This is a genomic window from Paraburkholderia sp. BR14312 (genome assembly GCF_040948675.1).
Classification (GTDB): Bacteria; Pseudomonadota; Gammaproteobacteria; order Burkholderiales; family Burkholderiaceae; genus Paraburkholderia; species Paraburkholderia nodosa_A.
The window spans coordinates 1-114,363 of sequence record NZ_JBFPKI010000011.1; the positions used below are offsets into that span (position 1 = coordinate 1).

The window sequence follows — 114,363 nt, forward strand, 5'->3', positions numbered from 1 at the left end:
TCGTTTGGGCGTGCGTTGCGCGCGGAGACATGAAGCTTGTTGAGCGGGATCGCGATGATGCGGCCCGCGGCAGAAGATTTAGCCATATTGGATCCGGATAGGTGAGGGGATTCGGGAGCGGTCGGCGCGTGCAAGCGCGTTCAATGCACGGTGCAGGGTGCGTCGGCTCGCCCTCGACTGAGCACCGCGTCGAGGATGCGAGCGAACGCGACATTGCTGAACGACGGCACGGTGGGCTCGATGGCGGCGGCTCGTGTGCGGAACAGATCGATCGCGCGGCGCCACGCCTCGTTTTGCGAGGGCGATTCGATCCAGACAGGCACCCAGTTACCGTTGCCGTAGATGCGGTCGTATGCGGCGAGCAGACGTGCGCGCGCGGTGTTGAGCGGCTTGGTGATGCCTTCTGCGAGATCGGCCGACAGCTCGTGCGTGCAACCGAACGCGTAATGGGAAAAGTGACGCGTGCGCTCGTCGAATTCGACCTGCGCGAACAGGCGCGCATCTTCGCCCAGCGCGGTGAAGCGCGGTTCGAGATCGGTAGGGCGTGAATCGTTGAAGATGAAGATCGTTTTCATGGCCTTGGCCTCTTCGTGTGATGCGTCATGCGCTGGCGCTTGGCGGCGCGCAACTGCGCGCGTGCAATTCGGTATGCGTCCCGGAAATCCAGGCTCCCGTCGTCGACGGCAGCAAAGAGCTGGAAGAGAGTCGGTGCGGGCGCGCGGCGTCTACCGCGGACTATGTTCATCGATCACTTCCCAAGCCGTTGCAACGCGGCGTCGCGCTCTTCCTGCGTGAGCACCTGCACGACACGAACGATGCGAGCACGGCCGGATGCGGGAATGACCTCGTACACGGCAACTGTTGGCGCGCGCACCGTCGCGGCATCGTCGAATGCGGCATGAGCGTCCGTCGTGACAACCTTGGGCTGGAGAAGGTACTGGCCTCGTTGAAGGTGGCCAGCTCCACCGTGGTAGTAGCGCATGCATCACTCCTCGTCGAAGTCGTTGGCGGCACGACGCTTCATGTCCTTGAAGCGATCGCCGAAAGCGAAGGACGTCGGTGCACACGGCTGGCGGCGCGGCGCTTTGCGGTTCGGCTGCATTTCGGCGCGAGTCGCTGCCTGTACGGCGGCACGAGTGGCCTCGTTTAGACGCTCGGGCTCTTCGAGCCCCATCGCGCGGCACACCGGCGCGAGTTGCTCATCCGGAAGTCGTTCAGGAGTCGGGCGCATGGCAGTCTCAAGTGCAACGCGTGAGGGTGCAGGACACGTCACCAGCTTTGATGCGGTCTTCGTACTGCACGAAACCCGTATAGAGCAGGTACACGAAGAGCACCCCGAGAATCGCGAAAACATTGCGTGCGACACGTATAACTGCCTTCGTAGTCCTAATTACATGTTGCTTGCGTTGGGATTGCTGAAGTTCCATGTGCGTACCCTTTACGACGACTGGAAAACTGATTTTCGCGAATTGTTAAGACGCGCCTGACAGGCTGGTTTGGCGGGCGACTCCCGATGGCACAATGAAACGGCCGAACTGGAAAACGGCATTTCATTAACCCTTATGCAGTAGGAATCGCCCATGACTGAGACTAATGTCCGTATCGCTGTACTGGAAACCCTCGTGTTTCATCTGCTAAAGAAGATGGATTGGGAGGATCGACACAAAGTACTCCTCTCCATTCAGAGGGAGGCCGACCAACTTGTGAGTGAACCGCGTCCGAAAGCGGTGGTTCAACTCCGACCGGGCGCGGTGGAGTCGAACCCGAACTATCACATCGAGGTTGAGGCGCGCCGACTGAAAGAGCAAGCGCTAGAGCGCGCGCTGCAGCTTCTCGACCCTTTATTTCGCGATGATCCGAATGCACCGCTAGCGTAGCGACGGCAGACCCCTCGTGATCCCGGACGAATTCGGGGTCATCGAGGGCGGCTTCGAGATGTTGCAACTTCATATCCGTGATGTTCGGCTCCAGCACGAAATCACGCGCGCCTGTAACCCAAGCAATCACCGCCTTGAGGATGAATGGCAAGCTGTTGGGAGCGCCGCGTTCCGTCTGAACGCAGACGCCATCAAGGCAGCGCCGATCGCCGTCGAGCACCGTGACATAGGGGCCGATGTCTTCGCAGTCGTAGCGCCACACGAGAACGATCGTCTTGCGGGCCAGCGCTGCGCAAACTTCCGGCGTGTAGTCCTCTGCCTCGGCCATGTGCCCCGGCGCGATCCACCTCGCGCGCGCTTTGGCTTGCCTGTCGTTCATTACCTTTCCTCCCTATGATTGCGTATGCGATTACAGTGCGACGCCGCGCACTCCAGCCAGCTTCGCGTTCGCGAAGCGCGTTGCCTCCTTGAGATCGATCTCCCCGAAGTCCTTGCGCTTCGCCGCGCCATCAAGGTAGCCACGGAGCTTCGCGATCGGATCGTCACTGCGAGCGAGGCGCTCGATGAACTCGATTTCGTTTGCCGTGCTCCAGCTGTGGCGGTCAGGCTGTGGGTTGTTGAACTGTGCAATGCGCTGCGTCTCGATCGAATTCATTCCCGCCTCTCGAATTTCCCGTTCTAGTTCGCGGCCGGGATATTGTTCGGGCGCGATTCTGAACTGCAGCGTCGACGCTGCATGGCGGGACTATATAACTGCAGTTGTTCTTATGTCAATAACTATGGTCGTTATGTTCGTGCTCAGGATGAAGACCACACAAGTGGCGTGCGAAGTCGACAAGGTGAATTGCCGCTGCTGCCGCCTTGGTTGGGGCGTCACGGTAGACGCCCTCGATCGAAATGTGAATGGACCCGTCCGGGAAGTGCCGCAGTCTAAGCTCGCCGTCGGGTAGCGCAAGGTCTGGAAGGGAAGGTGCGCCCTGCACGCATTCGTCCGCAACAACATGAATCGATCGTTTCTTGATTCGCCGAGCGTGCGCAGAGGGTCCGGGCTTCGACGTAGGGGGATTCGTCGAGGGTTTGCGGGCTAGATTTAAGATGCGCTTTGCATAATTCGACATAAACTTTTGGTAAGGAATTGGCCCGCCGCTACAGTAAGACTGTTTCTTTTGTATGAAAAGATCGGCAAAACCGAACGCCTACACAAATCGCCGAGCACCATAAGGATTTTCTTACGTATTAGGAATATTCCTATAGCAATGTCCAGCCCCGCGGGCGGGGAGGTTTCACAATGACATTTGACGAATTGGGCGTCTTTGTCGCCGTCGCAGATACTGGAAGTTTCCGGGGTGCCGCTCGAACTCTCGGGATGGCCGCGTCATCGATCAGCGACAGCGTGCGCAATCTGGAGGAGCATTTCAAAGAACAACTGGTGACTTCGAACACCAAGGGAATCGCCTTGACTGAGTGCGGAGCGAGCCTGCTTGTCCATGCGCGGTTGATCCTCACTGAGGTTGACCGGGCACATCATGCAGTTTACGCAGTACGTGGGGAGCACCCTGGAAGACTGTCAGTCGCGGTTGCGCCGTGGATCACTATGACCTTCCTGCCAGCGGCGTGTACACGATTTCTTGCCGAATTGCCCGACGTCACACTGGACTTGCACGAAGGCTTCCTATCTATAGCCAATCCGCTGATTCGGAGCGGCGCCATTGAGCTTTTAATTGGCAGAGGAGAGCGACCGGGGGCGAGTTCGGACTTGGATTTTCGCCCCCTTCTGTCGACGAGCTTTGCGATTGTTGTGCGGGAGGGGCATCCGCGTGCTGAGAGTCACTCGCTTGCGGAATTGTTGGACTGCGAATGGCTTATGCCCCGGCATCCACACTCAGAGCAAAAGTTGAAGTACGGGATGTTCGAAGAGAACAATTTCCCGATTCCCGCGCGCATTCATTTCATGCACTCGCTCACCTTTGCTCTCGCCCTGTTGCCACAGGGCGATATGGTGGGGCTAATGCCGTGGCCGCTGGTTGAATTGTGCGCGAAGCAGTACGGTCTGCGTGCCGTTCCGATTCGCGAAAAGTTGGATGAAGTGGTAGTCGGCGTCGTTTCTCGGGCTGGACGCCCTATAAGCGCCCTGGCCGAGTGCTTCCTCGAGTTTTTGATGGAGGCAATTCGAGGGCAGATGTCAGTAGGAAACGGAGGCACGGGCCACGGATTGCAATCCGTCGAAATTCTCTTTTAGCTCGAGCCAGTTTGGCGACGGCCTCGAGACGGTATAGAGTCCCGGATCTCGCCGCTTGGCGAAATGATACGCGTGGCGGCCCTTTCGCCAAGCGGGCTTGTGCGCAGCGCCTCGATAGTCGCTGCGATCTGTTTGATTTGCTCTACCGTCAATCCTCTTGCAGCAAAACGTAGCTGATCGAGCGCTGCGTCAAGTTCTGTCGGGCCGTTCGAAGGAAGTCCATTTTCCACCATCGATCCTTCCCCGGTCGCGAGCCACTGAGGTCGAATGCCGAGGGCTGCCGCGATCTCAACGATTTTCGATGTCTCTGAGCCGTTCTCAATTTTCCCGATCATTGGCTGAGAAACCTGCACCCGCTCTGCAAGTTGTGCCTGTGTGAGGTGGGCTCGTTTTCGAGCAAAGCGGACGCGATCCGCAAGGGTTTCCAGGTCATCTTTCGCCATGGTGCGAACACTACAACCAAGGTTGTTGTTCGTCAAAGACCTATGGTTATTGACATTCATATAACTGGGGTTGTAAAGTTGCGAAATGATCAAGAACCAATCTCACGAGGCCTTGATGGAGGCCGCGCGCATTGCAGGGTCTCAGGCCAAGCTTGCTGCAATGTGTGGCAAGAAACAGGGGCACTTTTCGAAGTGGATCAGAAGTCCCTTGGGCGTGCCGGCCGAGTATTGCCCGGACATTGAGCGCGGCACTGGCGTGTCGTGCGAACGGCTTCGCCCAGATCTTGCTGACAAGTGGCTCTATCTCCGTGAGAGGGGGCAACAGGTTTCTGCGTTGGGGGGCGTCACTCGTGCAGCCCAACCGACAAAGGAGGGCATCTGATCATGAGCGTTCCTTGTCATTTGCCATCTGATGGAGCGCAGGTGATACCTGTGATCGCGTTGTCAGCCGGGAGGCGTCGGCCGCATGCTTGCCTGCTACGACCCGCTGAATGGGCCGCCGGATGGCTACTTTGCGAACGGCCGGGCACCTCAACCCAGAAGGGAGGTGGCGTGAACACCTTGCTGCGCCGTCGACCTCCGGGTGGTTGGATTGTCTGTTACGGCAGTAGCGCACCGAATGGCTTAGCGACGCGCTCTGTTCGCCTTGTTGAGTTCCCGAAAGGCAGAGTGGCCGATGACTGAACACATTCCGGTTTTCGATCTCGACTACGACCCCCGGGAATGCGCCATCGCGATCGACTCGCGGGCTAGCGGCTTCGACGTCTGCGTGTTTGAAAACCGGAAAAGCGTGAGCGCCCCGGTTGATCGATACATGTGCCGAAGCCAAGCGGCTGCGGTCTTCGTTATCGACTGCCTCATGAAGGGATTGCCAGTCCCACGAGGTGTCGAAAGCGCCGCGGTTCGTGAGCGCTACGTGCGTCAGTTGTCCTGCTCCGGGTCGATGTCGACCTCGTAGATCTGGTTGAACTCGATTTGCACCAGGCGCGGGTAGGGCTCGCCATCGACCCAGTGCCGAGGTTTCAGGCGATAGAGCGAAAGGTCTCCAGCTCCGAAGTAGATCTCGGTGTCGTCTGGGTAAGCATTCAGGTAGTCGGCGATTCGCTCCTTGAATTCGCGAACAGTCATTGTGTAGGGTTTTTTGGTCATGAGCGCCTCGATTGTTGAGGGGTTGAACGTGTGGAAGCGCAATTCTGACACGGTCGCAGGTGCTCACCAGTTTCACGATGGTTACCAAGGATGGGAGTGAAAGAGGTTTGTGTGAAAGCTGCTGATTTTGCTGGCGAGAGCCGGAACCCTCCCCGATGAAATGGAGGGCGCCTGAGATGCGCACGAACCAGTTTGAGGTAAGCGGGCCGCGAATGACCGCAGGCGTGCGTCTCCCGCTACTTAAGCCAGACGAGGTAGTGAGGTTGGTGTCGAGCGATGTGACTGAGTCGTGCCCGTTGTCTCGATTTCGAGCCAGTCGTCGAGCGTTGCTGGATGGACGACAAACGGCAGTGAGTCCCAAAGACGCCAGCCGGTTTGCCGCGTTCGCACTGCTTCGGCGGCTTTTTCGGGCGAATCCCAGCCGAGGTCCAAGAGGACAGAATTGACGACGATTTCGCCCTTGCTTGAGCGCGAGAACGTTTCGTGCATGAGGCCCCAAACATTCGGGTGCTTCACGTCCGGTCGAATGGTCATTGCGCCAAATGGCGACTTGTATAGGTATAGCCGATACGTTGGTTTGTCCATGGGGATTCGCCTTCGTGAAGAAACGGTTGGTGTGGGAACCGCCGATCCTGGACGGGGTGCGGATCCCCAGCACAATTGTTTGCGGAGAGGCGCCTGTATGGCGCTGCTCAACGGATGTGGCTAATTTCTCTTCAACGGAAGGATGCAACTGGTCGCCCAACCAATGCCGCGAAGGAATTCGTCGGAACTCAGGCTGTGCAGCCCGATTGCTGAAAGCTTTTCGATATCTCGGGAGACACATGCAGCAGCGCCGGCCGGATCGGGCGACGCGATGATGAACGCACGCAACGCAGCTTGCGTCCCGATGAGCTGTCCTTCGAGGAAGTCGATTTTTGTGAGGTAAGCCGTCCTGTCCTCGTTGGCCTGTCTCGACAGTTGAGCAAGCTTTGCTTCGAGAGTTGCGACGCGCTCTTCCGTGTTGCTCATGAGGGTCCGTCTTGTAGGAATGGTTTGTGTAGGAGCCACCAATTCTACGGGCGAGAGCGGACGCACCCACCCTAATTGTTAAATATTTGTCAAGACTCACGCTGCTTATTCCATGTGGACTACTAATCACGCAGGGCCAGTCGGAAATTTAAGGGCAGGGATCCTGCCAAACAACATTCGTTTGGAGCAGCGGTGAACACAACAGATGCGGCATACGCAGTCGCGCACGATTACCCGGGTGGTACTGAGGCCCTCGGCCCGCGGATGGGGATCTCGCCGGCGGTACTGCGAAACAAGGTGAACCGCAACCGCGGCCCTGAGAATCGGAATGTGCTTTCGCTTGCCGAGGCCGTCGCGATGACGGACCTATCGAACGACGAGCGGATTCTTGAAGCCTGGGCCGCGCAGCGCAACGCCGTGCTCGTGAAGTTGCCGGACGCGCAGCTCGGTGATCACGACGCACTGACGGCGAAGTTCAACGAGCTTTACGCAGAGCTCGGGGACCTATCGCGCGACTTTATGCGCTTCTCGGCGCACAACGAAATCGAGTCGCACGAGATGAAGGTGATCGAGGCCGATGGCGTGCGAGCAATCCGCACGGTGGAGGAGCTGCTGTTACTGATCAGAAGGCTGTATGCGCGTGATGGACAGATCGCGGGGCGAGGTGGCGATGGGCACTGACGTCGTTTGCAACGAGGTTCTGCGCAGCTTCGTTGTCGCGTTGCTGGTCGGTGCATTCTCTCCCTGCCTCGGCCGCACGTGGGTGCGCTTCATGTGTGCGTTTGGCGGCGCGCTGGCCGTCAGTTTTGCGCCGACGCTGTGGAGCCACCTATGAGCGTCACGCGAATTTACGGCGTGCTTGCTGATCGCGTGCGAAAGGCGTCGTCATGAAGCCATGGACATGGCGCCACGCCATCATCAACTCGACATTGCCGTCAACGACCCGCCACGTCCTGCTTACGCTCGCGTGCCACGTTAATGACGCTGGAGAGGATGCGTACCCATCCACAAGGACGCTCGCGCGCGAGACGGGGTTGTCTGAGCGCTCTGTGTGCACGCACCTCGATCTGGCGGAGGAGGAGGGGTGGTTCGTCAAGCGTAAGCACGGATACGGCGGCCAGAAGTGGGCGCGGAATCAGTATTACCCGAGCATTCCGGAAGGTTTCGAGATTGTCGAGGCCGATGAAAAAGGCGCTGAAGGAGGTTCAGTGCGTTCAAAAAGGGGGGGCGGGAAGAAGGCACTGAATGACGTTCAGCAGCTTGTGGATAACTCTGGCACAAAAGGCACTGAAGGAGATTCAGTGCCTTCGCAAAAGGCACTGAACGTCGTTCCAGAAGGCACTGAACCTAACGACATAAAGGCACTGAACGACGTTCAGTCTAATACTGCAGTTAACCCTGCATATAACCCTGCAGCAGCAGCAACGCGAGAAGACGACGAAAACCGCGCTGCCGCTGCTGCTCAAAAAATAGGCGACGAGGAAAAGGCGGACGCAACCGCATCGCCGAACGCCGAGGCGGAATTGCTGGCGGCAATCGCGCAGCTACCGAACATCGCAATCGATCCGCAGGCCGACCGCGTGAGCGTGCTGACGTGGGCTGGCAAGGGAGTCACACCGGCGCAACTGGCGGAAGCGCACAAGCGGGCAATCGCGCGGCGCCAGGCCGGTAGCGACAGCCGTCCGATCTACGCGAAATTTCTTGACCGTTTTGTCGACGAGGTGCTGGCGGGAGTAGTCGACGCTGGCGAGTCGCAGAGCGACATGTCCGCCGCGCAGTGGCATCTGAGCGACTCTGGCATCGGCACGCAGGGCAAGCGCGTGCGCGTGGAGCGGCGACCGAACGAGTCGACGCCGGACTACCTGATCCGCGTGGCGAAGGCATCCGGCCGCGGCCCGTGGATCGACTACGTGCTCAAGCGTGAGCAAGGCGGCGGCCGATACCAGCAGGTCGTCGAATTTTTCGGTGACGAACTCTTACCCGTCGACTACTACCCATCGTGAGGGACTTCATGAACTGCAAACCCGGCGACATGGCTCGCATCGTGAGCAACGGCAAGCGTGGAATGACGCCAGGCATTGTCGATCGCATTGTCCAGGTCATTCGCCCGGCGGTTGCCGGCGAGAAGTTCGTGGCGACGACCGGCCAAGCGACCATCGCTGGCGATTCCGGCAACAGCGTTACGTGGGTCGTGCGCAGCAAAACGCCATTGCCGGGTAAGGCGTGGCTATTCGGGGAGTGCTCGATTCTTCTTTTCGACGAGCGGCCGATCAGCGACGAGCAACTGCGGCGGCTCGGTGGTGTGCCGGTTGACGACGAAATTCATGACGAGGTGCCGGTGTGAAAGCGACGATCAGCGCTCGCGGAACGCTCGTAGTGGAACCGGATAACGAGCTGGAGGCCTATGTGCTTGGCAGATGGGCTGCGGCGAATCTGACCGACTGGTTCACTGGGCGCCCGACTGCTTCCGCGAACATGAGGGTGAATTGTGAGCGTTGGCCGCAAGCGATCGACCCCGTTCATCTGCTCGGAGCCGTGAGTTCATGAGCAAGGGAACCATTCGTCTTGCCGCCAGTGCGATCACGGGCGGCCGCGTGGGCACTGCGCGGATCCGCGAGCAGATCGCTAGCTCGGCGCGCGAGCTGGCGGACACGACGCCAACGCCGCTCGACGTGACCATCCGCCGCTTCGCGGCAGGCCTCAAGAGCCTCGAGGAGGCATTCGAGGCGCCAGCGGGCACAACTGCGCGGATCGACGCCATTCGAGCGAAAGATCTGGCGCCCTTTGCATCCGCTGTCGCGTTGTCGCCGATCGAGCGCATGCAGCAGCTCGGCCGCGAATTGCGCGGCAGGCAAAACAAGCTCGAGACCGCATACGAGGACGAAGTACTCAAGCCGCAGCTGCACGCCGGCGAGATTCTCTGGTACCGCTTCGAGGCGATCAAGTTGAGGCTGGCGGACCGCACGTTCATCACCATCGATTTCCCGGTCATCACGGCAGCTGGCCAGCTCGAATTCCGTGAGGTGAAGGGCCGATGGACGGACGATGCTCGCGCCAAAACGAAAGCGGCCGCCAGCCAGTTTCCGTTCCGTTTCATCGCTATTCAGCGCGACGGCCGTCACGGCTGGCGCACCGAAGATCTCACCAGCCGCAGCTGGTGACCCTCAAACCACCACGAACAATCAGACCTATGAAGAAAATGAACATCATTGACGCGTGCCTGTGGTTGGGCGGCATCCTGACCATCGTGCTGCTGATCGGCGTGCTCGTATCCTGTGACAACCGACCGTCGGTCTATGCGCCCGCCGCGCAGCTCGCGCCGCAGGTTGCTCAGCCGGCTCCCCTCATCGTCCAGCAGAGCAACGACGGGTTCTGGAAGGGCTGGATGTTCGGCCATGTGTTCGGCAGCGGGTCGACGGTGGTGCACCACTACGACAGCCGTCCAGCGTATGTCGCGCCGCGCACTACGACTGTGATCAGCAACACGACGGTTGTGAACAAAACAGTTGTGCGGCCCGCGGCGCCAGTCCCCGCGCCAGCACCTCGCACCACCTACAGCGTTCCTTCGTACGGTGCGCCACGCGCTTCGTCGTACAGCGGCAGCTATTCGTCGCGCTCATCGTATTCGAGCTATTCATCCCGCAGCAGTTACAGCGGGTTCAGCAGCGGTCGTCGATAAGGTCGATATCGTGATGGCACTCAGAACAGAAGCTGCAGGCGGCGTGCAGCACGATGCCGAGCGCGGTGGTGGCGCGAAACCCGAAGACAGGTGTGAATCGGTCGCGGCGCGGCTGGCGGACCTCATGGAGGACGGTGTTGAGCGCACGGCCAAAGAAATTGGCGAAGCGCTGAACCGTTCTCGTAAGACGGTGCAAACCGCCTTGCATGAGCTATCTCGGGAAGGCGGGATGCAGCAGATTCATATCTGCCGCCGCGACGGCAACACGCTCGTGTACGTCAACGGCCCTGGGAAGAACGTGGCAGTGAAGACTTGGCGCGATCCCGCTCGAGCTGCGCGTCGCGTGCGTAACGCGGAGTCCCACGCGCAAACCGAGGAGTCGGCGGAGCTGGCGGACGTGGTACTCGTCGAATGCATGCGGCGCATGGTGAGTTTCGGGAGAGTTCCAGCTTTCGACCAGCAGGCGGCCGCATGAGCGATCGTCAACTGCTCTATCTCATTGCGTCCATATATTTGTCGCGCGCGCTTCCGTCGCGCGGCGCACTGCTGATCGGGGTTCTCGCGGGAATTTCGGCGTTTGGGATTCACGCCGGATGGTGGCATTGATGCTGTCCCGAAAAACGCCGCTGCGCCGTACCGGGTTCAAGCGCAAGCCGGATTCGCCGTTCAGCAGCTTTGCGGATCGCGCTACGGCACAGCGCCGCTCATCGCTCAAGAGCCGCGTGAAGAAGCCGACGGTGGCAGAAGGCTCGAAGTATCTCTCGGCGTGCCGCGGCGAGCCGTGCTACCTGCGCGTGCCGGGCGTGTGCCGCCGGAATCCGCTCGACGATACGGTGGTGCCATGCCACTCGAATCAGGGCCGCGACGGCAAGGCCGGGAATCTTAAGGCCGACAACCGCGCGACTGTTCCGGGCTGCTTTTATTGCCATCGGTGGATCGACCAGAACCGGGTCGGGACGCCGCGTCAGGTTAAGTTCGATGTGTGGGACCGCGCTTACGACGAATGGGAGCCAGTTCGCGCGCGAAAGATGGGACTGCAGGAGGTGCTCACTTGAGGCTGCTCGTAGACGTCGACGTTGGTACGAAGGGCGGCATCGGAAAGGACACGTTTGAAACGATGGTGCATATGGTGCAGCGCGCGGTGTCTGGTGGTGTTGTGAGCGAAGAAGTCGTGCTGGTCGACGCCTATATCCCGCCGCAGCACCGCCGTTCGATTTTCGCGCCGGCGAACTCGTGGAAATCGTCAGCGGTGCTGCGCTGCTCGGCGCGCGTTGCTCTCAACAGGAAATCGCTGGCCGCTTTTATCGAGAGCGGCGAGCGCAAATGGTTGTTTCAGGAGGCCGCCAGGTGAATCTCGAAATGAAACTGACTTTACCCGGCGATCATTCTCGCCACGCCGGGCGGATGTGCGGCCGCCCGCCGCCAGTTTATGAGTTTGAAGCGCAAGTGCTGGTGCTGCGACGAATCAAGTGGGGACCAAATCAGTTCTATGGCGGTGCGATTCATGTACTGGCCATCGTTCCCGAGAAGCACCGGATACATCTTCCGTCGCTGAACTCGAAACGTGTCACGAGCCTCAAGCGCGTGTCCGAAGACCAGTGCTGGCTGACGGCCGACATTGACGGGCGAAACGAGAGCAACGCTGCGAAGGTCCGCCCGTTCATCGCAAGTGGCGAGACGGAATGGGTTCTGACGGATAGGCCGGTGGGATGGCACTGAGATCAAGGGACTATCGTGATCCGCTCCTCGTGCTTATCGGTCGTGAAGAGAGGACATGCGCCGGGTGCGCGTCGCTCGAGCAGACGACGTGGCTTGGCGTAAGCAAGTACGTGTGCAAGCTTGGTAAGCAGAAGGCGTCGATCGCCCTGTTTGAGATGGAGCGATGCAGGAAATACAAGGAAACGATCAAAAATGACTGAAACCGTCGAGACGCTATTCCGCACTCCGCAGGACGCGCTGATATTCGCATTCAACTATTCGATGCAGCGTGCAGATCGTTCGCTCGTCGACCGGCTGGCGGCTCCGAGTCCGCGTACGGGAAAGGGGCTCAGCGGCAACGACGGCGCCGGCCAGGCAGGCATGATCCGGCGCGAGCTCGAGCAGCTTTCGGATATCGAGCGTGCCGTACTGGTGGCGCGGTTCGCACCGCGTGCCTGGCCATGCGCGTGTGGTCGTGCGTGCTGCTCCGGATACACGCCAAACCCGGAATACCTCGAAGCTGTTAGCTTGCTCACGCAGGCCGCCATGAGCGTCCTCGCCGGCCGCATCGTGCATTACCAGCTGCGCCGTGCGCTCGTTGAGAAAGCCGTCGGCGCGAAAGTCGAGATCAAGACGTTGGCGCTCAAATGTGATGTGTCGGAGAAAACCGCCGAAGCACACTGGCAGATCATCAAACGGTGGCTTCAGGGGCGCGCTAAGCCGAAAAAGGTCAAGCCGTCGAAGCGTACGCGCACGGCTGTCGGCGTCGGCGCGGCCGATGTGACCGACGAAGCGCACCTGCACGACGAAACAGTTGAGCAGCCAGAAGTGGCTACCGCTTTCGACGGCCTTGAGTCCAACGCGCGCAAACGAGCTGACGAAATTCTTTCAATGTTGCCGTTCATCGGCACGGAACAGATCTAGGCAGCATAGTGACGAGGCGAATCAACAATGTTCAGATCGAACCGGAACGATAAAATGGGCGAAGACCAACATACGGGACGAAATGCATGGATACCTATGACAACCTTCAAAAGAGAATTACTGCGGCAGCCGAGGAGAGAGATCGGACCCAGACGCGATTTAAAATGGCCGTCGGTGTCACGCGTGATCGACTTATTTCCTCTTTGCGAACCGAGTCGGATCGTGTTCGCCTTGGCTACCTCGATGGTGACAAATTCATCTACCAGATTCCGGCCGTCGGTAACACGCATGCCGGACTCGTCGAGTTCGAAGTAACTTTTGCGAGCAAGCAAGATAGCGACGACACGCTAACGTTTAGAGTTCCGGTGCAGTACGGAATGCAGAAGGACGCGATCTTCGCGACGGTCGGGGGCGCCGCGCCGTTTCAGGTGACGGGCGGAGGGATTGATTCCTACGATCAACTGATCCGAAAGATTGTGTTCGAGTTGCAAGTGGCAATCGTTCAGTTTGAGAAAGAGAGCCACGTTCCGGACCTGCCTGCTTGACATTCCCGTTTTCGACCGTAAAATAGCGGTCAATCTGACACTGTGAATAAGTGTATCCAAAGCCCCGAGTCGTCGCCGATCGGGGCTTTTTGCGTTTACGCGTCGTAATGTGCCTTGACCACCAGACGCCACAGGATCGGCTTATTGTCATAGGCGCGATGCTCATGATGATCTTGAGGCGGCAGGCGATTGCCCTTCGTAGAGACGGCGCTCCCGGAGCAGATCTCGCACCGGTAAACGCCGGAATGAGGCGCAACTTGTCCAGGCTTGTGCAGGACATCGAACTCAGCGCCGTTTTGCTGTTTCAGATATTTTCCATCGCTGTAATACGCCATCTTCCTTCTCCTTTTTGCGTGTGGCGTTGGTTTGCCTTGTCGGCATGGCGTTGCTGACAGGGCTTTTTCCTGCGCGCGCGAACGAGCAGTTTTAGGGAGCTTGGGGCAGTTCCAGCCGTCTGCAATGACGGGTTTACCCGCCAGCAAACACTTTATGCGTAATGCATTGATACGCGGCTTCCACGGGTGACATGATGAACAGATCGAAGTCCAAGGGCGCACTGCGAACGTTCGCAGGCCCGCGCCTCGGCGCGAGCGTTGTCGTGCGATCGCCGTATTTCGCGAAGGCGACAGTACCGATCTTCTACGGCGAGCACGAGGTTGGAGTGAGATCCGCAGCATGGCCGGCTTGATGACGATCCGGGTCACGTCCAACGCACGTGACCTCGCGCGAGGCCTCAACGACTTCATCCAGCGGCAGATGCCATTCGCGATCGCGCAGGGAATCAACCGCACTGCGGCGCGCGTAGCCGAGGCAGAAACCGCCAATCTGGACAAGACCTTCGAGAACCCGACGCCGTTCACGCGGAAGTCCGTGGGAGTGCGCCGCGCGCGCAAGAGCGCGCCGACGGCCGTTGTCTTCATGAAGGACATCGCAGCCAGCTACCTGCAACCGTATGAAACGGGAGGCGTGCATAAGCTGAACAGCCGCGCATTGCTCAACCCGAAAGACATCAAGCTGAACCAGTACGGACAGCTCTCGCGCGGAACGATGGCTGCATTGAAAGGGCGGCCGGACATCTTCATCGGTCCGGTGAAGACTGCAAACGGGTCGATCATCAACGGAGTTTGGCAGCGGCCAACGGACACGAAGCGCGTAACCTTGCTCAACGGAAAAGGCAAACGGTTGACGAAACTGAACAGGCTCGATGTAACGCGCAACAACGGGCGCGGACATTTAAAGCTGTTGCTGCGGTTCGGCGATGCGTTGCCCGTAAGGAAGCAGTTGAATTGGGGCAAGCGCGCGAACCAGATCGTGACCCGATGGATCGATCGTGACCTTTCCGACGCGCTAGCGGCAGCGCGCGCGAGCGCCCGGTGAGCGGCGCACCTTTCGTCCGGGGCACGGGTCCTTCCCAGGGCTCTTTGCAACGCGGGCATTGCGCGCCGCGATCTGCGGCCAGCCGCAGGAGTTAAAAAGTGTCCGCACCCAGTGTTTCGTTACGCGAATTCGCGAAGCTTGCAGAGTGCGATGAGAAGCAGGTTCGGCGAGCAGTGGCGGCCGGCAAGCTCACGCCTGACGCGGATGGCAGGCTCGACCCCGCTCTCGTTTCGTCTGGCTGGCGCCGTCCGATCAGATCGAGCAAGGCAGTTGCGGACACTGCGGACACTGCGAAAGTGTCCGCAAAAAATGTCCGCAGTGTCCGCACAGAGCAGGTCGTCGATGAAGACGACACTCCGAGCGAAGCCGCTGCGAAGCTCGTCATCGCCATGGGCGCCGAGCACAATCTCGCCGAAGCCATCCGCATCAAGGAGAACTTCAACGCGCTCCTGAAGCAGCTCGAATATGAGCAAAAGGCTGGCTCGTTGGTCGAGTTGGCTATCGCGCGCACGGTGCTCTTCGACGCCGCGCGTGCGGCACGCGATTCGTGGATGAACTGGCCGATGCGAGTCGGTGCCAAAATTGCCGCCGATCTTGGGTTGGAGGGCGACCGGGTGACGCAGGTCCTGACTGAGCATGTCCATACCCAGATCGCAAGCCTGGGCGAGCCGGATGCTCATTTCGAAAACAGACAAGGGTGAAGATCTCGCCAGAGACTATCGCCGCGGGTGGACGCCACCTCCGCGTATCAGCATCCCGCAATGGGCTGACGCGTACCGGAAACTGGCGAAGGAAGCGGGCAGCACTTCCGGCAACTGGAGCACGGATACTGTTGAGGTAGCGCGTGGCCCAATGCTGGCCGTTACCGAGCCGGGTATTCACATCATCACGGTGATGGTGAGTACCCAGATGCTGAAGACCGCTCTGCTCGAGAACATTTTCGGGTACTTCGCCCATCTCGACGCGTGCCCGATCCTGCTGATCCAGCCAAAGGATGATGCGGCGGAGCAGTTCAGCAAGGAACGTATTGCTCCGCTGATCCGATGCACTCCCGTCCTTCGAAAGATCATGGGTGCGAGCAAGTCACGCAGCAGCGACGACACGCTCGGTTACAAGGCTTTTCCGGGCGGCTTCCTGGCGCTGGTTAGCGCGGGCAGTCCGGACAACCTTGCGCGGCGCCCGATTCGCGTCATCCTTGCGGACGAAATCGACAAATACCCGCCGTTGAAGGAGGGGGATTCGATCTTCATCGCGGAGGAGCGCACGGCGTCCTTCGGTGTTAACTGGCTGTCGGTTCGGGCGTGCTCGCCGACATATTCGGGCGAGAGTCGGATCGAGAAGAGTTATAACGATTCGGACCAACGGCGCGCGTCGGTCGCCTGTCCGCATTGCAGTCACCGGCAATTTCTCGACTTCTTCAAGCATGTTCACTGGGAGAAGGCAAAGGACGCACTGGGCAATACGCTTGCTCACCACACCAAGACCGCACGCATTGTTTGCGAATGCTGCGGCGTGGCGTGGTCGGAAGGAGAACGCCTTCGCGCGTTGGCGACGGTACGGTGGCATCAGACCCGGCCGTTCGAGTGCTGCGGGCATCGTCACGTGCCGCTGGCGGCCTATGACGTCGCGTGGCAGGAAGCCGACGAAGGCTCTCTCGACAAGGTCTGGACGTGGTCAGAGAGCGAACGGCACGCGGTGTATTACGCGCATTGCCCGTCGTGTGGAAAGCAGGGCTTCTCCAGCGAACATGCCGGGTTTCAGGCATCGAAACTCTATAGCCCATGGAGCAAGGACAAGCCATCCGATATTGCGAAGAAATGGATCGACGCGCAGGGCGATGAAGAGCAGCTGCAGGCGTGGTGGAACACCCAGATGGGGCTGCCATATCGTCGCCATGTCGGCAAAGGCCTCAGCCCCGACGCGCTGCTCGCACGTTGCGAGAAGTGGCCTGCGGAGGTCCCTAATGGCGTCGGCGTCGTTACTGTCGGCGTCGACATCCAGCCTGACCGCGGCGAGCTTGAAACGGTCGGTTGGGGGCGCAACGAAGAATCGTGGTCGATCGACCATCATGTGATCGAAGGCGACCCGGAGACACCAGCGTTCTGGGAAAGGATCGACACCCATCTCAAACGGATCTGGCATCGATACGACGGCATGCCGTTCGAGGTGATGGCAGTCTGTATCGACTCGGGTGGCCATAACACGCAGAAGGTCTACGAATTCGCCAAGGCGCGCCTGGGCCGCCGGGTCTGGGCCATCAAGGGCGCGTCAGAACGCGCGGGCGCCCGATCGCCGGTCTGGCCGACGAAGCGGCCAAGCAATCGAAACAAGGCCAGTTTCAAGCCCGTGGTCATCGGCACGAACGCGGCGAAAGACGTCATTTACGCGCGGTTGCGATACGACGAGCCGGGGCCCGGCTACATGCATTTCCCGGCCGATCGGGACATCGGCTATTTCACGCAGCTCACGTCCGAAGTCTCGGTACTAAAGGCGTCTGGGGGGCACCGATATCGCGTGTGGGAGTTGCCAGCCGGCAAGGCGAATGAGGCGCTGGACTGCCGCGTATATGCCTATGCAGCACTGTGCGGCCTGATGCATTTCGGCCTCAAGCTCAACAGGCGGGTCGATGAACTGGCGACACCCCTCAAATACGATGGCGAGGCATGGACGCCAGCGCGTGTTGAAGCCGACCGTGTGGAACCTGTCGAAGTCGCAGCGCCGGAGAACAGCGTTGTGATCATCAAGTCGCAGCCGAAGAAGCGCTCAGTTGCGAGCCGTCTCCCGTAGGAGTTACCGTGTCCCGTTTTGATGTCAACCGCAGCGTCTTTGCCGGCATGTCCAGGCAAGCGCTGCAGACTGCGCTCGCGCAGGCACAACAGGCGTACATCGACCTGTCGACGGGTGCCAAGGGAGAGTCGTATTCCTATTCCCAGGGTGAAGGCGCGCGCGCCGTTACCTATACGCGCGCCAATCTGCCCCAGCTCACCGCGTTGATTGCAGAGCTTCAGGCCGCACTGGGCATGCGCTCGCGAGCGCGTCGCCCGATCCGGTTCATCTATCGCTGATGGCGCGCTCCGCTCAGATTCTCGACGCGACGGGCAAGCCGTTCGAGCGCAGACGTTCGCGTGCGCAGATGCTCGTCGGCGGCGGCCGTACGCCGTACGACGCCGCCGACGTCCGCAGCGACCACATGGCCGCCTGGCAGCCTGCGTTGTCGTCGCCGGATGGCGAGCTCAACATGTACCGCGACCGGATCGTCGCGCGCATTCGCGACGTGGTCCGCAACGATGGGTGGGCGTCCGCTGCCGTCACGCGCACGCTCGACAACGTAATCGGAGCGGATTTCCGGCCAATCTCGAAACCTGACTGGATGGCGCTTCGCGCGATGACCGGCATGAAGGCTTTCGATCACGTGTGGGCGGACGAATTCGGACAGGCGGTCGAGGCGCATTACCGCGTGTGGGCCTATGACCCGGGCCGGTATTGCGACACCCAGCGCTGTCTCATGATCCCGCAGGCGATGGCTCTGGCGTTTCGCCACAAGTGCGTCGACGGCGATGCGTTAGGGATGCTGCACTGGAGACCGCAGAGAATGGGGCCCGGTCGCGCGTCGTACGCAACGGCCCTGCAGCTGATCGACCCGGACCGGCTGTCCAATCCGCAGCAAAAATTCGACCAGGACACGATGCGAGGCGGCGTGGAGGTCGACGAAGACGGCGCAGCTGTTGGGTACTGGATCCGGCGTGCACATCAGGGAGACTGGTTTAGCGCCAGCAAGAGCCTTCACTGGGATCGCATCGAGCGCGAGACGACGTGGGGGCGGCCGATCATCGTTCACGATTTTGATCACGACAGAGCCGCCCAGCATCGCGGCGGCGCGGGCATTCTCACGCCCGTGCTGCACCGCCTGAAGATGCTCGTCAAGTACGACAGCGCGGAGCTGGACGCGGCGATTATCAATGCGATCTTTGCCGCCTACATCGAAAGTCCGTTCGATGATGAGTTCACGCAGGAAGCGTTCGACGACGGCGAAAAGCTGAGGACCTACAACGACTACCGTCGCGAGTACCACGACGACCGGAACATTGTTGTCGGCAATGCCAGGGTTTCACACCTGTTCCCCGGCGAGAAGATGGGCTTTGCCAATGCTGCCCGTCCCACGAGCAACTTCGCGGATTTCGAAAACGCCGTGCTGCGCAACGTCGCGGCCGGCACCGGCACGTCGGCGCAGATGATCAGCCAGAACTGGGCTGACGTGAACTACAGCTCGTATCGCGCTGCGATGCTCGAGGTGTGGAAGACGTTCTATCGGCGCCGCTTCAATTTTGCACACGGCTTTGGACAGCCAGTTTTCTGTGCATGGCTTGAGGAGTCGATGGAGATCGACGATCTCCCGTTGCCGGCGGGTGCTCCGCCATTCATCGAGTACCGCGCGGCGTACGGACGTGCCCGCTGGATGGGACCCGGGCGTGGCTATGTCGATCCAGAGAAGGAACGCAAGGGCGCGATCCTTGGCATGGACGCGGGTCTCTCCACGCTCGAGGACGAATGTGCAGACCTCGCGGGTGCCGACTGGCGCGAAAAGGTGGGGCAGCGCGCGGTGGAGCGCGCCTACTTCAAGGAATTGAACATGCCAGTGCCTGAGGCGCTTCAGGGTGGCAACGCCCAGCAGGCTGAAAAATCTCCGGAGGCCGAATGAATCAGGTACTTCCGCGCCTTGCGCAGAAGATCTTCAATACGCCGCTTGCCATCCATCCCCGCAAGGCGGAAATCGTTCTCGCAGCGCTCTCCGACCGGCTGGGTATTACGCAGCTGGTGCGCGCGAACGGGTCCGTCGTCACGCCGGAGATGATGGAAGACGACGAATACGGTTTTGCTGAGCCAGGGGGCAACCCGCGTACAGGGTACGACATGGTCGGGCCCGTTGCCGTGATCCATGTTCACGGAACGCTTGTGCAGAAGCTTGGGACGCTCAGACCGTGGTCGGGCATGACAGGGTATGACGGAATCCGCCAGAACCTGTGCACCGCGCTCAGCGACCCCAAGGTCGAAGCTGTCATCCTTGACATCGATTCGCCTGGTGGTGAGGTCGCCGGCTGTTTCGATCTTGTCGATTCGATCTATGCAGCCCGCGGGCAGAAGCCCATCTGGGCGGTCCTGGATGAGTCCGCCTACTCAGCAGCGTATGCGATCGCGAGTGCAGCGGACAGGATTTACGTGCCCCGCACGGGCGGCGTGGGCAGCATTGGCGTGATTGCTGCCCACGTCGACTTTTCGCAGGCGCTGACCGCGGCCGGCATCAAGGTGACGTTCATCCAGTACGGCGACTACAAGGCCGACGGTCACGCGGAGATTCCGCTGTCTGATGAGGCCCACGAACGTTTCAAGGCGGACATCACGACGATGGGCGAGCTGTTCGTCGATACGGTCGCCCGCAACCGGAAGATCTCGGCCGCCACGGTTCGGGATACGCAAGCCGCGACGTTCATGGGCGCGAAGGGCGCCGCTTTGGGCCTCGCGGATGAAGTGGCGGCTCCTGACGCCGCGTTTCGGGCACTGATCAGGCAGATCGGCGCTTAAACAACCCCCTGGAAGGAATTTGATATGAAGCTCTCGAAAATCGCGAGTGCAATGCCGTTCGCCAGTTATCTCGGCCTTGGTGCTGCGAGTGCCACTCATGCTGAAGAACAGAATGATGAGCGCAAACAACGCGATGGCGAATCCGATGATGACTACGCCAAACGCATGGAAAAGCTCGACGAGGAAGAGGAGGCGGCGCGCAAGGCTGAAGAGGAAGAGCGCGAGCGGTCGCGCCGTGCCGAGGAAGAGGAGCGCGAACGTGCTCGTCGCGCCGAAGAAGAGGATGACGACGAGCAAGCGGAAGAGGAAGACCGCAAGGATGACAGTGAGCAGGGCAAGCGTTCAGGGCGCGCAAAAGGGGCCCGGCAGCGTGAGCGAATTCGTTGTGCGCGCATCGTTGCTGAAGGGATCCGGCTCGGCTGTGTGAAACAGGCAGGCGTGTTTGCCTTTGACACGAACCTGAGCGCGGGTGCCGCGGTAGCCGCGCTGAATGCCGCAAGCGACGATGCGCGCAGCAGTGCGCCTGCTCCGACTCCCACTCCGCGCTCCAACCGTGCGGACCTGTACGACCGGATGGCAAGGCAGTCCCAGCCGAATCCCGGCGCGAGCGGCGGCGAGTCGGCAGCGGCCAGTCCTGCGAAGAGCCTGGCTGACAGGATCGTTGCCGCTGGCCAGCGTGTCGCCCGATAACGCTGCGCTTCCTGTTTCGTCAATAGTGGAGATCTGACATGTCCCTGATCGTCAATGCGATCGGCGAGAACCCGCAGCAGCCGGGTGTCATCGCCGAAACTTTCATCCCCGACCAGCTCATCGCCGGCAATCTGCAACTCGTTACCGAGCAGATCCAGTTGATGTCGGGCAGCCTCGCGCGGGGTGCCGTGCTCGGGCAGCAGACCGATGACAGTATCGACGTCACCGCTGGCAGCGCGAACGTCGGCAACGGTGCCGTCGGTTCGGTCGTCGTTGGTGTGCCCGCGGTGTACGGCGCGTTTTTGCTGACGGCGAAAACGGCGGCCGATTTCAGCGTAGTCGATCCGGAGGGTAATGCGCTGCCCGATGCAACCGTCGGCACCGCATACGCGCAGGCCGAGATCGGATTCGAAATCAATGCGGGCGCTACGCCGTTCCAGGCGGGGGACACGTTCACGCTGAACGTGATCGAAGCGACGGGCAACTACGTCCTGTCGGTGAAAACCGCAACGGACGGCAGCCAGACGCCGAAGGCCATTCTGGTCACGGGCACGGACGCAACGTCCGGACCGAAGACTGCTGGCGCATATGTGCTCGGCGAATTCAACGAGAACGCGATCACGTTCGATCCGTCCTGGAAGGTGTCGGCGCTCCGGTCTGCGTTGCGTCAGTTCGGCATCTTTCTCAAGTCCTCGGTCTCCGCTGCGGATCCGAGCTAACCCGTCCAGCCCCGTTACAGGAGACCCCGCTTCGGCGGGGTTTTTGTTTTCCGGGCTCCGGATCTAACCATCGGAGATTGAAACCGTGCTCATCTATGACACGAATGTACTGGTTCAGGTTGTTCCGAACCTGAAGGTGGCTCAGCAATTCCTGATCGACCGCTTCTTTCCCAACCTCATCACGTCGGATACCGAGAAGGTCTCCATCGATATCGACATCGGCAAGCGCCGGAAAGCGCCATTCGTCTCGCCACTGGTCCAGGGCAGGCTCGTCGAGCAACGTCGTTACCAGACGAATGAATTCACGCCAGCGTACATCAAGGACAAGCGCGCGCCGGACCTGCTGAAACCTGTTCGCCGGATGATCGGCGAACAGATCGGCGGCGAGTTGACCGGCGAGGAACGCGAAATGGCGAACCTGTACGCTGAAATGGCTGATCAGGTGGATGTGCTCAATCGTACGCTCGAGTGGATGGCCGCACAGGTGCTCCAGACAGCTACGCTCACCGTTGAAGGCGACGGCTACGAAAGAGTGGTGATTGACTTCGGCCGCGATCCGAATCTCACGATTGCGCTTGCCGGTAACAGGAAGTGGACGAAGGCAAACATTGATGCCGGGACGGCATCGCCGACATCCGACGTCGAGGCATGGCAGCGCGCGGTGCTCAAATCGTCGGGTGCGAAGTGTTCGGACATCGTCTTCACGACCAGTTCGTGGGAGGGCTTTAAGCTCGACCCGAAACTCGAAGGTGCAATCATCTATCCCGTCTGGAACCCGAACGGCAACGTCGTGAACCCGGGCGCGAAGATCGAGCAGGGCGCCGTCTGGATGGGCAAGTGGGGGCAGTATGACCTCTGGGTCTACAACGACTGGTACGTCGACGATAACAACAAGGAACTGCCGATGCTCACGGACGGCATGGTTATCATGTCGGGCCCGAACCTGATGGGCACGCGCGCGTTCGGCATGATCAAGGATCCGGCGTTCAACTACAAGGCGATGCCCTATGCGCCGAAGACCTGGCTTAACGAGGACCCGGCACAGCGCTACATCATGATGCAGTCGGCACCCGTCGTTATTCCGAGTCGCGTGAACGCGTCGCTGTCGGCGTCCGTCTGCGATCCGGTGTACGACTGATGGCTGCCAATGAGCCGACGGGCACCCGCACGCCAGCGCCCGTTGAAGTGAAATACGTCGTTGCGCCGGGTCGCAGCGTGCGCGTGGACGGGAAATCCTGCGGACCGGGTACGCCCGTTAATCTTGACCGTGCCGAGGGCGAGAGGCTGCGCGCCGGCGGGTTTGTCGTGCGGGCAGGGACCGAATCGAAGGGCGGCGCAGGCGTCAGCGTAGGTGGTCTGCGCATTCAGGGCGGTCGCAAGCCCGGCACGAAACTCGCGTAATGGCGATCGACTGGGATGCGGTGGTGCTCTCGCCCTGTCACGACAACGCGTTCGGCGAACCCGCCACGTTTCGACCCGTCGGGGCGTCGCCGATCGGGATCACGGGCATTTTCTTCGATGGCTACAACCGCAACGTCGATCTGGGCGACGGAACTGGCCTCACAACAGTCAAGCCTGTCTTCGTCGTCCGGTCGGCACAGTTCGGTAAGCGTTTGCCGAAGCAAAACGATGGACTCTCGGTTGCAAGCGTGAACGTGTCATACGTGATTCGGGACGTCCAGCCCGACGGACTCGGCGAATTGCGCCTCGAACTTCATAAGGTTAGCTCACCATGAGCACCACATCCATTATCCGTCAGGCCGTGGTTGCGGCACTCACCGGCACGACTGACGCTGGCAATAACGTATTTTTCGCGCGCACGTGGCCGACGCAGCCCGGTTCGTATCCCGTGCTGCTCGTGCCGCCGCTCGATGAAACGGGTCAGTCGTGGGGCAACAGTGGTGCACCCGCGTTTAACGTGACGGTCACGCTTCGCGTGTTTGCCCGGTTCCAGGAGAACGGAAGCGAACCTGGTTCGACGCCCGACGCTGGATCCGCGGCCGCTGCGATTGCGCTCGAGCGGCTTCGCGATCAGGTCAAGGCGGCGATCATCAACAACCCGGCACTGATGGGGTTCGCGGGGCCGATCCAGCAGTTCAGCGCGTTTCGTTGCCACACCACGCAGATTGCTGAGGGCGAGGAGCCGCTCGCACAGATGGCGATCGAAATCGACATGGAGACGGTGCAGGGGCCCGACGACTTCTATCAACCGGTCACTGTGCCGCTCGAGGGCATTGACGTCACCGTGCGGCAACCCGACGGCACCACGCAACCGGGTCTCACCATTAATTTGCCCCAATAGGAGTGGCATATGTATGTCAACGTCAAGCCGGCACCGGGAAAGCTGCTGCGCGACCCGGTGACCAAACAGCTCTTGTCGGCGGCGCCAGTCGATGGCGTCAAAACGACGGTCGTACCGGACGAGGGTATGCAGGTTCACGTGCATGACCTCTACTGGGTCCGACGTCTGCGCGATGGCGATGCGGTTCGTGCAGATGCGAAATCTGTCTCCACGACGGCCGTAGTCAAACAGGATTCCTCCACCGACCAGAGCTGAACCCGACAGCGTTTCCAGCGGAGCCCCGCGGAAGCGGGGCTTTTCTTTGGGGACGACGGATTCACACCGGAGCACAGTAAATGGGTGATATCTCCTTTCCAAACATTCCGCAGAACCTGCGCGTGCCGTTGTTCTACGCGGATATTGACCCGAGCAACGCGAATATCGGGCAGCAGACGCAGCGTGCGCTGATCATCGGCCAGATGCTTGCGACGGGCACCGGGACCGCCAATGTTCCGCAGATCAGCCAGGGCGTTGCCGACGCGAAGAAGGTCGGTGGTCAGGGCTCGATGCTCGCGCTCATGACGGCGACCTATCGCACGCGTGACCCGTACGGCGAGGTCTGGTATCTGCCTCTGTCGGATGATGCACAGGCGGTCGCGGCATCCGGCTCGATCGCGTTCGCGGATCAGGCGACAGCGACGGGGGTGCTTTCACTGTACATCGCGCAGCAGCTCGTTTCACTTGTCGTTACCTCGACCATGACGCCCAGCCAGATCGCAACCGCGCTCTGCGCGCAGATCGGTGCGTTGGCCGATCTTCCTGTGACGGCGTCTGTTGACGCAGCGACTGTCGGCAAGGTCGACCTGACCGCGAAAAACAAGGGCCTTGCCGGCAACGAAATCGACCTGCGTCTGAATTATCGCGGCACTGCGAACGGCGAGGAAACACCGGCTGGCCTGAGTGTCACGATCACGGCGATGAGCGGGGGCCTCGTGAATCCCTCCTTGCCGGAGGCGCTGGCAAACCTGGGCGACCAGGAGTTCGACTTCGTTGCCATGCCGTACACCGATGCGACGTCGCTCGATGCGATGAAGTCGTTCCTCAGCACTCAGACGGGGCGCTGGAGCTGGCTTGAGCAGTTGTATGGCGGTGCGTATGCAGCCTACCGCGGAACGCTCGGCACGCTGACCACGTTTGGCGTCACACGAAACGACGAGCACATGTCGATCATGGGCTTCAACGATTCGCCGTCTCCTGCATGGATATGGGCGGCAGATCTGACCGCTGCCGTCGCCGTTTCGGCTCGGGCCGATCCGGCGCAACCGCTGCAGACGGTGACGCTGGGCACCGTGGCTCCGCCGCCGCGCACGTCGCGCTTTCCGCTGACCGATCGCAATACGCTGCTCTACGACGGTATCTCGACATTCGCGGTGGCCGACGACGGCACGGTTTCGATCGAGAACCTGATCACGACCTACCAGAAGAACAGTTTCGGCGCGGCCGATGACAGTTATCTGGAAGTTGAGACGCTGAATACGCTGACGTACGTGCTGCGCCGGCTCAAGTCGGTGGTGACGACGAAGTACGCACGCAAGAAGCTCGCGGCCGACGGGACGCGTGTGGTGCCAGGTACGAACGTCGTCACGCCCAGCATGATCCGGGCGGAGCTCGTGGCCGAGTACCAGAAGATGGAAGAGGACGGCTACGTGCAGGGCAGTGCAGTGTTCGCGAAGGGGCTCGTCGTTCAGCAGAACTCGCAGAACCCGAACCGCGTCGACGTGCTGTACCCGGCGATCCTGATCGACCAGCTGCGTGTTCTCGCGCTGCTGATGCAGTTCTCCAACATCGTGCCGGCAAACGCCAGCTAACCCTCGTCATTCCCAATCCAGGCCGCTGAGAAGCGGCTTTCTCTTTATCTGGAGGGCCTGCAATGGCTGCCCCAACTGGTCTTCTCGCCGGCACCGCGGACGTGTCGGTGGATGGCACGACATACATGGTGACCGGCGACTTCAAGTACAAGTCCGCGAGCAGAAAGCGCGAAACGCTCACTGGCGCGGACAGGGTGCACGGCTACAAGGAAAAGCCGTCGGCGCCGTTCATTGCGATGAATCTTCGCGACTGGGGCGGTATGACGGTGAAGGACATCAACGGCATGACAGACGTGACGGTCGTGGGCAGGCTTGCCAATGGCAAGACGATCATCGGCCGTGGAATGTGGACCGTCGAAGAGCAGGAGGTCGACACGGAGGATGCGAAGTTCGACGTGCGCTTTGAAGGTCCGGACGATTGTGTAACTGAAACCCTGGCGAGCTGACCATGCCCCAACCTGACGAAAAAATTCTCCGCCTGCGCAAGCCGATCACGCTCAAGGGCGACTCGGTGACCTACGACACGATCACCCTGCGCGAACCCACTGTCGACGAACTCGACCGCAGCGCGCAAGTGGAGGGATCGTCCTACGCCAGCAATGCAGCGCTGATTGCCTTTGTGGCCTCCATCCCGACGGCAGTAGCACGCAAGATGACAAAGACCGATTACGAGGAGGCGACGTCATACCTGTCGGGTTTTACGTGGACGCCCCCGCAGTCCAGCGAGACCTCGGGGAGCGAATCGCCGACCTCACCTTCTTCTACCACTGGGGACCCGACGACGCCAGCCGCCTGAAGCTGGGCCGATTCCAGTACTGGTTCGATAACGCGATCCGACTCAAGGGATCAACCTGATGGCAAACGTATTTCAGATCACGATCAGCGCGGTCGACCGCGCGACCGCGGTCGCCCAGAAGGTTAATACCTCGATCGCGAAGATCACGAGGCCGATCGCCGACGTCAGGTCGTCGGTCGCCGCGTTTTCGAAGGAGACAGGCCTCGACCAAATCGGCCGCCGGATCGAGAAGGTTGGTGGTATTGCCACCGAAACGGCGCGCCGTGTTGGCTCGATTGCCCCACCGCTCGCGGCGATTGCCGGGCTCGGCACGGTTGCCGGCATTGTCGAAATGGCGCACGGATGGGGCAAGGCCGCCACGGAGATCTCGAATACGGCATATGTGATCGGTATGTCGACCGAGCAGCTTCAGAAGTATCGCGGGGCGGCGCGGCTCGCGGGGCTGGGCGACGCCGACATGACGAATGGCCTCAAGGCGGTGGGTTCAGCTTTCGAGGACGCGTCCGCGGGCCGCGATACGTTCCTGGCTGGCGTGCTGAAACAGAAGGACATCGGCATTCACCGCCTTAAGGACGGATCGATCGACGTCGTGCGGGCGATGCGCGACATCTCGAATGCAGCGTCGAAGTATGGGAATGCGCAGGCGCGTGAGAAGTTCCTGTCGCTGTTCGGCATGGGCAATCTCACCCCTTTGCTGGGTAAGGGTACTGCGGCGCTTGACGCACGCGTCGCGCAGTACGACAAGCTCAACGCGACCATGTCACCAGCGCAGATTGCGCAGGGTGAGCGCTACAACGAAGCGATGGTCGCGCTCGATGCGACATTCGACAAGCTGACGAATTCTGTCGGCGCATCGCTCGCTCCGGCGCTCACGCGCGTCGCCGATGCGCTCATCCCGATCGCCAACGAGTACGGCCCGAAGATCGCGCACTGGATCGATTCGATCGACTGGAACAAGACGGCGAAGTCGATCGCAGATGTGACGGGCAGTCTCGGTGGACTGACCGCGATCGCGGCTGGCCTTGCCGCAGTCACGTTTGCTGGTCCCATTTCAGGTATCGCCCGGTTATCGGCGCTGCTGCTGCCGCTGGTGCCCGCATTGGCCCCGCTGGCGGCACTCGCTGCAGGTGGCGCCTACGCGATCGGCAAGATCAAGGATTCGACGGAGGGTGGACATTTCGTCGGTCGCAACGCCGCTGCGCCGATCGCCAATCCGTTGTCGGCGAGCGATTCGAATGGTCTGTTGTGGGATCGCTTTAAAAGTGGTGCCGCGAGCTTCTTCTCGACCGGGCAGGGCCACTTCGTGCCGCGCTTTTCCACGAGGGCGGGAAATGCGTCGACTGCCGCGTCCAAAGCCCTTTTCGCACAGCTTGAACAGCAGTACCGGCTGCCTGCTGGTCTGCTCGACAGCGTGTGGGCCACCGAGTCGGGGCGCGGTGCCAACATGCGATCGCCGAAGGGGGCGCTTGGACACTTTCAGTTCATGCCCGATACCGCGAGGCAGTATGGCGTGGCAGATCCGATGGATCTGCAGCAGTCCGCGCGCGGTGCTGCGCGCATGTATGCGGACCTGCTGAAGGCGAATGGCGGTGACGTTTCCCGTGCGGTCGCGGCGTACAACTGGGGGCAGGGCAACCTGAACCGCAAGGGTGTCGCTAACGCACCCGCCGAGACCCGGGACTACGTGGCGAAGGTGCTAGGGGGTATGGGCGCCTCTGCATTCGCACCCGCTGCACCGGCAGCCACACCGCCTGCAGTCGCAACCGGACAGTCGGTCCAGGCCGTTGCCAACGCGCAGCAACCGTCCGCGAAGGACGCCCGGGCACTCAGGCCAACGGACTCACCTGAGCCGGTGCAGGCACCGCTCTTTGCAGCAACGCCGGCCGCAGCCGCTCCAGATGCAGGCGTCGAAGGACAAATGGGCACCGTTCACGTACAGATCGATATGCAGAACGCGCCGAGAGGCTCGAAGGCCTCGGTCAGGACCTCGGGCAATGTCACGGCATCTGCTCGTATTGGACATTCCGCATTGATGGAAGCCGCTGTATGAGCGTTTCTTCGTTGCTTTCTTTTGCCGGCAGCATCGGGCAGGTGACGTCGGCAGCACGCGAGCTCGACTCGATTCTCAACGGTAGCGCTGCAGCCTCATGGTGGAGTTCGCTGCGGCAGGCCTCGTATGGCGGCGTGCCGTTTGCGTGGCTCGATAACCGGCTGGTGTTTGGTCAGAACAACGTCGTTCACCGCTACCCGTTTCGCGACGATGTCTGGGTCGAGCCGCTTGGCAAACTGCCGCGTCAATTCGAGATCCAGGGGTTCCTGATCGAGAGGAGCGTAGTCTACGGCGGCGGCTCCGTCATCGCGCAGCGCGATCGCATGGTCGCGGTATGCGAAGACGGGAAACCGAAGACGCTCGTACACCCGACGCTTGGCACGATTGCGAATGTCAGTTGCCTGAGTGCTGAAGCCACAGAGAGCATCGATCATGGCCGGGTGATCATGATCCGCTTCCAGTTCATTCAGGGCGGTGCGCGGATCTATCCCAGTGCTTCCGTCTCGTTCGCTTCGCTGGCATTGACGCTCGGTGACGCGCTGAACACGGGCGCGCTGGCGGATTTTGTGAACACCGTGACTTCGGCACTGGATGAAGGTGCGACGGTGGTCCAGACTGTGGTGAATACGGCGACATCGTGGTACGACGTCGCGCTCGGTGACGTGCAGGACGTGGGGCGTTTTTTCAACGCGGTGTCTTCGCTCGCCGGTGACTTCGGACGCTTCTTTGGGGGCGGCAATTCGGGTTACACAGCCACGAACCAGACGGCCGCCATCGGGACGACTGCGCAGCAGCTGCTCGAGGCCGATACCGTGAACGTGCAGACGGTGGAAACCGCAGGCGCGGCCCTGATTGATGCCGCGGCAACACCTTCCGAATCGTCTGCTCTCGCGACGGCCGCGCAAAGCCTGGTAGCGGCATTTTCCGCATGCGCGACCGATCCCGCGGACAGGGTGCGTCTGCTCTCCGACATCGCGACGTACTCACCGGATGGCGTCTTTACGACATCCGCGATTGGCAGTGCCATGTCGACGGCGCAGGAAGCGACGGGCGCGCTTGTGCGGCGCACTGCGTTTGCGGCATTGGGAAGTGCCGTCGCGGTGTGGCAACCGTCATCGTTCGACGAGGCGCAGTCGATGATGACGACAGTCGCAGACCTGCTGGATGCAGAAAGTGTTACGGCGGCGGACAACGGCGACGATGCCAGCTACGCCGCCCTGCGGGCACTGCGCAAGGCTGTTGTGCAGGATCTGCAGTCTCGTGGCGGTGGCTTGCCTGCGCTCGTAACGCGTACGTTCGGCGACACGCTTCCCGCTGTCGTGCTCGCGCACCGGATCTATGACGACGCGAGCCGTGCCGATCAGCTCGTGAAGCAGGTGCAGCCTGTGCATCCGCTCTTTATGCCTACCACCTTCCAGTCGCTGGCGAAGTGAGGGCGGGCATGAATGATGATCTTTACCTGACCCTGAACGGTCAGATCGCATCGGGATGGACCGATATCCGGGTGACGCGCGGTGTCGAGCGTTGCCCGTCCGATTTCGAGATCGGTCTGACAGAAACGTATCCGGGCGAAGTTGACGAGGTAGTCGTGCAGCCCGGCGATGCATGTCAGGTTCAGCTCGGCGACGATCTGGTCATTACCGGGTATGTTGACCGGTACGTTCCGTCGTTCGATTCGCAGCAACATCAGATAAAGGTTACCGGGCGCGGCAAATGCCAGGACCTCGTCGACTGTTCAGCCGTATGGCCAAACGGACAGATCAGCGGGACCTCGGCCCTCGACGTCGCCAGCAAGCTGGCCGCCTACTACGGAATCGACGTCAGTTGCGACGTGAGTGGACTCGTCGCGATTCCGCAATTCAACATCTTCATTGGCGAGACGCCGTTCGAGATCATCGAACGTATCAGCCGTTACAGCTCGCTGCTGGTCTACGACCAGCCGGACGGTAACCTGAGGCTTTCGCAGTCGGGTACGGTGAGGGCTGCCGGCGGCCTGGCGCAGGGCGTCAATGTTCAGTCGGCATCCATTGTGTACTCCGCCGAGGAGCGGTTCTCGAAATACACGGCGTATGCACAGTCGGTTGCGACGTTTGGCGATCTCGGGGTGGGCCCGGGAGTGCTCGCGACGGCAATCGACGAGGGCGTGAAGCGGCCGCGCGAGCGCTACATCGTCGCGGAGGCGGTCCAGGGGTTCCAGGATCTGGCAAGGCGGCGGGCCATCTGGGAGATGAATCGTCGCATAGGGCGCGCCGCTGCTGTGACGGTGGTGACAGACAGCTGGCGCGATGCAGATGGTGTGCTGTGGACGCCGAACACACTGGTGCCTATCGATCTGCCGCGCCTGAAGCTGCAGGACGAGGTCTGGCTGATCGGTGACGTGACGTACATGCGGGACGGCGATGGGACGAGGGCGGCGCTCACGATCATGCGGCCCGACGCGTACCGGCCAGAGCCCCTCGCATTGCAGCCGATGTTTGTGGACGGCAGCGTGCTTCAGGGGCAGTGATGGAACAGGTACGTGCAGCGTTCACCCATTTATCCGGCGCGCTCGAGAGGGCGTCGGCGATATCAAACAGGATCGCGCGGCGGCTCATGCTCGTTATCGGGCGCGGGCGCGTGTCGACAGCCAGCGACAGCGGACCTGTCCAGCTCGTTCAGGTTCAGGTCAACGACCTGGAAACGATCGACAACGTCCGACGGCTTGCCGAGTTCGGCTTCACTTCCATGCTGCCCGATGGTACCGACGTCGTGATGGCGTTCATCGGTGGAGACCGCAGCAATGGCGTGATCGTTGGTTCCAACCACCAGCAGTCGCGTCCGACGGGACTCAAAGCCGGTGAGTCGATGCTCTTCAGTCTCGATGGCAAACGGGTCTACATGACCGCTTCGGGGGGAATCGAGATCGACGCGAAGGGGCAACCCGTCGTCATCAACAACGCGTCCGACGTGACGTGGACGTGCACGGGCAAGTTCAAGGTCATCGCGCCGGGCGGCGTGGAATTCGACACGCCCAATCTCTCGTCGACGGGCGACATCACAGACAACACGGGCAGTGGCAACGAAGAGTCCATGAAGAGCATGCGCACTACTTTCGATGGTCACGACCATGACATCAATGATGTCCAGAGCGGCGGCTCGACACTCACCACGCAAACGCCGAATCAGCAGGAATGAGCGACTTCAAGATTGTCTGGGATGCACAGAACGCGTGCGGCGACTGGGCGCTGATCGCGGGTGACATTGCGACGGGTGACGACCTCGAGACGGCGCTGCTGTTCAGCATTTTTACTGACCGCGAGGCGGCCGACGACGACATCATCCCCGACGGCTCCGACGACCGGCGCGGATGGTGGGGGGACGACGGAAACGACGACGGCACCGGGCCAACCGGGTCGCGTCTCTGGTTGCTCTCGCGTAGAACCTCACCGACCGATGAAACCCTGCGCGACGCGTACGACTACGTGACCGAAGCCATCCAGTGGCTCGTCGACACGGGAGCCGTGGCCGGGTTTTCTGTAGCGGTCCAGTGGGTCAGATCCGACATGCTGGGCATTTCCATTACCGCCTACCCGCCGGGTGGCGGCGCGCCGCAAACCTATAACTGGGCGTGGAGCCGGGGTAGCTGATGCCATATTCACGACCAACTCTCACTCAACTGCGCAACCAGATCTGGACCGACATCACATCGGCGCTGGGTCTGGTGGTATCCCTACTCCAGAAAGCAGTCCTCAAGATCGTGGGCGCAGCGCTCGCTGCGCTCGTGTTCGGTCTCTACGGGTATCTCGACTGGATCGCGAAGCAGGCGGTGCCGTTTACGGCAGAGGATGAATATCTGGCCGGGTGGGGTGCGCTGAAAAGCACCTATCTGAAGGCAGCGACCTCTGCGGTGCTAACGGCGCAGTTCACCGGTTCAGCAGGCAGGACCCTGGCGGCGGGAACCAGCGTGACGCGTGCCGACCAGTTCGTCTATACCGTCGTTGCCGACGCAACCGTAGACGACAGCAACACGGTCACGGTGCAGATTCAGGCCGTAACCACGGGCACGGCGGGCAACTGTGACGATGGCACTGAAGTCTCGCTCACGTCGGCTTTAGCGGGCATCCAGTCGACGGGTACCGTCACCTCGACGGTGACGGCGGGCACGGATGTCGAGAAGCAGGAAACGTATCGCAGTCGTGTCATGCAGGCGTATCAGGAACCACCCCAAGGCGGCGCGAAGTCCGACTACGTCAAATGGGCCGAAGACGTGTCGATCGTGACGCGGGCGTGGTGCAGGCCGAACCGGTTCGGCGTGGGCACCGTGGTCGTCTACATCATGTGCGACGAGGTTCGGGCCTCAAACGGCGGCTTTCCGCAGGGTGCCGACGGTGTATCCCAGTATGACCCAGGGCAGGATGACACCCCGCGCGGAGTGGTGGCCACTGGCGATCAGCTGACAGTGGCCGATGCGCTCATCACGGAGCAACCCGTTACCGCACTGGTCTACGCGTGCTCACCTATCAAGAACGTTGTTGGGTTCACGATCGGCGGCCTGAGCACGGCGAGCAGCGCGACACAAAGCGCGATCGGGGCGGCGATTTCGGATGTCTTCTACCGGCTCGGCGAACCGGAGGGGACCATCGATCTGTCGGACATCGAGGGCGCGATCGGGGCGGTTCCGAAGTCGCGGGGATTCCTGATCAAGGCCGTGACAAGCACAGTCGGTGGCGTCACGACGACTTACCCGGTCGATTCGGATATCACGAGCGGCACGGGCCAGTTGCCGACGCTCGGCACCATCGACTGGGTGTGACGAATGCGCGCACCGAACTATAGTGCTGCGGACTATCTGCGCGTGCTGTGGGCTCATCTGCCCCGCGGTCGCGTATGGAACCGCAATCCGGATTCTGTTCAGACGAAGGTCCTGTCCGGCTTCACGCCGGTCTTCGAGCGGCTCACCGCGCGTGCGAGCAACCTTCTGGTCGATGCATTCCCGGCGACGACCTACGAGCTGCTCGCAGGGTGGGAGAGCACGCTGGGGCTTCCCGACCCATGCGCAGGCGATACGCCGAGCCTCGAGCAGCGTCAGTTTCAGGTCGTCGCGCGACTCACGAACAGCGGTGGCCAATCGATTCCGTTTTTCATCGCTCACGCGAACGCGCTGGGCTATGAGGCGAAGGTCCGCCAGTTCACTCCGTTTCGCGTGGGTCAGCAGCACATGGGCTGTTCGCTCGGCAGCGACGACTGGGCCCATACCTGGCAGCTACGTGCGCCGGCGCAGACGATTTCGTATTTCTGCGTCTCGCAGTCGTATGTCGGTCAGCCGCTGGCCGCATGGGGAAACGCGGTCCTCGAATGCGAAATGGAGGAGCTGAAGCCAGCCCAGACGATCCTGAACTTTACCTACGATCTTCCCGTTCGCGTCGCGATGTCGGACGGAACGCTGGTCGTGGATGAGGATGGCAATTACATCTACGCTCGATAGGGAATCGAATGTTCCAGACTGATGTATCAACCGCGGCGAGCTCGCTGCCAGCACCGTCGAACCCTGGCACGCCGGGGTTCTTCACGGCGGGTAATCCGGCGGAGGGCGTGCCCGCCACCGTGCTCGACAACGACTTCATGAACATGATCATGATGGAGTTGATCAACGTGGTGGAGGCAGGCGGCCTGACTCCGAGCAAGACCACGTACAACCAGCTGCTCACGGCGATCAAGACGATTGTGCAGTCTGGAGTCTCGCAGCTTTGCACCGACACCGGCGCGGCAAACGCCTATGCCACCACGATGTCGCCGGCGCTCACCGCGCCGACCGATGGCGCGCCCTTCTGGATGAAGGTGTCCAACGTGAACACGGGCCCATCGACGCTCAACGCAACGGGGGCCGTGTATCCGCTCGTGGGCGCAGGCCACGCCGCACTGCAGGGCAATGAGATGGCGAAGAACGGTTGGGCCCTGATCGAATTCGATTCGTCTGTCGGCACAAACGGCTCCTACGTGCTGCGGCACTGCACGGGCGGCATCATGCAGGTCGCCGGGTTGTACGCCTCAGGGATCCTGTGCGGCGTTAATCTGCCGAACATGCTTTTCAATTGCTCGGCAGAGTTCGGCAATGCCGGCTGGACTCCGGGCAACTTCAGTGCAGTGACAGGGGCGGCGGGCGAGGGTACTTACTGGAGCAATACATCGGCGCTTGCCGCGACGGCCCAGGATACGTCCAGCCAGTTTGCGGTGAGCGCCGCTGTGCCACTCACGATCTCACTGGACGTCTATGCCTCAGGTGTCACGGCCGGGCGCGCCTACGCGTACGTCGAAGCATTCACTTCGGCGGGTGTCTCACTCGGCGCGGTGTGTGCCGCCTACGCGACGATCGGAGCGGGCTGGAAGCGATACGCGGCCACGGGCACCACGCCCGCTAACACGTCCTACTGCGTCGTCCACCGGGTGGTTGACAGCACACCTGCGGTCTCCGCGGCCGGTGTCGGGTTCCGGCGCATCAAGGTTGAGGGCGCGTCACAGCAGTCGCTCTATTCGATGGAGGCGAGTCTCGCTGCGTTCGGCGCGACGCTGGCCGCCAACAGCTATCAGAAGCTGCCCAGTGGCTGGATCATCCAGAAGGGGGTCGCAGGCCTCACGACCGGAAACGGAGACGTCGTGACGTTGCCGCTTGCATTCCCGAACCAGCTTTTCGGAGTTGTCGGCTCGGATCAGGGAGGTGGTTGCAATTCCACGAGCTGGGCACGCAACGGCTCGTCACTCTCCACCTTTCTCGGATATGGAAAAGCGGCCGGTACGAACACCAACTCTGCAACCACCTACAGCTATATCGCGATTGGATGTTGATCATGGGACAAAAATTCGCAGCGAAGGACGCGCAAGGCAATCTTGGGTTCTACGACAGCGTCGACAGTCCGTTGCCGGAAGAGGCAACGGACGCGGTCGCGATCACCGACGAGGAGTGGGAGGCGGCGAAGGCCACTCAGGGCTACGCGATCGTGAACGGCGTGTTCACCCCGCCGACCGCAGACGTGCTCCTCGAGCAGGCACGCATGCAGCAGACAGCGGTATTACGCGCGGCGTACAACACCGCTATCCAGCAGCCGGTCAGCTACACGAGCAAGTCAGGCGCCACGAAGGGCTATCAGACGGACTCGGTTAGCGTGGCCAATCTCGCGCAGATGATCCTTGCCTTTCAGGCGACAGGTGCAGTGCCGGACGGCTTCTACTGGGTGGCGGCTGACAACACTCAGGTGCCATTTACGTATGCTGATCTGCAGGGTCTGGCGCAGGCAATGGGCGCGCAGGGCGCAGCAGCCTTCCAGAAGTTTCAGACGTGCAAAGTTCAAGTTGGTGCAGCGGCGACCGTCGCCGCGGTGCAGGCCATTGTGTGGTCCTGAACGTATCTGGCCTGCGTTCGCTGGCCGCCGTGAGGCGGCCTTCCTGTTTCTGGCGCGCTGTTCGCGTGCTTTCATGACATCGGGTTCGTTCAATGGGTGTAACCAGCATCGTCAAGCGCCTGATCAACTTCACGCGCGGCACCACGGTCAGCGACACAGATGTGCTCTATGCCGATCAGGGCAGCGGTGAAGTGGCGCTTACGCCAAAACAGATCGCAACGTATGTCGCGGGGGTGTTCAGCTTCACCATGTCGGCCGGCGTCGGTGCCGTCGCACGCACGCTTCTCGCCAAACTGAAGGAGATGCCGGTCACGCCGGACGATTTCGGCGCGCCGGGCGTGACGGCTGACGAAAGTGCAGCGGTTTTGCTTTGCTTCAAGGCGGCGCTTGCGCTGGGCGTGGAGATGAAATTCCCGCGCTGGTATCGCTGTTCCGCTCCGGTTGTGTTCGATCTCGCAACCGTGGCCGTCACGGGGACGAAGGTCACGGGCAGCGGCCGACAGACTTCCGGTTTGCAGTTCGACACCAACGTCGCTTCTCCAAATCTGCTGGTCACGAGCTCGACAGTGGCGGACGCCTTTTATCCCGACCTGATGGGGTGGGGTGTGAAGGGCAACGTGGCGGGCGTCGTGCTCCAGGTCGGCAAGGAGGACTTCTCCGACCTGATCAACGAGTTGACGCTGGATCTTGTGGTGAACAACGGCAGCACTGACCCCACTGCATGTGCCGTGGAAATGAACGGCGTGTACAACCCGGACGCGCGTCTGGTAGCCAATTGTGGGGGAGTGGGAACGGGCGACGCGCTCCGGCTATGCCGGACGCAATTTGGTTTCTTCAGGGGTAGCTATGGCAACGCGGCTAACTGTGTGCGCCTGACTGGCTCATACACGCTTGGCAACAAGTTCGATGCGCTGGACCTGGAGATGGCGACATGCGCGATCACGATCGATTCAGCGACTGCCGTGCACAACTCGTTCGAGGGCGGAACGATCGCCAACGTGACGTCGGGCATCAATGCCACGGCGGGTAGCTGCAACCGCGTCTCCAATCCGAACCTCGGCATCGCGGTCGCGAGCCTGGTTGAATCGGCAGTTGGTGTCACCGTCGACATGCCAGGGATGGCGCTGCTCGCGACGCCAGCGGTTCCCGCAAGCGGTACGCCCTACACGAACAACAGCGGCCAACCCCAGTTCGTGAATCTGCTGGGAGGGACTGTGTCGGCCGTTGTCGTCAGCGGCATGACCGTCGCGCAGACGACCAACGTTGGATTCGTGCTCAATCCCCGGGCGTCAGTCACGCTTGCCTATACGGCTGCGCCGTCGTGGACGTTTATGCCGCTTGCCGGCTGAAACTGGTAGCAAAGATTGAATGCAGGGCGCCACAAAGGCGCCCCTTTTTCTTTGGGAGGGGCATGAGCGAAAGCGAAGAGATCAGGGCGATTCACGGTCGCCTGAAGGACGGAGACGAGAGGTTCGTCAAGATTGCTGACGATCTCTCGGCAATGCGGGCGCAGTTGTATCGTCGCGACGATGCGATCCGCACGCACCTGCATAGCCAGGACGATGCGTTGGCCGAGATGGCACGGAAGATCGACAAGGTCGTCGACGGAACCGATTCGATTGTCACGATGTGGAGCGGCGGCGTACGCGCGGTGCGACTGTTCTGCCGCCTGGCCGACTTGTGGCGGTTCTTTATGCGGCAGGTGTTTTTTCCCATTCTTGTGCCGGTTCTCGGCGTGTTTGGTACGTGGTACTACGCGACTTACCACCGCTTCCCGATCTGGCTCGAGGGCATTTTCAAAATCGTGGCGGAGATCAAATGACACCTGCTCAGTTCATCGCGGCCATTGCGGCCGCAGCACGCACGTCGATGGCGTCGACGAAGATCCCGGCCAGCTTTACGGTTGCACAGGCGGCGCTTGAGTCGTGCTGGGGCGCGCACGCGCCCGGCTTCAATCTGTTCGGCATCAAGGCCGATCCGTCCTGGCATGGACCGGTGACGATCCAGACGACGCATGAAGTGGTCAGCGGCCGAACGATCGAGATCCAGGCGAAGTTCCGTGCCTATAGCGGGTGGCTCGGCTCGATTGCCGACCACGCGCGGTTCTTGACGGACAACCCACGATACCGGCCGGCATTCGGCGCGGCGAGCGGCGTGCGTTTTGCCTCAGCGGTGGCCGCCGCGGGTTATGCGACCGACCCCCTGTACGCAGCAAAGATCGCCGCGGTGATCAACGCCCACAACCTGGAGTCGCTGGATCGCGCCGGCACCTGAATTTCCATTCAACGTTTTTAGACGGCTGCCTTCGGGCGGCCTTTTTTGTTGGTGCGTACCAACGCACCTTGAAGGAGCGACGTATGAGTATCAAACAGAAAGTCATGCTGTACTTCGGACTGGTCGTGCTGTTGATTTTCGTCCTGCTGTTGTGGGCGTTCTTCGCATTCAACGGCAAGACCGAAATCCAGCCGCTCATTTCGCAGCTGGGCTTGCTCGTGACCATCATCACGGCATCGCTGGCGGCGCTCGGTGGCTACCACTCGGCGCAGGGTGGGCAGAATCTCGCCAGCCTGTCCGCCGGCATGGCATTGATCGATCCGGACGCAGATCCCGCGCCGTACCAGCCGCCGGTTGCAGGCCAGATGGCGGTGAGCGTCGCAGTGCCGCAAGCGGCGCAGCCGGCGCCCCAGGTCGCAGTTGCGAACGCAGCAGCCCAACCGGCCGCCGGCGCCGTAGTGTCACCGACCATCCAGTAGTCCGCGCAGTGCTGACTTGATGTCACGGCCAGAGACCTGGCGTGACCCGTATCACTTCTTTCCACTTTCAGGAAAACACCATGAAACGTCTTGTGATGCCGCTTGCGGCAGGCCTCGTCGCGTCCGTCGCTTTTCTCGCTGGTTGCGCGTCGCCGGGTGTGCATATCCAGATCCCGACGCCGCAACAGCTGGCAACCGATGTTTGTCCTGCCGTCAACGCGGGTCTGAAGGCCCTCGACGGCTCGCCGCTGCTTACGGCTGATCAGCAGGCAAATCTGACGAAGAAGATCATCCCGGGCAATGAGGCAGTCTGCGCCGCTGGCGCGCAGCTCGACCTTGCTGACCTGCAGGCGTTCAGTGCGACGGTTTTCCCTGCTGTGATCGCGCTTGTGTCGGGGCTTCCCGGAATTCCGAATCAGCAGGCCATCCTGTTCGGGCTGCAGATCGCGCAGCCGTTGTTGAAGCAGATCGTCGGCTCGGTGATCCCGCTGAGCGCGCCTGTGCCCGCATCGGCCGCGGTGGTGGCGAGCGCGCCGCAAGGCAGCGCAGTCGGTCTTTGAGGCTTCAAGGACACCTTCAGAAAGAAGAAAGCCCCGGGCCGGGTCCAACGGTCGGGGCTTTCTGGGTTCCGGCGTAAAGCGCTTTCGGGGAGCAACCGGAACTTGTCCACGATTCTATAGAGCTACCGCGGAACTCGATGTCAAATATTGTCAGCAAAACGGCGCGCGACTATGCACAGCTGGCGCAGCGCGCATACACAACGCCGCCACTGATCGGTGCCGAAGCGAGCGCAGCGCGCGCCATCGTCGAGGGGAATGCGGTCGCGTTTCCCGGCACAAATAACGTTGCCTGCTGGCTCGCCGATCTCGACGCGGCCACGGTCAACGTGCCAGGCTATGGCACGCTGCATGCGGGATTCTGGAGGGCGTTCTGCTCAATCCAGGGGCCGCTGTCGCTACTGCCGCCGCCGGACGTGACGGTGGGGCATAGCGAGGGCGCAGCGCTGGCGATCCTGTTTGCCGCGGCATTGTGCCAGGCGAGGCGGCCGCCAAAGGAGGTCTACGCATTCGAGCCGCCGCGTGTGAGCGCGGACGGCACGCTCGCCGCGCTGTTTGCGGCGCATGGCGTCGCTGTGCACATTTACCGCAATGGCGAGGACGTTGTGCCGCTCGTGCCGCGCGTGCTCCACGCGTGGCAACACCCGGCACCAGTGATCCCCATCGGCAAGGCGTCCCTGCCGGTGCCGAACGTCGAGGACCACTTCATCAATCATGTTGTGGCGGCGCTTTAAGGCGCTGCTGACGTGCACAAAGATTTGCACGTCCCGCCGCAGCTGGCGGCGTGCGATCGAAACGAGACCAGAACATTTCGCACATTCATGACACAACCTATCATTCCCTGGCTTGGCGGCAAGCGCCGTCTGGCCAATCATATCCTCGCCAGCTTTCCTGAACACAGCTGCTACGTCGAGGTGTTCGCCGGCGGCGCCGCGCTGTACTTCAAAAAGCAGCCTGCGAAGGTCGAGGTCATCAACGATATCAACGGCGAGCTCGTGAACCTCTACCGCGTCGTGCAGAACCACCTCGAGGAGTTCGTGCGCCAGTTCAAGTGGGCACTCACGAGCCGCCAGGTCTTCGAATGGCTGAAGGACACGCCACCCGAGACGCTGACCGACATCCAGCGCGCGGCCCGGTTCTACTACCTCCAGAAAAACTGCTTCGGCTCCAGGGTCGAATCGCAGACATTTGGCACCGCGACCACGACCGCACCGAAACTGAATCTGCTACGCATCGAGGAGACCCTGTCAGAGGCGCACCTGCGATTGGCCAGTACGTACATCGAGCGGCTTGACTGGAAGGCCTGTATCGACAAGTACGATCGCGCGCACACGCTGTTCTATCTCGACCCGCCGTACTGGCAGACTGAGGGCTATGGCGTGCCGTTTCCGTTCGAGGAATACGAGGCGATGGCAGCGCGTTTGCGTACGATCAAGGGCAAGGCGATTGTCAGTCTGAACGATCATCCGGACATCCGGCGCGTGTTCGAAGGCTTCCGGATCGAGACGGCCGACATCAGGTACACGGTCGGCGGCGGGGGGCGCGACGCTGCGCGCAAGGAACTGATCATCTTCAGCTGAACGACACGAGCGCCGGCCCGTCGACGATCCGTGAACTGGCCATCACAAACTGGGAGCCAGGAACACAGCAGGCGGGCTTTTCTGATCGTGTAAAGCGCGCCCCCCTTGAACATGTTATCCACCTAGCGTGTTGCGCGACGCATTTCAACAGGTAAAGCCATATAAAACATCAAATATTGTCATGGCGCTGCGATTTGACATGACCTGACAGTGGCATGCGGGTGGTTTCGGTAATTTACGGCCCCAATACCGATTCTTCGCGCGATAGCAATGAACAACCGTTTTTACCGGCTCGTCTTCAACAGGCTGCGGGGCATGCTGATTGCCGTTGCAGAAACGGCGGCCGCACAGGGCAAGGCGGGTCAGGGAGAAACCAGCGGATCATCGGTGCGCCGATGTGCCACGCTGTTCAGGATGCGTCACGCCGCGTTCGCTGCGCTCGCACTGTGGGGGCTGGCGCCCGTGCTTTCCGGTGCGCAGGTTGTGCCTTCGGGTGCCCATGCGCCGGGCGCGCTCAATACCGCAAACGGTATCCAGCAGGTCAACATCACGAAGCCTTCGGGCGCGGGGGTGTCACTCAACACGTATTCGCAGTTCGACGTCCCCAGGGCAGGCGTTATCCTGAACAACTCGCCCACGCTTGTTCAAACGCAGCAGGCGGGCTACATCAACGGCAATCCGAACTTCGGGGCGGGCGACGCCGCGAGGATTATCGTCAACCAGGTCAACAGCAGCAATCCTTCGCAGTTGCGCGGTTACGTCGAGGTCGCAGGCCAGAAGACCGCCACGGTGGTGATCGCCAACAGTTCGGGCCTGGTGGTCGATGGCGGCGGCTTCATCAATACGACGCGAGGCATCCTCACGACCGGTAACCCGGTCATCGACGCGAGCGGCAACCTTACCGGCTTTAACGTCACGCAGGGCACCATCACGGTTCAGGGTGCGGGCTTCAACGCCTCGAATATCGATGAGGTGGACCTGCTCTCGCGCGCCGTACAGGCCAACGCGGCAGTCTACGGCAACACGCTGCATGTGGTCACGGGCGCGAACAGCATCGACTATGCAAGCCTGAATCCGACACCGATCGCAGGCAGTGGGGGGGCGCCGGGCGTGTCCGTCGACGTGGCGCAGCTAGGCGGAATGTATGCCAACCGCATCGTTCTGGTTGGGACCGAGAACGGCGTCGGTGTGGCGAACGCCGGCACCATCGCCGCGCAGGCAGGCGACCTCACGCTCACGAGCGCCGGCCAACTCGTGCAGTCCGGCACGATGGAGGCGAGCGGCAACATCGGCATCAATGCAGCGAGCGTTGTCAATGCAGGCACCGTCTACGCCCAGCAGAGCACCACCATTGGCTCGGCAGGCGCCGTCACGAACAGCGGCACGCTTGCGGCACAGCAGAACACCAGCATCAATGCGGGCAGTGTGAATTCGACCGGCACGCTCGGCGCGGGGGTGAACGGCGACGGGACAGTTGGCAGCAGCGGCGACCTGACAGTGTCGGCATCGGGGCAGGTGAGCGCCACCCGCCTGAACGTGGCGGGTGGCAATGCGTCGTTCTCGGGTAGCGGCGTCAGCGTGGCAGGCAGCGAGACCGCCGCGAACGGTAACGTATCGCTGGGCGCGAACGCGGGCGACCTGAATCTTGCGGGCGCGACGACGAGCGCCGGGGGCTCGGTGAACGCCCAGGCATCGGGCACGCTGATCAACGACCGAGGTTCGCTCACGGCCGGCGGCGGCGCGACGCTCGTCGCGGGCAGCATTTCGAACCAGGGTGGATCTGTGTCGGCCCAGGGCACGCTCACCGCGCAGGCGTCCGGACAGATCGCGAACCAGGGCGGAGAGTTCATCTCGCAGGGTGCAATGCAGGTGCGCGGTGGCTCCATCGCGAACAACCAGGGGACCATGCAGAGCGCAGCCGGACTGTCGGTGGCAGGGGCATCGCTGGACAATACGGCGGGTCGGATCACGTCACTGAATGGCGAGGGCCTCACGGTCACGACCACGGGAGCACTCACGAACGCAGGCGGCACGACCGCGACGGGGGCTCAGGGTGGCGTGATAGGCGGCAACGGCGCCGTCACGCTGCAGGGCGGCAGCATCGTCAATCACGGCGCGGTATCGGCGCGAACGAACCTGCAGGTTACCGGCCAGTCGCTCGACAACAGCAACGGGTCGCTTCAGGCGACCGGGAATGCCACGGTCAATGCCGGCGCGCAACTCACCAACCGCGGCGGGACCATCATCGCCGGACAGGCGGCCACGGTGAGCGCGACCACGCTCGACAACAGCGCGGGGACCACTCAGGCTTCCCAGGTCTCGCTTGATGCGACGAACCTCGTCAATCATGGCGGCACGATTACGCAGACGGGGTCCGGGCCGATGAATGTCGCGGTATCGGGCACGCTCGACAATTCGGCAGGCGGCACGATCCAGACGAACAGCACCGACCTCACGCTCACCCCCTCGACGCTGGACAACGATGGCGGCACGATCACGCACGCGGGCACCGGCAGGCTGACGCTTGCACCACGTAGCGGGACCACTGCGGGCGCGGGTTCCATTTCAAACGTCGGCGGCAAGGTCATCAGCGCGGGCAAGGTCGTGGTGCAGGCAGGCAGTCTCGACAATGCAACGGGCGTGCTGGCCGCGAAGGGCAATATCACGGCCGCGGTCGCGGGCGGCGTAAACAACACGAGGGGGGTGGTGCGCTCGCTCTCGTCCCTGTCGCTGACGAGCGGCGGCGCGCTGACCAACGCGAACGGCGAGATCCAGTCTGGTACGGGCGCCGCAGGTGCCAGCAGTGACACCAGCACGCTCGCCGTCCAGGCCGCGTCCGTCGATGATACGGGCGGCCTGATCGGCAACCTCGGCACGGGCAACACGACCGTGAATGGCGGCAGCCAGATCGTCAACACCAACGGCGTGATAGCAGGCAGCGGCAATGTGGCCGTCAATGCGTCCTCGATTTCGAATACCCAGGGCGGGCAGGTCAGCGGCGCGAATGTCACGGTTCAGGCCAACACGCTGGACAACACGGCGGGCAAGATCGGGACGTTCGCGGCTTCGAACGGATGGGCGGGCGATGTCACGATCACCACGACCGGCGCGGTCATTGGCACGAACGGGCAGATTGGCGCGGCGCACAACCTCACCGTGGATGCGGCGACGCTCACGGGCGGCGGCGCGTACAGCGCAGCCAACGACGTGGCCGTGAACGTCCAGGGCAACTTCGCGCTCACGTCCGGCTTCCAGTTCAGCGCAGGTCACGACCTGGCCTTCACGCTGCCGGGCACGTTCACCAATGCGGCGACGCTGGCGGCGGCGAACAACCTTGACGTCAACGCCAGCGACATCAACAACAGCGGCTCGATGATGGCGGGCGGCACGCTCACCACGCACTCGAGCACGCTGGAAAACTCCGGCGCCATCGTGGGCGGCAGTGTGTCGCTGAATGCGACCAGCACGATCGCCAACATCGGGCCGGGCGCGCTCATTGGCGCGACCGACCGCAACGGCACGCTCGAGCTGCTCGCGCCCGACATCGAGAACCGCGACGACACCACCGCAACCGACACGCAGGCGACGACCGCGATCTATGGTCTGGGCAAGGTTGTCCTCGCCGGCGGCAAGGATGCCAGCGGCAACTACACGAACGCGAACCTGATCGACAACGTATCGGCGCTCATCCAGTCCGCGGGCGACATGGCGCTGCACGCGAACCAGGTCACGAACACTCGCCGCGTCATGACGACTTCGGGCGGCTACACCTCGGCAGTCGATCCCGCACTGCTGGCCCAGCTTGGCATCAGCCTGTCGGGGTGTACGGCCGCGTACATGGCCGCATGCGGTCCTGGTAATCCGCAGGTTCGGGGCATCGAGTTCAATCCGACTGCTTCCGACTACAATCCCGCTGTCATCGCCGCATTGCAGGCCGGGACTGGCGGCATGCCGACCAATCCGCCGCATGGGGGCCAGTGGAACAGCACGTACCAGTACACCACCTATACGGGCGTGGCGCTCGGCAACCTCGTGACGGGGATCAGCCCGCAGGCGCAGATCATCTCGGGCGGCAACCTGAACGCTTCATCGGTCGGCACGTTCGGCAACTACTGGAGCGCGGTCGCGGCGGCGGGCAATATCGCCGCTCCCGTTTCGCTCGACCAGAACAGCTGGCATGGGCAGATGGCGCCTGGCGTGCAGGTCACGTACTCGGGCCAGTATCACTACGACAACTACGACAACACCGAATACAACTGGCAGCTGCCGTTCGGCAATGCCGGGTTTGTCACCGGCCATCCGGGCGGCTATACCCAGGCGGCTCCGGCCGATGTGCACACCTACGCGCTGCCGAGCTACGAATCGAGCTTCGTCGCCGGCGGCACGCTGTCCGGCACGGGCGTGAGCATCAACAACACGGCGGGCAACGCGGGCCTGACGTCGCTCGGTCTCGTCGCGGGCCAGTCGGTGGCGGCCGTCAATATCGGGACGAGCTCGGTCCAGGGCCACGGCGGCCTCGTCAATCCGGTCATCGCCGCCGCGACCGCGGTGAACGTCCTGAGCAATCTCACGATTCCCCAGGGTGGCCTCTTCAGGCGGGACACCGCACCGAATGCGCCGTACCTCATCGAGTCGAATCCAGCCTTCACCAGCCAGAAGTCGTTCATCTCCAGCGACTACTTCCTGAACCAGCTCGGGTACAACCCGCAGACGGTGGAAAAGCGCCTGGGCGACGGCATGTACGAGCAGCAGCTCGTGCAGAACCAGGTTACGTCGCTCACCGGCAAGGCCGTACCCGGGCCGTACACCGACACGCAGTCGATGTACGAAGCGATGATGGCGTCGGGTGCGGCGCTCTCGAAGCAGCTTGAGCTGCCGCTGGGCATGGCGCTGTCGGCAGACCAGGTGGCCGCGCTCACTAGCAACGTCGTCATCCTGCAGACGGAAGTGGTGGACGGCCAGTCGGTGCTCGTGCCGGTCGTCTATCTCGCGAAGGCGAGCCAGCAGAACATGCAGGGACCGCTGATCGCGGCGACCGACATCGACCTGCAGAACGCGCAGACGTTCAGCAACAGCGGCACGGTGCAGGCCAGCAACTCGCTCACGATTGAAGGCAAGTCCATCGACAACACATTCGGCACGCTGAAGAGCGGCGGCCTGATGTCGCTGACGACGACGGGCGATGTCAATTTCACCTCGGCGACGGTGAACGCCGGAAGCGTCGCGCTGAACGCGGGCGGTAACCTGCTGCTGGACACGGCCACCAGCACGGTCAACCAGGTCAGCGCCTCGGGCGCGACGCGGACCACAACCACGCTCGGCCCCATCGCGAACCTGAACGTGGCGGGCAATGCCGCCATCGTGACGGGCGGCAACTTCGAGCAGAACGCGGGCAACCTGAACGTGGGCGGCGCGCTCGGCATGAGCATCGGCGGCAACTGGGACCTTGGTTCGGTGCAGACCGGCGAGCACAAGGTCGTGGCGCGCGCGAACGGCGTCTCAAACACGGATTTCAACACCGCGACCGGCAGCACAGTAAAGGTGGGCGGCGTATCCGAAATCGGTGTGGGCGGCAACCTGAGCGCGACCGGCGCGAACATTAACCTGGGCGGCGGCGGTGTCATCGCGGCAAAGGGCGACGTGACGCTGCAGGCGGCGAAGGCAACCTCGACCGTTGACAGCAACAGTTCCGGCAGCGACCACCACGGCAGCTATTCGGAATCGCTGCACACGTCCGACGATACGCTGACCGCGACCACGCTCAACGCCGGCAATTCGCTTACCGTGGCGTCGGGCAACAACATCAACCTCACCGGCAGCACGATCAACCTCGACAAGGGGACCGCGACGCTCGCGGCGGCGGGTAACGTGAACATCGGCGCGGCGACGGAAACGAACGTCGATAATTCGCAGGAGACGCATAGCCACAGCGAGGTGGTGAGCAGCAAGTCGGTGTCGAGTGGGAGCAGTGAGACGGCGACCTACAGCCAGGGCAGCACGGTTTCAGCGGATGGCGTCGCGATTTCCAGCGGCAAGGATATCAACGTTGCAGGCAGTACCATCGTTGGCACGAACGATGTGTCGCTCAGTGCAGTGCACGATGTCAATATCACGACCTCGCAGGATACGCAGAGTTCGCAAAGCTATTCCAGGACGCACGAAAGCGGCTTCCTGTCGGGGCTGAATCCCATCAACCAGCTCGACGGCGGCCTGCAGGGTTACAGCGTCGGCACGCGTACGACACAGGAAACGCAGCAGTCGTCACAGGTTACCAACAACGCGAGCACGGTCGGCTCGCTTAATGGCAACCTGTCGATCCAGGCGGGCAACACCCTGCATGTCACGGGCAGCGATCTCGTGGCCGCGGAGAACGTAACGGGGACGGCCGCGAACGTCATCATCGATGCGGCGACGGATACGGCACACGAGGCGCAGCAGCAAAAGACCAGCAGCACCGCCATTACGGCAGGCCTTGCGGGGTCCGTCGGCGACGCGATCAACGGCGCAGTCAGCGAGGCACAGGCGGCGCACAATGACGCGGGCAGCAATGATCGCGCGGCAGCCCTGCATGGTATCGCGGCGGCCGGTGACGCCTTCGCCGCAGGCAGTGCAGTCGCTTCGCTCGCCCAGGGCGGCGAGCCAGACATCGGCGTGAAAGTAAGCATCGGCACCAGCAGCAGCCAGAGCCAGTCGTCCGAGGACCAGACGACCCAGCGCGGCTCGAGCGTGCAGGCGGGCGGCACCGCAGCGTTCGTGGCGACAAACGGCGACATGACGGTGGCCGGGTCGAACGTGAGCGCGAATGATGTCGTGCTCGCGGCGAAGAATCAGGTCAATATCGTCAACACGACGAACACCGATTCGACGCGCAGTTCGAACAGTTCCAGCAGCGGGAGCGTTGGCGTGCAGTACACGCTGGGCGGCGGCTTTGGCATATCGGCATCGATGGCGAGGGCACACGGCGACGCGAACAGCGACGCGTCGATCCAGAACGCCTCGCACGTGAACGGTGCGAACAGCGTGACCATTGCGTCGGGCGGCGATACCAATATCATCGGCTCGCAGGTCAACGGCGGGCAGGTGAGCGCCGCTGTCGGCGGCAACCTGAACGTGGCAAGCGTGCAGGACGTGACGAACAGCGCCGCGCACCAGAGCAGCGTGAGTGGCGGGTTCACGATCAGCCAGGGCGGCGGCAGTGCAAACTTCAGCGCGCAGAACGGCCATGCGGACTCGAGCTATGCGGGCGTGAACGAGCAGGCTGGAATAAACGCGGGCGATGGTGGCTTTAAGATCAATGTCAAGGGCAACACGGCGCTCACGGGTGCGGTGATATCGAGCACGGCGGATGCGTCGCAGAATAGCCTCACGACTGGCACGCTCACCTACAGCGACATCCAGAACCACTCGCACTACGATGCCAACAGCAACGGTATTAGCGCGGGTGTGGGCGTCGGCAGTACTGGCAAGGCCGTCGGTCCCGGCTCGGTCAGCGGTACGGGTGGCGTGTCGCCGATGATCTCGCAGAACGAGAGCGGCGACCAGAGCGCCACGACGCGCAGCGCGGTCAGTGCGGGCGCGATCAACATCACGAATCCGACCTCACAGACGCAGGACGTGGCGGGCCTGAGCCGCGACACGACCAACACCAACGGTACGGTCTCGGGCACGCCGGACGTCAACACTATCCTCTCGCAGCAGGCCGACACGATGCAGGCCGCGCAGGCAGCGGGCCAGGTCGTGGCGCAGGGCATCGGTGCCTATGCGAATTCGAAGCAGCAGGCAGCGCAGGACGCCGCAGATGCGGCGACGAAGGCGGCACAAGCGGAAACCGATCCAGACGCGAAGGCGGCTGATCTGGCGCTGGCAAAGCAGGACCAGGCGGAAGCCGATTCGTGGGCCGAAGGCGGTACGAACCGTGTCGGCCTGCACGTAGTGGGTGGTGCGCTGATCGGAGGCCTTGGTGGCGGCGCGCTCGGTGCGGTTGGCGGTGCAGCGGGCGCTGGTGTCTCGTCAGCGCTAGCAGGCAAGCTGAATGGTGTGGCTGATTCGATTGGTAACGCGACGGGTTCCATGACGGTTGGCAACACCGTATCGAACGTGCTGGCCGGTCTCAGTGGCGCGCTGGTTGGCGGTAGCGCGGGCGCGTTCACCGCGTCGAACGCGGACCTATATAACCGCGATACGACGAATGCCAATGGTACGGGCGGTACGGGAAGCCAATTCCTGGATTACGTCGGGGACCAGCTTGCGAGCGCCGGGCGTGGCGCGGTGAACCTCGCTGGCATCGTCAATCATGCGCTGAACCAGGTCATTCCGTCGTTCGGTGGCAGCAGCACAACAGGCACGGATGCCGACGCGCTGACGGGTACGGGCACCACCAACACGAACCCCTTGACGTCGCAATCAAAGGCCGCACTGATCTCCCAGGGTGTTGCGAACGGTATAAACGCTGGGCTGGGGATTAGCGGAGGTGAGCCGCCAGTCGCACCGGGTACGCAGGCCGTGCCGGTGGCCTCTGCGGGACCCGTCAATAGCCCGGGCGCTGCGCCGGGAATGCCAGGTTATGTGCCGGATAGTGCTACCCTCGCGAGTGGTGGAAACAATAACCGCCTCCCAATCCCGGATACGGTTACGGCTGACAATGGTTTGCAAGTTGAGTCAAATCCCAAGCATACGGCAGGGATGCCTGGAAACAACCCAAATGCTGGTACGGAGCCAAGCAATTCGCTTGATTTGTTCAACTCGTCGATTCCGGGTGCCGACGGTGTTCGTTATGCAATTGACTCAAACGGAAATATCAATAGGTTCTACTCAGACGGCAATGGGGTCTATCACTGGTCGGGTTCTACGGGCGACAATTCGGCACCGTTAAACGTGTCGAAGATTCCGATCAACGTTAAGCGCACTCTTGGTTTCACAGGAAAATAAATGCTCTCGGGAAATCCTGACACTTTTGCTATCTGGTGCGATCCAGTTGATGTTTGGTCAACGGACCGATTCCAGAACGGATGCTTTGGCTACTTCATCGGAGGCGAGCTAATTTTGTCAAAGCGCTCGACACTCGGTGTCGATCTGAACATGCTCGCGAAGTTGCACTGCATGGGCTCTGGTGTCGAAGACGCCCGCTTGTTCAATTTGCCGTCAAAGGACGCGTATCACGACCTCTGTGAGCGCGCTTTCCCAGCGATGGACTCTGAAGCTGAAACGAGTGATTTGACACATCTCGTGTCAGCGGAAAGTTTGTCCGATGAAAGTCAATATGTATTTCTTGTTGAATTCGAAGATAAGGCAAAGCTAATTTACGGAAATGGAAGTGACGCTGCCACGGTGGCTGATATAACCATACCGCGCGGCGAATTTCAGAGTGTTGTGAGAGCTGCAGAACAGCGGTTTAATGAACTGAAGCGTAGGAAGTAGTCTAGCGCGCGGTGTGCGCCTTGATCGGGGGCGGCGGTTGTTTTGATCTGCCGCCCTGTCATCAATATCGAGTCACCTATGAAAATCCGAAAGAGGCTGGCGGCCCTGCCGCTTACAGCCCTAGTATCACTCGTGTCCAACGCGGAGACCACACCAGCCGACACCGCAGCCGCTGCACGCGCCAATGCCGAGCAGCAGCAACAGATTCAGCAGCAGCGGGACGCGCAGCAGCGTGCGGCGACCGTCGCCGCGCCGGTTGTCCGTTCTGCTGCGCCCGAGGCGGGGACGTGGCCGGTGCTGCCCGTCGAGACGCCGTGCTTCCGTATCGACTCGTTCGATGTTGAGGTGCCCGATACGCTGCCCGAAATGAACCGGCTGAAAGGTGCATCTGCCCTTCCCATGGACCGGTTCGCCTTCCTGCATGACTGGCTGAGGCATTACCAGGGGCAATGCATTGGCAAGCAGGGCCTCGACGTGCTGACGAAGGGCCTGCAGGGCTTGATACTAAGCCGCGGCTACATCACTACGCGCGTCCTGATGCCGACGCAGGACCTGTCAAAGGGGACATTGAAGTTCGCGCTCGTGCCGGGCGTGATCCGTCATCTGAAGTTTGCCGACGCCAGCACACGCGGCACACTGAAAACCGCATTTCCCGTGCGCGACGGCGACGTGCTTCAGTTGCGTGACCTTGAGCAGGGGCTGGAGCAGATGAAGCGCGTCAGCAGCCAGGACGCGACGATGCAGATCGTTCCAGGCGACGTGCCCGGGGAGAGCGATGTCGTCGTGACGGTCAAGCACTCGAAGCCCTGGACGTTTGTCGCCTCGGTCGATAACTCGGGCCAGCGCGCAACGGGAAAGCTTCAGGGTAACGTCAGCCTCGGCGTCGACAACCCGCTCGGGCTGAACGACATCCTCACGCTCGGCGCGAATCAGGACCTCGAATTCGGCGACCACGGCCTCGGCTCGCACGGCTTCAACGGCTCGTATTCGTTGCCTTGGGGCTACTGGACGGCGACGATCTACGGCAACACGAACACGTACTACCAGCAGATTGCCGGCGTGAACCAGACGTTCGTATCGAGCGGCAACGCGCAGACGGCCGGTGTAAAGATCCAACGTGTGATCCGCCGCAGCCAGGACGATATCCTCGGCCTCGAATTCCAGCTCATCAAGCGCTGGGGCGCGAGTTTCATCGAGGACACGACGATTCCGCAGCAAGCCCGAAACAACACGTTCATCGAAGGTGGTCTCACGGATCGGCACTACTTCGGGGCTGCGCAGTTCGACGGCACGCTCGCCTATCGCCAGGGCGTAGGCGGACTGGGCGCAACGGCCGACCCGTACCCCACTGGGCCGACCTATCGCTTCCGCATGGAGACGCTCGATGCGAACCTTTCGGTGCCGTTCGCAATCGGCAAGCAGGCCCTGCGCTACGTGACGACGCTGCACGGCCAGTACACGGGCAACACGCTGTTCTATATCGATGACCTGACCATCGGCAGCCGCTACACCGTGCGCGGCTTTGACGGCGAGAAGATGCTCGCTGCCGAGCGCGGCTTCTACTGGCGCAACGAACTGCAGTTGCCGCTCGGACAGACGGGGCAAACCCTCTACGCGGGCATCGACTACGGGCACGTCTTCGGCCCGGGTACGGCGGCGATCGTCGGGACGCAACTGGCCGGTGCCGTCATCGGCATTCGCGGCGGCGCACCGGCGAAGTATGCGGGCTTCTCGTATGACCTCTTCGCGGGCACGCCGATATACAAGCCCGCCGGATTCGATACGGCACGTGTCACGGTCGGCTTTCAGGTCACAGCACAATTCTAACGATGACGAAGAGGAAACGCCGTCCGCTTTCACGCGACATGCTGTTCTCGCTTCCCGTTCGGAAGGCGCGGGCGCTCTCGCTCGAATACCATCTTGCCCTGTCCGTGTTAGCTGCGCGACAGGATGGCGAGGTCGAGGCCATCAAGACTCATGCAGGCGGTCTACCACGCATGCTTCATGGAAGGTTCCGCTTCTGCCGTCTCTGCCATGCTCGAAATGGCGGAGACCGCGTTCGACGATGTGATGGCACGCGTGGAAGCTGGCGGTCCCTAGATGGTTTCGGATACCGAGCAAGCAGCCATCGCGAAGGCATTGGCGATGCACGACCGGCCTACTAGCTGTCTTCCCTATCATCGTTCTGCTGCAGCCTGGGAGCGGATACAGTACTTCGGGCGCCGGTTACAGGAAGCTGCGGGATGAGGGTGGGTGGTCGAAGCGCTGGGTTGAATTTATTCGGGGAAAAACTTGCCCCTTGAAGTGACGGGCAAGTCCGAGACTTCTGCAAGGGCGATAGGGGTACCTCTTTTCAGTCTGAGCGGTGCGCTAGGGCAGGCTTACCCAGTTCTTTATCGCCATTTCATTCAGGAGCGGGAAGCTTGGCGTCTTCAGCTTCAGCGAAGGATTTTTGCTGGTGTATTGATTGCACAAATCAGCGAGCGTCTTATTTGAGAGCGCAATCTCTTTAAAGAAGTCATAGACAAACCACGGTTTGATTTTTTGAGTCGGATTCGTCTGCATTTCTTTCAGGGCCCTGAGCACTTCGTATTTCGGAACCTTGCCATTCAAGGAAAACCACAAATTGATCGCCTCGTACAACTCTTGATTTAGCGGGGGAATGGCTTGACCATTTGGCCCATTACCGCCACCGCCACCGCCACCGCCACCGCCACCGCCACCGCCACCGCCACCGCCGGGAAGTGGCGGAGGGGTGAAAGGGTTGGACAGCAGCGGCATAGCAACTTGGGCGTACTTCACCGGATAAGCATGTTTCATGGCAATGATCAGTTCTTTCGCACAGTGCTCACCCATAGGGGCAGCAAAATTCTGTTTTTGATTCTGAAAACTAAAAATTACCTGTACATTTTTTAGCTTTCCACAGCATCCCTCGACCTCCACTCCCTCGGCTATCTGAGCACGTGTCAACGGTAGAATTTCATATTCCCGAACAAGCTGTCGTCGCCGCTCGTCACCTTCGCAGTCAAATTTCTTTTCGGCCGAAGTCATCTGAATTTTGATCCTTCAATAAATTAGGAATTAGGCTTGTACCTGGCTCATCGCGCTGTCAGTGGTTCCCGTAGCGCGAGAAAAGTCCAGCACGCTTCACCGCCGCACTCGAGGATCGTATTTTCTTTACGAGATTGCTGGCGGAAGACATATGGTATCCGTGAAGTTCGGATCATATTACCAAAAAAACCGTTGCGACTATTGAACGATGAAGATATGCATTTCGCATAATTTCCATCAGCGGTTCAGATTTCTGATTGGGTTCGCTGGAAGGCGTGCCTCGCACATTCCTGCCAATACTGACTTATGCATAACACAATCACAATGCTTTACAATTTTCGACCCTACAACGCTTTAAAATGATCGCAGTAGCGTCGAACAGCCCTTCGAATCTGTAAGTGCTTTGCCGCCTTGTTCAAGCTCTGCAGCACGGCGCTTCTCGATACCAAAAGTTAACGCAAGCGTTCGCGATGCTTCGGACGACGGCGATAGTTGCGATTCAGGGGGTAGTGGGCGTCGGCATTGAAGAACTGCGCGAGAGGGGGCAGCGGGTTTGCAGAGTGCGTGCCGGAGCACTATCCGCGCCTTCGGATTACTGGCGTGATTGATTAAAGTCGCCAAAAAGAGAAAAATCTTTTGACTCAGACTGGTACTTATATGTAATTCGCATATCTAACTCGGAGGGGGCGCAATCGTGGCAATGACGTGGTTGTATATGCCGGTGTTGAAATGGAAGCGCGGTGAACGAGATGCTTTGCGCTTTTTGGTCGACGGCCAATGGCACGGTATAACGCCGATGCTGGAGTTGCAGCCAATCGGCGTGGCGCCCGATACACCAACCCTTAGAGGCGCACTGCCAGCATATGTTTCTGAGATAGAAACTCAGGTCAAGAAGTGCATTCCTGTAGAACAGGCGGTTTGCATTGACACGGGATACGCTTCATCGGATTACGCTAAACAAATCTCCCTACTCTTGGCTATATGCGGCGCGTTAGCTAGAGCGTTGGAGCATCAGATTGTCCCCGTCATTCGCTCAGCCTGGTTGGAGTCTCTGGCTGCCTTGACGCCTGCGCAGGTGTCACTGCTGGCTGAATACAACGAAGTGGTCCTGCGTCTGCGCACGGATGAAGTGGGAGCATCGCAAGTTCAGTCAAGCGTCGACATGCTGGCGAGGGTTGTGAAGAAACGCCGCATTCACCTAGTCATTGATCAATTCTCGTTGCTGGACCGACAAGCCACGGCTTGCGTGTCCGCCGTAAAACCTTATCTAGATGCGGCCTTGGGAGCAGGATGTGCGAGCATCACGCTCGCTGGGGGGTCATTTCCGCTGAATCTCACCGGCAAGAAGCTCGGCTTTACGGACCTGCCTCGTGTCGAGTGGCTGATCTGGCTGGAAATCCAGAAAGTTCCGGCATACAAGGCGTTACGGTATGCGGACTACACGGTCACCAATCCTGCGCCCCTGCCTGAGGATGCAGACCTGAAATCGGTTAATCCGTCGATTGCGATTCGTTATGCCGCCGACGATTTTTGGCGACTCTATAAGGGGCGCCAATTCAAGGGGGCGCCGCGAGGGGAATTGCGCAATCTATGCAAATTGCTTACGTCGGATACGGTATATACCAACCCGTTTTTTAGTTACGGGGATGCGAAGTATCATAAGGATGCTAATGGCTCAGACAAGAATGGTCTGCCGTGGACTTGGCGCCGCGACGCTACAAACCATCATATGATTTTGACAGCGCATGCCTTGCTTATCTGACGCTGCAATAGGGCAGTCGAGACAAGAGTCTTGACTGCATCCAGGGTATACGTGGATGCGATCGATTCCCATAGCGCATGGGATGATGCCGCCTTAGGTAGCTGGATGCAATTGTTTCGCTGAATCGCTGCTATGGCTTCTTCTTTCCAAAGAAGTGACGCCAAGCTGAAGGGATCTTGGCGGGCGTTGCATCCCGCCTTCCGGGACAGTTCCAGGGTAATCTTCCCTTTGCGAGAGCGACTCGCCACTAGGAGGCCCCACCACGCAGGGATGATCTCGAGAGCAGATGTAGCGTGTGCTGGGCCGCAGACCAGATGTATCTGGTCGAACACGCGGTTGTATGCGTGGATCTGATTCGAGAACCGGGCAAAGGTGTCCAGGTCGCTCTTAATCTCGTAGCCGATCATTGCCTCGCCGAAAACAGCCACATCAATGCGGGCGCCGCCCCGCTCGATGCGGAACTCTTCCAGAACGTGATGACGTTTCGAGCGCTTGCGTGCAAGCCAGGACAGTAGCGCGCCGCGAATTTCAATTTCCGTGACGGGGCCGTTGTCTTGCGAGGTTGCGGGATGATTGGGCATGGCGGTATTATGCCAATTATGCCAAGAAAAGCAACTGATGCCGAACCAGACGTGCTGCTGGCGATTGCCAAAATCGATGCTTTCCGGCAGGAGCAGGATATCTGTATCCTGAGCCTGGCAAGGAATGCAGGGGTTAGCCAGCCATCGTTATGCCGGTTTATGCGTAACGAGCGCAAATCAATCACAAAGACTGCGCATGCGGTGCTGCGGCACATCGATAATTGGCATAAAGCGCATAACGCGACTGGAGCTATAATGCCAGCTCGCGACGTTGACCACGCAGGTCTAGAGCTAATTGAAAGCGCTATCCGGTCGCTGTGGGATGGTGATTTGCGCACCGCCCAGATTCTCGCCCCCCTTATCCTGTCACTTAAGCCCACACTAGATTTGGCTATCTCGATTACCGCGGGCGACGCAGGAGTCGGCAACATATGAGCGGAACCGACGCAAAGACGATATATACCAACCTGAAGACCTTCGGCCTGAGCCGCGCGCAGGTCCGGGCGCTCTTGCCAGAGTGGTGGTCAACAGAAGCTGAAAAGAGCCCTGATGGCGTGGCTGAACTATGCGTATTGATCAGTCGTCGAGTTGGTCTTGACCTTCCGGCGCTAATGCATGGCGAGGTCCGACAGGGGAGCGCCGCAGGCGTGGTCGCGTACAAGCATAGGGCAAACGTGGCGCAGCATGCGCTGCAGGCTGCCACCTCGATCGCGGCGTCTTTAGCACGCGCTGTTGTCGCGGCTATGCCGCGGCCGTATGCTGGCAACTTTAGTTCCGCCGCCGAGGTAACCAGCTTGGCTCGTCAAGTTGGCAAGGGGCTTGTCGGACTGACGTCGTTGATCGATGCTTGCTGGCAATCGGGTATCCCCGTCATTCCGTTGCCCAATCTTCCTGTTGGAATTCGCAAGATGGATGGCGCCGTGATGAGAGTGAATGATCGGCCAGCCATCATCGTGTCAAAGAAGAAATCGTCGCGAGCCTGGCTTGCGTTCATAGTTGCCCACGAAATTGGTCATATCGCCAGTGGACATCTTGAGCGCGCCGACTCGATCGTCGACGTCTCACTTCAGGAACACTCAGAATACGAAGCAGAATCCACAGCCGACGACCAGGAACAGGAGGCGGATCGGTTTGCACTGTCCGTCTTTGGGGGGAGCGCTGTCGAGCGCATAGTTTCGACGTGGTCCTCATGGGCTTCACCAGTAGAGCTAGCAGTCTCCGCGCGAGAAGCTGCACGAGACTTGGGTATCGAGAGCGGTCACTTAATCTTGCGCTATGCCTTTTTGACTCGTCGTTGGCCCGATGCTGTTTCAGCGTTGCGTTTCCTGAGTGAGGATGCCGACGCCGAGGCGCTAATAAGAGCAGCGTTGCAACGCAACCTCGATTTGGACTTGGTGTCCGCAGATGTCCAAGATTTGGTCTGCAGACTCACCGGGATCGAGGGATGACCGCCAAGCCTCGATAGCTATGCTCTACGCCGACGTCGATGCTCTGTGCAAGCTCGCTCACTGGAACGTGCTTCCGCATTTGCCTGAACTGACGAGTTTTCCTTGGGACAGTATCGCGACGGTCACATCGCTTCGTTTTCGTGCACAACGTTGCATGGAAAGGCCAGACGGCAAGTTGTTTCATTCGACGGACGCAGCTGCCGAAGTAATAACGCACATGAAGCTAATGGCGGCAGCCACCGCTCCCGATCCTGACATCCTAGCTGAATTGTCCGGTCTGTCACAGATTGACGAAGGCGAAGCGGTTCTGCTCAGCTTAACGATGGGGGACCCGGAGGGAATTTTCCTGACTGGCGACAAGCGTGCTCTGCGAGGCTTGGCGCACCATCGTATCTGTCCTCGATTTTCGGCACGAGTGCTTGTTTTAGAGCAGATCCTCGCGCAATGCTTGCGGAAGTACGGTCGTGAGTGGGTTTCGGCAAATTTCTGCCCGCATAAGCACATCGACAAGTCCGTTTCGGCCATATTGGGGAGTCGCTGCGACGCTACTATCGAAAGCATGCTCCAAGGAGTCCGCTCATATCTGAGCGAGATCCGGCGGCTCCACAACCCAGAGATCCTTTATCCGCTTGGGGACATGGCAATTGAGTTTGAATAGCTGCAATTCATTTGGTTCGCGTCCTTCGACGCTGGCGTTGCATGGGCTGTGCCCAAAGTGTGCCCACAGTCGATCCGAACCTCCCCGTAAACCCCCAAATTGAGCCCAAGCTGCGAGTTGACCGGCGCGGAGCAGAGCTACTAAAAATCAAAGACATAGGGCCGTTTCGTGGAATCCTCCGGCGCCCTCATAATCCGCCTCCGAAAGGACGTCGTGGGTTCGAACCCCACCCGGCCCACCATTCGCTATTCCATAGAACTCCAACATATTCCGATGGAGTAGCCGAAACCCTTACTGGGTGGGCTTCTCAGGCCGTCGGCTGTTCCGCTGTTTGCTGGCTTGGTCCGTTGACTTCCGCTGGTTGGTGGGGGTCACACGGTGAACGCGACGAGGTTCGGAGCGCTTACAACTTTGCTGAATACCTGCCCGCACGTCGGAAAATGATGCAGGCTTGGGCCGATCATCTCGATAAATTGGAACGTGGCGCAAGGACGACCCCAAAAGAGCACACACGGTTTTAATAGGAATACTTACCATCATAGATCGATTCCGCTTCGATTTCTTCGAGAAAACTTCAACCGCTCACGCAGCGCGGAGAGAGAAGCGGTGCCGTGGATTCATTTGGCCGATGACCTACCGAAGCAGGCTGGGCGACGCCCGGCTGCCTGAGCAATATGGAATTCAGCCGAGGGCTGACTCGACCAGCCAACGACGTGCAAGCTCGGTGCAGAGCGACGGCCGCTCGAGGGTTGGGAAGTGTCCGCAACCTTCGAGCGACACAAAGCGGGCGTGCGGAATCAACGTGGCAATGCGACGGCCCACGCTGACTGGAACGAAACGGTCAGCATCCCCCCATACGAGCAGTGTTGGTATCCTGCTCGCTGCAAGCGTCGGCCAATGATCTGAACGAGTCAACGTAGCATCCGACTGGCGTGCGAATACTTCGGCCCCCGCGTCGCGGGCCATCTGAACGAACGCAGCCCTCGAAACAACGTCCTGAGAAGGAATCGCATGCTCGGCGAACTCTGCGATTACGCGCTCATGTTCGCCGGAACGAATTCTCTGGCTTGTTGCACGAGCCACATCCGGATTCGGGTGAACGCCTGGTTGGCAGTTCATTAGCCAGATTCCGTGGACACGATCTGGACACCGTGCCAGCACCTCCATTGCAAGGCACCCACCATAGGCTGTGCCAGCTAGGATGAATGGGCCTTTTGTGGAAGCCAAAAGGCTCTCCGCACTTTCGGCAAAAGTCGATTGCGTGAGTACGCAAACAGACGCTGATACAAGATCCTTCAGTCCGTGGACCTGTTCGGCGTACATACGCCCGTCGCACGGCATCGCGGGGAGAAAAATCAGCGGTAGCGGCATAGAGGGAAGACAGGTGTTTTCAGGCCCAGCGGGCGGCGCGCGTGCCGACTAGGCAGCAAAGCGATTGTCCGCGTTTTTGATCAACCTTCCAATTAGAGCAGACGCTCGCGACGGGCTGTTGCAATGACGATCTCATTGACCGTCAACGATCTATAGGTTGATGGCGAACTGCCGTTCTCGGCTGCGGCAGTTCGCCGACCGACTGTCGGCAAGCAAATGGGCGACCCGCGACCGCGGTGCGCAAAGGGCCCAGGCGGTAGCCATTCCCCAACCTAATCGCTGATGTGACCTGGCTCGACCACTTCCTTGATGAAGGCAAGGAGGAGCTCGCTGAGCCGAACCGGCTGCTCCTGTTGGACCCAGTGACCGGCGCCGTCGATCAACTCGATGCCCCCCATTCTCGTCGCCGCCTTCGTCCTCATGAGATCGAGCGCGCCAGGCGCTGAATAGGTGCCCCAATCGCTCTTCCCGCCAATGAAAACCGACGGGACATCGATCGTCTTGCCCGAGAACAGGCGCAACTCAGCGTTCAGGTCAGGGTCGGAGAAGACGCGATAGGCCTGCAGGGCGCCTTGAAATCCCGTGCGGCCATACTCCTCCGTGTACACCCCAAGTTCCGGCTCGGTGAGCCATTTGCAGGCCATGACATCGGCGGAGGAAGGTTGGAATGGAGCGACGGTCTCGGGCATCGTCTTGCCGAGATCCATGACGTAATAAGTGGGCATCTGTGCAAGTTCTGTGGCGGTCAGCGCCTTCAACGGATGCGGCTTGTTTCCCGGCCAGTCGGCGCTTTTGACGTAGAAAAATGCTCGAAGAAACGCGTGTAAGCCCTGAGGGGGGTGCCACATGTCATGGTTCGCCTCTCGTGAACTCAGGTATTGCTGGTAATGCTCTCTCGGCGGGTCGAGTGCCGCCAGCGCGGCTGCTAACTTTTGATTGGCCGTGTTCGGTTGAACCGGCGATACCTCGCTTTCCGCAATGTCGAACGGAAGCGCCGGCGGGCCGGGGAACGGTGCGCTCATCAGCGCCACCGAGGGAAAAACATCAGGTCTGGCTAGCGCACAATAGGCCGCCACGGGCGAGCCGAGGTCGTGCCCGACAAGCATTGCCGTACGCCGATATCCCAATGCCAAAACCAGTCCGAGGGCGTCGCGCGTCATATTCAGAAGGCTGAAGGGCGCTAGCTGGGCGTCGTACTCGTTCACCCAACCGGTGGTGCGGCCAAAGCCCCGCTGGTCAGGCGCTACGACGTGGTAGCCGGCGTCAGCCAGAATTGGAATCAGGTGTCGCCAGCCGTAAGCCAGATCAGGAAAACCGTGCAGAAGCAGTGCGAGCGGCCGGCCGGGTTTGTCGTAACCGGCCTCGAGAATATGGACATCGAGGCCATTTACCCCGTGGATCATGCGCGAGCGAACCGTCTTCGGGAGCGTTCCCTCGGCATATGTTGATGTGGACAAGTCAATTCCTCCAATGGGGTTTGCGCGGGCGGGTCGAATTAAAGAGGCCGCCAGGCTGACCGCGCCCATCGCCAGGACAACTCGTCGGGAAGGCATAAAGCCACGTGGATGACTCATGACGGAACGCCCCGTCCGCGTGCAAGCGCTGGGTTCAGTTCCAGCGAGCGCGCCGCGGCAATCTGGGCAGGCGGCGCATGATTGAACGAACCTTCTTGACTTGCGATTGGGTCGGGAGGCATCGGCAACTCCTGGTATGGTGATCGCCATAGTATGGCAATCACCATAGAATCCGCAAGCGAAACGTGCTATGTTCTCGGCATGCCACGTAAGACTGAAGCCCGCGCCCGTGCGATTGCCACGGCCCAACGACTGTTTCGCATCCAGGGCTACACTGCGACGGGATTGACCCAGCTTCTTGAAGAAAGCGGTGCGCCTAAAGGATCGTTCTACTTTCACTTTCCACGCGGCAAGGCACAACTCGCGGAAGAAGCAATCGATGAGTACGTTGCGAATCGAATTGCTGTATTACGGGACATCTCGGCGAATACGACGGGTGATGCCCTGAATTTTGTTCATCAGATTTTCAGGACCTTTGCGGCCGAAATGGTCGCCTCTGATTTCCAGTACGGATGTCTAATGCAAAATCTGGCGAATGAGCTGCCCGCGCTCGACGCTGACCTGACCAAACGGGTAGCGCGCGGATTTGCTGAGTCGACTGGGCTTATTGCGCAGCATTTCAGGGGATGCGGCTTCGCTCCCGAGCGCGCGTCCGCTACGGCAGCCGCATTGGTTGCAGCCCTCGAAGGCGCGCGGACGATCGCCCGCCTTGAACGCACGCCGGCTATATTCGAGGCGCTGGCAGAGGTCAGTGCCCAAAGGTGGGCTGGTCCGGAGGGGTGATCTGGTCCAGTGTTCTCGGTCGGACGAAATCGGCACCGAGCATCCTGTGAAGACCGTCGGTCTTTCGCCAATGTCCGTTCGCAGACGAGCAGCCACCGCAGGAACGTCTTGGCATTGTCCATTGCCGGACCGCACAACCGGTTTGGCTTCGGCTTAAGCAGGCATATGCCGTGCCAATTCTCTCGACTGTGTTCGCTTGGGACGTGCAGCGGCAGCCGGGGCAATTTGAACGCCTGGAGAATGGCCATGCAGACGAATTCGAAGAAGGCCGAACAGGTCGGTCTCCCGGCGACCTCACGGCTGAGCCGGTCGTACGGCAAGGCTGATTTTGCCGACGCATTTTCGGTGGACTTGCCAGGGACTGCCTGCAACGACGCAGAGTCTCTCGCTCGACACATCTTTGCCGAGCAACCCGAGTGGATCGCGACGCTGCAGGGAGTTCGCGACATTGCCGTATGGCCATTCGGACTTAAAAGAACGGTCGATCTGAAAATCGCGAAGGGAGACCGGCTTAGTATTTTCCGCGTGTTCGAACGGCACAAAGACGAGATCATTCTGGGCGAGAACGACATGCATCTTGATTTCCGTGTGTCGGTGCTCGTGCAGCCTGCATCTGAGGGCCGGCCCCAGCGGCTGATAGTCACTACGCTTGTCTTCTACAATCGTTTGCTGGGTCGGGCCTATCTCGGCCTTATCGCTCCTTTCCACCGCCTCGTCGTGCGAGCCTCGCTCGACCGGGCACAGCGGATCGGATGGCCCGGCCGCTAGCGGCGATTCACCAACGCCCTTCCAGCGGGCCGTAGATGACCAGATCTCAAAGTGGCGGGCTCCTGAGAGCGGTCAGGACCAGGCGTAGCTGTCCATTTTGACCTGTTCAGTCACGCTATCGCACCTTCACTTGCAGCCACTCATGCCCGACAGGGCCGCCGAGGCTGTTCCAGACGCAGTACCAGCTAAATACGTCATTGATCCGTTCTGCCGTCGCCATGTGCATCGTGGAGTATCCGATCATGCTCCAGCCGACGCCGTCATCCTCAACGAGCGGTGACGCAAATAAACGTTGTTCATGATTAGCGCGACGGCGGTCAATGTTGCGCCCCCGATCTGGGCCGACATCGGCACTACTCCGGTCAGCGCGGACACGACGAATGCGGTAATCGGTACGACGTCCATGAACAGCACGCCGTTCATCGGACCCAGGATCCGGTTTCCGGAGACCCAGAACAAGATCGCGCCGAACCCAGCGACAGGCCCCATGTAGAGCAGATGCGGCGCAATGGAACGCAGCATCGACAACGTCGGCGCGGGCACCGCGTGCAGTGCAATCAAGATCGCGTTGACGGTAACGATCGTGGTAAGACCTAGCCAGGTCGTCATCGTTGTGTACTTCAATGCTGACCAGCGTGCGAACCGCGCCGAGCCGAACGTGTATACCACCCAACAAAACGCTCCGATCACGATCAGCACGCTGGCAGCGTAGTGCTGGGGTCCGTGAATGGCGGCCAGCAAATCGCCGTTCGTAATCACCAGCGACACGCCTGAGAACGATGCCGCGACGAACAGAAGCGAGAGCACTGGTGGTGCGCTGCGTCGTAGCCACGAGCTAAGAAGCAAGCCCATCATCGGTTGCGTTGCCATCATGATCGACGCATCGAGCGCGCCGCCCGGCCCGGCAAGTTGCTGCCCGAGAAAAACGAACGAGCCGAAGCCGCAAAAGCCGACAGAGCCGAGCAACCACGCAGTCCCGAGCGAGTGGCCGTGGGCGGCAAACGCGCCAGCACCTTCGCGATACCGTAGCAGCATAGCGAAAGCGACCCCGGCTATCAGATAGCGCAGGGACGTAAACGTGAATGGATCGACGTGTGTCAACGCGTCAGTCATTATGGGAAACATCGCGCCCATCAGCACCGTACCCACCAGGCACAGTGCAACGCCCTTCCAGTAACGTATCGAAGATGCAGATGAAGCTGAGATTGATTTCATGACTGATCGTTCTCAAAATAGGTTAAAAAAATGCCAGCGGCCGCCGACATCCCAACAATCACCGACTCGTGCCGATGGAAACGTTCATCTCAGACCAGCGCTCGCATCGTCATGTCCACAATCGACGTGAGCGCGGATTTGTCCAAGTCGGTCTTGCCGAGCACTCGCATCCCCTGAACGATGCAGAGCAGAAACCGACCAACCTCCTCTGCGTCCAAGCGTTTATCGAATTGGCCAGCCTGCTGGCCGCGCGCGATCGCAAGACTGAACTGCGTCGCGATGCGGTGCAGCGTCGATTCGATGTGGGAACGCATGTCCTGGTCGTCCGGTAGCAACTCGATCGCCGCATTGGTGATCAAGCAGCCGTGCCGATCGAGCAGATTCGCGCTGACCAACGTGTAATGCAGCAGCGCCGCGCGCAACGCGTCAGCCGGCGGCATGTCGGCGGCCAGCCGCTCCTTCAGCCGCGCGACTGCACCTTCCGCATAGCGATCGAACGCCGCGACAAGCAAACCGTGCTTGTCGCCGAAGGTCCGGTAAAGACTGCCGCGGAACACGCCTGTAGCGTCGCACAGCGCCTCGACAGGCGTCGCGTGATAACCATGCGCCCAAAATATTCGGGCAGCAGCGTCGATCGCCTGGTCGACATCGAATTCCCGCGGTCGGCCGCGTTCCGCAGAACGTCCGGGACGGGAGCGAGCGCGAGTTCGGGAACTGTCGAAGGTAGTCATGGAGTAGATATTAGAACCAATCGTTCTCAAAATCAACCTGCAGACTCTATTCCAAAACGCTCGCTGGGCGATCGAGGATCTTCAGTTTTCTGGATGAACCTTGATCGCCGCAATCGGAAATAAGAGAGGGATACTGATGCCGGAATTGAACGGCCGAGTGCACCAGTCGTCTGGGACGCGCCTGATGCAACAGGCATAGTCGACCCGGAGCGGTCCTATAGAAACGTAGAGAGGATTGTCGCGTCCTCGCGCGAGAGCCATTCAGCTGCGGCGAAATGGGTGCTTTTGCTTACCACCCCTCCCAAAACGACTAGTTCGATTTGGAAGTCAATGCAACGTTCGCTGGACCTGTTGCAGGCGGCGCTTCCGGCTCGTCGAGATGGCATTCGAAATAGAGGAGGTGATGCCACTCGCCATGGATGGGCGAGTTACGCTGACAAGATTGACTCTACCGACGATCGTATCGTCGAGCCAAACGAGGTACTGATAGGCTCGATCTCCGTCTCTATCGCTAGTTGCTGCTCTTATCGCTTCGCGAACCGCGGAAGCGCTGTAGTAGTCGCAAGGGCGAGCGTTAATCCATTGCTCGAAGTAGGCCCGGTTTTCGATCTCGAATGCAAGTAGCGCGTCGGCATCGCTCAACGTCGGGGGAGTCATCGTTGTCGTCCAACGGCTCGGGTGTGCACAAGCAGGAAATCACTCTCGGGACTAAAGCGCGGATCTGATCTTGTGCAGCGAGCTGTTGCAGGGCCCTCGGAAGTCGACGGCCTTCCGCCAGGGATAAGCCGAAATCCGCAGGCGTCGCGCCTTCAACCGGTCGTCGCACAGCGCCGACAGTGACCCTTTCTCCCGTTCCTTGCCGCTCCAGATAGATTTTCCAATGCAGTTCCATGACCGTCTCTCCCCAGCGGCTCAAGAACTCCAGTGTAGTCGTTGCGGTCGACTCCCCCCGATCTCGTGCGCTCCCGTGGACGCCGCTAGCGGAAATTGCGAGCGACAACATCGGCACACTCTCACGAAACGCTCGCATGTGCCGCGATCAGAGCCGCCTGAATTAACGCTGTAAACGTGAAATGATTAAATAATGATTTTGTAATTAATGGATATTTGCACCATTGCGATGATCGACAGAAAGCGCTTGAACCACGTTGGTGCCGGAATTCGCAATTAGAGAGCAAATACTTAAACATGATATTGCTCCATCAAAAAAAGTTTTCTCACTGGCATTTTTTTTTGCTATCTTCGACTCGCTTCAACAAAACTGACACATAGATCTGGCGGTCCGAGACCCCTGATGGCGTCCAGGCGGAGGGCAAATGACGGATAGTCGGCCGCGTTGGTGCCGAAGCGAAATGTATTGGGTTAGTACAACTATCGATTGTCGATAAGCACAAGAAGCATTGCGGGTTCATGAGCGGCCAGGAAATTGCCGCGTGGGCTGCATTTGCTAATTCGTAGTGCGAATGTAATTTCGCACAAGTCGGTTTCTGCCACGCGCGACTTGTGGTCATGGCGTGACGAGGGTTTTCTGCGGCAGGATTGGGGCGTACTGCGCCGAGGGAGCGAAGGTGGTGATGAAAGTGCAAATGGGAGCGCCAGCCGAAGGCGTGCGCTCGGGCGGACCAGGCCGCCCACGCGAATTCGGGCGTAGGCAGCAGAACCCTGTGCGCCGCTACGGCGGAATTGGCGCGGTAATCGTATTGCACATTGTGCTCATCTACGCGTTGGTCAATGGTCTTGCAAACAAGGTCGTGCAGGTGATTCAGCATCCGATTGAAACGAAGATCATCCAACCCGTAGCACCGCCGCCGCCGCCCCCGCTGCCTACCGTGCAGCTGCCGCCGCCGAAGTTCGCGCCTCCGCCGCCGCCTTTCGTGCCGCCTCCAGAAGTGCCGGTGCAGGCGCCACCGCAGCAGTCGATCGTGCATCAGGCTGCGCCCGTGGTCAGCGCGCCTGTCACCGCACCGCCTGCACCACCCGCGCCGCCTGCACCCGTGCAGAAGCCGGTGAGCCACGAAGTGGGCGTCGTGTGTCCAAACTCGGATGAGATCCGTTCGTCGATCCGCTATCCGAAAGAGGCACAGGACAACGGTGTGACCGGCGACGTGCTCATCGAATTCGTGGTGGATCCGCAAGGTCATGTTACGAATGAGCGAGTGGCGCAGTCGGCCAATGACGACAGTCTGGATGCCGCGGCATTCAACGCAGTCAAGAAGTTCAACTGCATTTCGCAAGGCCAGCCGGTACGCGTGCAGGTTCCGTTCTCGTTCAGTCTCAACTGACGCTCGGGCTGCATGTATCGGGTGGCGACTCATTACCCGGATTTTTAGATGTTCAACGGATGAATTGGAGCAGGCATGAAAAAGCGTTCCTACGCCGCACTCGCGGCAAGCATGTTGATCGCGGTAGCCACGGTCGATACCTTTGTCGCGCCGCAGCTTGCCAACGCGCAGGCTAGCATCCCTGCGGCAGTCGCGTCGGCGCCCGCCACCGCAGCCGTCGCCGCACCGTCACCCGCCGCGAGCGCGGACCAGCCGGCGCCGCCCCCCGCACCGGCCACCTCGGAGACGGTCACGAACCCATACGGTCTCGGCGCGCTCTGGAAGAACGGCGACTTCGTCGCGCGCTTCGTCCTGTTGCTGCTCGTGGTGATGTCGATGGGCAGCTGGTACATCATGATCACCAAGTTCTTCGAGCAGTTCCGCGCAAACCGTCGTGCGAAGAGCGCTGACGAGCAGCTCTGGAGCGCGCCGTCGCTAGCAGAAGGCGCAAAGCAGCTCGAGGAGTCGTCGCCGTTCCGGTTCATCGCGGAAACCGCGATCGAGGCCGGCGAGCATCACGACGAAGCGCTGCTCGAGGCCGTCGATCGAAACACGTGGATCGACGTTTCGGTCGAGCGCGCCATCACCAGCGTGTCGAATCGCCTGCAGGACGGCCTGGCATTCCTCGGCACAGTGGGCTCGACCGCGCCGTTCGTCGGCCTGTTCGGTACGGTGTGGGGCATCTATCACGCGCTGACGGCCATCGGTATTGCAGGTCAAGCTTCGATCGACAAGGTCGCGGGTCCGGTCGGTGAGGCGCTCATCATGACCGCCATCGGTCTGGGCGTGGCCGTGCCGGCGGTGCTCGGCTACAACTTCCTCGTGCGACGCAACAAGGCTGTGATGGAGCGTGTCCGCGGCTTCGGCGCGCAACTGCATACGGTTCTGCTGGCTGGCGGCAAGCGCGTCGCGCGCTCCGCGCCGCGCGCCGCCGTCATGGCCGACTGAGCGAGGAGTACGCCATGGCCATGAGCGTTGGAGGCGAGGGCGATGACGACGAGGTCATCTCGTCCATTAACACGACGCCGCTCGTCGATGTGATGCTGGTATTGCTGATCATCTTTCTGATCACGATTCCCGTGGTGACGCATACAGTGCAGCTCCAGCTACCGAAGCAGACGGTGACGCCGCTGCAGACGCAGCCGAAGAGCGTCGAGATCGCGGTCAATCGCGATGGCGACTTCTTCTGGTACGAGCAACACGTCGATGCGCCGACGCTGCTGGCACGGCTGAAGACAGTGTCCGTGCAGACGCCGCAGCCGGAAGTGCATATCCGCGGCGACCAGGCGACGCGCTATGAGGCCATCGGGCGCGTGATCACGTCGTGCGAGCGGGCGGGAATCGCCAAGGTGTCATTCATTACGGAGCCGCCGGCGCGCGGCGGTTAAGGGGCGGTTATGGGCATGAACGTATCGTCGGGCGGTGGAGCAAGCGAACCCGAAGTGATGGTGGACATCAACACGACGCCGCTGATCGACGTGATGCTGGTGTTGCTGATCATGCTGATCATCACCATTCCGATCCAGATGCACGCGGTGAAGATGAACTTGCCGGTGGGCAATCCGCCGCCGCCGGCCGTGCAGCCGGAGGTGGTGCAAATCGACATCGACTTCGACGGCGCCATGACCTGGAACGGCACACCGGTGCCCGATCAGGAGACGCTGGAGCGCAGGTTCGCGCAGGTCGCGGCCGAACCGGAGCAGGCAGAAATTCATTTGCGTCCGAACCGGCTCGCGCCATACAAGGACGTGGCCGAAGTGATGGCCGCGGCCCAGCGCGAAGGCGCAACGAAGATCGGCTTGATCGGCAACGAACAGTACATGCAGTGAGGCATTCGAAAGCGATGAGCATTTCTTATCGATTCAAGAGGACGGCGCTTGCGCTCGCGGTGAGCGCATTGTCGACGCTGGCCATGGTGCCGACAGCGGCGCGGGCGGCGGACACGCTACGTCCCGACGTGGCGAAGCCGCTGAACGATGCGCAGAACCTGTACCGCGCGCACCACTACGAGGACGCTCTCAACAAGATTGCGCAGGCCGCGGCCGTATCGAACAAGACGCCGTACGAAACGTTCATGGTCGAGGAGATGCGCGGCGCCTCCGCAATGGCGGCGGGCCAGAACGGCGTTGCCGCGCAGGCGTATGAATCGCTGCTCGCGAGCGGGCAGCTCAAGGGGGAGGACGCCCAGCGCACGACGGCGGCGCTTGCGGGCATCTACTTCCAGCAGAAGAACTATGCCCAGGCGATCAAGGTCGCGCAGCGCTACCAGAAGGCTGGCGGCGGCGATCCCCAGATGGCCACGCTGCTGGTCGAGTCGTACTACCTCTCCGGCGACTACGCCAGCGCGACGCGTCTGCTGAGCGCGAGCGTCGAAGCTCAGGTGCGCGGCGGCCATACGCCGGAGGAGGCGCAACTGCAGCTGCTCGGTACCTGCGCTCAGCATGCGAACGACCAGGAAGCTTATCGCAGTGCGCTCGAAAAGCTCGTGGCTTATCACCCAAAGCAGTCATATTGGGACGACCTGCTGCACGCGATTCGCAGCAAGCCCGGCTATCTCGGCGCACTGGATCTGGACACGTATCGCCTGCGCCGCGCGACGGGCTCGCTTTCCAGCGCCGATGACTACATGGAGATGACGCAACTGGCGATCGTTGCCGGGTCTACGGCCGAAGGCAAGCAGATCATCGATCAGGGCTTTGCGTCTGGCGTGCTGGGTCACGATGCTGGAGCCGATCGCGAACGTCGCCTGCAGGCACTAGCGGCAAAGCGCGCCAATGCTGCGCCCGACCCGGCCAATCCCGTCGCACCGTTCGATGCGGCATTCAATCAGGTGTATGCGGGGCAGGCGAAGCAGGGTCTCGCGACCATGGAATCGCTCATTGTGAAGGGTGGCCTTGATCACCAGGATCTAGCGCGACTGCGCCTCGGCGAGGCTTATTTTGCCTCGGGGCAGAAAGCGCGAGCCATCCAGGCTTTCAATGCAGTACGGGGAAACGATGGCAGCGCCGATCTGGCGCAGCTCTGGGTGCTGGTGGCATCGAAGCCGTGAGTGGTTGAGCGAACCGCAACAACGCATCAAAGTTCGGTAGTTAATTAGGTATACGTAGGAAAGAAGGAGTGGCGTGGCCCGGTTTGGCTCGGCAGGGGTGGATGTGACAGAAGTGAAGCAGCACGAGGTTTTGGGGGCAAGTGGTCGGCTGTAAATGGAAGAGCCCTGGGGAGGGCGAATCCAGGTAAAAAGTGGCGCGATGCGACAGCGTCGTCAAATCTAATGCGGGGGTTCACGAGACATTGCTTCGCATAACGAAGTAGACGTGACCGACGAGAGAGAAGGGGGAAACTGTGAAACAAAGAGCATTGGCTGTTGCCATTCGAAGAATAATCTGGGCGGAATTGGCGTTTTCAGCGGCGTTTGCGGTACCGGCGTTCGCGCAGAGCCAGCCCGTGACCAACGGCGGCGCGGCGATCGCGGCGGATAATGCAACCGCGCCAGCGTCCGCGCAGCAGTCGGGCGCGAGCGCGCAGACGGGTGCCGACAGCACGGGCGGCGCAGCCGCCACGACTGGTGACAAAGCCACCGTCAAGCAGCTGAAGAAGTTCGAAGTGACCGGTTCGCTGATCCGGCAATCGGACAAGACGGGCTTCCAGCAGGTGCAAACGATCACCACGAAGGACATTCAGAATAGCGGCGCGACGACCGTGGCCGACTATCTGCGCTCGGTTTCGGCCAACTCGGCCAATAGCTGGAGCGAAGGCCAGGCGGGCAACTTCGCGGCCGGCGCGGCGGGTATCGCGCTGCGCGGCTTGAGCGAGAAGTACACCCTCGTGCTCGTCGACGGCCAGCGCGTTGCGCCGTTCGCCTTCTATTCGAACAGCACCGACAATTTCTTCGACCTCAATACCATCCCGCTCAACGCCATCGATCGCATCGAGATCGTGAAAACCGGCGCTGTGTCGCAGTACGGCTCGGACGCCATTGCGGGCGTGGTCAACATCATCACGAAGCACGATTTCCGCGGCCTTCAACTCGACGGCAGCTACGGCAGTTCGGTGAGCGACGGTGGCGGCAACGGCACGACGAAGTTCGGCGTTCTGGCGGGCTTCGGCGACCTCAATGCGGACCGCTTCAACGTCACCGCATCGGCGAGTGTCTATCATTCGGCGGGCTCGACGCTGGCCGACCGCGATTCCACGTCGGCGCAGGACTTCACGAACAAGCCGGGCGGCCTCTCGCTGCTCGCGCCGTCCTATTGGCAAACGGGGCCCAACACCGCACAGGCGTTGAGCGGGTGTCCATACGGCGGCTCCGTCCATCCTGCCGGCAGCAATTTCCTGGGTGCGGCTGCTGGGCTGGGCGGCACGGTGTGCGCGTTCAACACCGCCAACGGCATGTCGATCGCGCCGGAGACGACGCGCGCGAGCGCAAAGGTCCACGCCGACTTCAAGGTCGACGACACGACCACCGCCTTTGCCGATCTGTGGGAAAGCTACACCCAGACGACCACGAACGACGGTCTCTGGAACAACATCGTCGGCAGCCCGCAAACGCCGACGCTCACCTATACTCCGGGCGTCGGTCTGACGCCGTTCAACAACGTCGTTCCCGCAAGCAACCCGTACAACCCGTATGGCGTGGACACGCCGCTCACCTATTCGTTTCCGCGTACCGTGGCAGAAGAGACGTACGCGAACTTCTGGCGTGCGTCCACGGGCATTCGCGGTTCGTTCTCGGTGCCGAAGTATGGGGACTGGGACTGGTCGACTGCTTATAGCCACTCGCAGAGCAACGTTTCGAACACCTACACGAATCAGCTCAACGCTGCGACGCTCAATAACATCTACCAGAACGGCACATTCAACTTTGCCAATCCGTCGTCGACGCCGAACGGCCTGAACGGCCTGTACATGGATGCGAACAACCAGGGCATATCGAAGCTCGATACGGTTGACGCAACGCTCGCCACGCCGAATCTGTACCATCTGCCAACGGGCGATATCGGTGTCGGCTTCGGCGCCCAGTTCCTGCACCAGAGCGAAGTCATCAACCCGGGCGCGGAGTTTTCCCAGGGCCTCGTGGCGAACCCGATGCTGCAGACCGTCAACGGCCAGCGCAATGTCGCGGCGGTGTACTACCAGGTCGACGTGCCCATCGTCCACAACCTGACGTTCAGTCAGTCGGGCCGCTACGACCACTACAGCGACTTCGGGGGCGCGTTCTCGCCGCGCTTCGCCCTGCGCTATCAGCCCGTCAAGGAGCTGACGATGTACGGCTCCTATAACCGCGGCTTCCGCGCGCCGACATTCGTCGAAAACAGCACTTCGCAGACGCTCGGTATCCAGCAGTCGGCCACCGGCACGGTCACCACGATCACCGAGGGCAATCCGAACCTGCAGCCTGAACGCACGCGCAACATCAACCTCGGCTTCCAGACTTCGCCGACGCGCACGACCGATTTCGGCTTCGACTGGTACAAGATCCGCGTCGATCACGTCATCGGCGAGGCGGCTTCGCCGTCGCAGGTCGTGACGAATGCGCAAGGCCAGGTGGTTTATGAAGTGTTCCCGTACGAGAACCTCGGCTACCTCGACACGAACGGCTTCGAAGGCACCTTCCGCCAGGCGTTGCCGACGAAGGCGGGCACTTTCACGCTGACGGCCGACTGGGCGTACGTGAAGGACTTCACGCTCGGGCAGTCCACGGGTCCCATCAACGGTGCGGGCAACAACTTCACGATCACGCAGCCGTTCGGCGGCAGCTTCCCGCGCTGGAAGGGCAATACGACGCTCGACTGGGCCTATCACGGCTGGAATGCGGCGCTCACGTGGATGTACACGGGACCGTACGCACAGACGCTTTCGGTGGCTGCGCCCACGCCGGTTGCCGACAAGGTAGGTTCGTATAGCCAGTTCAACCTGATGGTCACCTACACGGGCATCAAGCACTGGACGATTTACGGCGGCATCAACAACATCTTCAACCGCACGCCTCCGTTCGATCCGATCTTTGCCAGCAGCGCGCTCGACCAGACGGGCTACGACACGTCGCTGTACAACTATATCGGCCGTTTCGCGCAGATCGGAGCGACGTACAAGTTCTGAGCGATCGGTGCAACGTGGTGAGTAGTCGATGAGGCAGGCGGCCAAGGCCGCCGGCCTCGAATGTTTCCTGTAGTGGCGAGCGACGGCGGCAAACCCCTGCCACGTCGGACAGACGAACCGTGCATCGGCCAGACGCCGGTGTGCGTCCTCATGCAGACAGACGATGAGATTGAAGAAGTTGAGCTTGTCACGATTGTCGCCGCATTGGTCAGGTGCGGTTTGCGCACTGGTCATGGCAGTGGGAGTGGGTGCGCTTGCCGGGGTGCCGGCACGAGCGGCTACGGCGCTCGCGCAGTACGATCAGCCGAAGTATCCCGCCGGCTTCACCCATTTTGACTACGCGGATCCCGATGCGCCGTCGAACGGCGTCCTGAGTTTCGAAAACTACAATGAGTACCAAAGTTACGATTCGCTGAATCCTTTCCTCGTGCGAGGCGCACCCGCGCCGGACATCCAGAATCTGATGTTCGACACGCTGATGCAGCGCAGTTGGGACGAACTGGCGTCCGAATATCCGCTGATCGCCGATCGCGTTGACGTCGCGGCCGACCTGGCTTCGGCGACGTTCCATATCAACCCGGCTGCGCGCTTCTCGAACGGCGATCCAATAACGGCCACCGATGTCAAATACTCGTTCGATACGCTCACGAGCCCTCAGGCTTCGCCGCTCTTCAATGCGCAGTTTTCGGTGATCAAGAAGGCGGTCGTGGTGAGCGCCTCGACAATCCGTTTCGAGTTCCGTCGAGCGGAGCGTGACGCGCCGCTCATTGCAGGCGACTTGCCTATCTTCTCGCCCAAGTGGGGGATGAAACCGGACGGCACGCGCGTTCCGTTCGACCAGTTGTCGAACGAACCGCCCATTGCGAGCGGCGCGTATCTGATCGCCGAACGCAAGAACGACAAGCAGATTGCGTATCGCCGCAATCCCGCGTATTGGGCGGTCAATCTGCCCACGCGCCGCGGCATGTACCACTTCGAGCGCATCACGTTCAAACTCTACCTCGACCTGTACACGCAACTCGAGGCGTTCAAGGCCGGCGATGCCGATGTGCACGTGGAAGACAGCGCGACCCAATGGGCGCGCAAGTACGTGGGCAAGAACTTCCGTAACGGCACGCTCAAGCAGACCAATTTCCCGGACGGTCCCGCACAGATGCAGGGCATGCTATTCAATCTGCGCAAGCCGATGTTCCAGGACGTACGCGTGCGCCATGCGCTTTCTCTCGCGTTCGACTACGACTGGATGAACCGCATGATGTTCTACGGTCAGTACCTGCGCCTGCACAGCTATTTCGAGGCGAGCCCGTTCGGCGCGACCGGCACGCCGGGCGAGAAGGAGTTGAAGCTGCTCGAACCGTGGCGCGCGAGCCTGCCGCCGGAAGTGTTCGGGCCGATGATCAAGCAGCCAACGACGCTGCCGCCCGATTCGCTGCGCGGCAATCTGCGTGAGGCGCGCGATCTCCTTGCGCAGGCGGGTTGGCATTATCGTGACGGCGCGCTGCGCAATGCCGCGGGCGAGCCCATGAACATCGAAATCCTGGACGACCAGCCGGGCATGGACCGCGTGATCCTCCCCTACACGCAGGCCCTCGCGACGCTCGGCATCAGTGCGCATCTGCGCGAAATCGACAGTGCGCTGTACCAGAAGCGCCTGGACAATTTCGACTACGACATGACCACCTGGCTCTACAGCCCGGTGACGATTCCCGGCGCGGAGCTTGAACGCCGCTTTGGCAGCGCGGCTGCCTCGCAGGTGGGCTCGGAAAACTATCCGGGCGTGCGCTCGCCGGCCGTCGACGCGCTCGTGAAGGCGGTGCAAGCCGCGAACACGCTCGACGATCTCGAAGCGGCAACGCGTGCCCTCGATCGTGTGTTGCTGAACGAGTACTACCTCGTGACGGAGTACTACCCACCTAACGCGCGCATCGCATACAAGACGTCGCTCGGTTATCCGTCAGTCGTGCCCGTATCGTTCGGGTCCCAGGACTGGATCATCGATTACTGGTATCGCAAGCCGCAAAACGCGCCGGTCGCCCGGACCGCGCAAGCGGCCGCCCACTGAGGACCACCATGTTCGCCTACATTTTTCGACGTCTATTGCTGATGGTGCCGACGCTGATCGGCGTCGTCACGCTCACGTTCGTCGTCACGCAGTTCGTGCCCGGCGGCCCGGTCGAGCAGATCATGGCGCAACTGCGCCATGGCAATGCGACGCGCGGCGGCGAGACCGGCGCTGGAGGAGGCGGCTATCACGGCAGCCAGGGCGTGGATCCGCAACAGATCGAGCAGATCAAGAAGGAGTTCGGCTTCGACAAGCCTCCGCTCACGCGCTATTTCCTCATGCTCAAGGACTACGCCACGTTGGATCTTGGCCAGTCGTACTACCAGCACGACAGCGTCTGGAACGTGATCCGTTCGAAATTGCCGGTTTCGATCACGCTGGGGTTATGGACAGTACTGCTAACCTACGCGATATCCGTGCCGCTCGGCATCGCCAAGGCGGTGCGCAACGGGTCGCGATTCGACACCGTGACCAGCGTACTCGTGCTCTCCGGCTATGCGGTGCCGGGTTTCGTGCTCGGCGTGCTCCTGCTGATGCTTTTCGGTGGCGGCTCGTTCTGGCAGGTGTTCCCCATGCGGGGTCTCACGTCCGATGACTTCGCTGACCTGAGCCTCGCGGGCAAGGTGCTCGACTACCTGTGGCACATCGTCCTGCCGGTAACGGCCTCCGTGGTCGGCAACTTCGCGATCGTCACGATTCTCACGAAGAACACCTTCCTCGAAGAGATCGGCCGCCAGTATGTGCTGACCGCGCGGGCAAAAGGCGCGCCCGAACGCGACGTGCTGTGGAAGCACGTACTGCGCAACGCGGCCATTCCGCTCGTCACGGGCTTGCCTGCCGCGTTCATTGGCGCTTTTCTCAACGGCAATCTGCTGATCGAAACGCTGTTCTCACTGGACGGCATGGGCCAGCTCTCTTACGACTCGGTTATCCGCCGCGATTACCCCGTCGTGCTTGGCTCGCTGTTTCTATTCACGCTGATTGGCCTCGTAACCAAACTCATTGCTGACGTCTGCTATGTCCTCGTCGACCCCCGCATCCAGTTCCAACGCCTGGACGGCTGAAACCGCCGCCGTTGCGCACGCGCCGTCGGTCTCGCCCTGGCGCCGCACGTGGCAGCGCTTTCGCGCGCAGCCGCTCGGCTATTGGAGCCTTGTCATCTTCGTCACGCTGTTTGCGATCAGCATGCTCGGCGAGGTGCTCGCAAATGACCGGCCGCTCGTCGTGCGTTACGACGGTCAGTACTATTTCCCGATCGTGAAGGATTATCCGGAGACGATCTTCGGTGGCGACTTTCCGGCGAGGACCAACTACCTCGACCCGTATATCCGGCAGCGCCTCGAATCGAACGGCAATTTCGCGATCTATCCGCCCAATCATTTTCATTACGATACGATCGACTACTTCGCGGCGCGACCGTATCCGTCCGCGCCCTCGGCCACGAATTGGCTCGGCACCGATCAGTTCGGTCGCGACGTGCTTTCGCGGTTGCTCTACGGCTTCCGGCTTTCCGTGCTGATGGCTCTGGCGCTAACGGTATCCGGCGTCGCATTGGGCGTGTTGACGGGTGCGGTGCAGGGCTTCTATGGAGGACGCACCGATCTCATCGGGCAGCGGCTCATCGAAATCTGGAGTTCGATGCCGGACCTCTACCTGCTCATCATCTTCGCCTCGATCTTCGAGCCTACGCTTTGGCTGCTGTTTGTCCTGCTTTCCATGTTTGGATGGCTGGTGCTTTCCGATTACGTGCGCGCTGAGTTCCTGCGCAACCGCTCGCTCGACTACGTGAAGGCGGCGCGCACGATGGGTCTCTCGAACTGGCAGATCATGTGGCGCCACGTGCTGCCCAACAGCCTGACGCCGGTCATCACGTTCCTGCCTTTTCGCATGAGTGCGGCCATTCTCTCGCTCACCAGTCTGGACTTCCTCGGGCTCGGTGTGCCGCCGCCCACGCCAAGCCTTGGCGAGCTACTCCAGGAGGGCAAGAACAATCTCGAGGCATGGTGGATCTCGCTCTCGGCTTTTGCGGCGCTCGTCATTACGCTGCTGCTGCTCACGTTCATGGGCGATGCACTGCGTAACGCACTCGATACGCGCAGGCGTGGCTCGGCGTTCGGCGGAGGTAAATAATGAATCGTCCTTTGCTGGAAATCGAGCGCTTCAGCGTGCGCTTCGGCGAGAAACAGGCGGTGCGCGAACTGAGTCTCTCGATTGAGCGCGGCGAACGCGTGGCGCTCGTCGGCGAATCGGGCTCGGGCAAGAGCGTGACGGCGCTGTCGATCCTCGGCCTCGTCGAGCATGCAAGATTCACTGGGCGCATGCAGTTCGACGGCGAGGATCTGCTGCAGAAAACCGAGCAGGAGATGCGCGGCATTCGCGGAGCCGATATCGCCATGATCTTTCAGGAGCCGATGACCGCCCTGAATCCGCTGTACACGATCGGCAAGCAAATTGCCGAAAGCCTGCGTCTGCACGAGGGGCTCAGCGCCGGCGCGGCGCGTGAGCGCGGTGTCGAGTTGCTGCGGCGGACCGGCATTCCCGAACCGGAGCGCCGCATCGACAGCTTTCCGCATCAGCTGTCCGGCGGACAGCGCCAGCGTGCGATGATCGCGATGGCGCTCGCGTGCCGCCCGCGCCTCTTGCTCGCCGACGAGCCCACCACGGCGCTGGACGTGACCGTCCGCCAGCAGATCGTCGATCTGCTGATCGACCTGCAGGAGCAGGAGGCGGCAGCGCGTGGCATGGCCATATTGCTCATCACGCATGACCTGAACCTCGTGCGGCGCTTTGCGCAGCGCGTGGCGGTAATGGAAAAGGGCGTCCTCGTCGAAACGAACACGACCGCGGCGCTTTTCTCGAACCCGCAGCATCCCTACACGCAGCGCCTTCTCGATAGCGAGCCGCGTCGCGAGGTGGCGCCGGTCGCGGTGGATGCGCTGCCCATCCTCGACGTGAAAGGCCTCGCCGTGGATTACCGCACAGCGGTCAAAGGCTGGCGCTCGGTGTTCGGCAGTTCGACTTTCCGTGCCTTGCACGAAGCGAACCTGACGCTGCGGCGCGGCGAAACGCTCGGTATCGTCGGCGAGTCTGGCTCGGGCAAATCGACGCTCGCGGCCACCGTGCTCGGCCTGAAAAGCGCGGCAGCGGGCGAGATCCGCATCGACGGGGTCGCGCTCTCGGCGCAACGCAAGGCGAGGGCCCGCCGCGCACTGTACTCGCGCATGCAGGTGGTGTTTCAGGATCCATTCGGGTCGCTTTCTCCGCGCATGACCATCGAGCAGATAGTCGGAGAGGGGCTGGCCGTGCACAGACCGGAGGTTGACGGACCGGCGCGACGTATGCGTATCGCATCGCTGCTCGAGGAAGTGGGCCTGCCCGCCGATTCGATGCAGCGGTACCCCCACGAATTTTCTGGCGGACAGCGCCAGCGCATCGCCATTGCCCGCGCACTGGCGGTGGAACCGGAACTGATCGTTCTCGATGAGCCAACCAGCGCGCTCGACGTCTCGATTCAAAAACAGGTGCTCGCGCTGCTGACGAACTTGCAGAAGAAGTACAAGCTGAGTTATTTGTTCATCACGCATGATCTGGCCGTCATGCGCGCGATGGCGCATCGTGTGATCGTGATGAAAGCGGGCCGCATCGTCGAGCAGGGTGACACGCTCGACGTGCTGCACGCGCCGTCTCATCCTTACACGCAATCGCTGCTGGCGTCGTCGATGCTGGACGAGCCGGCGGTGCTACAGGAGAAGTTCGCATGATCGAAGAGCGTTGGCTGCAGGGCGCGCGCACGCTGAAGAGCAGCGCCGATTTCTGGTCGCTGCGCATGACGGGCGAAGTTGTCGAGGACCACGTGGTGCGCAACGACGTCGCGCAGCCGCTGCGTGTGGTGCGCGAGCGGGGCGCAATGCTGACGGCCTGGACCGGCGCCGGTGCCGGCTATGCGGCGACGGCCGACCTCAGTGCAGAGGGGCTCCAGCGTGCGCTCGACATCGCCACGGCGCGGGCGTTCGCATGTGCGCAAGTCTCGTTGATCGATTACCGCCGCATTGCCCGGCCCGTTGCGAGCGGCAGCTATGCTTCGCCGAACATCGACACGCCGCTCCCCACCCGCCGTGAGTGGCTCAGCCAACTCGCGCACGAATGCGCGTCGGCGAACCTCGACTCGCGCATCGTCGAGCGGGTGGCGAGCATGCACGTCGCGCACACGGATCAACTCTATCTCACGAGCGACGGTGTGAGCATCGAGCAGCGCTTTCGCTACCTCATGCCAGGGCTAAGCGTGGCCGCGCATGCGAACGGCGACACGCAGGTGCGAACACTTGCCGGCGACCACGGCGCGCTCGGGCAGGGAGGTCTGGAGATACTCGCACGGCACGGCTTCAATGGCGCTGGCGCCCGTGTGGCGAACGAGGCGCTGCAACTGCTCGCGGCGCCGAATTGCCCGTCGGGCACGCGCGACCTGCTGCTGATGCCGGACCAGATGATGTTGCAGATTCACGAATCGATCGGTCATCCACTCGAACTGGACCGGATTCTCGGCGACGAGCGCAACTTCGCTGGCTGGAGCTTCGTGAAGCCGGAGATGTTCGGCAGCTATCAGTACGGCTCCCCGTTGCTGAATGTGACCTTCGATCCGGAGCTGCGCGAAGAAGCCGCTACCTACGCGTTCGACGACGAAGGCAGTTCGGCGAGCAAGCAATACCTGATCCGCAACGGGGTGCTGGAGCGGCCGCTCGGTGGGGCACTCTCGCAGCAGCGCGCCGGGCTGCCGGGGGTCGCGAACTCGCGCGCGGCCAACTGGAATCGCCCGCCTATCGACCGCATGGCGAACCTGAACATCGAGCCCGGTACCGAAACACTCGCCGCGATGATCGCAAGCATCGACAACGGCATTCTGATGACTTCGAATACGTCCTGGTCGATTGACGACCATCGCAACAAGTTCCAGTTCGGTTGCGAATATGGCCGGCTCATCGAGAACGGCAAGCTCACGCAGGTCGTCAAGCGGCCTAATTATCGCGGCATTTCGGCGAGCTTCTGGCGCAGTCTCGTCGCCGTAGGCGACGCGAGCACCCGAGAGGTCTACGGCACGCCTTATTGCGGCAAGGGAGAGCCCGCGCAGGTCATTCGTGTGGGGCACGCGTCACCGGCGTGCGTCTTCAGCAACGTAGACGTTTTTGGAGGCGCCTGATGAGCGACGTACTCTTTGCAAGCGAGCGTGTGGCGGTAGATTGGCACTCGCATTTCATGATGCTCGCCGATGCGATCGACGGGTTGTTGCTGGCTGGTGAAACGGCGCTCACTTCCTTTGCCGGAGAGCAATCGGATTTCATTCGTTTCAACGGCGGCAAAGTCCGGCAAATGGGACTCGTCTCCCAAGGCAAGCTCACGCTTCGGATGATCGATGGCGCGCGCCAGGCGTATTCCACGCTCGACATCTGCGGCAACGCTGATCAGGATCTGCGCGATGTGGGCGCGACGTTGCAAACGCTTCGCTCGGACCTGCGTGATGCACCTGATGATCCCCATCTGCTCTACGACACGACAGCGTGGCAGCGTTCGACGCGGCGCACGGGACGGCTGCGGGATCCGCATGCCCTCATCCATGTGGTGGCCGAATGCGCGCGCGGGCTCGACTTCGTTGGCTTCTACGCGGGCGGCATGCTCGCGCGCGGCTTCGCCTCCAGTTGCGGCAGCCGTGGCTGGCACGAAGTCGAAAACTTCTGCTTCAGCTGGTCGCTCTATCATCCGGGCGGCCGCGCCATCAAGACGACATATGCGGGCGAGAACTGGGACGACGCGAAGTTTGCCAGCAAGGTGCAGGAGGCGGCGGCACGCCTGCCCGTGCTGGCGCTCGCGCCGCGAGCGCTCGGGCCGGGCCGGTACCGTGCATGGCTCGCGCCAGCGGCGCTCGAAGAGCTGCTGGGCGTTGCCGCGTGGGGCGGCTTTTCAGCGCGCGCGCAGGCGACGTCGCAGAGCCCGCTTTACCGGCTGCATGGCGGCGAGCTTTCGCTCGACGCGCGCGTCTCGATCACTGAAGAGCTCGGACTTGGTATTACACCTGCCTTCAACGACGACGGCTATTTGCGCGAAAGCGTGCCGCTCGTGCGTGAGGGGAGGAGCGTCGCGCAATTGACAAACGCCCGGACGGCGCGCGAGTACGGCCTGCTCCCTAACGGTGCACTGGCGAGCGAGGCGCCGTCGTCGCTTTCGATGCCGGGCGGCGACCTCGCGGACGCGGATGTGCTCGCGGCGCTGGGCACGGGTCTGTACGTCGGCAACCTCTGGTACGTGAACTTCTCGGATCGCATGGGCTGCCGCCTGACCGGCATGACGCGTTTTGCGACGTTCTGGGTGGAGGAGGGGCGTGTCGTTGCGCCGGTAGACGCGATGCGCTTCGACGACAGTCTGTACGGCCTGCTGGGCGAGCGCCTCGAGCGTCTCGGTGCGCAGCCCGAACTGCGCCTGTCCGAAGACACGTGGGGTCAACGCGCGACAGGCGGCATGCAGATTCCCGGGGTGCTGGTGAAGTCGTTTGAACTGACGCTGTAGCCTGCCTGACCGTCCCTGACGTCTCAAACAAGAAGGAAACAACAATGCAGTCGCGCTTACCCGAGGGGCTCGTCGTGCGCGCATTGCGCCCCGGCGATGCCGAAGCGTTGCATGCGCTGGGGCACAGCCCGTCAATAGTGCGGGGCAATGCAGAGCCACCGTATAGTTCGGTCGCACAGACCCGTGAGTGGATCGCGAACGTGGTATCGCCGGCCGTCATCATCGGCGCGTTGGTGGGCGAGACTATCGTGGGCGAAGCTGAACTGCATCCGCAGAAGTTGCGCCGCGCGCACGTCGGCGAGATCGGCATAAACGTACACGACGATTGGCAGCGTCGGGGCGTCGGAACGTTCCTCATGGAGCAAATCCTCGACTTCGCCGACAACTGGCTGGGCCTACGGCGGCTCCAACTTCACGTCTACACCGACAATGCTGCCGCGATCGCGCTCTACCGAAAGTGCGGTTTCGAAGTCGAGGCGCGTTTGCGCGGCGCAGTATTGCGCGAAGGAATACTCGCCGACTTCTTCTTGATGGCGCGCCTGCACGATCCGCTGCCCCTCACCCCGGAGTGATCCCCATGCACGTCCCGACACCATCGCCCGCGTTCGCGTCACCCGGTACTATCCGCGTGCGCACCTGCGAGCCCGCCGATTTCGAGGCGATCGCCGACTTGATGAATCAGCCAGGTGTGCGCCACGGCACGCTATTGAGCGGGTGGCGCACCCCCGAATCCTTGCGTGCGTGGTATGAGAGCCGGGCGCCCGGCTGCATCACGATTTGCGCCGATATCGACGGACGCGTGGTGGGACAATCGCAGCTCGATGTCGCGAAGGCGCGCCGCGCACACTGCGCTTGCGTGGGCTTCGGCGTGCACGACGCCTGGCAGCGTCGTGGCGTGGGCAGCGCGCTGATGGCGGCGATCGTCGCCTGTGCCGACCATTCGCTGGGCCTGCGCAGGCTCGAACTCGAAGTGTTCGCCGACAACGAAGCCGCGATCGCGCTCTATCGCAAGTTCGGCTTCGTCGTAGAGGGCCGCTCGCGCGGTGCCGCAATGCGCGCCGGCGTACTTGCCGATACGCTTCATATGGCGCGCTACGCGGAAGCACCACCGTTCGCTTCCCCCTTGTTCCCCTAACCGTACCGGCGAGCGCGTGCCCTTCTTTTTTATCGACAGGCCGGTCTTCGCATGGGTCATCGCGCTCGCGATAATGGTCGCGGGCGTGCTCGCGATTCCCATGTTGCCGGTCGCACAGTATCCGCAGCTCTCGCCGCCGCGCATCGTCATCAGCGCGGAATATCCGGGTGCGTCGGCGGAGGAGGTGGGCAACAACGTCGCGAGCGTGATAGAGGAGAGCCTCGATGGCGCCGAAGGCCTGCAGTATTACGAAACGACGAGCGATGCGCTGGGGGACCTGGAAATCGACGTGACCTTCACGTCGGATACCAATCCCGACATCGCGCTCGTGGACGTGCAGAACCGTCTGAAGCAGGTCGAGGCGCGGTTGCCGCAGCAAGTGGTGCAGCAGGGCATCGACGTGGAGAAGGCGTCGAATACGTTCCTGATGCTCGTCGCGCTCACGTCCACCGACGGCACGCGCGATTCCGCGCAACTCAGTGACTACCTGAACCGCTTCATCCTTCGCGATCTCAAGCGTGCACCGGGCGTTGGCGCGGCGGAGCTCTGGGACGCCGACGAGGCCATGCGCATCTGGCTCGATCCGGTGAAGCTGCGCGAATACGGCCTCACGGCGGCCGAGGTCAACGCGGCCATTGCCGCGCAGAACTCGCCGGTGACAGCGGGCACGCTCGGGAACGCGCCGTTCGTGAACGGGCAGCAAATCACCGAGTCGGTGAGCGTGAAGGGGCAACTCGAAACGCCCGACGAGTTCGGACAAATCGTGCTGAAGGCTAAGCCGGATGGCTCGCTCGTGCGCTTGCGCGACATCGCGCGCGTGGAACTGGGCCGCGCCGACTACTCGTTCTACTCGCGCCTGAACGGCAGATCGGCGGCGACCGTGGGCATCCATCTCGGCCCACGCGGCAACGCGCTGGAAACTTCGAACAGGATCCGTGCGCGTCTCGCGGAGCTGTCCAGACGTCTTCCTCCGGGCGTAGCGATCGAAATTCCATTCGATACCGCATACTTCGTGCGCGTGGCGATTCACGAAGTGGTGATCACGCTCATCGAAGCCGTGGTGCTCGTATTCGCGGTGATGTGGCTATTCCTGCGCGACCTGCGCTCCACGCTCGTGCCCACGGTGGTGATCCCCGTTACACTCATGGGCGCATTCGTGGCGCTGTATTGGGCCGGGATGTCGATCAACGTGTTCACCATGTTCGGCCTCGTGCTCGCTATCGGCATACTCGTGGACGATGCAATCGTTGTCGTGGAGAGCGTGCAACGCATGATGCACGAGCGCGGGCTTGCACCGCGCGAAGCCACGCGCGCCGCGATGAAGCGCATTGGCGGTGCGATCGTCGGTGTGACGGCGGTGCTCACCGCCGTATTCGTGCCGATGCTGTTCTTCAACGGCAACGTAGGCGGCATCTACCGGCAGTTCGCAGTGACGATGATCGCGTCGATGCTGTGTTCGTCGTTCATGGCGCTCACGCTAACGCCGGCCCTTTGTGCGAGTCTGCTAAGGATGCCAAAGCGAACGCCGAAGCCCGAGCGCGGTTTGACGGCGCAAGCGGCGCGGGCCTCGCGCGGCTACCGGGCGGTCGTGGCTGCGCTACTGCGGCGCGGCCCGCGTGTGCTAGCGATCTACGTGGTGCTGTGCGCGGTTGGGGCGCTGTTGTACTGGAAGCTGCCGCAGGGCTTCCTGCCGAGTGAGGACGAGGGGCAGTTGCAGGTGATGATTCAGTTGCCCGCGGGCGCCACGCAGACCCGCACGCTCGACGTGGTAAAGCGCGTGGAATCGATCCTCGGCAAGCAGCAGGCCGTCGGCAACGTAACGAGCGTGGTGGGCTGGAGCTTCGCAGGCAGCGGGCAGAACGTGGCGATGGCGTTCGTCGAACTCAAGCCGTGGGGTCGGCGCGGCAAGGACGAGATAGACGCGCAGGCTGTGCGCGACACGCTAAACGAGCAATTCGGCACCATCCTCGACGGCGACGTGCAGGCTATGCTGCCTTCCGCGGTGCCGGGCATCGGCCACTCCGAGGGCTTTACGTACCGGCTGGAGGATCGCGGGGGCGTCGGCATGGACGGATTGAAGGCCGCGCGTGACCAACTGATCGACGCGGCCGGCAAGAGCCGCATGGTGGCGCAGGTCCACTCGGAGGACCTGCCTGACGGGCCGCGCGTGGAACTCGAAGTCGACCGCGAGAAGGCCTACGCATATGGCGTATCGTTCGACCGCATCGCGGACGTGCTGGGCAGCACGTTCGGCTCCAGTTATGTCGACGACTTTCCAGCAGGGGGGCGCATGCGCCGCGTCATCGTCGCCGCCGACGCACCCACGCGCATGAACGCCAGCCAGCTGCTCGACCTGCCTGTGCAAAATACATTCGGCGGGTCCGTGGCGATGTCGTCGATCGCGGCCACGCACTGGACGCTCGGCCCCGTGATGCTGAGCCGCTACAACGGTTATCCGTCGCTCGACGTGACGGGGCGCGCGGCGCCGGGCCATAGCTCGGGTGAAGCGATGGCCGAAATGGCGCGGCTCGCGCTCGCTCTGCCCGAAGGCGTGTATGGCGAATGGACCGACGCCGCGTTCGAAGAAGTCCAGGCGGCTCGCCAGACTCCGCTCCTCATCGGCCTCTCGCTGCTAGCGGTGTTCATGGTGCTGGCGGCGCTCTACGAGAGTTGGATCACGCCGCTTTCCGTGCTGCTGGTCGTTCCGCTCGGTGCGCTCGGCGCAGTGAGCGCGATGCTCCTGCGCGGGCTGCCCAACGACATTTACTTCAAGGTCGGAATGGTGACCGTAATCGGCCTTGCGGCGAAGAACGCCATCCTGATCGTGCAGGCCGCGAGCGTGCGCCGCACGGGCGGGTTGCCGCTGCGCGCCGCAGTTGTGGGCGCGAGCGTCGAACGGCTGCGGCCTATCGTGATGACTTCTGCGGCGTTCGTGCTCGGCGTGCTGCCGCTCGCGTTCTCGCGGGGCGGCGGCGCGCAAGGCCGGCACGCCATCGGTACGGGAGTCCTGGGCGGCGTGATTGCGGCGACGCTGCTTGGAATCGTGTTCACACCATTGCTCTACTACGCGGTGGTATCGCGGGTGACGGCGAAACCTGTGCATCGGGTACCGCGGCGCCGAAGCGAGCACACAGCGCAGGCTAAAGAGGCCGAAACGGAGGCGCCCTGACCTCTCCATGCCCCTATGGCTGATTGGCCGCCGCGCAGCAGGCGGATGGTCCAATGCGCGGGTGGGCGGAAATCAGAACAGACGCGGCGTGCCCACCCAGAGCAGTACGGTTTCCTGATCAGACGTATTGCTCCAGGCGTGCGGCACTGTCGATTCGTAGTGCGCGCTGTCGCCCGCGCGGACCACGAATGTCTGTCCTTCCAGCGAGAGGGTCATTTCACCGGAGAGCACATGCAGGAATTCTTCACCCGCGTGCGTGGTGACTTCGCTGGAGCGCTCGCCGGGCGGCATGCGCACGAGAATGGCTTCGAGCTGGCGACCGCCGGACGGATTGGTCAGGCGTGCATAAAGGTCGGCAGAATTGGCAAAGCCGAAAAATTTCAGATCCTGCCCACGGCACACGCAGCCCGCTTCGGTGGGCGCATCGACGAAATAGCTTACCGGCACGCCCAGCGCCTTCGCGATGCTCACGAGCGAGGTGATCGAGGGGGTGGCGCGATCGCGTTCAACCTGAGAGAGAAACGGCTTTGAGAGCTGCGCAGCGCTGGCGATGTCATCGAGCGTACGGCCCTGTCTCTGGCGCAGTCCGCGAATCTTGCTGCCTACGGAAACTACGCTCAGTGATTCAATTGGTTTCGAAACCATGACGGAATATTGTTGTCTGTTGAATATGTTTTAATCCGAAAACCGGACTGGGCGAAAGCCCGATCTTGTCGTGCACTTTGGGTCTCCATTCATTTCCATTGCTCCGGCACGGTCTATATCCCGCGATTTCAGAGACAAACCGGTCGACAAGTAATGGAATATGCCGATTACCGCCGGGATTGCAATTCGAATTCCCCCTGCGTACGTCGGCGATCATGCCTTGACGCCAGTTGACGGAAGCGCCGTTGCCATGGCGCGCCGTCTGCGGCTCATAAACGATAGCATGAAAGCCGCAGCGTACCACTGTTCTGCAACGTGCTAAAAAGAATCCGTCATTTCAAGCATTCTTTCGATTCTCGTTTCCGATTATGGAGGAATGCTGAAAGAGTGGCGCCATGGAAAAGCGCTTTGTTCGCTTGCGGTTAATCGCAAGCCATGAGATGGTGGATCACGAGCACCGGGTCGGCGATGCGTGAGATCAGTCGCGGTGAAGGCATGTGCGGGCTCAGCGTCCGTCGATCGACGGGGCGATGCGGTCGGAGAGGCCTATCTGACTCGCGGGGCAGGTGAGCCGATGAGGGCTACCGACCATGCATCGAACCGGTGCGTCGCGCCCGACGTAACCGTCCTTCAATCCGGGAGATTCGCTATTAGGGAGAATCGCAGAAGACGTTTCCCAACTACCACTATGCGATTCATGCGAGGACTACGACAGGTCGATGCGCTGCGTCCGGGGCGGCGAGCTGTCGGTCATGTCTGAACGGGCTCGCGAATCAGCTTGACGACTGTGCAGATAACGTCCAATGAGCAACGCGAGAATATTTATTCCGCTTCTTACGTTCTGAGCGATTCTTGGTTCCGTATCGCGGTTGTGTTTCCTATGCTGGCAGACTCGACGAGTCTGATGTGTCCTGCACCCGCGCTCGCCGCCGCGAGGACCCCGCCGGACTCGCCTGCGCCGTGTGCTGCTTGATCGCCAGATAAGTGCCGTTAGCTGGCCGCGGGAATCCGGCGAACGCAGTTGCTTTTGGAGGTGGATTTCATCATGCCGGAGGATTCGAACGCATCGCCTCGTGCATCGAGCGGAGCGATCGTGAAGGCGTCCGCTGGGGCTTCGATATATATTTTTGTGGTTGCTCGTGCAACCATATTGACGAAGCCGTGGTGGCGAGAAGGCGCATCGCGGATGCGCCTTCGGGAACTGTCAGCGAAGCGCGATCGGCGCGTCGTTTGCGCGACGCGCGTCCTCAAGAAGCGGCTTGCCGGGGCCGGCCAGCCATTCTTCGAAGCGAAGAAGCGGACCGAATTCGCGGTCGAGTGCCCGGATATCCGCGTGGCCGGTGAGCCGATCTTCGTCAATCAGGCTCGCCAGTCGGCCAAGGAACGGGTCCTGTTCCAGCAGACTGTCCGCAAAGCGGTGATAGGCGATCGGCGTGCCTGCGGCGCGGCTAAGGCTTTCCCGCAGGCGCGCGGCGGTGAGTTCGTCGCCCGCGATTTCGATGGTCCGTCCAACGTAGCGTTCCGGCGCAGAGAATATCGTGGTGACGATCTTGCCGATGTCTTGCACGGCAATGATCTGTCCGCGTTGCTCCTCGCGAAGGAAGAACGTGAAGATGTCCTTCTCTAGACCCATGCCCGGCAGCATCAGCATCTCCATGAATCCGGCGGGACGCACAATTGTGCTGTTCAGATCAAGACTACGGATGTGCGCTTCTATCTCCGATTTGCTGTCGAAATGACCCATTCCGGTCTTTTCTTCGCCGGCCGCATTGACCGACGTATAAACCAGGTGCTCGACACCCGATTCCAGCGCAATGTCCGCAATGGCCTTGCCGTAGCGGATTTCCTCCTCGTCGGACACTCCGTACACTGCGCCTTGCCCTGAGCTTGGCTGCACGCTGAAGACGCCATAAATGCCTTTCATCGCGCGTCGGATCGACGCGCTGTCCGCCAGGTCGCCCACCGCCATATCCGCGCCTAGCGAAGCCAGCGACTTCGCTCTGGCGCTGGCAGGATCGCGGACGAATGCCCTGACTGCCCATCCATTCGCCCTGAGCGCGGAGGCGACCGCTCCTCCCTGTTGTCCCGTTGCGCCGAACACGAGCACGGGGTTCCCGCCGACACGGTTCCTGGAGACCGGGCCGCCGGTTTTCGGATTGACTGACATGTTCACTCTCCTCGTTATCAGAGGTGATTCATGGTATAGATTTGAAACCTGAATGCAATTACGCACCTGAACGCTACCAGGTACCCCGGAGGATCCCATGTCCGCGTCATCCCATGAAGACCTCGAACTGAATCGCTTCGTGCTTGAAGAGATCACGAGCAAGTGGTCGCTGCTGGTTCTCGATTGCCTCTGCAGTGGCCCGATGCGATTCAACGCGCTGCGCAGGGCGAACGAAGGCATTACGCAGAAGTCGCTGACGCAATGCCTGCGCCGCCTGGAATTTAACGGCTTCATCAAGCGGACGGTCGTCAGTACCGCTCCGGTGGCCGTGACCTACGAAATCTCGCAACTGGGGCGCTCGCTCGAACCACATCTGCGCGCGATTCTGGAATGGGCAGAGCAGCATCGGCACGCGGTCGAGGCCGCGCGGCAAGCTTTTTCTGCGGCGCAAGGCCCGGTTCAGGGGGAAGGAGGTTTTTCGACGCAGTAGATGCGAAGCGTCATCGCAGGTTTCACCTCGGATGCCCGGCCGTAATGAATCGACCGTGAGGGCGCTGTCTCATGGTCCGGTTCTCGATCCGGACGGCGCGAGGCATCACAGCGCGCCGGGGCGCGGATCGGGCACGAAGCCGTCGCGGTTGGGCATGTATAGCAGGCCGTGCGTGAACTGGACGGGCAGCCCGCTCGGGCCGTTCCATTCGTTGCCGGTGTTGCCCGAGCATTCGAGAAAGTGCACGCGCGACTCGGACGGGAAGCGCACGAGGCCGTCCATCGTGAATAGCCGTGGCTCGCGCACGAGGCCATGCACGACGAGGCGATGCTGGTCGGGATCGATGGCGGGCACGCTGGCATGGGGGATTACGTGCGCCACATTCGAACGCCGTGACCTGACAACCTTTGACCGATTCGCCGATCGCTGTTCGCGCCGCAGGATTGAGAGGGCTGCGCACTCGATCAGGCGTCTACATAGAGCCCGGCCAGATTGCCGCAGAGTCCGTCCGCCGTGACCGTGTGTCCATGCACCCGCTTGTTGTAGAGCGTGACCTGCTTGAGTGTGATGAGGTTGTAGACCGGCAGATCATCCGCCACCTTCAACTGAAACTCCTTGAAGATCTCGATACGCTTGTTCCGGTCGACCGCCACCGCGGCCGCTTCCAGAAGCCTGTCCGCGTCCGCGTTCTCGTAGTGGCTGGCATTGGAGAAGGGCACGCCGGGCTTGAAATTCTTCGACCAGTAGATGCGCTGGACACCCACAGTCGGGTCGAAGGTGTTGCCCATGAAGTTTGCGTCGATATCGAACGCACGATCCGTGAACACACGTTTTACATAAGTCGGGAAGTCTTGCGAGCGAACCGTTGCGTCGATACCGACACGTCTGAGCGATTGCCTGAGAAACTGTGCGAGTAGCTGAAACGACGGATCGTACGGGTTGTAGTCGATTGTCAACGGGAAACGGAATGACTGCCCATCTCCCTTACGCCGATAGCCCGCGTCATCCAGCAGCTTCTCCGCGAGTGCCGGATCGTATGGATAGGACTTTACGGCGGGGTCGTAGAACTGGCTCAGCAAAGGGCTGATCGCCGCCGGCGAGGGCACGCCGTAACCATAGAAGACGGATCGCAGGATCGCCTGGCGATCAATGGCATGACCGATGGCGTGGCGGATGCGTACATCTTTCAGATACGGGTTGTCGAGGTTGAAAACCAGTTGAGTCAATGCGGCATCGTAGCTGTAGCCGCGCGTTTCGAGTTGCAGATGCGGCTCCTTCGTGAGCCTGGCGATGTCCGTCAACGGCACGGGGTTTTCGCCGGCAAGATCGAGCTCTCCGGTTTCGAGCGCGGCAGCGCGTGCGGCGGCATCCGGGATGAACGTCAACCAGAGTTCGTCGACATACGGCTTTGGTGCATCCCAGTAGTCGGGGTTGCGCACCAGACGGACATGACTGCCGCGCACCCACTCCTTGAACAAATACGGCCCGGTGCCGATTGGCTTCGTATTGTTAGGATTATTAAGCGGATCGCCCTCGGCATAGAGGTGAGCCGGAACGATCGGCGACTCGGACGCAGCCAGCGCATAGAGCAGATAGGGCGCAGGGCGGGAGAGTCTCAGCACGGCGGTATGAGCATCCGGCGTATCGACACCCGATACGTTCGCGAAGGTGGCGCGGCCACGTGGGTGATACGTCTGCAGGAGCTTGATGGACTGCGCGACATCCTGCGAGGTGAACGGCTTGCCATCGTGCCATCGCACGTTCTCACGAAGATGAAACGTGTATTGCAGGCCATCGCTGCTGATTTCCCACTTCGTCGCCAGTTGCGGTTGAGGTTGCACGTCGAAGTCGTAAGCGAGCAGACCTTCCGTTATCTTGGGACTCGCCTTGTCCTCCGCGCCTGCCGTGGTCGCGAAGTTGACCAGCACGTTCGGTTCCGGATTGACCAGCAGCGTCACGCGGCCGCCGCGCCTGGGCGCAGGTGATCCGGATGGTTTGCCGCCGACTTGCTGCGCGTACGCGGCGGATGGCGTGCCAATTGCTGACGCCAGTACGGTGGCGCCGGCGGCGGCCCCGATTCCCTGGAGGAAGGCGCGGCGTTTCAGAGCGTGATGGCCATTCGACGACGCGAGTGCATGTTTGGATGGCGGTGCGGAAGTGGGTTTTCCTGCTTTGCGGCGCATGACGAACCACTCGGTAATTGGGGCGATTTAGTGTAGGCACGCCTCAATTGTGAGGTGAACCATTCGATCATCGGATGCTTATGATGAAAGCGATTACATGCATATGGTTGTGCTGGGAGCGTTGCGACGTCACACCTCGTTGACGGGGGCGAGCCGCAGAACAATCACGCCAGCTGTTCTCCGCGCGGTGCGAAGCTCAGCGCCAGCACAGCGAAGATCAGCACGCCGGTTGCGACCTGCTGCCAATAGAAATTCCAGCCAATCAGCAACAGGCCATTGGCCACGAGGCTGATCAGCAGAACGCCGAGCAGCGTGCCGGTCACGCCTGGCCGTCGGCTCGGCGACAGCGTGGTGCCGATGAAGGTTGCGCCGATCGCGTTCAGCAGATAACCATTGCCCGCCTGCGGGACGTACGCCTTGACCGTCGACGACAGCAACACGCCGACCACGCCATAGATTAACGCGCTGGCAATCAGCGTCCACGACACGATCGCGCCGACAGGCAGCCCCGAGTAGCGGGCGACGCCCGGTTGTGCGCCCAACGCGGCGGCCTGCCGTCCAAACACCGAGCGCGCCGAGGCCACGTGAACCGCGCCAGCCAGTATCGCGACCAGCCACAGCGGCACAGGAATTCCAGCGATTGCGCCGTGTGCCAGCTCGCTGAACAGCGCCGACAGCGGGACATTGAGCAAATAGACTGGCTGTCCGCCGTCGGTCGCCAACTGCTGCACGGTTTGTCCGATGAACAGCGTGCCGAGCGTGGCGAGAAACGGCGCGATGCCGAAGCCGGCGATCAACACGCTGTTGAGCGCGCCGACCGCCAGCGCTGCCACGAATCCGCCCAGTATGGCGAGCGGCAGCGCCGTCTGATGCGCGCTGAGCAGCACGAACGCGAGGCTCGCAACGTCGATCGACGTGCCCAACGATAGATCGATCGCACCGATTGACAACGCCAGCGTCATCCCCAGCGACGCGATCGCGAGCAACGCGAAGTTGTTTAGGAGCACGTTCGCCAGATTGTCGGCGCGCGCGAAGCCGGGCGCGACCGCCGAGAAAAATGCAAACACGGCCAAGAGTGCGACGATCAACGCGTAGCGCTGCACCCGGGCGATCCGGTTAGTCATTTGCATGGTTCCCGGTGTGGCGTCGGCGCATCACAGCGGTGGTGGCGACGACGAACAGGATCAGCGCGCCCTCGACACCGTTGACCCAATAACTCGACAGATTGTCGAGCTGGAAGCCATTGTTGACGAGGCCGACAAACAGCACGGCAAGCAAGGTGCCCGGAATGGTCGGCACGAGCCGCCGTGAGAATACGACGCCCAATAGTGCCGCCGCGATGACCGCCAGCAGATTCTCGCCCGCGCCTGGCGAACTTCCGCTCAGCAGCGCAGAGGATGCAAGGGCCGCCAGCGCGGCCGAGAGACCGCTGACCACATAGCTCGAAGCAACATACCGGTCTGTGCGGATTCCCGCGGCGCGCGCGGCGTCGCGATGCGCGCCGGTCGCGCGCAGGCGCAAGCCGAATGCGGTGTAGTGGATCAGCAACGTGAACAGCACGGCGACGCCTATGAGCGCATACGCGAGATGCGGCACGTCGAACGGGCCGCTATCCAGCAGGAACGTCATCAGCGGCGAGGCGACCGGGACAGACGTATTCTGCGTCAGCACCAGTTCGAGGCCTGCGGCGATATTCATCGTCGTCAACGTGGCGAGCAACGGGAAGATGCCCAGCGCGATCACCGCGAATGCGTTCAACGCGCCGATCGCGGCACCTGCGGCGAGCGTCAGAACCAGCGCGGCGCTTTCCGGCAGACCGTCGCGCAAACTCACGGCATAGACCGCCGCGCACCAGCCCATGTTCGCCGCGATCGACAGATCGAGTCCGCCCTTGATCGGATCCGCGCCGCCGCCGATCAGAACGGCCGTCAGCCCAAAGCCGAGAATGCCTACCACGACCGATTGCTGCAGTACGTTCGCCAGATTCGCGATGCTCAGGAATAGCGGAGAAGTCGCGGCGAAGACCGCCGCCACCAGCGCAAACGCCAGCACGGCGCAGCCGCGCAGCCAGAACTGCGCGCCGAACCATCCGGACGGCAACGCAACGCGTGGGCGCTCCCGTGTATCGTCAAGTACCTTGCTCATGCGGCGCGCTCCGTACGGCGCGCGCGCGGCGGCTCGGTTGTCGCCTGGCCGTTGGATCCGGTGCGAGCGCCAGTGGCCCATGCAAGCACCTCCTGACTCGAGGTTTCGCGCGAGATCAATTCCTTGACGATGCGCCCTCGCGTCATGACCAGCACGCGATCGGTCACTTCCAGCAGTTCGATCAGGTCGCTCGAAAACAGCAGCACGGCCGCGCCGTCGTTGGCGAGCCGCTCGAGCATCCGGTAGATCTCGGTCTTTGCACCGATATCGACGCCCACAGTGGGTTCGTCGAGCAGATAGATTCTCGACCCCGGTCCGGCGCCGCGAATCAGCCATTTGCCTAATGCGACCTTCTGCTGATTGCCGCCCGACAGATGACGCACCGGCGCTTCCGGGCCGGGTGCGCGGATGCTGAACGCGTCGATCGCCTGCCGCACGGCCTGGCGCTCGTCGCGTCGCGCCAGCAATCCGAAGCGGCAGAAACGCGCGAGGCTCGACAGCGTGAGGTTTTCGCGCACGCTCAGCGACGGCGCGACACCATGCGCGCGACGATCTTCGGGCACGAAGGCGATGCCGGCGCGCACCGCGTCGGCGGGGCGGCGCAGTCGCACGGGCTTGCCGTCGAGGGTGATCGCGCCGCGAACCTCGCGTTCGAGTCCGAACAGGCTGCGCACCAGTTGCTTGCCGCCCGAGCCCAGCAGCCCGGTCACGCCGACGATCTCGCCGCGCCCGAGTTCGAACGATATCTGCTCGAAGCGCTTGTCCGCGTGGAGCTCGTACACCGACAGAAGCGGGGCGCTTGCGGTTCGCGGCGCACGCGCTGTGCGGGTCGTCGCATCGGTGCCGATCATCGCGCTGACCAACGCTTCGGTCGGGGTTGTGCGAGCGTCGACGTGCGCGACGTCCTTGCCGTCGCGCAAGACCGTGACCCGATCGCAGATCGCCGCGATTTCGTTCAGATGATGAGACACATACAGGATCGTCAGGCCGCGCTGCCGCAGGCGATCGATCGTCTGAAGCAGACGCTCGACTTCGCGATTGACGAGCGCGGCAGTCGGTTCGTCGAACACCAGAATGCGCGGCTCGCGCATCAACGCACGCGTGATCTGCACGATCTGCTGTTCGGCCACGCTCAACTCGGCGATCAGACGGTTGGGCGCGAGATCGATGCCGAAATGCGTTGCGACCGCTTCGCGCGCCTCACGCTGCATGCGCCGGACGTCGAGTATGCCCAGAGGAGAACTGCGCCGATCGAAGCGCGTGCGGCGCGTGCCGAGAATCGGCTCGTTGCCGCTTAGCAAGGCTTCGGCGACCGTGAAGGTGGCGGGCAGTAGCCGTTCCTGATGAATGAAGCCGATCTGCGATAGCGGCTCACGTGACGCGCTTCCGTTCGGACCCCGGTCCACGCCGTCCACCGCGATGGTCCCGTCGTCGGCATGGTGAATACCGGCGAGTATCTTGATCAGCGTCGATTTTCCCGCGCCGTTCTGACCGATCAGACCATGCACGGTGCCGCGCCGCACTTCCAGCGATGCGGCGCGCAGCGCGGGCACACCGTTGAACTGCTTGACGACGTCACGCAGCGCGAGCGCGGGAATGTACTGCGTCATTTCGATGCGATGCTGCCGTTCTGTGCCGTTTGCCCGAGCGTCTGCTGAATGGCGCCGGCGTTATCTTTCGTGACAAGGATCGACGGCACGTAGGTGTATGGCGCCAGATTCTTCTCGCCGGCGAGATAGCGCGCAACGTTGTCGACCGCGGTTTTGCCGATCAGCGCGGGCTGCTGCGCGACCACGGCGGCCGCGCTCGAATTCGGGTCCTTGACGAGGTTGACTACGTCCGGGCTGCCGTCTACCGCATAGGTTTTGATTTCCGTGCGGTGCGCGGCGTCGATAGCCTGCGTCGCGCCGACTTGCGGCACGTCCCACGCGGCCCAGATCGCGGCGATCTGCCCCTTCGGATATTTGGTCAACAACTGGCTGATCTGCGCGTACGCGCTTTGTACGGTGTTCGGAATCACATCGCGCAGTTCGGGCTGGATGATGTGCACCTTCGGGTAGTACTTCAGCACGGCTTTCAACTGGTCATAACGGATTGCGCACACCGGTACGCCATAAAAACCGTTGAACACGAGAATGTTGCCTTCGCCGTGAATGTCGTTGACGAGTTTCAGCGCCAACTGTTCGCCGATGAAGAAATTATCCGACGTGGTGTCGTTCAGGCTGGACGGCGAGGCCGTATCGATTGTGAAGAGCGGGATGCCTGCCTGGCGGATTTTCTGCAACCAAGGCTCCAGCACGCTCGCCGTGCCCAGTTGTTCGACGATCGCGTCGGGCTTCTGCGCGATCAGTGTCTGGATCTGCGCGATCTGCCGATTGTCGTTGCGGCCCGCATCGAGTGCGATCGGCGTACCGCCCAGCCGTTTGACTTCGTCGACCGCACCTTGATAGGCCTTCAGGTCCCAGTAGTGATCCGTGCCGGCTGCCGTAATGCCGATCCGCTTGCCTTTCAGCGACGGCACGTCCTTGTCGGCCGCGTCCTGCGCGTGTGCGCCGATACCGGCCCCCAGAAGAGAAAGCGTGACGAGTGCCGGAAGAAACTGCCTCAGTTTGCTATGGATTTTTTTCATGTCGTCGTGGAGTCGAAGCGGGTGAAGCGATCCGACGACTTTAAACAACAACACGACGCTGGAAACGAACAAATCCCGCTAAGGTTATCAGGGGGATGTTGCGGTGCTTAGTACGAATGGCGCAGATCGCTGGGACGAGTCCAAAGGATCGAACCGTAGCCAGGCCAAAAAGGCGTTTGCGCGCCACGCCAATCTGACGACTACCTCGGTCATGCTGTATGGGATCATCGATTCAGGTCTCGGCGAAGTGAACAACCAGGGTGGCAAATCGAACGTTCAGGCGACTTCAGGCGGGCTGTCGGGCAGCCGGTTCGGATTCCGGCCTCACGCGCAACCAGCATTGCGCAGAACCGCCAGGGAACACGGCTCATCGCGTCTGTTCGCGACGACCCTGGTTGCTCTGTCGACGCAATGAATCAAGCCGGGCGGGGACCATCGGCGGTCCAGCGCCCCGTTGAGTCGACTTCGATCGGCACGACGGCATTTAGCGGCATATCTGGATGCAGCGAGGAGAGCTCCGTGGGAATGCGTCGAGCAGCATGACCGGTACGCGGCCCTTGTTGCGAGTCCGGATGACGCGCAGCGCGCGCTCGCTGGATTCCCGCCGATCAGTAACCGACCTTCTCAGGCCAGCGCGGCGCGCAGGGATATTCATTCCGCTTCTTTCGATCTGACCGATTCTTGGTTCCGTTTCACGGCAGTGCTTTTTATGCTGGCAGGTTCGATGAGTATGCCGCGGCACACGCGGCCCCTCACGCCACACGCTAAAAAAGGGAAAGCACATGCAGAACCAAAAGACGAAGATGCCGCTGCGGCGGCATATCGGCCAGTCGCTGCGCGCCTGGCGCAAGCCGGCCGCGCTGTGGCTGCTCGGCCTGGTCGCGATGATCGCCGCGCCGGCATGGGCGGCCGCCGCCGCACCCGCGGAACTCAAGATCGACTACGCGTACTACTCGCCGGAAAGTCTGGTGATCAGACGCAATGGCTGGCTCGAGCAGGAGTTCGCGCCGGATCATACGCAGGTGCGCTGGGTGCTGAGCCTCGGCAGCAACCGCGCACTGGAGTATCTGAACAGCGGCGCCATCGATATCGGCTCGACCGCGGGCCTCGCGGCCGTGCTCGGCAAGGCGAACGGTAATCCGATCAAGACCGTGTATATCTTCTCGCGCCCGGAGTGGACGGCGCTGGTTGTGCGCAAGGATTCGCCGCTGAAGTCGCTCGCCGACCTCAAGGGCAAGAAGATTGCCGCCACGAAGGGCACCGATCCCTACCTCTTCACGCTGCGCGCACTGCATACCGTCGGCCTGACGAAGGATGACGTCGAGATCGTCAATCTTCAGCATCCGGATGGCCGCACGGCGCTGATCAACGGTCAGGTCGATGCGTGGGCCGGGCTCGATCCCCACATGGCCGCCGCGGAAGTCGACAACGGCGCGCGTCTGCTGTACCGCAATGTCGGCTTCAACACGTGGGGCTTCCTGAACGTGCGCGATGTGTTCCTGAAACAGTACCCGGACACCGTCACGCGCGTGCTGAAGGTCTATGAGCGTGCGCGGGAATGGATTGGCGCGCACCCCGACGAGGCGGCGCAAATCGTTTCCGAAGACTCGAAGGTGTCGCTCGCGGTCGCGAAGCTGCAACTGAGCCGCAACGACTTCAGCCACCCGCAGCCGGGTGCGGAACAGATCAAGGCGCTGGAAGCTGCCGCGCCGATCCTGGTTCAGGAGCAACTGGTCAAGCCGGGCACCGATCTGAACCAGGTGATCGAATCGCTGATCGACGCGCAGGCGGCGCAGCCGGCGCTGGCATCGGCGCAACATTAATAACCGGGCAGGCTGACATGGCAGTGGAAGAAGCGGCAGCACGCTCGCTGGCGCAGTCCGGTGAGGTTACGGCGGGGCGAAGGACTGAGGCTCCCGCGTATGGCGACACGCAACGCACCAGCGCGCCGGTGCGGGAAGCGGGTGCCCCGCAAGAGCGTGCGCCGCGCGCCTGGCGCATGGCGGGCTTGCTGCTGCCGGTCGCCTTCCTGCTTGTCGTGGAAGTTCTCGTGCGTGCCCAGGTGCTGCCGGACAATCTCGTGCCAGCGCCTTCGGAGATCGCGCAGGCGCTCTGGCAACTCGGCGGCGCAACCCTGCTGAAGCACATCGTGCAGAGCACGGCGCGCGTGGCGGCCGGCTTCGCGTGCGGCGCGCTGTTCGCGGTATTCGTCGGCGCGGCGATGGGCTTGAGCCGCCGGCTCGACGCATTGCTCGATCCGAGTTTTCAGGCGCTGCGTGCGATTCCGTCGCTCGCATGGGTGCCCGTGCTGCTGCTGTGGATGGGCATCGATGAGGCGCCAAAAATCACGCTCGTCGCGATTGGCGCATTCTTTCCGGTGCATCTGAGCGTGCTATCTGGAGTCCGAAACGTCGATCGCAAGCTCGTCGAACTGGGCGCGGTGTATCGGCTGTCTTCGTGGCGGCTATTCGTGCGAATCCTGTTGCCCGCTGCGTTGCCGCATATTTTCACGGGGCTACGCACGGGGCTGGCGGTCTCGTGGATGTTCGTCGTCGCGGCCGAGCTGATCGCCGCAACGCGCGGGCTTGGCTACCTCCTGAGCGACGGGCGCGAGACGGGCCGGCCCGATATCGTGTTTGGCGCCATCCTCCTGCTGGGGTTGCTCGGCAAGTTGACCGACAGCGCAATGAAGGCGCTCGAGGCACACGTGCTGTCCTGGCGCGACACGAGTGTCGAGGGAGCGCGCACATGATGGCGGCTTCGTTGACCAGCACGGCGCGCGAGACGTATCCGCCCCTCGTCGATATCGACATCCGCCAGAAGCGCTACGGCGAGCGGCCGATTCTCGACAGCCTGCGGCTCACGCTCGCGCCCGGCGAGATCGTGGCGCTGCTCGGCCCGAGCGGCTGCGGCAAGAGTACGCTGCTGCGCATTGCGGCGGGGCTGGATCGCGACTACGCGGGCACCGTCTCGTACAACGGCGAAGTGCAACGCGGGCCGTCGCCGCTCGCGGGCGTGATCTTTCAGGAGCCGCGCTTGTTGCCATGGCTGCGCGTGGCCGATAACGTGTGCTTTCCGCACCGCGCTCGCGGCGACGTGCTCGCACGCGCGCAGTCGCTGCTCGAAGAGGTCGGCTTGCGTCCCGAAGACGGTGCGCTCTGGCCGAAGCATCTCTCGGGAGGCATGGCCCAGCGCGTGGCGATTGCACGCGGCCTGTTCACGCAGCCGCAACTGCTGTTGCTTGACGAACCATTCAGCGCCGTCGACGCAATGACGCGTATGCGCCTTCAGGACCTGCTGCTCGCCATCGTGGATGCCCATCGAACGGCCGCGCTCGTCGTCACGCACGATATCGACGAGGCGCTGCATCTGGCCGATCGGATCGTCTTGCTGGAGCCTGCCGGTGGAGCACGGACACGACCTGCCAGCCGCATTTTTGAAGTGGGCGGCCCGCGTCCGCGCCGGCGCGAGGACACGGCCCGCTCGGCATGGCGCAGGATCCTGTTCGAGGGGCTGGAGACATTGGTGCGGTGAAGAACCGTTTCCTCCGCTCACACGTACGCGCGCGTCTGGCGCGACATCGCTGCAATGAAAAATCTGGATCTCGAACTTCTGCGCACCTTCGTGGCGGTGGCCAAACGCGGTCGCGGATTACTCGAATACCGGGCAGCGCCGCCTTCAGGGAACGTTCGATGGTGGTTGGGCAGAGGTTGACGAACCGACATTTGCCCGTCAGATCGTACGAGTCATTGACCTCCGCGATATTCGACAGCGCCATGCGTCACGGCGAGACCGTAGGTGCCGACGGCATTGCGCAGGTTCCCCTTAATGCAGACGATCTTCAGCGTGAAGTCGAGCAGTCGAGCGAATTGGCGGGTACCGAGCCCCGTCATGCATTTTCACTTGCTTGCCCTGTACCGGAATCTTTTTTCAGCGCACCGCTGATCCATCGCTCCCCGGAAGCCTTGAGATGAGCACGCATCGCTGTCTGCGCCGCGATGGGATCGCTGGCCTGCAGGGCCCTCAGGATTTCTTCGTGCTCGCATACTGCCTCGGTCCAGGTTTGAGGACTTTCCGTATGACCGCGCATGGCGGCCGCGATCGGATCGTGGCGGCTATCGAAGAGTTCGCCGACGAAACGACTCAGTACGGAGTTACCAGCCGCCTCCGCGATCAGCATGTGGAATTGCCGGTCCGCTTCAACGGGGGATTTGCCCGCTGCTGCAAGTCTGCGCATCCGCTCGATTGAGCGGCGCAGGCGATCGAGCGTGGCGGCGGTCATGCGCGCAGCGGCGAGCACCGATACGCTGCCTTCGATCGCAGCGCGCGCCTGCATCAACTCGGACGGGCTATCGCCGAGCGATCCCACCGCGCTCTCATCATCGATACCTGTCTCACGCACGTAGACGCCGGATCCGACACGGATCTCGACCTTGCCACCGATCTCCAGCGCAATAAGCGCCTCACGTAGGGAGGGCCGCGAGACGCCTAGCTTGATGGCGAGTTCCCGCTCCGGCGGCAGGCGCTCGCCCGCCGGGAATTCACCCTGACGAATCAATGTGAGGATCTGGGTAGCAATGGATTGGTAAAGCCGCTTAGGTTCGGTTGATTTCACGATGAGGTTCGGTGCCTGCCAGCTGCCGACAAGTTGAACGGCTCATAGAGTCTAGCATTTCGGCTGAAGTACCGTGGGACAAGCGTTTGCGCCCGTCCCAGGGTTTTCCTGATGGGTAAGGCCAGTTAATAAAAATCATATTGGCTTGACCAATAACTGAGTTTGCCGTCTAATCCGTCTCAATTGGACTGACCAGCGCGAAGCCAGGTCGGCCGTGTCAAAGGAGACGAGATGAGCGCGCCCAACGGGCTGCCCAGCCTGGATGCAGAACTCCATAAGCCACCGAATGACGAGATCCTTCGCCTCGAAGGGATCGGAAAGCGCTTCCCGGGTGTGATCGCGCTCGATGGCATCAACCTCGATCTGCGCTGTGGAGAGGTCCACGCCATTTGCGGCGAAAACGGGGCGGGCAAGTCCACGTTGATGAAGATCATCAGCGGGCAATACCGACCGGACGTCGGTCTGATCCGCTATCGCGGCGAGGCCGTGCAGTTCCTCTCGACTTCCGAAGCGCAGACCGCAGGCATCGCGATCATCCATCAGGAACTGAACCTGGTGCCGCATCTGAGCGTGGCGGAAAACCTCTATCTGGCGCGGGAGCCTAAACGCGGGCCCTTCGTCGACACGCGCAGGCTCAACGCGGATGCAACGCGTTGTCTTGCACGCATCGGGCTGGATGTGGCGCCCACGACGCTGGTCGGGACGCTCTCGATCGCGCAGCAGCAGATGGTCGAAATCGCGAAGGCGCTTTCGCTCAACGCTCAGGTACTGATCATGGACGAGCCCACGTCGTCCCTCACGGAATCGGAAACAGTCCAGCTTTTCCGGATCATCAAGGAACTGCGCGCCGAAGGCGTGGCGATTCTCTACATCTCGCATCGGCTCGACGAGATGGCGCACATTGTCGATCGCGTCACGGTTCTGCGCGATGGCCGCCACATCTCGACCGATGACTTCGCTGCGCTGAGCGTCAACGATATCGTTGCGCGCATGGTCGGTCGCTCGCTCGAGGACGCGTATCCGGCCAGACAATCCTCTCCTACCGAAGAGGTGCTGCTGGGCGTGAAGGATCTGCACCGCAACGGTGTGTTCGGCCCTGTCTCTTTCGAGCTGCGCAGAGGCGAGATTCTCGGATTTGCCGGCCTCATGGGCGCTGGTCGCACCGAGGTTGCGCGCGCAATCTTCGGCGCTGACAGGCTGGATAGTGGAACGATCACGCTTCATGGTCAGCCGGTGAGCATCCGCTCACCGAGAGAGGCCATCCGGCACGGGCTCGCCTATCTGTCCGAAGACCGGAAGAGGGAGGGCCTCGCCCTGATGATGCCGGTTGCCGCGAACATCACGCTGGCAAATGTGCGCGCCATTGCGTCACGCACGGGCTTCCTGCGCTTTCGGGAGGAGCACCGGGTCGCCGAACGATACGTCAAGGAACTGGCGATCCGGACACCATCGGTCAATCAGATCGTGCGCAATCTTTCCGGCGGCAACCAGCAAAAGGTCGTGATCGGCAAGTGGCTCTATCGTGGCTCAAAGATCCTCTTTTTCGACGAGCCGACACGCGGTATCGACGTTGGCGCGAAGTTCGCCATTTACGGGTTGATGGACCGGCTTGCCGCAGAGGGCGTCGGGGTCGTGCTGATCAGTTCCGAGTTGCCCGAACTGCTCGGCATGACGGATCGGATTGCCGTCTTCCATGAGGGCTGCATGACTGCGGTTCTCAATACCGCACATACCAGTCAGGAGGAAATCATGCACTACGCTTCGGGGCGCACCCATGCTTGAAATGACATCAGACTCGACCCAGGCCGCGAGGCAGACCGCCCAGCAACGGCGCCGCGACCTTATCCAGAAGTTTGCTGCATTGGGCAGCCTGATCGCGCTCCTGGCGGCATTTTCTGTAACGAGTTCGGCATTCTTCTCGGTCGGCAATCTGATGACCGTCTGCCTGCAGGTGACGTCCATCGCCTACCTCGGCGTTGCGGCTACGTGTGTCATCATCACCGGCGGCATCGACCTCTCGGTCGGCTCCGTTCTTGCGCTCGCGGGAGTTTCCGCAGCACTACTGACGAAGGCTGGCGCGCCGGTGCCGGTTGCGATGCTGTGCGGGGTACTGGTCGGCGCGCTGTGCGGGACCGTCAACGGAATCTGCGTGACACGTATGGGGTTGCCGCCGTTCATTGCGACACTGGGCATGATGCTCGTCGCGCGGGGTCTGGCGCTGCAGATCACCGGCGCGCGCCCGGTTTCAGATCTGGGCGACGCGTTTGGAGCACTCGGAAACGGGGCGCTGTTTCGCGTCTCCCATATTGGCGCAGACGGATTTCCGGACACAACGTTTCCGGGTATCCCTTATCCAGTCGTCATCATGATCGTCCTGTTCGTCGCAGTCTCGGTGTTGCTGTCAAAGACCTCGCTTGGCCGCCACATATACGCGGTGGGCTCGAACGCGGAAGCAGCGCGGCTTTCCGGCGTGAACGTTCAAGGCGTGACGCTTTTCACGTACGTCCTCTCCGGCGCCATGGCTGGGGTGACAGGCTGTGTGTTGATGTCCCGACTCGTCACCGGGCAACCCAACGAGGGTGTCATGTATGAGCTCGACGCGATTGCCAGTTCGGTCATCGGCGGCACTTCGCTGATGGGCGGTGTGGGGACGATCTCGGGAACGGCAATCGGGTCGTTCGTCATCGGTGTCCTGCGCAACGGACTCAACATGAACGGCGTATCGAGTTTCATCCAGCAGATCATCATCGGCGTCGTCATTCTCGGCACTGTCTGGATCGACCAGTTGCGAAATCGCAAGCGGTAATCACACGTAGTTCAACCACCATACGAAGTTCAACCACAAGAGAGGAGCGAGACATGCGAAAGCTTTCCCTGCTGACGGTATCGGCGATGTTGTGTGCAGCGTTCAGTACCGGCGCATATGCTGCAGGCGGCGAGATCGCCGTGATCGTCAAGACGGTCAACTCGAACTACTGGCAGAACGTGCAGAAGGGTGCGAACGCGGCGCTTGCCGAAACGAAGGGCTATACGATGACCTTCCAGGGGCCGGCCGCCGAGTCGGACATCGCCGACGAGGTAAACATGGTCGAGAACGCGGTCAACCGGCACGTGGCAGGTATCGTGCTGGCGCCTTCCGATCCTGACGCTCTCGTGCCTGCCATCAAGAAAGCCTGGGAAGCACATATCCCGGTGGTGCTGATCGACTCGGCAATCTCGGACTCAGGCAAACCGTATTACCAATCGTTCCTCTCGACCGACAACGAGAAGGCGGGCGAACTATGTGCCCAGGCATTGATCGCTCGCGTAGGACAGACGGGCAAAATTGCAGTCATGTCGTACGTGCCCGGCGCCGGATCGGAAGTTGGCCGGGTAGGCGGCTTCCGTAGATACATCGCGGCCCATTCGAAGCTGCAGATTGTCGGACCTTACTACTCGCAGTCGCAGATGGCGACAGCGCTGAACCAGACGACCGATGTGCTGTCCGCGAATCCGGATCTGAAGGGCATCTTCGGCGCGAACGAACCGACCGCGGTCGGCATGGGACGCGCGCTCAAGCAGGCAGGCAAGGCTGGCAAGCTGGTGGCGGTCGGTTTCGATGGCAATGAGGATCTGCAAGGCTTCGTTCGCGACGGCACCATCCAGGCGATTGCCGTTCAGGGGTCGTGGCAGATGGGGAGCAAGGGAATCCAGACGGTGGTCGGCGTCATCGAACACAAGCCTGTCGCGAAGCTGGTCGATACCGGTGTCGTCATGGTCGACAAACCGAATCTCGACTCTCAGGAAGCGAAGAACGTCCTCTACTGATGGTGGCCGATCTGCGACGAAGCCATTTGGCCCGTCGCAGGGAGCCTTCACGGTATTCCCTGACACCTGCCTCCCCGGTTTATGAACGCTTCCGAAAAACGCGCCTTACCGCGCAGCGGCCTCGAACTGACCAGACTTGGCCTTGGCTGCTCCCAGCTTGGCGGGCTCTACCGTGCCATGTCGGCCACCGATGCCTACGCATTGGTCGACGCCGCCTGGTCCGCAGGCCTGCGCTACTTCGATACCGCGCCGTATTACGGCTATACACTCTCCGAGCGGCGCGTCGGGCAGGCACTGGCTGCGCGTCAGCGCAACGCTTTCACGTTGAGCACGAAAGTGGGCCGTTTGATGCGCCCCGATGGCGGTGTCGAGCCCGGTGACGATGGGTGGGCCGAACCGCTGCCGTTTCGCCCCGTGTTTGACTACAGCTACGAGGGCATCATGCGCTCGTACGAAGATAGCCAGCAACGCCTCGGCCTCGCGCAAATCGATATCCTGTATGTCCATGACATCGGCAGTCTGACTCACGGCGATCGACATACGCACTACTGGAGCCAACTTACGGCCGGCGGTGGGTTTCGCGCGCTCGAGGAGCTACGCGCAGGCGGCGAAGTCCGCGCAGTCGGCCTTGGCGTCAACGAGTGGGAAGTCGCCGTTGATGCTTTGAACGAAGCGCCGCTCGACGTCATTCTGCTGGCCGGCCGGTACACCCTGCTCGAACAAGGCGCGCTGGAGCCGCTGCTCGATCGCTGCACCCGCGTAGGCACAGGCGTCGTCGTGGGCGGGGTATTCAATTCCGGCGTACTCGCTGGCAACGGCAAGTTCAACTATTCGGATGCGCCAGCCGAAGTCGTCGGGAAGGTGCGTCGCCTTTCCGCTCTATGTGAGCGCTTCAATGTTCCACTTCCTGCGGCGGCGCTGCAGTTTCCATTCGCGCATGACGCTGTCGTTTCCTGCGTGATCGGTGCGCGCAGTGTTTCGCAGTTGCAGCAGAACATCACGTGGCTCGAACAACCCGTGCCGGCGGACTTCTGGGGCGCGCTTGGCCAGGAAGGGCTGATCGTCCCAGATGCGCCGGTTCCCGGGAGTCGTCAATGACGCCGCGCGTCGACGCACACCAGCGCGACGGGTGCAACGAAGCACGTGCCGGCCACTGGCCTCCACGCGACCTGGATGCGATCTATCGGTGCACACCGAGCCACCATACCTGACCTGATCGTGAGGATATCAACATGCTTAGCGTGATCTGCGAATCACCCGGGGTACTGCGCGCCGAGGAGCGTGATCTGCCCGCGCGGGGTGACGGCGAAGTACTGATGCGGGTCAGCCGTGTCGGGATTTGCGGTACCGATCTGCATATTTTTACCGGCAGTCAACCCTACCTCCAATACCCGCGCGTAATGGGTCATGAGCTGTCCGCAGTGGTCGTCGAGGCGGAACCTGACTCGGGGTTCGCGGCTGGCGACGGCGTCTACGTCATGCCCTATCTGTCGTGTGGACACTGCGTCGCATGCCGTCAAGGCAAGACGAACTGCTGCGTCAACATCCAGGTGCTGGGTGTGCATCGCGATGGCGCACTGACCGAGTATCTCAGCGTGCCCGCGCAGTTCGTGCACAAGGCGCAAGGGGTGTCGCTCGATCAGGCGGCCATGCTCGAATTTCTTGCCATCGGCGCACATGCCGTGCGGCGTGCCGATGTGTCGCCCGGTCAACGGGTGCTGGTGGTTGGGGCTGGCCCGATTGGCATGGCGGCGATGATCTTTGCCAGGCTGCGCGGTGCCACGGTCGTTTGTCTGGACACGCGCGCGGACCGCCTTGAATTCTGCACGTCGCATCTGGGCGTCGATGCAACGGTCGCGGTGGGCCCGGACGACGTGGCGCAACTCGCATCGCTCACGCATGGCGAGTTTTTTGATGTGGTCTTTGACGCGACCGGCAACATCGACGCGATGAACCGCGGCTTCGCCTTCGTCGCGCATGGCGGGAAATACACCCTCATCTCGATCGTGCCGGGTCAGGTGACATTCTCCGACCCGGAATTTCATAAGCGCGAGACCACGTTGCTTGCAAGCCGAAACGCTACCGCCACCGACTTCGAAACCGTGCTGGAGGCGATGCGTGCGGGCCGCATTCCTGACCAGGCGTTGAATACGCACCGGATGCGCCTTGACGAGGTGCCCGACGCATTTCCGCGATTGCTGGAACCCGGGCAGACCGTTGTCAAGGCGTTGGTCGAATGTTGAATTGCACGGCGAAACAATCAGGACAGGCAGCATGAGCACACCCATTCTTCAGTTTGGCACCAGCCGGTTTTTGCTGGCCCATGTCGCCTTTTTCGTATCGCAGGCCCTTGAGCGCGGCGACGCGATTGGCGCAATCGCCGTTGTGCAGACCACGGGCAATCCGTCGAGCCGAGCGCGAGTTGCCGCACTTGCGCATACACGCAGTTATCCCGTCCGCATTCGGGGCAGGGAAGGCAGTGTGGCGGTCGATCGCGTCGTCGATTGCCACGCCGTCCAGAAGGCGTGGGTCGCCGATCTTGACTGGGCAGACATTCGTCGCGTCATGATCGAGGAGGTGCGGGTCATTGTCTCGAACACGGGCGATGCCGGTTACCGGCTTGACGACCGGGATTCGGCGGACATGCTTGTTGGCGACGAACAGGTGCCGCACAGCTTTCCGGTGAAGCTGATGGTTCTCCTGCATGCATGTTGGCAGGTGCGTCCCGATGATGGTGTGTCGATCTTTCCCTGCGAACTTGTCGAGAACAATGGCAACACGCTTCGCGATATCGTGCTCGGCGTGGCACGGCGATGGGGAATGCCGGCGACCTTTATCGGGTATCTGCAGCATAGCTGCGTCTGGGTAAACTCACTGGTCGACCGGATCGTGTCCGAGCCGATCGACCCGGTCGGCGCGATCGCGGAACCGTATGCGCTATGGGCCATCGAGCGGCGTACAGGCATGGAGTTGCCATGTGTGCACGAGCAGATTGTCGTGACAGACGACCTGCGTACCCATGAGCGTCTGAAGCTCTTCTTTCTCAATCTCGGCCACAGCTGGCTCGCCGATCGGTGGATCAACGAGCGCCGCCCGTCGAATGAAACGGTGCTGGTGGCGATGAGCGATCCCCGACTTCGGGACGGTATCGAGGGAGTCTGGCACGAGGAGGTCTTGCCGGTGTTCGACGCATTGGGCCTGCACAGTGCCGCGGCGCGCTACATCGAAAATGTGCGCGACCGGCTGCTCAATCCCTGGTTGGCTCATCGTATCGCGGACATTGCGACCAATCACGGAGAAAAGGTCAGACGGCGAATAAAGCCGTTGATCGAACTCGCGGATTCGTTGTCGCTTACGTCTACACAGCCGCGCTTGCGAAGCATGCTGGCCGCGCAGAACCGCCTGGACGCTATAGAAGGGGGGCACGCATCATGAACGTGGAGACGTTTCTGGTGCTTCACCGTGAAGACAACGTTGCAGTTGCGCTTCGCGCGCTGGATGCAGGCACGCAGATCGATACGAATGGGCAGCAGGTTCAGGTCTTGACGCCCGTGCCAGCCGGTCACAAGGTGGCGATACGGAACATCGCCCGCGGCGCGTCCGTGACAAAGTATCAGCAGACGATTGGCGTTGCGCTATGCGACATCGCTGCGGGCGAACACGTTCACGTACATAACGTCGCCATGCCTGAACGTCATGGGAGTGGGCAGTCGGGCCACGAAACGGCGCTTCGGGCTGCAGAGATCGACCGCTCCGACACGTTTCAGGGATTCGTGCGGCCGGACGGTCAGGTAGGAACGCGCAATTACATCGGCGTTATCGCGAGCGTCAACTGCTCGGCCAGTGTTTGTCATGCGATAGCGGATGCGTTCCGGGGGGCAGCCATGGAAGCCTTCAGAAACGTGGACGGTGTTGTCGCGATTACGCACCAGAGCGGATGCGGGATGTCGGCCTCCGGTGACGGAATCGCGATATTGCGTCGGACACTGGCCGGTTATGCGCGCAATCCCAATTTCGCGGCCGTGCTGTTTGTCGGACTGGGTTGTGAGGTCAATCAGGTCGAGGATCTCGCGGCATCGTTGCGAGCGGGCCATGACGGGTCGATCAGAACGCTCGTCATCCAGGACGCAGGCGGTGTCCGTGAGGCGGTGACGCGGGGAGCCGCGATCGTACACGAACTGCTCGAAGTGGCAGATCGGGCCGTGCGCACAACAGTATCTGTGGCGCGGCTAAAAATCGGGCTGCAGTGCGGCGGTTCGGACGGGTACTCGGGAATCACCGCCAATCCCGCGCTCGGGGCGGCGGTCGACCTGATCGCACGCAATGGCGGCACCGCAATCCTGTCGGAGACGCCGGAGATTTACGGGGCAGAACATCTGCTGACGGCACGGGCAGCGTCGGATGACGTCGCCGCGCGTCTGCTCGCGAAATTGCGGTGGTGGGAACGCTACGCGGCAGAAAATGGCGGCGAAATGAACAACAACCCGTCGCCCGGCAACAAGGCAGGTGGCATCACAACGATTCTTGAAAAGTCACTGGGAGCAGTCTCGAAAGCAGGCGGCACCGTACTGAACGCGGTCTACGACTACGCAGAGCCGGTATCTGAAAGCGGCCTCGTATTCATGGACACGCCGGGCTACGACCCGGTGTCGGCTACGGGGCAGATAGCGGGAGGGGCCAACCTGATCTGCTTTACGACTGGACGCGGCTCGGTCTTCGGTTCCAGGCCGGCTCCCACCATCAAGATCGCAACCACTACGCATCTGTTCGAGCGAATGCGCCCGGACATGGACTTCAACAGCGGCGACATCGTCGACGCTCGTCTGAGCGTCGAGGAAGCAGGGATGCAACTGTTCCAGTTCATTCTGGAGGTCGCATCGGGAAGGCGAACGCGCAGCGAGGAAAACGGAATCGGTGATCGCGAGTTCGTTCCCTGGCTGCGGGGAGCGATCATGTAACGGGCGATGCCCGGGTATGGTATGCGGGGAGCGGAGATGGACTTCACCTCTTACGGCGATTCGGCGCTAGCGCAGCGCTTAGCAATGCGACTGTGAGAGATGAGGTTAGCGATTCATTTGACGGCATGCATGGAACGCCATGCGGCAGCAAGCCACGCAAGGCGTGATCCCAGCTGAATGACTGCGGCACTTAAAACAGGAGTGATCGTGCGTTACTGCTTCGCCCTGGACCTGAAAGAAGATCCTGAGCTTATTACCCGTTATGAAGAACTTCACCGCCAGGTTTGGCCGGAAGTGATCCGGCACATACGAGACCAAGGCGTTCTGGACATGGAGATTTACCGTCTGGGAACCCGATTGCTCATGGTGATGGAAACAGACGACGCAATATATGACGCTGCCAGGATGGCGACTGCTGCTCAAAATAACCCCGTGGTCCAGCGGTGGGAGACGTTGATGTGGCAGTTTCAGGCGCCCACACCGTGGACGCCGTCCGGACAGAAGTGGATGGCGATGAGCCGGATATTCGACCTGGCACAACAATAGAATCGCCGGAGAACGTGGCGCGGCGAAGGAATAAGAAGGAATAAATCAGGCTCATCGAGGACAGTGAACATGCCGTGGACAAACGGTGAGGCGCGTACGACGGGGGAACGGTATGTTCAAAGGCTTGACTTTCCGATCCAGCGTTACGCATGTGCTTGCCGCGTTCTTTGCGATTCCCCATGCTACCGCGTCAGCCGACCTCTCTTACCTGTGCTGATTCAGATGTGGATCGGAGAGGAGGGACTCTGGCTGCACCGTCAATGCTGCCTGTAATTCCAACCTCACGCAGGCCTTGGGAACGATGCGTCGACTGACCTCAGTCCAGTGTGCGAAACACAAACGTTTTGGAGCGCATCCAAACGCAGTAAGGCCGTGCCACGCGGCCCCGTGGATTATCGATTGCCCGACGGCCGGACGTCGTGACGCCTCGCTTGTTTGTGCTTCGTGTTCCGACAGTGTCAACGCTTTTCTCGAATTCTCGTTGATTTAGTACGGGTTCAGCCTTCGCAACAAAGCGGGGGTAGCCATTCATTCAAGACTTGAGCTTCCTCTGCTGATGTCCAGAAAATCGATACTCATCGCATCAATCGGCGCCATGAACATCCTCGCGGCCTGCGTCTCTCAACCGGTTAACCACGACGCTAGCGGAGACGCGAAGCACACTGTGGTGGCCGTGCAAACAACGACTGGTATCGAGACGAAGCCGTTCGCACATCCGGGCCTGCTGCACAGTGAACAGGACTTTCAGCGCATGCGAGTCAACGTGGCGCAGGGAAAGCAGCCATGGCTGCAAGGTTGGCAGCGCTTGATCGCCAATCGTCACGCGTCGCTGGACTGGAAGGCAAGTCCCCAGGATGCGATCTATCGCGGCGAGGATCCCGAGCATGCGCAGAATTATTCGTCTTTGTTCAACGATGCAGCAGCGGCCTATGCGCTCGCGCTGCGCTGGAAAGTCTCGGGCGACGATGCCTATGCCGGCAAGGCCATCGCCATCCTGAATGCCTGGTCGCATAGCCTGAGGAAGATCGAGGGGAGTTCGGACAAGTTCCTCGCCTCCGGGATCTACGGCTACGAACTGGCTAACGCCGCGGAAATCCTGCGCACGTCGCCGCAATGGCAAGCGGCAGATTTTCATCGCTTCCAGTCGATGATGATTACTGTGTTCTATCCGATGAACCAGGACTTCCTGACCCGTCACAACGGCACGAAGGTCGATCACTACTGGGCGAACTGGGATCTTGCCAACATGACATCGATGCTGGCGATCGGCGTGCTCACCGACCGTCGGGACATCTATTCCGAAGCGGTCGAGTATTTCAAGCACGGCGCAGGCAACGGTTCCATCGAACACCTCGTCTGGAAGTTGTATCCGAACGGGCTCGGTCAGGTTCAGGAAAGCGGCCGCGACCAGGGACACACCATGCTCGACATCGCATTGGCGGGCGCGTTCTGTCAGATGGCCTGGAATCAGGGAGACGATCTGTTCGGATACGACCACGATCGTCTGCTGAAGGGAGCCGAATACGCTGCCCAATACAACCTGGGACATGAAGTGCCTTACACCCTGTATTCCGACAGTCTCGCGACACAGCTCGTGATTTCGCCTGCATCGAGAGGCAATACGCGGCCAATCTGGGAGTTGCTCTACAACCACTACGTGGTGTTGAAGAAACTCAAGGCGCCGGGCGTTGCCGAACACGCGCAGCGGGTGCGTCCGGAAGGCGGCGGTGGCGACTACGGCTCGACCAGCGGCGGCTTCGACCAACTTGGGTATGGCACGTTGACGTACACCCTCAAGTAAGTGATCCGCTTGCGTTTCCCGGCTCAGATCTAGCGTGAATTTTCCGGGTTTGTCCCACTTGGTGTGCCCAAAGACTAGTCCAGGTGATGGCTAGGGCCTCCAATTGCGTATTGGCATCAATAGCGGACCCGTGGTCGCCGGTGTCATCGGCAGGCGAAAGCGTTCCGGCTAAGCGAACGGTCGGGGACAATCTGAGAGCGGCTCGCCTATTCGAATGATATGAACGCCCACACCTAGCCGTAGGCCTCGCGTGATCGGCTTGATGCTGGCAGCAAATAGCTATCGATCTGAGATTCAGGCTGATCATACTGGTTCACTCGGCCAATCGAAGGTGATCTGTCATGGCGCATACCGACGCGCGTGCGATCTGGATGGCCACCCAGGTGGACTGCAAGGCCGTTGCCGTAAAAACCGAAGCCCAGCAGGCCGTGCTTGCGCTGCATCGTATGCGTCAGCAACTCGTGAAATTCCGCACGATGCAGATCAACAGTCTTCGCGGGCTGTTGAGCGAGTATGGCGAAGTGATGGGATGCGGTAGGGTAGCGCTCGACAAGGCAATAGTCGCGATTCTGGAAAGGTTGTCAGGACGCCTCCCCGCAATGTTGATCGACACGCTGGGAGAGCAATGGAGAGGTCTGGATGCGATCGATAAGCAGATCGGTCAGATCGAGCGGCGGCTTCGGGAGTGGATGAAGAACGATCAAGCAGCTAAGGCATCGCGGCAATCCCAGGCGTGGGGTTGACCGGTTGAATCCGCCGTCTTGCGTCGCTGATGCCGGCTAGGGATAATCGGCGAGATTTCGCAAACGTACTCATTGTCCATCCGGCACCCATGGTGGACATGCGAACGCCTAGAACCGTTCACGAAATCCAAAGCTCACAATCGCCTGCGACTGCGTCGCCGCCGAGTGGCCGTTGCCCTTGTCCGAGACCGAAGCCGTGGCCGCTACTGGTTTACCGAGTGCATCGAGCGTCATGCCCGAAGCGTGCTGGTAGCCGGCTAGCAGATACACCGTCGAGCGCTTCGAGAGATCATACAGCGCGCCCAGTGAGACGTTGTGGTATTGCGCCTCGTCTTCGATGCCGTCCACATGGCCGCCGCGCGTGTAGCTATAGCCTGCGAACAGATGTATGTGAGGTTGCACTTTCCACATGCCGAAAAGGCCGGCAATATTGAACGTCGCAGTTCCCGAATAGAGCGAGTTCGCACCGGCCTTGTATTGTACGTTGCTGTAGTTCGCGCCCACGATCGCCGGGCCGAAGTCCCAGGTCGCGCCAGCAGCCACGACTTGCTGCGACTGCGCGCTCGCGAAGCCTTCGTTGATCGACGAATTGAATGTTCCGTCATAGGTGCCTTGCCACTTGCCGGATGTCGGGTCTTTGGGGCCAGTCTTGCTGTTATCCGAGTGCTCGTAACCCACGCCCACTTGCAGAGGGCCGTGCGCATAGCTGCCGCCCACGCTCCATGTGTTCTGGCTCTTGAGGCTGCCGGCCTGGCCGCCGAAGCCGTACAGCGCGCCGAACGTGAAGCCCGCATACTTCTTGCTCGTGTACTTGATCGAATTGTCGACGCGCGTGGTCTGGTCGAGATCGTCGATATCGCCCGGATGCGCGCCGAAGCCACCGATCGCGCTGACCGGAGCGACAGGCCCGACGAAGTCGTCGAGCGAGGTGTACTGGCGGCCCATCGTGAGCGAGCCGTACTGCGTGTCGGCGAGGCCAACGAACGCCTGACGGCCAAACAGGCGGCCGCCCTGACCCTCGGTGCCGTTGGTGATGTCGAAACCGTCTTCGAGCACGAAGATCGCGGCGAGCCCGTTGCCGAGTTCTTCCTTGCCCCTGAGTCCCCAGCGGCTGCCTGAGAGATTCCCGCTCGTCACTGCCGCATTTGAATGGCCCTGGCCCGCGCCGGTGCTGCCGGTGCGTTCGTTGCTGCGGTAGGTAATACCTGCATCGACGATGCCGTAGAGCGCGACGGAGCTTTGCGCCGCCGCTGTTCCTGCTAGCGACAAGAGAATTGGTGTAGAAATCAGATGCTTTTTCATCATGTGCTATCTCGACAATTAACAATGGACCGTTACATAAGTGGAACGGCCGAGTCGGCCCGCGGCAGGCGCTGGACGAAAGCGCGATTGAAAGCGCCAGCGAGTTACCCCGTTGGCGTTAGCGTTAGTGTTTAAGCGAGGCGCCCGGCGGCAGCTCCGGCGTGCTCACGGTGATGGTCTTGCGGACCTTCGCGACGTCTTCGGCACGCACTGGCGCGCCGGTGTTGCCCCAGCTCGCACGCACGAAGGTGGACACGTCGGCCACTTCCTGGTCGGACAGACGCCAGCCGAACGGCGGCATCGTGAACGACGAGGGCGCGGATTGCGTGCCTTCGAGCGCGCTGCCTGCGAGCAGCACGTGAATCAGCGAAGTGGGGTCCTTGCCCTGCACGACCGGGTTGCCGCCGAGCGCGGGGAACACGCGCGTGTAGCCGCGTCCG

At 61.4% G+C, this 114,363-nt stretch carries 112 protein-coding genes and 4 pseudogenes (1 of these 116 only partly in view); 89 read left to right on the forward strand and 27 right to left on the reverse strand.

Annotated elements, in window-relative coordinates:
- Positions 1-140: 140 nt before the first annotated feature.
- The 3 genes from AB3X98_RS27950 to AB3X98_RS27960 all read right to left on the reverse strand — a co-directional run bounded on the left by AB3X98_RS27950 (position 141) and on the right by AB3X98_RS27960 (position 1,231).
- A complete protein-coding gene (locus tag AB3X98_RS27950) occupies positions 141-575 on the reverse strand; it encodes a hypothetical protein (RefSeq protein WP_368603268.1) in 435 nt (144 codons plus the stop codon).
- 173 nt (positions 576-748) lie between these two features.
- Entirely contained in the window at positions 749-982 is a 234-nt protein-coding gene (locus AB3X98_RS27955; protein WP_368610348.1) for a hypothetical protein, read from the reverse strand.
- Positions 983-985: 3 nt separating this feature from the next.
- Positions 986-1,231, reverse strand: a complete 246-nt coding sequence (locus AB3X98_RS27960) for a hypothetical protein (protein ID WP_368610349.1) — start codon at positions 1,229-1,231, stop codon at positions 986-988.
- On the opposite strand from AB3X98_RS27960, the gene AB3X98_RS27965 reads away from it, so the two are divergent.
- The 3 genes from AB3X98_RS27965 (at position 1,230) to AB3X98_RS27975 (ending at position 2,274) form a co-directional block, all read left to right on the forward strand.
- Entirely contained in the window at positions 1,230-1,487 is a 258-nt protein-coding gene (locus AB3X98_RS27965) for a hypothetical protein (RefSeq protein WP_368603270.1), read from the forward strand. The genes AB3X98_RS27960 and AB3X98_RS27965 overlap by 2 nt on opposite strands.
- 93 nt (positions 1,488-1,580) lie before the next feature.
- Entirely contained in the window at positions 1,581-1,877 is a 297-nt protein-coding gene (locus tag AB3X98_RS27970; protein ID WP_368603271.1) for a hypothetical protein, read from the forward strand.
- A 16-nt stretch (positions 1,878-1,893) separates the two neighbouring features.
- The gene (locus tag AB3X98_RS27975) at positions 1,894-2,274 is read left to right on the forward strand and encodes a hypothetical protein (RefSeq protein WP_368603272.1); all 381 of its coding nucleotides are present in this window, start codon (positions 1,894-1,896) and stop codon (positions 2,272-2,274) included.
- Between the two features lie 12 nt (positions 2,275-2,286).
- Here AB3X98_RS27975 and AB3X98_RS27980 read toward each other — a convergent pair whose 3' ends face one another.
- Positions 2,287-2,532, reverse strand: a complete 246-nt coding sequence (locus AB3X98_RS27980; protein ID WP_368603273.1) for a hypothetical protein — start codon at positions 2,530-2,532, stop codon at positions 2,287-2,289.
- A 633-nt stretch (positions 2,533-3,165) separates the two neighbouring features.
- On the opposite strand from AB3X98_RS27980, the gene AB3X98_RS27985 reads away from it, so the two are divergent.
- A complete protein-coding gene (locus tag AB3X98_RS27985) occupies positions 3,166-4,116 on the forward strand; it encodes a LysR family transcriptional regulator (protein ID WP_368603274.1) in 951 nt (316 codons plus the stop codon).
- Here AB3X98_RS27985 and AB3X98_RS27990 read toward each other — a convergent pair.
- On the reverse strand, positions 4,113-4,652 hold the full coding sequence (locus AB3X98_RS27990; RefSeq protein WP_368603275.1) for a helix-turn-helix domain-containing protein: 540 nt from the start codon (positions 4,650-4,652) through the stop codon (positions 4,113-4,115). The genes AB3X98_RS27985 and AB3X98_RS27990 overlap by 4 nt on opposite strands.
- A gap of 22 nt (positions 4,653-4,674) precedes the next feature.
- Between AB3X98_RS27990 and AB3X98_RS27995 the strand changes: the two genes are divergently transcribed.
- Complete coding sequence (locus AB3X98_RS27995) at positions 4,675-4,941, forward strand: YdaS family helix-turn-helix protein (protein WP_368603488.1); 267 nt, start codon at positions 4,675-4,677, stop codon at positions 4,939-4,941.
- 539 nt (positions 4,942-5,480) lie between these two features.
- On the opposite strand, the gene AB3X98_RS28000 is transcribed toward AB3X98_RS27995, so the two are convergent.
- The 3 genes from AB3X98_RS28000 to AB3X98_RS28010 all read right to left on the reverse strand — a co-directional run bounded on the left by AB3X98_RS28000 (position 5,481) and on the right by AB3X98_RS28010 (position 6,719).
- Positions 5,481-5,708, reverse strand: coding sequence for a hypothetical protein (locus AB3X98_RS28000; RefSeq protein ID WP_368603276.1), 228 nt, complete (start codon positions 5,706-5,708; stop codon positions 5,481-5,483).
- 240 nt (positions 5,709-5,948) lie between these two features.
- The gene (locus AB3X98_RS28005; RefSeq protein ID WP_368603277.1) at positions 5,949-6,293 is read right to left on the reverse strand and encodes a hypothetical protein; all 345 of its coding nucleotides are present in this window, start codon (positions 6,291-6,293) and stop codon (positions 5,949-5,951) included.
- 120 nt (positions 6,294-6,413) lie between these two features.
- A complete protein-coding gene (locus AB3X98_RS28010) occupies positions 6,414-6,719 on the reverse strand; it encodes a hypothetical protein (protein ID WP_368603278.1) in 306 nt (101 codons plus the stop codon).
- Positions 6,720-6,911: 192 nt separating this feature from the next.
- On the opposite strand from AB3X98_RS28010, the gene AB3X98_RS28015 reads away from it, so the two are divergent.
- The 12 genes from AB3X98_RS28015 to AB3X98_RS28070 all read left to right on the forward strand — a co-directional run bounded on the left by AB3X98_RS28015 (position 6,912) and on the right by AB3X98_RS28070 (position 13,565).
- Positions 6,912-7,400: a phage regulatory CII family protein gene (locus AB3X98_RS28015; RefSeq protein ID WP_368603279.1), complete on the forward strand. Its 489-nt coding sequence runs from the start codon at positions 6,912-6,914 to the stop codon at positions 7,398-7,400.
- On the forward strand, positions 7,390-7,554 hold the full coding sequence (locus AB3X98_RS28020; RefSeq protein ID WP_368603280.1) for a hypothetical protein: 165 nt from the start codon (positions 7,390-7,392) through the stop codon (positions 7,552-7,554). Before AB3X98_RS28015 ends, AB3X98_RS28020 begins: the two co-directional genes overlap by 11 nt.
- A gap of 52 nt (positions 7,555-7,606) precedes the next feature.
- Positions 7,607-8,722 (forward strand): helix-turn-helix domain-containing protein, encoded by a 1,116-nt coding sequence (locus AB3X98_RS28025; protein ID WP_368603281.1) that lies wholly within the window; start codon positions 7,607-7,609, stop codon positions 8,720-8,722.
- A gap of 29 nt (positions 8,723-8,751) precedes the next feature.
- Positions 8,752-9,063: a hypothetical protein gene (locus tag AB3X98_RS28030; protein WP_368610350.1), complete on the forward strand. Its 312-nt coding sequence runs from the start codon at positions 8,752-8,754 to the stop codon at positions 9,061-9,063.
- A gap of 151 nt (positions 9,064-9,214) precedes the next feature.
- Positions 9,215-9,880, forward strand: a complete 666-nt coding sequence (locus AB3X98_RS28035; RefSeq protein ID WP_368603283.1) for a hypothetical protein — start codon at positions 9,215-9,217, stop codon at positions 9,878-9,880.
- Positions 9,881-9,909: 29 nt separating this feature from the next.
- Complete coding sequence (locus AB3X98_RS28040; protein WP_368603284.1) at positions 9,910-10,398, forward strand: hypothetical protein; 489 nt, start codon at positions 9,910-9,912, stop codon at positions 10,396-10,398.
- A gap of 13 nt (positions 10,399-10,411) precedes the next feature.
- Entirely contained in the window at positions 10,412-10,873 is a 462-nt protein-coding gene (locus tag AB3X98_RS28045) for a hypothetical protein (protein WP_368603285.1), read from the forward strand.
- Positions 10,874-11,024: 151 nt separating this feature from the next.
- The gene (locus AB3X98_RS28050) at positions 11,025-11,453 is read left to right on the forward strand and encodes a nuclease domain-containing protein (RefSeq protein WP_368603489.1); all 429 of its coding nucleotides are present in this window, start codon (positions 11,025-11,027) and stop codon (positions 11,451-11,453) included.
- Entirely contained in the window at positions 11,450-11,749 is a 300-nt protein-coding gene (locus AB3X98_RS28055) for a hypothetical protein (protein WP_368603286.1), read from the forward strand. Before AB3X98_RS28050 ends, AB3X98_RS28055 begins: the two co-directional genes overlap by 4 nt.
- A complete protein-coding gene (locus AB3X98_RS28060) occupies positions 11,746-12,117 on the forward strand; it encodes a hypothetical protein (protein ID WP_368603287.1) in 372 nt (123 codons plus the stop codon). Before AB3X98_RS28055 ends, AB3X98_RS28060 begins: the two co-directional genes overlap by 4 nt.
- 192 nt (positions 12,118-12,309) lie before the next feature.
- Complete coding sequence (locus AB3X98_RS28065) at positions 12,310-13,020, forward strand: hypothetical protein (protein WP_368603288.1); 711 nt, start codon at positions 12,310-12,312, stop codon at positions 13,018-13,020.
- An 86-nt stretch (positions 13,021-13,106) separates the two neighbouring features.
- Entirely contained in the window at positions 13,107-13,565 is a 459-nt protein-coding gene (locus AB3X98_RS28070) for a hypothetical protein (protein ID WP_368603289.1), read from the forward strand.
- 95 nt (positions 13,566-13,660) lie between these two features.
- On the opposite strand, the gene AB3X98_RS28075 is transcribed toward AB3X98_RS28070, so the two are convergent.
- Positions 13,661-13,900 (reverse strand): hypothetical protein, encoded by a 240-nt coding sequence (locus AB3X98_RS28075; protein WP_368603290.1) that lies wholly within the window; start codon positions 13,898-13,900, stop codon positions 13,661-13,663.
- A gap of 421 nt (positions 13,901-14,321) precedes the next feature.
- Here AB3X98_RS28075 and AB3X98_RS28080 point away from each other — a divergent pair, with 421 nt between their 5' ends.
- The 35 genes from AB3X98_RS28080 (at position 14,322) to AB3X98_RS28250 (ending at position 52,436) form a co-directional block, all read left to right on the forward strand.
- Complete coding sequence (locus AB3X98_RS28080) at positions 14,322-14,942, forward strand: hypothetical protein (RefSeq protein ID WP_368610351.1); 621 nt, start codon at positions 14,322-14,324, stop codon at positions 14,940-14,942.
- Between the two features lie 98 nt (positions 14,943-15,040).
- Positions 15,041-15,643, forward strand: a complete 603-nt coding sequence (locus tag AB3X98_RS28085; RefSeq protein WP_368603292.1) for a hypothetical protein — start codon at positions 15,041-15,043, stop codon at positions 15,641-15,643.
- Positions 15,615-17,729: a phage terminase large subunit family protein gene (locus AB3X98_RS28090; protein ID WP_368603293.1), complete on the forward strand. Its 2,115-nt coding sequence runs from the start codon at positions 15,615-15,617 to the stop codon at positions 17,727-17,729. Before AB3X98_RS28085 ends, AB3X98_RS28090 begins: the two co-directional genes overlap by 29 nt.
- 8 nt (positions 17,730-17,737) lie before the next feature.
- Positions 17,738-18,007: a gpW family head-tail joining protein gene (gene gpW, locus AB3X98_RS28095; RefSeq protein WP_368603294.1), complete on the forward strand. Its 270-nt coding sequence runs from the start codon at positions 17,738-17,740 to the stop codon at positions 18,005-18,007.
- A 68-nt stretch (positions 18,008-18,075) separates the two neighbouring features.
- The gene (locus tag AB3X98_RS28100) at positions 18,076-19,641 is read left to right on the forward strand and encodes a phage portal protein (RefSeq protein WP_368603295.1); all 1,566 of its coding nucleotides are present in this window, start codon (positions 18,076-18,078) and stop codon (positions 19,639-19,641) included.
- Positions 19,638-20,522 carry a S49 family peptidase gene (locus tag AB3X98_RS28105; protein WP_368603296.1) on the forward strand — a complete coding sequence of 295 codons (885 nt, stop codon included), beginning with the start codon at positions 19,638-19,640 and terminating at the stop codon, positions 20,520-20,522. Before AB3X98_RS28100 ends, AB3X98_RS28105 begins: the two co-directional genes overlap by 4 nt.
- Before the next feature lie 24 nt (positions 20,523-20,546).
- Entirely contained in the window at positions 20,547-21,212 is a 666-nt protein-coding gene (locus tag AB3X98_RS28110; protein ID WP_368603297.1) for a hypothetical protein, read from the forward strand.
- A 38-nt stretch (positions 21,213-21,250) separates the two neighbouring features.
- A complete protein-coding gene (locus AB3X98_RS28115; RefSeq protein ID WP_368603298.1) occupies positions 21,251-21,931 on the forward strand; it encodes a head decoration protein in 681 nt (226 codons plus the stop codon).
- 85 nt (positions 21,932-22,016) lie between these two features.
- A complete protein-coding gene (locus tag AB3X98_RS28120) occupies positions 22,017-23,069 on the forward strand; it encodes a major capsid protein (RefSeq protein WP_368603299.1) in 1,053 nt (350 codons plus the stop codon).
- Positions 23,069-23,332: a hypothetical protein gene (locus AB3X98_RS28125; protein WP_368603300.1), complete on the forward strand. Its 264-nt coding sequence runs from the start codon at positions 23,069-23,071 to the stop codon at positions 23,330-23,332. The genes AB3X98_RS28120 and AB3X98_RS28125 overlap by 1 nt, the downstream gene beginning before the upstream one ends.
- On the forward strand, positions 23,332-23,667 hold the full coding sequence (locus AB3X98_RS28130) for a hypothetical protein (RefSeq protein WP_368603301.1): 336 nt from the start codon (positions 23,332-23,334) through the stop codon (positions 23,665-23,667). The genes AB3X98_RS28125 and AB3X98_RS28130 overlap by 1 nt, the downstream gene beginning before the upstream one ends.
- A complete protein-coding gene (locus AB3X98_RS28135; protein WP_368603302.1) occupies positions 23,664-24,233 on the forward strand; it encodes a hypothetical protein in 570 nt (189 codons plus the stop codon). The genes AB3X98_RS28130 and AB3X98_RS28135 overlap by 4 nt, the downstream gene beginning before the upstream one ends.
- Positions 24,234-24,242: 9 nt before the next feature.
- Entirely contained in the window at positions 24,243-24,488 is a 246-nt protein-coding gene (locus AB3X98_RS28140) for a DUF2635 domain-containing protein (protein ID WP_368603303.1), read from the forward strand.
- An 80-nt stretch (positions 24,489-24,568) separates the two neighbouring features.
- Entirely contained in the window at positions 24,569-26,080 is a 1,512-nt protein-coding gene (locus tag AB3X98_RS28145; RefSeq protein ID WP_368603304.1) for a phage tail sheath subtilisin-like domain-containing protein, read from the forward strand.
- A 62-nt stretch (positions 26,081-26,142) separates the two neighbouring features.
- Positions 26,143-26,526: a phage tail tube protein gene (locus AB3X98_RS28150; protein ID WP_368603305.1), complete on the forward strand. Its 384-nt coding sequence runs from the start codon at positions 26,143-26,145 to the stop codon at positions 26,524-26,526.
- 2 nt (positions 26,527-26,528) lie between these two features.
- A complete protein-coding gene (locus tag AB3X98_RS28155; protein WP_368603306.1) occupies positions 26,529-26,876 on the forward strand; it encodes a phage tail assembly protein in 348 nt (115 codons plus the stop codon).
- Between the two features lie 58 nt (positions 26,877-26,934).
- Entirely contained in the window at positions 26,935-28,926 is a 1,992-nt protein-coding gene (locus tag AB3X98_RS28160; protein WP_368603307.1) for a transglycosylase SLT domain-containing protein, read from the forward strand.
- Positions 28,923-30,359 (forward strand): DNA circularization protein, encoded by a 1,437-nt coding sequence (locus tag AB3X98_RS28165; RefSeq protein ID WP_368603308.1) that lies wholly within the window; start codon positions 28,923-28,925, stop codon positions 30,357-30,359. Before AB3X98_RS28160 ends, AB3X98_RS28165 begins: the two co-directional genes overlap by 4 nt.
- An 8-nt stretch (positions 30,360-30,367) precedes the next feature.
- The gene (locus AB3X98_RS28170; RefSeq protein ID WP_368603309.1) at positions 30,368-31,432 is read left to right on the forward strand and encodes a phage baseplate assembly protein; all 1,065 of its coding nucleotides are present in this window, start codon (positions 30,368-30,370) and stop codon (positions 31,430-31,432) included.
- Positions 31,433-31,518: 86 nt separating this feature from the next.
- The gene (locus tag AB3X98_RS28175; protein WP_368603310.1) at positions 31,519-32,100 is read left to right on the forward strand and encodes a phage baseplate assembly protein V; all 582 of its coding nucleotides are present in this window, start codon (positions 31,519-31,521) and stop codon (positions 32,098-32,100) included.
- The gene (locus tag AB3X98_RS28180) at positions 32,097-32,552 is read left to right on the forward strand and encodes a phage GP46 family protein (protein WP_368603311.1); all 456 of its coding nucleotides are present in this window, start codon (positions 32,097-32,099) and stop codon (positions 32,550-32,552) included. The genes AB3X98_RS28175 and AB3X98_RS28180 overlap by 4 nt, the downstream gene beginning before the upstream one ends.
- On the forward strand, positions 32,552-33,718 hold the full coding sequence (locus AB3X98_RS28185; RefSeq protein WP_368603312.1) for a baseplate J/gp47 family protein: 1,167 nt from the start codon (positions 32,552-32,554) through the stop codon (positions 33,716-33,718). The genes AB3X98_RS28180 and AB3X98_RS28185 overlap by 1 nt, the downstream gene beginning before the upstream one ends.
- 3 nt (positions 33,719-33,721) lie before the next feature.
- Entirely contained in the window at positions 33,722-34,390 is a 669-nt protein-coding gene (locus AB3X98_RS28190) for a YmfQ family protein (RefSeq protein ID WP_368603313.1), read from the forward strand.
- Between the two features lie 8 nt (positions 34,391-34,398).
- Positions 34,399-35,748, forward strand: a complete 1,350-nt coding sequence (locus tag AB3X98_RS28195) for a hypothetical protein (protein ID WP_368603314.1) — start codon at positions 34,399-34,401, stop codon at positions 35,746-35,748.
- A 2-nt stretch (positions 35,749-35,750) separates the two neighbouring features.
- Positions 35,751-36,302: a DUF4376 domain-containing protein gene (locus tag AB3X98_RS28200; protein WP_368603315.1), complete on the forward strand. Its 552-nt coding sequence runs from the start codon at positions 35,751-35,753 to the stop codon at positions 36,300-36,302.
- A 92-nt stretch (positions 36,303-36,394) separates the two neighbouring features.
- Positions 36,395-37,651, forward strand: coding sequence for a hypothetical protein (locus AB3X98_RS28205; RefSeq protein ID WP_368603316.1), 1,257 nt, complete (start codon positions 36,395-36,397; stop codon positions 37,649-37,651).
- 62 nt (positions 37,652-37,713) lie between these two features.
- Positions 37,714-38,124, forward strand: a complete 411-nt coding sequence (locus AB3X98_RS28210) for a hypothetical protein (protein WP_368603317.1) — start codon at positions 37,714-37,716, stop codon at positions 38,122-38,124.
- A complete protein-coding gene (locus AB3X98_RS28215) occupies positions 38,121-38,576 on the forward strand; it encodes a glycoside hydrolase family 73 protein (RefSeq protein WP_368603318.1) in 456 nt (151 codons plus the stop codon). The genes AB3X98_RS28210 and AB3X98_RS28215 overlap by 4 nt, the downstream gene beginning before the upstream one ends.
- Before the next feature lie 83 nt (positions 38,577-38,659).
- Positions 38,660-39,055 (forward strand): hypothetical protein, encoded by a 396-nt coding sequence (locus tag AB3X98_RS28220; protein ID WP_368603319.1) that lies wholly within the window; start codon positions 38,660-38,662, stop codon positions 39,053-39,055.
- An 80-nt stretch (positions 39,056-39,135) separates the two neighbouring features.
- Positions 39,136-39,615, forward strand: a complete 480-nt coding sequence (locus tag AB3X98_RS28225) for a hypothetical protein (RefSeq protein WP_368603320.1) — start codon at positions 39,136-39,138, stop codon at positions 39,613-39,615.
- A 137-nt stretch (positions 39,616-39,752) separates the two neighbouring features.
- Positions 39,753-40,346 (forward strand): lipase, encoded by a 594-nt coding sequence (locus AB3X98_RS28230; RefSeq protein WP_368603321.1) that lies wholly within the window; start codon positions 39,753-39,755, stop codon positions 40,344-40,346.
- A gap of 87 nt (positions 40,347-40,433) precedes the next feature.
- Positions 40,434-41,192, forward strand: coding sequence for a DNA adenine methylase (locus tag AB3X98_RS28235; RefSeq protein WP_368603322.1), 759 nt, complete (start codon positions 40,434-40,436; stop codon positions 41,190-41,192).
- Between the two features lie 270 nt (positions 41,193-41,462).
- A complete protein-coding gene (locus AB3X98_RS28240; protein WP_368603323.1) occupies positions 41,463-50,120 on the forward strand; it encodes a hemagglutinin repeat-containing protein in 8,658 nt (2,885 codons plus the stop codon).
- Complete coding sequence (locus AB3X98_RS28245) at positions 50,121-50,609, forward strand: immunity 42 family protein (RefSeq protein WP_368603324.1); 489 nt, start codon at positions 50,121-50,123, stop codon at positions 50,607-50,609.
- Between the two features lie 78 nt (positions 50,610-50,687).
- Positions 50,688-52,436, forward strand: a complete 1,749-nt coding sequence (locus AB3X98_RS28250; RefSeq protein ID WP_368603325.1) for a ShlB/FhaC/HecB family hemolysin secretion/activation protein — start codon at positions 50,688-50,690, stop codon at positions 52,434-52,436.
- 543 nt (positions 52,437-52,979) lie between these two features.
- Here AB3X98_RS28250 and AB3X98_RS28255 read toward each other — a convergent pair.
- A complete protein-coding gene (locus AB3X98_RS28255) occupies positions 52,980-53,660 on the reverse strand; it encodes a hypothetical protein (protein ID WP_368603326.1) in 681 nt (226 codons plus the stop codon).
- 700 nt (positions 53,661-54,360) lie between these two features.
- Between AB3X98_RS28255 and AB3X98_RS28260 the strand changes: the two genes are divergently transcribed.
- Positions 54,361-55,422 (forward strand): hypothetical protein, encoded by a 1,062-nt coding sequence (locus AB3X98_RS28260; protein WP_368603490.1) that lies wholly within the window; start codon positions 54,361-54,363, stop codon positions 55,420-55,422.
- On the opposite strand, the gene AB3X98_RS28265 is transcribed toward AB3X98_RS28260, so the two are convergent.
- Entirely contained in the window at positions 55,386-56,003 is a 618-nt protein-coding gene (locus AB3X98_RS28265; RefSeq protein ID WP_368603327.1) for a sce7726 family protein, read from the reverse strand. The genes AB3X98_RS28260 and AB3X98_RS28265 overlap by 37 nt on opposite strands.
- On the opposite strand from AB3X98_RS28265, the gene AB3X98_RS28270 reads away from it, so the two are divergent.
- The 4 genes and pseudogenes from AB3X98_RS28270 to AB3X98_RS28285 form a co-directional block, all read left to right on the forward strand.
- A complete protein-coding gene (locus tag AB3X98_RS28270; RefSeq protein WP_368603328.1) occupies positions 55,992-56,438 on the forward strand; it encodes a hypothetical protein in 447 nt (148 codons plus the stop codon). The two genes, AB3X98_RS28265 and AB3X98_RS28270, sit on opposite strands and share 12 nt — an antisense overlap.
- Positions 56,435-57,451 (forward strand): hypothetical protein, encoded by a 1,017-nt coding sequence (locus tag AB3X98_RS28275; RefSeq protein ID WP_368603329.1) that lies wholly within the window; start codon positions 56,435-56,437, stop codon positions 57,449-57,451. Before AB3X98_RS28270 ends, AB3X98_RS28275 begins: the two co-directional genes overlap by 4 nt.
- A 19-nt stretch (positions 57,452-57,470) precedes the next feature.
- Entirely contained in the window at positions 57,471-58,109 is a 639-nt protein-coding gene (locus AB3X98_RS28280; protein WP_368603330.1) for a hypothetical protein, read from the forward strand.
- 371 nt (positions 58,110-58,480) lie between these two features.
- Positions 58,481-58,630: pseudogene (locus tag AB3X98_RS28285) on the forward strand (integrase); the annotation flags it as partial.
- A 160-nt stretch (positions 58,631-58,790) separates the two neighbouring features.
- Here the strand turns inward: AB3X98_RS28285 and AB3X98_RS28290 are convergent.
- Together AB3X98_RS28290 and AB3X98_RS28295 are read right to left on the reverse strand one after the other, a co-directional pair.
- On the reverse strand, positions 58,791-59,480 hold the full coding sequence (locus AB3X98_RS28290; protein WP_368603331.1) for an alpha/beta fold hydrolase: 690 nt from the start codon (positions 59,478-59,480) through the stop codon (positions 58,791-58,793).
- 272 nt (positions 59,481-59,752) lie between these two features.
- Positions 59,753-60,883: an alpha/beta fold hydrolase gene (locus AB3X98_RS28295; protein ID WP_368603491.1), complete on the reverse strand. Its 1,131-nt coding sequence runs from the start codon at positions 60,881-60,883 to the stop codon at positions 59,753-59,755.
- 324 nt (positions 60,884-61,207) lie between these two features.
- Between AB3X98_RS28295 and AB3X98_RS28300 the strand changes: the two genes are divergently transcribed.
- On the forward strand, positions 61,208-61,837 hold the full coding sequence (locus AB3X98_RS28300) for a TetR/AcrR family transcriptional regulator (protein ID WP_368603332.1): 630 nt from the start codon (positions 61,208-61,210) through the stop codon (positions 61,835-61,837).
- A 246-nt stretch (positions 61,838-62,083) separates the two neighbouring features.
- Positions 62,084-62,605: a DUF2867 domain-containing protein gene (locus AB3X98_RS28305; RefSeq protein WP_069261326.1), complete on the forward strand. Its 522-nt coding sequence runs from the start codon at positions 62,084-62,086 to the stop codon at positions 62,603-62,605.
- 240 nt (positions 62,606-62,845) lie between these two features.
- On the opposite strand, the gene AB3X98_RS28310 is transcribed toward AB3X98_RS28305, so the two are convergent.
- Both AB3X98_RS28310 and AB3X98_RS28315 read right to left on the reverse strand, forming a co-directional pair.
- Entirely contained in the window at positions 62,846-63,820 is a 975-nt protein-coding gene (locus tag AB3X98_RS28310; protein WP_368603333.1) for a DMT family transporter, read from the reverse strand.
- A gap of 89 nt (positions 63,821-63,909) precedes the next feature.
- Positions 63,910-64,551, reverse strand: a complete 642-nt coding sequence (locus tag AB3X98_RS28315) for a TetR/AcrR family transcriptional regulator (RefSeq protein ID WP_069261324.1) — start codon at positions 64,549-64,551, stop codon at positions 63,910-63,912.
- A 1,586-nt stretch (positions 64,552-66,137) separates the two neighbouring features.
- On the opposite strand from AB3X98_RS28315, the gene AB3X98_RS28320 reads away from it, so the two are divergent.
- From AB3X98_RS28320 to AB3X98_RS28390, 15 genes are all read left to right on the forward strand, one after another.
- Positions 66,138-66,833: an energy transducer TonB gene (locus AB3X98_RS28320; protein ID WP_368610352.1), complete on the forward strand. Its 696-nt coding sequence runs from the start codon at positions 66,138-66,140 to the stop codon at positions 66,831-66,833.
- A gap of 75 nt (positions 66,834-66,908) precedes the next feature.
- Positions 66,909-67,820 carry a MotA/TolQ/ExbB proton channel family protein gene (locus tag AB3X98_RS28325; protein ID WP_368603335.1) on the forward strand — a complete coding sequence of 304 codons (912 nt, stop codon included), beginning with the start codon at positions 66,909-66,911 and terminating at the stop codon, positions 67,818-67,820.
- Between the two features lie 14 nt (positions 67,821-67,834).
- Complete coding sequence (locus AB3X98_RS28330; protein ID WP_069261321.1) at positions 67,835-68,260, forward strand: biopolymer transporter ExbD; 426 nt, start codon at positions 67,835-67,837, stop codon at positions 68,258-68,260.
- A 9-nt stretch (positions 68,261-68,269) separates the two neighbouring features.
- The gene (locus AB3X98_RS28335) at positions 68,270-68,701 is read left to right on the forward strand and encodes a biopolymer transporter ExbD (RefSeq protein ID WP_069261320.1); all 432 of its coding nucleotides are present in this window, start codon (positions 68,270-68,272) and stop codon (positions 68,699-68,701) included.
- Between the two features lie 83 nt (positions 68,702-68,784).
- The gene (locus AB3X98_RS28340; protein ID WP_368603492.1) at positions 68,785-69,921 is read left to right on the forward strand and encodes a tetratricopeptide repeat protein; all 1,137 of its coding nucleotides are present in this window, start codon (positions 68,785-68,787) and stop codon (positions 69,919-69,921) included.
- Between the two features lie 293 nt (positions 69,922-70,214).
- Positions 70,215-72,971, forward strand: coding sequence for a TonB-dependent receptor plug domain-containing protein (locus AB3X98_RS28345; RefSeq protein WP_368603336.1), 2,757 nt, complete (start codon positions 70,215-70,217; stop codon positions 72,969-72,971).
- Between the two features lie 232 nt (positions 72,972-73,203).
- The gene (locus AB3X98_RS28350) at positions 73,204-75,033 is read left to right on the forward strand and encodes an extracellular solute-binding protein (protein WP_368603337.1); all 1,830 of its coding nucleotides are present in this window, start codon (positions 73,204-73,206) and stop codon (positions 75,031-75,033) included.
- Positions 75,034-75,041: 8 nt separating this feature from the next.
- On the forward strand, positions 75,042-76,097 hold the full coding sequence (locus tag AB3X98_RS28355; RefSeq protein ID WP_368603338.1) for a microcin C ABC transporter permease YejB: 1,056 nt from the start codon (positions 75,042-75,044) through the stop codon (positions 76,095-76,097).
- Complete coding sequence (locus AB3X98_RS28360) at positions 76,051-77,163, forward strand: ABC transporter permease (RefSeq protein WP_368603339.1); 1,113 nt, start codon at positions 76,051-76,053, stop codon at positions 77,161-77,163. The genes AB3X98_RS28355 and AB3X98_RS28360 overlap by 47 nt, the downstream gene beginning before the upstream one ends.
- Positions 77,163-78,794: an ABC transporter ATP-binding protein gene (locus AB3X98_RS28365; RefSeq protein WP_368603340.1), complete on the forward strand. Its 1,632-nt coding sequence runs from the start codon at positions 77,163-77,165 to the stop codon at positions 78,792-78,794. The genes AB3X98_RS28360 and AB3X98_RS28365 overlap by 1 nt, the downstream gene beginning before the upstream one ends.
- Positions 78,791-80,227 (forward strand): TldD/PmbA family protein, encoded by a 1,437-nt coding sequence (locus AB3X98_RS28370; RefSeq protein WP_069261313.1) that lies wholly within the window; start codon positions 78,791-78,793, stop codon positions 80,225-80,227. The genes AB3X98_RS28365 and AB3X98_RS28370 overlap by 4 nt, the downstream gene beginning before the upstream one ends.
- A complete protein-coding gene (locus AB3X98_RS28375; RefSeq protein WP_368603341.1) occupies positions 80,227-81,588 on the forward strand; it encodes a metallopeptidase TldD-related protein in 1,362 nt (453 codons plus the stop codon). Before AB3X98_RS28370 ends, AB3X98_RS28375 begins: the two co-directional genes overlap by 1 nt.
- Positions 81,589-81,632: 44 nt before the next feature.
- Positions 81,633-82,160, forward strand: coding sequence for a GNAT family N-acetyltransferase (locus tag AB3X98_RS28380; RefSeq protein ID WP_069261311.1), 528 nt, complete (start codon positions 81,633-81,635; stop codon positions 82,158-82,160).
- Between the two features lie 5 nt (positions 82,161-82,165).
- A complete protein-coding gene (locus AB3X98_RS28385) occupies positions 82,166-82,723 on the forward strand; it encodes a GNAT family N-acetyltransferase (RefSeq protein ID WP_069261310.1) in 558 nt (185 codons plus the stop codon).
- A gap of 16 nt (positions 82,724-82,739) precedes the next feature.
- Entirely contained in the window at positions 82,740-85,892 is a 3,153-nt protein-coding gene (locus AB3X98_RS28390; RefSeq protein WP_368603342.1) for a multidrug efflux RND transporter permease subunit, read from the forward strand.
- 72 nt (positions 85,893-85,964) lie between these two features.
- On the opposite strand, the gene AB3X98_RS28395 is transcribed toward AB3X98_RS28390, so the two are convergent.
- Together AB3X98_RS28395 and AB3X98_RS28400 are read right to left on the reverse strand one after the other, a co-directional pair.
- Positions 85,965-86,537, reverse strand: a complete 573-nt coding sequence (locus AB3X98_RS28395; RefSeq protein WP_069261308.1) for a cupin domain-containing protein — start codon at positions 86,535-86,537, stop codon at positions 85,965-85,967.
- Positions 86,538-87,741: 1,204 nt separating this feature from the next.
- Positions 87,742-88,704: an NmrA/HSCARG family protein gene (locus AB3X98_RS28400; RefSeq protein WP_368603343.1), complete on the reverse strand. Its 963-nt coding sequence runs from the start codon at positions 88,702-88,704 to the stop codon at positions 87,742-87,744.
- A 139-nt stretch (positions 88,705-88,843) separates the two neighbouring features.
- On the opposite strand from AB3X98_RS28400, the gene AB3X98_RS28405 reads away from it, so the two are divergent.
- On the forward strand, positions 88,844-89,194 hold the full coding sequence (locus AB3X98_RS28405) for a helix-turn-helix domain-containing protein (RefSeq protein WP_256094432.1): 351 nt from the start codon (positions 88,844-88,846) through the stop codon (positions 89,192-89,194).
- 159 nt (positions 89,195-89,353) lie between these two features.
- Here AB3X98_RS28405 and AB3X98_RS28410 read toward each other — a convergent pair.
- The 6 genes and pseudogenes from AB3X98_RS28410 to AB3X98_RS28435 form a co-directional block, all read right to left on the reverse strand.
- Positions 89,354-89,557, reverse strand: a pseudogene (locus AB3X98_RS28410) (molybdopterin-dependent oxidoreductase); the annotation flags it as partial.
- Between the two features lie 101 nt (positions 89,558-89,658).
- Positions 89,659-91,377, reverse strand: coding sequence for an ABC transporter substrate-binding protein (locus tag AB3X98_RS28415; RefSeq protein WP_368603344.1), 1,719 nt, complete (start codon positions 91,375-91,377; stop codon positions 89,659-89,661).
- Positions 91,378-91,541: 164 nt separating this feature from the next.
- Positions 91,542-92,501 carry an ABC transporter permease gene (locus AB3X98_RS28420; protein ID WP_342947048.1) on the reverse strand — a complete coding sequence of 320 codons (960 nt, stop codon included), beginning with the start codon at positions 92,499-92,501 and terminating at the stop codon, positions 91,542-91,544.
- A complete protein-coding gene (locus AB3X98_RS28425) occupies positions 92,494-93,522 on the reverse strand; it encodes an ABC transporter permease (RefSeq protein ID WP_342947049.1) in 1,029 nt (342 codons plus the stop codon). Before AB3X98_RS28425 ends, AB3X98_RS28420 begins: the two co-directional genes overlap by 8 nt.
- Positions 93,519-95,132 carry a sugar ABC transporter ATP-binding protein gene (locus AB3X98_RS28430; protein ID WP_368603345.1) on the reverse strand — a complete coding sequence of 538 codons (1,614 nt, stop codon included), beginning with the start codon at positions 95,130-95,132 and terminating at the stop codon, positions 93,519-93,521. Before AB3X98_RS28430 ends, AB3X98_RS28425 begins: the two co-directional genes overlap by 4 nt.
- Positions 95,129-96,151 (reverse strand): sugar ABC transporter substrate-binding protein, encoded by a 1,023-nt coding sequence (locus AB3X98_RS28435; RefSeq protein WP_368603346.1) that lies wholly within the window; start codon positions 96,149-96,151, stop codon positions 95,129-95,131. The genes AB3X98_RS28430 and AB3X98_RS28435 overlap by 4 nt, the downstream gene beginning before the upstream one ends.
- An 884-nt stretch (positions 96,152-97,035) precedes the next feature.
- Here AB3X98_RS28435 and AB3X98_RS28440 point away from each other — a divergent pair.
- From AB3X98_RS28440 to AB3X98_RS28450, 3 genes are read left to right on the forward strand one after another with little or no spacing between them, the layout of a single operon-like run.
- Positions 97,036-97,974 carry an aliphatic sulfonate ABC transporter substrate-binding protein gene (locus AB3X98_RS28440; protein WP_368603493.1) on the forward strand — a complete coding sequence of 313 codons (939 nt, stop codon included), beginning with the start codon at positions 97,036-97,038 and terminating at the stop codon, positions 97,972-97,974.
- Between the two features lie 17 nt (positions 97,975-97,991).
- A complete protein-coding gene (locus AB3X98_RS28445) occupies positions 97,992-98,903 on the forward strand; it encodes an ABC transporter permease (protein WP_368603347.1) in 912 nt (303 codons plus the stop codon).
- The gene (locus tag AB3X98_RS28450; RefSeq protein ID WP_368603348.1) at positions 98,900-99,685 is read left to right on the forward strand and encodes an ABC transporter ATP-binding protein; all 786 of its coding nucleotides are present in this window, start codon (positions 98,900-98,902) and stop codon (positions 99,683-99,685) included. Before AB3X98_RS28445 ends, AB3X98_RS28450 begins: the two co-directional genes overlap by 4 nt.
- Before the next feature lie 212 nt (positions 99,686-99,897).
- Here the strand turns inward: AB3X98_RS28450 and AB3X98_RS28455 are convergent, their stop codons facing one another.
- A complete protein-coding gene (locus AB3X98_RS28455) occupies positions 99,898-100,044 on the reverse strand; it encodes a hypothetical protein (protein ID WP_368603349.1) in 147 nt (48 codons plus the stop codon).
- On the reverse strand, positions 100,041-100,766 hold the full coding sequence (locus AB3X98_RS28460; RefSeq protein WP_069261270.1) for a FadR/GntR family transcriptional regulator: 726 nt from the start codon (positions 100,764-100,766) through the stop codon (positions 100,041-100,043). The genes AB3X98_RS28455 and AB3X98_RS28460 overlap by 4 nt, the downstream gene beginning before the upstream one ends.
- Positions 100,767-100,997: 231 nt before the next feature.
- Between AB3X98_RS28460 and AB3X98_RS28465 the strand changes: the two genes are divergently transcribed.
- The 11 genes and pseudogenes from AB3X98_RS28465 to AB3X98_RS28515 all read left to right on the forward strand — a co-directional run.
- Entirely contained in the window at positions 100,998-102,548 is a 1,551-nt protein-coding gene (locus AB3X98_RS28465) for a sugar ABC transporter ATP-binding protein (protein ID WP_368603350.1), read from the forward strand.
- A complete protein-coding gene (locus AB3X98_RS28470) occupies positions 102,541-103,572 on the forward strand; it encodes an ABC transporter permease (RefSeq protein ID WP_368603351.1) in 1,032 nt (343 codons plus the stop codon). Before AB3X98_RS28465 ends, AB3X98_RS28470 begins: the two co-directional genes overlap by 8 nt.
- A gap of 53 nt (positions 103,573-103,625) precedes the next feature.
- Positions 103,626-104,573: an ABC transporter substrate-binding protein gene (locus tag AB3X98_RS28475; protein ID WP_342947057.1), complete on the forward strand. Its 948-nt coding sequence runs from the start codon at positions 103,626-103,628 to the stop codon at positions 104,571-104,573.
- Between the two features lie 81 nt (positions 104,574-104,654).
- Positions 104,655-105,671 (forward strand): aldo/keto reductase, encoded by a 1,017-nt coding sequence (locus tag AB3X98_RS28480; RefSeq protein WP_368603352.1) that lies wholly within the window; start codon positions 104,655-104,657, stop codon positions 105,669-105,671.
- 134 nt (positions 105,672-105,805) lie between these two features.
- The gene (locus tag AB3X98_RS28485; protein WP_368603353.1) at positions 105,806-106,816 is read left to right on the forward strand and encodes a zinc-binding alcohol dehydrogenase family protein; all 1,011 of its coding nucleotides are present in this window, start codon (positions 105,806-105,808) and stop codon (positions 106,814-106,816) included.
- Positions 106,817-106,847: 31 nt separating this feature from the next.
- Positions 106,848-108,008, forward strand: a complete 1,161-nt coding sequence (locus AB3X98_RS28490) for a mannitol dehydrogenase family protein (protein WP_368603354.1) — start codon at positions 106,848-106,850, stop codon at positions 108,006-108,008.
- Positions 108,005-109,531, forward strand: coding sequence for a UxaA family hydrolase (locus AB3X98_RS28495; RefSeq protein ID WP_368603355.1), 1,527 nt, complete (start codon positions 108,005-108,007; stop codon positions 109,529-109,531). The genes AB3X98_RS28490 and AB3X98_RS28495 overlap by 4 nt, the downstream gene beginning before the upstream one ends.
- 207 nt (positions 109,532-109,738) lie before the next feature.
- The gene (locus AB3X98_RS28500; protein WP_342947182.1) at positions 109,739-110,077 is read left to right on the forward strand and encodes an L-rhamnose mutarotase; all 339 of its coding nucleotides are present in this window, start codon (positions 109,739-109,741) and stop codon (positions 110,075-110,077) included.
- Positions 110,078-110,633: 556 nt separating this feature from the next.
- Entirely contained in the window at positions 110,634-111,878 is a 1,245-nt protein-coding gene (locus AB3X98_RS28505) for an alginate lyase family protein (RefSeq protein ID WP_368610353.1), read from the forward strand.
- 100 nt (positions 111,879-111,978) lie between these two features.
- Positions 111,979-112,050 (forward strand): annotated as a pseudogene (locus AB3X98_RS28510) (adenylate/guanylate cyclase domain-containing protein); the annotation flags it as partial.
- 181 nt (positions 112,051-112,231) lie between these two features.
- A pseudogene (locus AB3X98_RS28515) lies at positions 112,232-112,620 on the forward strand (IS110 family transposase); the annotation flags it as partial.
- 109 nt (positions 112,621-112,729) lie between these two features.
- Here the strand turns inward: AB3X98_RS28515 and AB3X98_RS28520 are convergent.
- Together AB3X98_RS28520 and AB3X98_RS28525 are read right to left on the reverse strand one after the other, a co-directional pair.
- Positions 112,730-113,923, reverse strand: a complete 1,194-nt coding sequence (locus AB3X98_RS28520) for a porin (protein WP_368603494.1) — start codon at positions 113,921-113,923, stop codon at positions 112,730-112,732.
- A gap of 124 nt (positions 113,924-114,047) precedes the next feature.
- Positions 114,048-114,363 carry the 3' portion of a c-type cytochrome gene (locus tag AB3X98_RS28525; protein ID WP_368603495.1) on the reverse strand. 977 nt of this gene lie beyond the right edge of the window, so only the last 316 of its 1,293 coding nucleotides appear in the window; its start codon lies beyond the right edge, outside the window; the stop codon is at positions 114,048-114,050.

Bases quoted from the DNA above. Each gene is read 5' to 3' on its own strand.
- AB3X98_RS27950 (WP_368603268.1), bottom strand. From the start codon at position 575: ATGAAAACGATCTTCATCTTCAACGATTCACGCCCTACCGATCTCGAA.
- AB3X98_RS27955 (WP_368610348.1), bottom strand. From the start codon at position 982: ATGCGCTACTACCACGGTGGAGCTGGCCACCTTCAACGAGGCCAGTAC.
- AB3X98_RS27965 (WP_368603270.1), top strand. From the start codon at position 1,230: ATGGCAGTCTCAAGTGCAACGCGTGAGGGTGCAGGACACGTCACCAGC.
- AB3X98_RS27960 (WP_368610349.1), bottom strand. From the start codon at position 1,231: ATGCGCCCGACTCCTGAACGACTTCCGGATGAGCAACTCGCGCCGGTG.
- AB3X98_RS27970 (WP_368603271.1), top strand. From the start codon at position 1,581: ATGACTGAGACTAATGTCCGTATCGCTGTACTGGAAACCCTCGTGTTT.
- AB3X98_RS27980 (WP_368603273.1), bottom strand. From the start codon at position 2,532: ATGAATTCGATCGAGACGCAGCGCATTGCACAGTTCAACAACCCACAG.
- AB3X98_RS27985 (WP_368603274.1), top strand. From the start codon at position 3,166: ATGACATTTGACGAATTGGGCGTCTTTGTCGCCGTCGCAGATACTGGA.
- AB3X98_RS27995 (WP_368603488.1), top strand. From the start codon at position 4,675: ATGGAGGCCGCGCGCATTGCAGGGTCTCAGGCCAAGCTTGCTGCAATG.
- AB3X98_RS28000 (WP_368603276.1), bottom strand. From the start codon at position 5,708: ATGACCAAAAAACCCTACACAATGACTGTTCGCGAATTCAAGGAGCGA.
- AB3X98_RS28005 (WP_368603277.1), bottom strand. From the start codon at position 6,293: ATGGACAAACCAACGTATCGGCTATACCTATACAAGTCGCCATTTGGC.
- AB3X98_RS28010 (WP_368603278.1), bottom strand. From the start codon at position 6,719: ATGAGCAACACGGAAGAGCGCGTCGCAACTCTCGAAGCAAAGCTTGCT.
- AB3X98_RS28020 (WP_368603280.1), top strand. From the start codon at position 7,390: ATGGGCACTGACGTCGTTTGCAACGAGGTTCTGCGCAGCTTCGTTGTC.
- AB3X98_RS28025 (WP_368603281.1), top strand. From the start codon at position 7,607: ATGAAGCCATGGACATGGCGCCACGCCATCATCAACTCGACATTGCCG.
- AB3X98_RS28030 (WP_368610350.1), top strand. From the start codon at position 8,752: ATGGCTCGCATCGTGAGCAACGGCAAGCGTGGAATGACGCCAGGCATT.
- AB3X98_RS28040 (WP_368603284.1), top strand. From the start codon at position 9,910: ATGAAGAAAATGAACATCATTGACGCGTGCCTGTGGTTGGGCGGCATC.
- AB3X98_RS28045 (WP_368603285.1), top strand. From the start codon at position 10,412: ATGGCACTCAGAACAGAAGCTGCAGGCGGCGTGCAGCACGATGCCGAG.
- AB3X98_RS28065 (WP_368603288.1), top strand. From the start codon at position 12,310: ATGACTGAAACCGTCGAGACGCTATTCCGCACTCCGCAGGACGCGCTG.
- AB3X98_RS28070 (WP_368603289.1), top strand. From the start codon at position 13,107: ATGGATACCTATGACAACCTTCAAAAGAGAATTACTGCGGCAGCCGAG.
- AB3X98_RS28075 (WP_368603290.1), bottom strand. From the start codon at position 13,900: ATGGCGTATTACAGCGATGGAAAATATCTGAAACAGCAAAACGGCGCT.
- AB3X98_RS28080 (WP_368610351.1), top strand. From the start codon at position 14,322: ATGCCATTCGCGATCGCGCAGGGAATCAACCGCACTGCGGCGCGCGTA.
- AB3X98_RS28090 (WP_368603293.1), top strand. From the start codon at position 15,615: ATGCTCATTTCGAAAACAGACAAGGGTGAAGATCTCGCCAGAGACTAT.
- AB3X98_RS28100 (WP_368603295.1), top strand. From the start codon at position 18,076: ATGCTCGTCGGCGGCGGCCGTACGCCGTACGACGCCGCCGACGTCCGC.
- AB3X98_RS28105 (WP_368603296.1), top strand. From the start codon at position 19,638: ATGAATCAGGTACTTCCGCGCCTTGCGCAGAAGATCTTCAATACGCCG.
- AB3X98_RS28110 (WP_368603297.1), top strand. From the start codon at position 20,547: ATGAAGCTCTCGAAAATCGCGAGTGCAATGCCGTTCGCCAGTTATCTC.
- AB3X98_RS28115 (WP_368603298.1), top strand. From the start codon at position 21,251: ATGTCCCTGATCGTCAATGCGATCGGCGAGAACCCGCAGCAGCCGGGT.
- AB3X98_RS28125 (WP_368603300.1), top strand. From the start codon at position 23,069: ATGGCTGCCAATGAGCCGACGGGCACCCGCACGCCAGCGCCCGTTGAA.
- AB3X98_RS28130 (WP_368603301.1), top strand. From the start codon at position 23,332: ATGGCGATCGACTGGGATGCGGTGGTGCTCTCGCCCTGTCACGACAAC.
- AB3X98_RS28135 (WP_368603302.1), top strand. From the start codon at position 23,664: ATGAGCACCACATCCATTATCCGTCAGGCCGTGGTTGCGGCACTCACC.
- AB3X98_RS28140 (WP_368603303.1), top strand. From the start codon at position 24,243: ATGTATGTCAACGTCAAGCCGGCACCGGGAAAGCTGCTGCGCGACCCG.
- AB3X98_RS28145 (WP_368603304.1), top strand. From the start codon at position 24,569: ATGGGTGATATCTCCTTTCCAAACATTCCGCAGAACCTGCGCGTGCCG.
- AB3X98_RS28150 (WP_368603305.1), top strand. From the start codon at position 26,143: ATGGCTGCCCCAACTGGTCTTCTCGCCGGCACCGCGGACGTGTCGGTG.
- AB3X98_RS28155 (WP_368603306.1), top strand. From the start codon at position 26,529: ATGCCCCAACCTGACGAAAAAATTCTCCGCCTGCGCAAGCCGATCACG.
- AB3X98_RS28160 (WP_368603307.1), top strand. From the start codon at position 26,935: ATGGCAAACGTATTTCAGATCACGATCAGCGCGGTCGACCGCGCGACC.
- AB3X98_RS28165 (WP_368603308.1), top strand. From the start codon at position 28,923: ATGAGCGTTTCTTCGTTGCTTTCTTTTGCCGGCAGCATCGGGCAGGTG.
- AB3X98_RS28170 (WP_368603309.1), top strand. From the start codon at position 30,368: ATGAATGATGATCTTTACCTGACCCTGAACGGTCAGATCGCATCGGGA.
- AB3X98_RS28175 (WP_368603310.1), top strand. From the start codon at position 31,519: ATGCTCGTTATCGGGCGCGGGCGCGTGTCGACAGCCAGCGACAGCGGA.
- AB3X98_RS28180 (WP_368603311.1), top strand. From the start codon at position 32,097: ATGAGCGACTTCAAGATTGTCTGGGATGCACAGAACGCGTGCGGCGAC.
- AB3X98_RS28185 (WP_368603312.1), top strand. From the start codon at position 32,552: ATGCCATATTCACGACCAACTCTCACTCAACTGCGCAACCAGATCTGG.
- AB3X98_RS28190 (WP_368603313.1), top strand. From the start codon at position 33,722: ATGCGCGCACCGAACTATAGTGCTGCGGACTATCTGCGCGTGCTGTGG.
- AB3X98_RS28195 (WP_368603314.1), top strand. From the start codon at position 34,399: ATGTTCCAGACTGATGTATCAACCGCGGCGAGCTCGCTGCCAGCACCG.
- AB3X98_RS28200 (WP_368603315.1), top strand. From the start codon at position 35,751: ATGGGACAAAAATTCGCAGCGAAGGACGCGCAAGGCAATCTTGGGTTC.
- AB3X98_RS28205 (WP_368603316.1), top strand. From the start codon at position 36,395: ATGGGTGTAACCAGCATCGTCAAGCGCCTGATCAACTTCACGCGCGGC.
- AB3X98_RS28210 (WP_368603317.1), top strand. From the start codon at position 37,714: ATGAGCGAAAGCGAAGAGATCAGGGCGATTCACGGTCGCCTGAAGGAC.
- AB3X98_RS28215 (WP_368603318.1), top strand. From the start codon at position 38,121: ATGACACCTGCTCAGTTCATCGCGGCCATTGCGGCCGCAGCACGCACG.
- AB3X98_RS28220 (WP_368603319.1), top strand. From the start codon at position 38,660: ATGAGTATCAAACAGAAAGTCATGCTGTACTTCGGACTGGTCGTGCTG.
- AB3X98_RS28225 (WP_368603320.1), top strand. From the start codon at position 39,136: ATGAAACGTCTTGTGATGCCGCTTGCGGCAGGCCTCGTCGCGTCCGTC.
- AB3X98_RS28230 (WP_368603321.1), top strand. From the start codon at position 39,753: ATGTCAAATATTGTCAGCAAAACGGCGCGCGACTATGCACAGCTGGCG.
- AB3X98_RS28235 (WP_368603322.1), top strand. From the start codon at position 40,434: ATGACACAACCTATCATTCCCTGGCTTGGCGGCAAGCGCCGTCTGGCC.
- AB3X98_RS28240 (WP_368603323.1), top strand. From the start codon at position 41,463: ATGAACAACCGTTTTTACCGGCTCGTCTTCAACAGGCTGCGGGGCATG.
- AB3X98_RS28245 (WP_368603324.1), top strand. From the start codon at position 50,121: ATGCTCTCGGGAAATCCTGACACTTTTGCTATCTGGTGCGATCCAGTT.
- AB3X98_RS28250 (WP_368603325.1), top strand. From the start codon at position 50,688: ATGAAAATCCGAAAGAGGCTGGCGGCCCTGCCGCTTACAGCCCTAGTA.
- AB3X98_RS28255 (WP_368603326.1), bottom strand. From the start codon at position 53,660: ATGACTTCGGCCGAAAAGAAATTTGACTGCGAAGGTGACGAGCGGCGA.
- AB3X98_RS28260 (WP_368603490.1), top strand. From the start codon at position 54,361: ATGACGTGGTTGTATATGCCGGTGTTGAAATGGAAGCGCGGTGAACGA.
- AB3X98_RS28270 (WP_368603328.1), top strand. From the start codon at position 55,992: ATGATTGGGCATGGCGGTATTATGCCAATTATGCCAAGAAAAGCAACT.
- AB3X98_RS28265 (WP_368603327.1), bottom strand. From the start codon at position 56,003: ATGCCCAATCATCCCGCAACCTCGCAAGACAACGGCCCCGTCACGGAA.
- AB3X98_RS28275 (WP_368603329.1), top strand. From the start codon at position 56,435: ATGAGCGGAACCGACGCAAAGACGATATATACCAACCTGAAGACCTTC.
- AB3X98_RS28280 (WP_368603330.1), top strand. From the start codon at position 57,471: ATGCTCTACGCCGACGTCGATGCTCTGTGCAAGCTCGCTCACTGGAAC.
- AB3X98_RS28290 (WP_368603331.1), bottom strand. From the start codon at position 59,480: ATGCCGCTACCGCTGATTTTTCTCCCCGCGATGCCGTGCGACGGGCGT.
- AB3X98_RS28295 (WP_368603491.1), bottom strand. From the start codon at position 60,883: ATGATCCACGGGGTAAATGGCCTCGATGTCCATATTCTCGAGGCCGGT.
- AB3X98_RS28300 (WP_368603332.1), top strand. From the start codon at position 61,208: ATGGCAATCACCATAGAATCCGCAAGCGAAACGTGCTATGTTCTCGGC.
- AB3X98_RS28305 (WP_069261326.1), top strand. From the start codon at position 62,084: ATGCAGACGAATTCGAAGAAGGCCGAACAGGTCGGTCTCCCGGCGACC.
- AB3X98_RS28310 (WP_368603333.1), bottom strand. From the start codon at position 63,820: ATGAAATCAATCTCAGCTTCATCTGCATCTTCGATACGTTACTGGAAG.
- AB3X98_RS28315 (WP_069261324.1), bottom strand. From the start codon at position 64,551: ATGACTACCTTCGACAGTTCCCGAACTCGCGCTCGCTCCCGTCCCGGA.
- AB3X98_RS28320 (WP_368610352.1), top strand. From the start codon at position 66,138: ATGGGAGCGCCAGCCGAAGGCGTGCGCTCGGGCGGACCAGGCCGCCCA.
- AB3X98_RS28325 (WP_368603335.1), top strand. From the start codon at position 66,909: ATGAAAAAGCGTTCCTACGCCGCACTCGCGGCAAGCATGTTGATCGCG.
- AB3X98_RS28330 (WP_069261321.1), top strand. From the start codon at position 67,835: ATGGCCATGAGCGTTGGAGGCGAGGGCGATGACGACGAGGTCATCTCG.
- AB3X98_RS28335 (WP_069261320.1), top strand. From the start codon at position 68,270: ATGGGCATGAACGTATCGTCGGGCGGTGGAGCAAGCGAACCCGAAGTG.
- AB3X98_RS28340 (WP_368603492.1), top strand. From the start codon at position 68,785: ATGGTGCCGACAGCGGCGCGGGCGGCGGACACGCTACGTCCCGACGTG.
- AB3X98_RS28350 (WP_368603337.1), top strand. From the start codon at position 73,204: ATGGCAGTGGGAGTGGGTGCGCTTGCCGGGGTGCCGGCACGAGCGGCT.
- AB3X98_RS28355 (WP_368603338.1), top strand. From the start codon at position 75,042: ATGTTCGCCTACATTTTTCGACGTCTATTGCTGATGGTGCCGACGCTG.
- AB3X98_RS28360 (WP_368603339.1), top strand. From the start codon at position 76,051: ATGTCCTCGTCGACCCCCGCATCCAGTTCCAACGCCTGGACGGCTGAA.
- AB3X98_RS28365 (WP_368603340.1), top strand. From the start codon at position 77,163: ATGAATCGTCCTTTGCTGGAAATCGAGCGCTTCAGCGTGCGCTTCGGC.
- AB3X98_RS28370 (WP_069261313.1), top strand. From the start codon at position 78,791: ATGATCGAAGAGCGTTGGCTGCAGGGCGCGCGCACGCTGAAGAGCAGC.
- AB3X98_RS28375 (WP_368603341.1), top strand. From the start codon at position 80,227: ATGAGCGACGTACTCTTTGCAAGCGAGCGTGTGGCGGTAGATTGGCAC.
- AB3X98_RS28380 (WP_069261311.1), top strand. From the start codon at position 81,633: ATGCAGTCGCGCTTACCCGAGGGGCTCGTCGTGCGCGCATTGCGCCCC.
- AB3X98_RS28385 (WP_069261310.1), top strand. From the start codon at position 82,166: ATGCACGTCCCGACACCATCGCCCGCGTTCGCGTCACCCGGTACTATC.
- AB3X98_RS28395 (WP_069261308.1), bottom strand. From the start codon at position 86,537: ATGGTTTCGAAACCAATTGAATCACTGAGCGTAGTTTCCGTAGGCAGC.
- AB3X98_RS28400 (WP_368603343.1), bottom strand. From the start codon at position 88,704: ATGTCAGTCAATCCGAAAACCGGCGGCCCGGTCTCCAGGAACCGTGTC.
- AB3X98_RS28415 (WP_368603344.1), bottom strand. From the start codon at position 91,377: ATGCGCCGCAAAGCAGGAAAACCCACTTCCGCACCGCCATCCAAACAT.
- AB3X98_RS28420 (WP_342947048.1), bottom strand. From the start codon at position 92,501: ATGACTAACCGGATCGCCCGGGTGCAGCGCTACGCGTTGATCGTCGCA.
- AB3X98_RS28425 (WP_342947049.1), bottom strand. From the start codon at position 93,522: ATGAGCAAGGTACTTGACGATACACGGGAGCGCCCACGCGTTGCGTTG.
- AB3X98_RS28430 (WP_368603345.1), bottom strand. From the start codon at position 95,132: ATGACGCAGTACATTCCCGCGCTCGCGCTGCGTGACGTCGTCAAGCAG.
- AB3X98_RS28435 (WP_368603346.1), bottom strand. From the start codon at position 96,151: ATGAAAAAAATCCATAGCAAACTGAGGCAGTTTCTTCCGGCACTCGTC.
- AB3X98_RS28440 (WP_368603493.1), top strand. From the start codon at position 97,036: ATGATCGCCGCGCCGGCATGGGCGGCCGCCGCCGCACCCGCGGAACTC.
- AB3X98_RS28445 (WP_368603347.1), top strand. From the start codon at position 97,992: ATGGCAGTGGAAGAAGCGGCAGCACGCTCGCTGGCGCAGTCCGGTGAG.
- AB3X98_RS28450 (WP_368603348.1), top strand. From the start codon at position 98,900: ATGATGGCGGCTTCGTTGACCAGCACGGCGCGCGAGACGTATCCGCCC.
- AB3X98_RS28455 (WP_368603349.1), bottom strand. From the start codon at position 100,044: ATGACGGGGCTCGGTACCCGCCAATTCGCTCGACTGCTCGACTTCACG.
- AB3X98_RS28465 (WP_368603350.1), top strand. From the start codon at position 100,998: ATGAGCGCGCCCAACGGGCTGCCCAGCCTGGATGCAGAACTCCATAAG.
- AB3X98_RS28470 (WP_368603351.1), top strand. From the start codon at position 102,541: ATGCTTGAAATGACATCAGACTCGACCCAGGCCGCGAGGCAGACCGCC.
- AB3X98_RS28475 (WP_342947057.1), top strand. From the start codon at position 103,626: ATGCGAAAGCTTTCCCTGCTGACGGTATCGGCGATGTTGTGTGCAGCG.
- AB3X98_RS28480 (WP_368603352.1), top strand. From the start codon at position 104,655: ATGAACGCTTCCGAAAAACGCGCCTTACCGCGCAGCGGCCTCGAACTG.
- AB3X98_RS28485 (WP_368603353.1), top strand. From the start codon at position 105,806: ATGCTTAGCGTGATCTGCGAATCACCCGGGGTACTGCGCGCCGAGGAG.
- AB3X98_RS28490 (WP_368603354.1), top strand. From the start codon at position 106,848: ATGAGCACACCCATTCTTCAGTTTGGCACCAGCCGGTTTTTGCTGGCC.
- AB3X98_RS28495 (WP_368603355.1), top strand. From the start codon at position 108,005: ATGAACGTGGAGACGTTTCTGGTGCTTCACCGTGAAGACAACGTTGCA.
- AB3X98_RS28505 (WP_368610353.1), top strand. From the start codon at position 110,634: ATGTCCAGAAAATCGATACTCATCGCATCAATCGGCGCCATGAACATC.
- AB3X98_RS28520 (WP_368603494.1), bottom strand. From the start codon at position 113,923: ATGAAAAAGCATCTGATTTCTACACCAATTCTCTTGTCGCTAGCAGGA.